At 56.9% G+C, this 115,343-nt stretch carries 84 protein-coding genes and 1 tRNA gene (1 of these 85 only partly in view); 32 read left to right on the forward strand and 53 right to left on the reverse strand.

Annotated features, from left to right (window positions below):
• Window positions 1-122 precede the first annotated feature (122 nt).
• The 4 genes from nadA to A3850_RS02405 all read right to left on the reverse strand — a co-directional run bounded on the left by nadA (window position 123) and on the right by A3850_RS02405 (window position 4,724).
• Window positions 123-1,130, reverse strand: coding sequence for a quinolinate synthase NadA (nadA, locus tag A3850_RS02390; RefSeq protein ID WP_068213846.1), 1,008 nt, complete (start codon window positions 1,128-1,130; stop codon window positions 123-125).
• Between the two features lie 69 nt (window positions 1,131-1,199).
• Complete coding sequence (locus A3850_RS02395) at window positions 1,200-2,324, reverse strand: hypothetical protein (protein ID WP_068213847.1); 1,125 nt, start codon at window positions 2,322-2,324, stop codon at window positions 1,200-1,202.
• Window positions 2,325-2,375: 51 nt separating this feature from the next.
• Complete coding sequence (locus tag A3850_RS02400) at window positions 2,376-3,545, reverse strand: acyl-CoA dehydrogenase (RefSeq protein WP_068213849.1); 1,170 nt, start codon at window positions 3,543-3,545, stop codon at window positions 2,376-2,378.
• Window positions 3,546-3,665: 120 nt separating this feature from the next.
• Complete coding sequence (locus A3850_RS02405) at window positions 3,666-4,724, reverse strand: alkane 1-monooxygenase (RefSeq protein ID WP_068213851.1); 1,059 nt, start codon at window positions 4,722-4,724, stop codon at window positions 3,666-3,668.
• A gap of 105 nt (window positions 4,725-4,829) precedes the next feature.
• On the opposite strand from A3850_RS02405, the gene era reads away from it, so the two are divergent.
• The 6 genes from era (at window position 4,830) to A3850_RS02435 (ending at window position 11,454) form a co-directional block, all read left to right on the forward strand.
• Entirely contained in the window at window positions 4,830-5,726 is an 897-nt protein-coding gene (gene era / locus A3850_RS02410) for a GTPase Era (RefSeq protein ID WP_068213853.1), read from the forward strand.
• A 95-nt stretch (window positions 5,727-5,821) separates the two neighbouring features.
• Window positions 5,822-6,547: a hypothetical protein gene (locus A3850_RS02415; RefSeq protein ID WP_068213854.1), complete on the forward strand. Its 726-nt coding sequence runs from the start codon at window positions 5,822-5,824 to the stop codon at window positions 6,545-6,547.
• A gap of 268 nt (window positions 6,548-6,815) precedes the next feature.
• Window positions 6,816-8,066 carry a competence/damage-inducible protein A gene (locus A3850_RS02420; protein WP_068213856.1) on the forward strand — a complete coding sequence of 417 codons (1,251 nt, stop codon included), beginning with the start codon at window positions 6,816-6,818 and terminating at the stop codon, window positions 8,064-8,066.
• A 157-nt stretch (window positions 8,067-8,223) separates the two neighbouring features.
• Window positions 8,224-9,615 (forward strand): dihydrolipoamide acetyltransferase family protein, encoded by a 1,392-nt coding sequence (locus A3850_RS02425; protein ID WP_068213859.1) that lies wholly within the window; start codon window positions 8,224-8,226, stop codon window positions 9,613-9,615.
• Between the two features lie 52 nt (window positions 9,616-9,667).
• The gene (locus A3850_RS02430; protein WP_068213861.1) at window positions 9,668-10,942 is read left to right on the forward strand and encodes a tetratricopeptide repeat protein; all 1,275 of its coding nucleotides are present in this window, start codon (window positions 9,668-9,670) and stop codon (window positions 10,940-10,942) included.
• A complete protein-coding gene (locus A3850_RS02435) occupies window positions 10,939-11,454 on the forward strand; it encodes a DUF6155 family protein (RefSeq protein ID WP_068213862.1) in 516 nt (171 codons plus the stop codon). Before A3850_RS02430 ends, A3850_RS02435 begins: the two co-directional genes overlap by 4 nt.
• Window positions 11,455-11,530: 76 nt before the next feature.
• Here the strand turns inward: A3850_RS02435 and A3850_RS02440 are convergent, their stop codons facing one another.
• The 6 genes from A3850_RS02440 to ruvA form a co-directional block, all read right to left on the reverse strand.
• Entirely contained in the window at window positions 11,531-14,347 is a 2,817-nt protein-coding gene (locus tag A3850_RS02440) for a pitrilysin family protein (RefSeq protein WP_068213864.1), read from the reverse strand.
• A gap of 135 nt (window positions 14,348-14,482) precedes the next feature.
• Window positions 14,483-14,968: a flavodoxin family protein gene (locus A3850_RS02445; protein WP_068213866.1), complete on the reverse strand. Its 486-nt coding sequence runs from the start codon at window positions 14,966-14,968 to the stop codon at window positions 14,483-14,485.
• Window positions 14,969-17,194: a PD40 domain-containing protein gene (locus A3850_RS02450; protein WP_157500840.1), complete on the reverse strand. Its 2,226-nt coding sequence runs from the start codon at window positions 17,192-17,194 to the stop codon at window positions 14,969-14,971.
• Window positions 17,195-17,306: 112 nt separating this feature from the next.
• Window positions 17,307-18,419, reverse strand: a complete 1,113-nt coding sequence (locus tag A3850_RS02455) for a ferredoxin--NADP reductase (protein ID WP_068213871.1) — start codon at window positions 18,417-18,419, stop codon at window positions 17,307-17,309.
• Window positions 18,420-18,603: 184 nt separating this feature from the next.
• On the reverse strand, window positions 18,604-26,220 hold the full coding sequence (gene sprA, locus A3850_RS02460; protein WP_068213873.1) for a cell surface protein SprA: 7,617 nt from the start codon (window positions 26,218-26,220) through the stop codon (window positions 18,604-18,606).
• 143 nt (window positions 26,221-26,363) lie between these two features.
• A complete protein-coding gene (gene ruvA, locus A3850_RS02465; protein WP_068213875.1) occupies window positions 26,364-26,954 on the reverse strand; it encodes a Holliday junction branch migration protein RuvA in 591 nt (196 codons plus the stop codon).
• Window positions 26,955-27,249: 295 nt separating this feature from the next.
• Between ruvA and A3850_RS02470 the strand changes: the two genes are divergently transcribed.
• Entirely contained in the window at window positions 27,250-28,278 is a 1,029-nt protein-coding gene (locus A3850_RS02470; RefSeq protein ID WP_068213877.1) for a dipeptide epimerase, read from the forward strand.
• A gap of 175 nt (window positions 28,279-28,453) precedes the next feature.
• On the opposite strand, the gene A3850_RS02475 is transcribed toward A3850_RS02470, so the two are convergent.
• The 6 genes from A3850_RS02475 to A3850_RS02500 form a co-directional block, all read right to left on the reverse strand.
• On the reverse strand, window positions 28,454-29,734 hold the full coding sequence (locus A3850_RS02475) for an NAD(P)/FAD-dependent oxidoreductase (protein WP_068213880.1): 1,281 nt from the start codon (window positions 29,732-29,734) through the stop codon (window positions 28,454-28,456).
• A 111-nt stretch (window positions 29,735-29,845) separates the two neighbouring features.
• Window positions 29,846-30,604 (reverse strand): TIGR02757 family protein, encoded by a 759-nt coding sequence (locus A3850_RS02480; protein ID WP_068213882.1) that lies wholly within the window; start codon window positions 30,602-30,604, stop codon window positions 29,846-29,848.
• A 205-nt stretch (window positions 30,605-30,809) separates the two neighbouring features.
• Entirely contained in the window at window positions 30,810-32,093 is a 1,284-nt protein-coding gene (locus tag A3850_RS02485) for a sugar MFS transporter (protein WP_068213883.1), read from the reverse strand.
• A gap of 68 nt (window positions 32,094-32,161) precedes the next feature.
• Window positions 32,162-32,920, reverse strand: a complete 759-nt coding sequence (locus tag A3850_RS02490) for a DUF1080 domain-containing protein (RefSeq protein WP_068213885.1) — start codon at window positions 32,918-32,920, stop codon at window positions 32,162-32,164.
• Between the two features lie 116 nt (window positions 32,921-33,036).
• Window positions 33,037-34,149, reverse strand: coding sequence for a glycosyltransferase family 4 protein (locus tag A3850_RS02495; RefSeq protein WP_068213887.1), 1,113 nt, complete (start codon window positions 34,147-34,149; stop codon window positions 33,037-33,039).
• Window positions 34,150-34,201: 52 nt separating this feature from the next.
• The gene (locus A3850_RS02500; protein WP_068213889.1) at window positions 34,202-34,636 is read right to left on the reverse strand and encodes a hypothetical protein; all 435 of its coding nucleotides are present in this window, start codon (window positions 34,634-34,636) and stop codon (window positions 34,202-34,204) included.
• 131 nt (window positions 34,637-34,767) lie between these two features.
• On the opposite strand from A3850_RS02500, the gene A3850_RS02505 reads away from it, so the two are divergent.
• Window positions 34,768-36,114: a pitrilysin family protein gene (locus A3850_RS02505; protein WP_197493970.1), complete on the forward strand. Its 1,347-nt coding sequence runs from the start codon at window positions 34,768-34,770 to the stop codon at window positions 36,112-36,114.
• Window positions 36,115-36,249: 135 nt separating this feature from the next.
• Here the strand turns inward: A3850_RS02505 and nqrF are convergent, their stop codons facing one another.
• The 7 genes from nqrF to A3850_RS02540 form a co-directional block, all read right to left on the reverse strand.
• Window positions 36,250-37,554 (reverse strand): NADH:ubiquinone reductase (Na(+)-transporting) subunit F, encoded by a 1,305-nt coding sequence (nqrF, locus tag A3850_RS02510; protein WP_068213890.1) that lies wholly within the window; start codon window positions 37,552-37,554, stop codon window positions 36,250-36,252.
• 151 nt (window positions 37,555-37,705) lie between these two features.
• Window positions 37,706-38,314: an NADH:ubiquinone reductase (Na(+)-transporting) subunit E gene (gene nqrE / locus A3850_RS02515; protein WP_068213892.1), complete on the reverse strand. Its 609-nt coding sequence runs from the start codon at window positions 38,312-38,314 to the stop codon at window positions 37,706-37,708.
• 70 nt (window positions 38,315-38,384) lie between these two features.
• Window positions 38,385-39,122 carry an NADH:ubiquinone reductase (Na(+)-transporting) subunit D gene (locus A3850_RS02520; protein WP_068213894.1) on the reverse strand — a complete coding sequence of 246 codons (738 nt, stop codon included), beginning with the start codon at window positions 39,120-39,122 and terminating at the stop codon, window positions 38,385-38,387.
• Between the two features lie 36 nt (window positions 39,123-39,158).
• Window positions 39,159-39,902: an NADH:ubiquinone reductase (Na(+)-transporting) subunit C gene (nqrC, locus tag A3850_RS02525; RefSeq protein ID WP_068213895.1), complete on the reverse strand. Its 744-nt coding sequence runs from the start codon at window positions 39,900-39,902 to the stop codon at window positions 39,159-39,161.
• 54 nt (window positions 39,903-39,956) lie between these two features.
• The gene (gene nqrB / locus A3850_RS02530; protein ID WP_068213897.1) at window positions 39,957-41,363 is read right to left on the reverse strand and encodes an NADH:ubiquinone reductase (Na(+)-transporting) subunit B; all 1,407 of its coding nucleotides are present in this window, start codon (window positions 41,361-41,363) and stop codon (window positions 39,957-39,959) included.
• Between the two features lie 63 nt (window positions 41,364-41,426).
• Entirely contained in the window at window positions 41,427-43,043 is a 1,617-nt protein-coding gene (locus tag A3850_RS02535; protein WP_082921575.1) for a Na(+)-translocating NADH-quinone reductase subunit A, read from the reverse strand.
• Window positions 43,044-43,227: 184 nt separating this feature from the next.
• Window positions 43,228-43,899 (reverse strand): hypothetical protein, encoded by a 672-nt coding sequence (locus tag A3850_RS02540; RefSeq protein ID WP_068213899.1) that lies wholly within the window; start codon window positions 43,897-43,899, stop codon window positions 43,228-43,230.
• Window positions 43,900-44,224: 325 nt separating this feature from the next.
• On the opposite strand from A3850_RS02540, the gene xerD reads away from it, so the two are divergent.
• On the forward strand, window positions 44,225-45,139 hold the full coding sequence (xerD, locus tag A3850_RS02545; RefSeq protein WP_068213901.1) for a site-specific tyrosine recombinase XerD: 915 nt from the start codon (window positions 44,225-44,227) through the stop codon (window positions 45,137-45,139).
• A gap of 351 nt (window positions 45,140-45,490) precedes the next feature.
• Window positions 45,491-46,534 (forward strand): hypothetical protein, encoded by a 1,044-nt coding sequence (locus A3850_RS02550; protein ID WP_068213902.1) that lies wholly within the window; start codon window positions 45,491-45,493, stop codon window positions 46,532-46,534.
• Between the two features lie 90 nt (window positions 46,535-46,624).
• On the opposite strand, the gene A3850_RS02555 is transcribed toward A3850_RS02550, so the two are convergent.
• Window positions 46,625-46,697 (reverse strand) — tRNA-Ile (locus A3850_RS02555).
• A gap of 225 nt (window positions 46,698-46,922) precedes the next feature.
• On the opposite strand from A3850_RS02555, the gene pyk reads away from it, so the two are divergent.
• The 3 genes from pyk to A3850_RS02570 all read left to right on the forward strand — a co-directional run bounded on the left by pyk (window position 46,923) and on the right by A3850_RS02570 (window position 50,928).
• Complete coding sequence (gene pyk, locus A3850_RS02560) at window positions 46,923-48,356, forward strand: pyruvate kinase (protein WP_068213904.1); 1,434 nt, start codon at window positions 46,923-46,925, stop codon at window positions 48,354-48,356.
• A gap of 122 nt (window positions 48,357-48,478) precedes the next feature.
• On the forward strand, window positions 48,479-50,056 hold the full coding sequence (locus A3850_RS02565) for a tetratricopeptide repeat protein (protein WP_068213907.1): 1,578 nt from the start codon (window positions 48,479-48,481) through the stop codon (window positions 50,054-50,056).
• Window positions 50,057-50,175: 119 nt separating this feature from the next.
• The gene (locus A3850_RS02570) at window positions 50,176-50,928 is read left to right on the forward strand and encodes a DUF4292 domain-containing protein (protein ID WP_068213909.1); all 753 of its coding nucleotides are present in this window, start codon (window positions 50,176-50,178) and stop codon (window positions 50,926-50,928) included.
• A gap of 63 nt (window positions 50,929-50,991) precedes the next feature.
• On the opposite strand, the gene A3850_RS02575 is transcribed toward A3850_RS02570, so the two are convergent.
• The 3 genes from A3850_RS02575 to corA form a co-directional block, all read right to left on the reverse strand.
• Window positions 50,992-52,338, reverse strand: a complete 1,347-nt coding sequence (locus A3850_RS02575; RefSeq protein ID WP_068213912.1) for an HlyD family secretion protein — start codon at window positions 52,336-52,338, stop codon at window positions 50,992-50,994.
• A 71-nt stretch (window positions 52,339-52,409) separates the two neighbouring features.
• On the reverse strand, window positions 52,410-53,858 hold the full coding sequence (locus A3850_RS02580) for a TolC family protein (protein WP_068213914.1): 1,449 nt from the start codon (window positions 53,856-53,858) through the stop codon (window positions 52,410-52,412).
• Window positions 53,859-53,978: 120 nt separating this feature from the next.
• On the reverse strand, window positions 53,979-55,085 hold the full coding sequence (gene corA / locus A3850_RS02585) for a magnesium/cobalt transporter CorA (protein ID WP_082921576.1): 1,107 nt from the start codon (window positions 55,083-55,085) through the stop codon (window positions 53,979-53,981).
• A gap of 254 nt (window positions 55,086-55,339) precedes the next feature.
• Between corA and A3850_RS02590 the strand changes: the two genes are divergently transcribed.
• Together A3850_RS02590 and A3850_RS02595 are read left to right on the forward strand one after the other, a co-directional pair.
• Entirely contained in the window at window positions 55,340-58,492 is a 3,153-nt protein-coding gene (locus A3850_RS02590) for a PQQ-dependent sugar dehydrogenase (protein ID WP_068213916.1), read from the forward strand.
• 138 nt (window positions 58,493-58,630) lie between these two features.
• Window positions 58,631-59,626 carry a sugar phosphate isomerase/epimerase gene (locus tag A3850_RS02595; RefSeq protein WP_068213918.1) on the forward strand — a complete coding sequence of 332 codons (996 nt, stop codon included), beginning with the start codon at window positions 58,631-58,633 and terminating at the stop codon, window positions 59,624-59,626.
• Window positions 59,627-59,744: 118 nt separating this feature from the next.
• Here A3850_RS02595 and accC read toward each other — a convergent pair whose 3' ends face one another.
• The 6 genes from accC to A3850_RS02625 form a co-directional block, all read right to left on the reverse strand.
• On the reverse strand, window positions 59,745-61,094 hold the full coding sequence (gene accC / locus A3850_RS02600; RefSeq protein ID WP_068213919.1) for an acetyl-CoA carboxylase biotin carboxylase subunit: 1,350 nt from the start codon (window positions 61,092-61,094) through the stop codon (window positions 59,745-59,747).
• Between the two features lie 83 nt (window positions 61,095-61,177).
• Window positions 61,178-61,705, reverse strand: coding sequence for an acetyl-CoA carboxylase biotin carboxyl carrier protein (accB, locus tag A3850_RS02605; protein WP_068213921.1), 528 nt, complete (start codon window positions 61,703-61,705; stop codon window positions 61,178-61,180).
• A 13-nt stretch (window positions 61,706-61,718) separates the two neighbouring features.
• Window positions 61,719-62,285, reverse strand: coding sequence for an elongation factor P (efp, locus tag A3850_RS02610; RefSeq protein WP_068219344.1), 567 nt, complete (start codon window positions 62,283-62,285; stop codon window positions 61,719-61,721).
• Window positions 62,286-62,441: 156 nt separating this feature from the next.
• Window positions 62,442-63,188, reverse strand: a complete 747-nt coding sequence (gene radC, locus A3850_RS02615) for a DNA repair protein RadC (RefSeq protein WP_231915274.1) — start codon at window positions 63,186-63,188, stop codon at window positions 62,442-62,444.
• Between the two features lie 322 nt (window positions 63,189-63,510).
• Window positions 63,511-65,481: an OmpA family protein gene (locus A3850_RS02620; RefSeq protein WP_068213923.1), complete on the reverse strand. Its 1,971-nt coding sequence runs from the start codon at window positions 65,479-65,481 to the stop codon at window positions 63,511-63,513.
• Window positions 65,482-65,566: 85 nt separating this feature from the next.
• Window positions 65,567-66,034 carry an SRPBCC family protein gene (locus A3850_RS02625; protein ID WP_068219346.1) on the reverse strand — a complete coding sequence of 156 codons (468 nt, stop codon included), beginning with the start codon at window positions 66,032-66,034 and terminating at the stop codon, window positions 65,567-65,569.
• Between the two features lie 342 nt (window positions 66,035-66,376).
• Between A3850_RS02625 and A3850_RS02630 the strand changes: the two genes are divergently transcribed.
• Both A3850_RS02630 and A3850_RS02635 read left to right on the forward strand, forming a co-directional pair.
• Window positions 66,377-66,745, forward strand: coding sequence for a TraR/DksA C4-type zinc finger protein (locus A3850_RS02630; protein ID WP_068213925.1), 369 nt, complete (start codon window positions 66,377-66,379; stop codon window positions 66,743-66,745).
• 92 nt (window positions 66,746-66,837) lie between these two features.
• Entirely contained in the window at window positions 66,838-67,560 is a 723-nt protein-coding gene (locus A3850_RS02635) for a lipoprotein signal peptidase (RefSeq protein ID WP_082921577.1), read from the forward strand.
• A 23-nt stretch (window positions 67,561-67,583) separates the two neighbouring features.
• Here the strand turns inward: A3850_RS02635 and A3850_RS02640 are convergent, their stop codons facing one another.
• Complete coding sequence (locus tag A3850_RS02640; RefSeq protein ID WP_068213928.1) at window positions 67,584-67,895, reverse strand: helix-turn-helix transcriptional regulator; 312 nt, start codon at window positions 67,893-67,895, stop codon at window positions 67,584-67,586.
• A gap of 198 nt (window positions 67,896-68,093) precedes the next feature.
• A complete protein-coding gene (locus A3850_RS02645; RefSeq protein ID WP_068213931.1) occupies window positions 68,094-68,432 on the reverse strand; it encodes a helix-turn-helix transcriptional regulator in 339 nt (112 codons plus the stop codon).
• A gap of 290 nt (window positions 68,433-68,722) precedes the next feature.
• On the opposite strand from A3850_RS02645, the gene A3850_RS02650 reads away from it, so the two are divergent.
• Window positions 68,723-69,706: a tetratricopeptide repeat-containing protein gene (locus A3850_RS02650; protein WP_068213933.1), complete on the forward strand. Its 984-nt coding sequence runs from the start codon at window positions 68,723-68,725 to the stop codon at window positions 69,704-69,706.
• A gap of 70 nt (window positions 69,707-69,776) precedes the next feature.
• Window positions 69,777-70,034 carry a preprotein translocase subunit SecG gene (gene secG / locus A3850_RS02655; protein WP_068213935.1) on the forward strand — a complete coding sequence of 86 codons (258 nt, stop codon included), beginning with the start codon at window positions 69,777-69,779 and terminating at the stop codon, window positions 70,032-70,034.
• Window positions 70,035-70,204: 170 nt separating this feature from the next.
• Here secG and A3850_RS02660 read toward each other — a convergent pair whose 3' ends face one another.
• Both A3850_RS02660 and A3850_RS02665 read right to left on the reverse strand, forming a co-directional pair.
• The gene (locus A3850_RS02660) at window positions 70,205-71,470 is read right to left on the reverse strand and encodes a hypothetical protein (protein ID WP_068213936.1); all 1,266 of its coding nucleotides are present in this window, start codon (window positions 71,468-71,470) and stop codon (window positions 70,205-70,207) included.
• A gap of 169 nt (window positions 71,471-71,639) precedes the next feature.
• The gene (locus A3850_RS02665; protein WP_068213938.1) at window positions 71,640-72,992 is read right to left on the reverse strand and encodes a deoxyribodipyrimidine photo-lyase; all 1,353 of its coding nucleotides are present in this window, start codon (window positions 72,990-72,992) and stop codon (window positions 71,640-71,642) included.
• Between the two features lie 156 nt (window positions 72,993-73,148).
• Here A3850_RS02665 and A3850_RS02670 point away from each other — a divergent pair, with 156 nt between their 5' ends.
• From A3850_RS02670 to A3850_RS02685, 4 genes are all read left to right on the forward strand, one after another.
• Complete coding sequence (locus A3850_RS02670; protein WP_082921892.1) at window positions 73,149-74,210, forward strand: TrkA family potassium uptake protein; 1,062 nt, start codon at window positions 73,149-73,151, stop codon at window positions 74,208-74,210.
• A 1-nt stretch (window position 74,211) separates the two neighbouring features.
• Window positions 74,212-74,436, forward strand: coding sequence for a hypothetical protein (locus A3850_RS02675; RefSeq protein WP_068213940.1), 225 nt, complete (start codon window positions 74,212-74,214; stop codon window positions 74,434-74,436).
• Between the two features lie 56 nt (window positions 74,437-74,492).
• On the forward strand, window positions 74,493-75,200 hold the full coding sequence (purQ, locus tag A3850_RS02680) for a phosphoribosylformylglycinamidine synthase subunit PurQ (RefSeq protein WP_068213942.1): 708 nt from the start codon (window positions 74,493-74,495) through the stop codon (window positions 75,198-75,200).
• Between the two features lie 222 nt (window positions 75,201-75,422).
• A complete protein-coding gene (locus A3850_RS02685) occupies window positions 75,423-77,126 on the forward strand; it encodes a GMC oxidoreductase (RefSeq protein WP_068213943.1) in 1,704 nt (567 codons plus the stop codon).
• Window positions 77,127-77,473: 347 nt separating this feature from the next.
• Here A3850_RS02685 and A3850_RS02690 read toward each other — a convergent pair whose 3' ends face one another.
• A complete protein-coding gene (locus A3850_RS02690; RefSeq protein WP_068213946.1) occupies window positions 77,474-78,634 on the reverse strand; it encodes a carboxypeptidase-like regulatory domain-containing protein in 1,161 nt (386 codons plus the stop codon).
• 207 nt (window positions 78,635-78,841) lie between these two features.
• Here A3850_RS02690 and A3850_RS02695 point away from each other — a divergent pair, with 207 nt between their 5' ends.
• The 3 genes from A3850_RS02695 to A3850_RS02705 all read left to right on the forward strand — a co-directional run bounded on the left by A3850_RS02695 (window position 78,842) and on the right by A3850_RS02705 (window position 84,285).
• A complete protein-coding gene (locus A3850_RS02695; protein ID WP_068213949.1) occupies window positions 78,842-79,708 on the forward strand; it encodes a hydroxypyruvate isomerase family protein in 867 nt (288 codons plus the stop codon).
• A gap of 299 nt (window positions 79,709-80,007) precedes the next feature.
• Window positions 80,008-82,566 (forward strand): glycoside hydrolase family 9 protein, encoded by a 2,559-nt coding sequence (locus A3850_RS02700; protein ID WP_068213951.1) that lies wholly within the window; start codon window positions 80,008-80,010, stop codon window positions 82,564-82,566.
• 750 nt (window positions 82,567-83,316) lie between these two features.
• Complete coding sequence (locus A3850_RS02705; RefSeq protein WP_068213953.1) at window positions 83,317-84,285, forward strand: T9SS type A sorting domain-containing protein; 969 nt, start codon at window positions 83,317-83,319, stop codon at window positions 84,283-84,285.
• A 585-nt stretch (window positions 84,286-84,870) separates the two neighbouring features.
• Here A3850_RS02705 and A3850_RS02710 read toward each other — a convergent pair.
• Window positions 84,871-86,799: a serine hydrolase gene (locus tag A3850_RS02710; protein WP_068213954.1), complete on the reverse strand. Its 1,929-nt coding sequence runs from the start codon at window positions 86,797-86,799 to the stop codon at window positions 84,871-84,873.
• Between the two features lie 248 nt (window positions 86,800-87,047).
• On the opposite strand from A3850_RS02710, the gene A3850_RS02715 reads away from it, so the two are divergent.
• The 5 genes from A3850_RS02715 (at window position 87,048) to A3850_RS02730 (ending at window position 98,814) form a co-directional block, all read left to right on the forward strand.
• On the forward strand, window positions 87,048-90,161 hold the full coding sequence (locus A3850_RS02715) for a DUF2723 domain-containing protein (protein WP_068219351.1): 3,114 nt from the start codon (window positions 87,048-87,050) through the stop codon (window positions 90,159-90,161).
• Window positions 90,162-90,248: 87 nt separating this feature from the next.
• Entirely contained in the window at window positions 90,249-91,796 is a 1,548-nt protein-coding gene (locus A3850_RS02720) for an acyl-CoA synthetase (RefSeq protein ID WP_068213956.1), read from the forward strand.
• A 1-nt stretch (window position 91,797) separates the two neighbouring features.
• Window positions 91,798-91,920, forward strand: coding sequence for a hypothetical protein (locus A3850_RS20505; RefSeq protein ID WP_255360045.1), 123 nt, complete (start codon window positions 91,798-91,800; stop codon window positions 91,918-91,920).
• Entirely contained in the window at window positions 91,920-93,461 is a 1,542-nt protein-coding gene (locus tag A3850_RS02725; protein WP_068213958.1) for a hypothetical protein, read from the forward strand. The genes A3850_RS20505 and A3850_RS02725 overlap by 1 nt, the downstream gene beginning before the upstream one ends.
• Window positions 93,462-93,726: 265 nt before the next feature.
• A complete protein-coding gene (locus A3850_RS02730) occupies window positions 93,727-98,814 on the forward strand; it encodes a gliding motility-associated C-terminal domain-containing protein (protein WP_082921578.1) in 5,088 nt (1,695 codons plus the stop codon).
• 32 nt (window positions 98,815-98,846) lie between these two features.
• Here the strand turns inward: A3850_RS02730 and A3850_RS02735 are convergent, their stop codons facing one another.
• The 5 genes from A3850_RS02735 to A3850_RS02755 form a co-directional block, all read right to left on the reverse strand.
• Window positions 98,847-99,446, reverse strand: a complete 600-nt coding sequence (locus A3850_RS02735) for a TetR/AcrR family transcriptional regulator (protein ID WP_068213962.1) — start codon at window positions 99,444-99,446, stop codon at window positions 98,847-98,849.
• Between the two features lie 83 nt (window positions 99,447-99,529).
• Entirely contained in the window at window positions 99,530-100,282 is a 753-nt protein-coding gene (locus A3850_RS02740; RefSeq protein ID WP_068213964.1) for an SDR family oxidoreductase, read from the reverse strand.
• Window positions 100,283-100,456: 174 nt separating this feature from the next.
• Entirely contained in the window at window positions 100,457-101,968 is a 1,512-nt protein-coding gene (locus A3850_RS02745) for a DEAD/DEAH box helicase (RefSeq protein WP_068213965.1), read from the reverse strand.
• Window positions 101,969-102,198: 230 nt separating this feature from the next.
• Window positions 102,199-103,089 carry a glucosaminidase domain-containing protein gene (locus A3850_RS02750; protein ID WP_068213967.1) on the reverse strand — a complete coding sequence of 297 codons (891 nt, stop codon included), beginning with the start codon at window positions 103,087-103,089 and terminating at the stop codon, window positions 102,199-102,201.
• 481 nt (window positions 103,090-103,570) lie between these two features.
• Window positions 103,571-104,374: a hypothetical protein gene (locus tag A3850_RS02755; protein WP_068213969.1), complete on the reverse strand. Its 804-nt coding sequence runs from the start codon at window positions 104,372-104,374 to the stop codon at window positions 103,571-103,573.
• Window positions 104,375-104,532: 158 nt separating this feature from the next.
• On the opposite strand from A3850_RS02755, the gene A3850_RS02760 reads away from it, so the two are divergent.
• Window positions 104,533-105,186 (forward strand): porin family protein, encoded by a 654-nt coding sequence (locus A3850_RS02760; RefSeq protein ID WP_068213971.1) that lies wholly within the window; start codon window positions 104,533-104,535, stop codon window positions 105,184-105,186.
• Between the two features lie 272 nt (window positions 105,187-105,458).
• On the opposite strand, the gene A3850_RS02765 is transcribed toward A3850_RS02760, so the two are convergent.
• The 9 genes in view from A3850_RS02765 to A3850_RS02805 are tightly spaced (at most 56 nt apart) and all read right to left on the reverse strand, a layout consistent with a single transcriptional unit that may run on beyond the window.
• Window positions 105,459-106,763, reverse strand: a complete 1,305-nt coding sequence (locus tag A3850_RS02765; RefSeq protein WP_197493971.1) for a TRAP transporter large permease — start codon at window positions 106,761-106,763, stop codon at window positions 105,459-105,461.
• Window positions 106,753-107,220 carry a TRAP transporter small permease gene (locus A3850_RS02770; RefSeq protein WP_068213973.1) on the reverse strand — a complete coding sequence of 156 codons (468 nt, stop codon included), beginning with the start codon at window positions 107,218-107,220 and terminating at the stop codon, window positions 106,753-106,755. Before A3850_RS02770 ends, A3850_RS02765 begins: the two co-directional genes overlap by 11 nt.
• A 56-nt stretch (window positions 107,221-107,276) precedes the next feature.
• Window positions 107,277-108,269 (reverse strand): TRAP transporter substrate-binding protein, encoded by a 993-nt coding sequence (locus A3850_RS02775; protein ID WP_068213975.1) that lies wholly within the window; start codon window positions 108,267-108,269, stop codon window positions 107,277-107,279.
• Entirely contained in the window at window positions 108,266-109,693 is a 1,428-nt protein-coding gene (gene uxaC, locus A3850_RS02780) for a glucuronate isomerase (RefSeq protein ID WP_068213977.1), read from the reverse strand. Before uxaC ends, A3850_RS02775 begins: the two co-directional genes overlap by 4 nt.
• Before the next feature lie 42 nt (window positions 109,694-109,735).
• A complete protein-coding gene (uxuA, locus tag A3850_RS02785; RefSeq protein WP_068213979.1) occupies window positions 109,736-110,914 on the reverse strand; it encodes a mannonate dehydratase in 1,179 nt (392 codons plus the stop codon).
• Window positions 110,915-110,963: 49 nt separating this feature from the next.
• On the reverse strand, window positions 110,964-111,761 hold the full coding sequence (locus A3850_RS02790; RefSeq protein ID WP_068213981.1) for an SDR family oxidoreductase: 798 nt from the start codon (window positions 111,759-111,761) through the stop codon (window positions 110,964-110,966).
• A gap of 54 nt (window positions 111,762-111,815) precedes the next feature.
• The gene (locus A3850_RS02795) at window positions 111,816-114,068 is read right to left on the reverse strand and encodes a T9SS type A sorting domain-containing protein (RefSeq protein ID WP_068213983.1); all 2,253 of its coding nucleotides are present in this window, start codon (window positions 114,066-114,068) and stop codon (window positions 111,816-111,818) included.
• A gap of 40 nt (window positions 114,069-114,108) precedes the next feature.
• A complete protein-coding gene (locus A3850_RS02800; RefSeq protein WP_068213985.1) occupies window positions 114,109-115,308 on the reverse strand; it encodes an alginate lyase family protein in 1,200 nt (399 codons plus the stop codon).
• Window positions 115,301-115,343: the 3' portion of an alginate lyase family protein gene (locus A3850_RS02805; RefSeq protein ID WP_068213987.1), read on the reverse strand. Its footprint extends 1,184 nt past the window's final position; only the last 43 of its 1,227 coding nucleotides appear in the window; the start codon falls outside the window, past its right edge; it ends in the stop codon at window positions 115,301-115,303. Before A3850_RS02805 ends, A3850_RS02800 begins: the two co-directional genes overlap by 8 nt.

The raw sequence follows: 115,343 nt of genomic DNA on the forward strand, positions 1-115,343 counted from the left end.
GCCGGCGGGAATGAACGAAAACGTAGGATTCCATGGCCGGCGGGAATGAACGAAAACGTAGGATTCCATGGCCTCGCGGCCTATTCCATCCTACGCTAAGTTGAGCCATCCCTTCGGGATTATTAGAGGCCGGCTTTTGCAGATATTTCCAGCATGCGGTCGATGCTGGCAACGCCTTTTTCAATTACCCAGTCTTCGAGGTGAATTTCGGGCAATTCGTACTTCATGCAGGTATATAATTTCTCCATGGTATTGCGCTTCATGTGGGGACAATCGTTACACGCGCAGGCATTATTGGGGGGAGCGGGAATAAAGGTTTTATTCGGGCTTTCCTTAATCATTTGGTGGAGGATACCGGACTCCGTAGCCACGATAAATTCCTGGTATTCACTCTCGCGGGTGAAGCGAAGGAGGCTGGAGGTAGAACCGACGTGATCGGCCACGTCCAGAATGTGGGATTCACACTCGGGGTGGGCGATGAAGGCCGCGTTCGGGTGCTTAATTTTCAGTTTGGTGATCTTCTCCGCACTAAAGATTTCGTGGACCATACAGGAACCATTCCACAGTACCATGTCGCGGCCGGTTTCCTTGACGAGCCAGCGGCCAAGATTGACGTCGGGCGCAAAGATCAAGGGTTGATCCTTCGGGAAGGAATCGATGATGTGTTTGGCGTTGGTACTGGTGCAGCAGACGTCCGTAAGCGTTTTCAGCTCGGCCGTACAGTTGATGTAGCTGACGACTTTGTGGTCAGGATACTTTTCCTTGAACTTACGGAAGACCGGCGCCGGGCAGGAATCCGCCAGGGAGCAACCCGCCTTCAAATCGGGGAGGAGTACTTTCTTCTGGGGGCTCAGCATTTTGGCCGTCTCCGCCATGAAGTGGACGCCGGCAAAAACGATGATATCCGCATCCGTAGAGGCTGCCTGTTGGCTTAATCCGAGGCTGTCACCTACGTAATCGGCGATGTCTTGGATCTCCGATTCCTGGTAGTAGTGGGCCAGGATCACGGCGTTCTTCTCCTTTTTCAACTGGTTGATGGCCTCGACGAGGTCGAGCGTGGGGTCGACGTCAACGTCGAGGTAGCCCAATTTGGCCAATTCTTCGTTTGCAAGGTGGATATCGACGGACATATACAGGTCTTTTGTGGTTGGCTAAGATAACGCGGAGGTGGGAATATGGTTCTTAGCTTACTTGTTAAACTAAGTTAAGTAAACGGGGCTGTAGGCGGGTATCCACAGCAGCAAAAAGATCACGGCGGCAACGGAAACGTACCACTTTGAGAAATAGAAGTCCGCAAACCCTACCACCAGCGCTACGCAAATGGGTAAGAAAGTCATGATGCCATAAGCTTCCGCCGCGTAGCCAACCAGGGCCTCCTCGCGGTATCCATTCAGGCTGAAACTGTAGACTCCGAGACCAATGAAGACGGCCAGCAGAAAAAAGGCGATCCTGGTCAAGCCTGCTTTTTGGATTAAACCCAGTGCAACTCCTCCAAGCACCAACACGTAGATCGCCAAGGGAAAAGCGAGGATCATTTTGATCATACGATTGGCTCCGGTATAATTTCCAGTATACGTCACCCACGGCGTCTGGGGGTCGAAAAGTGGGGGAAGGAGACCGGTCCAATTCAAGCCTATCGGATTTAAAGTGCCTACGCTAATGGCGCTTGCAATCAGCAGACTCACCCCAATGATCGCCCACGGCTTCCATCGAAGTACAGGACCGATATTAAGGGTAGAGCGGACCAATTTCGGTCGGTTTGCGCGGCCAATTGCCTCTCCGAGGAACCAACAAATCAGAATTGGAATGGTCAACAGTAATAAAGGGGGGCAAACCAATCCACTCAGCACCTGCGACAGCGCCAAGATCCAGGGATTTTTAGGCTTTACCAGTGCGTAGCAGAACAGGGCGAACAAAGGCCCGACCCACGAAAATGGCAACAAAGCGAAGGGGCCCGCCCAGGTATAATGCGTCAGTAAAATACCTCCAGCTACGGAAACTTCGGGGCGCAACGAGCGCGAAAAAAAGAGCGTAGCGAACACCAAAGTGACGGCACTTTGCAGAAATGCAATCGCACTGAACACTACATCGGAGGAGGCTTGAATTGGAACCGAACCCAAAAGCGCACGCACACCAATCGGTTGATTATCAATCATTTGCAGGCTCCGAGGAGCAGACAATTCTTTTACTAAATACGCCGACTGCAACGATTCACCAAAAAAGAACTCAAACTGCACCACCCCACAGTACAACAACAGCGCCCCGGCCACCATCACCCACTGGACGATCGTTAACCCCGCGTATGTCTCCTGCTCTTGTAACACGGAACGCAAGGTAGCAAGATTTTAACAAGACCCGCGGCCGGTTTTTGCTCGCTATTGCTCCTCGACCGGCACGTAGAGCTGCCCTTTCAGCAGGCCACGGGAAATGACAATTTGCTGTACCTCGCTCGTGCCTTCGTAGATCTGGGTGATCTTCGCGTCGCGCATGAGGCGCTCGACGTGGTACTCCTTCACGAAGCCGTAACCGCCGTGGATCTGGACGGCTTCCACGCTGTGTTTCATGGCCACGGAGCTGGCAAAGAGTTTGGCCATCGCGCCCGCCTGATTGTAATCCATCCCCGCATCCTTGAGGGAGCCGGCGCGGTAGACGAGCATTTTGGCCGCCTCAATGTCGGTGGCCATCTGGGCCAGCTTGAAGGCGATGGCCTGGTGGTTGGCGATGGGTTTGCCGAAGGCTTCCCGCTCCTTGGCGTAATCAACGGACAGCTCGTAGGCACCTCCCGCAATGCCGAGAGCCTGGGCGGCGATACCGATCCGGCCACCCGCCAGCGTTTTCATGGCGAATTTGAAGCCGGACCCCTCTTCGCCGAGGCGGTTTTCCTTGGGCACCTTCACGTCGCTGTACATAATCGTGTGGGTATCCGAGCTGCGGATGCCCAGCTTGTCCTCTTTGGCACCGATCTCCACGCCCGGGGAATCGGCTTCTACGATGAGACAGTTAATACCGCGGTGGCCAGCCTCCGGGTTACTCTGAGCGATGACCAGGTGGAGGCTACTTGTTCCGCCGTTGGTGATCCAGTTTTTGGTACCGTTCAGGAGGTAATGGTCGCCCATATCTACGGCGGTGGTGCGCTGGTGGGTAGCGTCGGAGCCGGCCTCCGGTTCGCTGAGGCAGAAGGAGCCGATCCACTCGCCGCTGGCCAGTTTTGGCAGGTACTTTTGCTTCTGTTCTTCGGTGCCGTAGGTCTCAATCCCGTAGCACACGAGGCTGTTGTTGACCGACATGATGACGGAGCAGCTATTGTCCACTTTCGAAATTTCCTCGAGCGCCAGGATGTAGCTTAGGTAATCCATGCCGCTCCCTCCGTATTCCGGGCTCACGGTCATACCCATGAAGCCGAGTTCGCCCATTTGCCGCACTTCGTCGGTGGGGTAGATCATCTTCGAATCGCGCTCGATCACGCCCGGTTTCAGGACGTTCTGGGCAAATTCGCGGGCGGCATCGCGCACGGCGATCTGTTCTTCGTTCAGGGTAAATTGCATGGCTAGGGGACTTTTTGCGAAGTTAGCGAAAATTCGCTAAGGTGTAATTCAGACGCACAGTTCAAGGGGCGCTGCCGCAGGTGCAGGGGAAGTAGGTGCCGCGGGCGCAAACCTTTTCAGTTATGCCGCCGCCTCAATCTTCTGGCGGAACGCCTCTACCCGGGGATTCATCAACGCAAACCAGGCGGGCGGGAAGAGGGAAAGGATCATACAGGCCGGGTACCCCGCAGGTAATTGGGGGCTCTCTTCAAAGACCCGTAGGATCTGGTACTTCCGGCTGGCCCGGTAGTGGTGGTCGCTGTGGCGGGTGAGTTCGTAGAGGAAGATCCGCCCCAGTTCGTGGTTGGAGTTCCAGCTGTGGATGGGGAGCACCTGTTCGTAACGTCCATTCTCTTTCTGCCGGCGTAAGAGGCCGTAGTGCTCAATGTAGTTGACGGTCTCCAGCATCAGGAAGCCAAACACGGCGGCGGCAATGGCCACCCAGAGCCCGGTCGCCCCAAAGAAAATACTGACGACCGCCAGGTAACCGAGCTGAATCAGCTGAAAGACCAACATCTGGTTGTGGTAGCTGACGACGGGCTTGCCCTCCTTCTCCAACCGTTCCGCTTCTAACTCCCAGGCGTGCCACCAGCTGAGGGCGACACTGCGGATCCAAAAGGTGTAAATGGATTGGTTCTTGCGGCTCGTGGCCGGATCGAGCGGCGTAGCCACGTGGCGGTGGTGGCCGCGATTGTGCTCGATGAAGAAGTGCATGTAGAGGCCAAACAGCAGCAGGGTTTGGGCGATCCGCTGCTCAAATTTGTCGGAGCGGTGGCCCAGTTCGTGGCCCACGTTGATGCCCATCGTACCAATCATGAGGCCAACGTTGCAGATCATCCCCACCAACTCGTAGGTTTCCAGGCTGCGGCCGTCGACTGTCACCAGGAGGTAGATGACGGCACCCGCCAGGAGGGGAAGGTTCAGATACAGCAGGTAATCAAAAATGCGCATCCGGGACCGTTCGTGCTCCGCTTCGGGCGGGTGGGTATCCGTCCGAGTGGGGAGGACGAATTCCAGCAGCGGCAGCAGCAAAAACGCCACGTAGATGCTGCCGAAGGACCAGATTCCCCCAAAGTAAATACCGAGGTAACCGGCTAGTGGGAGCAAATAAGCAATGAGGTACTTTAGATCGCGGTACATGAATAATGTTTGATCGACGGATAGTAATGCTGGTACAAATTTAGGCTTATTCCGGGAGAGCAATAACGTCCGCCCACCAAGCTACCGCCCCTTACCTTTGCCCCCATGCACAGAAGCGGATTCGTAAATATCATTGGGCGGCCCAACGCGGGTAAGTCCACCCTCATGAACGGCCTCGTCGGGGAGCGCATGAGCATCATCACGGCGAAGCCCCAAACGACGCGCCACCGCATCTTCGGCATCGTCTCCGGAGAGGACTTTCAGATCGTCTTTTCCGATACGCCCGGGGCCATCGAGGACCCGAACTACAAGATGCAGGAGATGATGAATCGGTACGTCAACTCCAGTTTTGAGGACGCCGACCTGATGCTTTACCTCGTCGATCCTCTCGAAGAATACGCTGAGGACGATATGCTCGTCAGCAAACTCCGCCGGGCGGACTTCCCCCTCTACCTCGTATTCAATAAGGTCGATTTGGTGGACAACAAAACCCTGAACCGACAGCGGAAGCTCTTCAAGCAGTGGATCAAACCCACCAAGATCTTCGAGATCTCCGCTCTCAACGGTGAAGGGGTGCAGGACTTGCTCGACGCCATCGTCGAAACCCTCCCCGAAGGCCCGAAGTACTTCCCCGACGACCAACTGACGGACCGGAGCGAACGCTTCTTCGTTTCCGAGATCATCCGGGAACAAATCCTAACTCAGTACCACCAGGAGATCCCTTATTCCGTCGAGATCGACATCGAATCCTTCGAAGAAACCGAGACCAAGGACGGAAAGGAACTGGCCCGGATCTCCGCCCTCATCTACGTCTCGCGCAAGACCCAGAAACCCATCCTGATCGGAAAGGGCGGCAAGGCCATCAAACAACTGGGTATGAACGCCCGTAAACGGATGGAAGACTTTCTGCAGCGGCGCGTCTACCTTGAGCTTCACGTCAAGATCAAAGAGGACTGGCGGGACGACGAGGGCATGCTCAAGCGCTTTGGCTACGAACGTTAGGTGGCCAACAACCCTTCTTTCAATTAGTGACCTGATTGATAAGCAAGTCCGTTTTCTCCACATTACCGTGGAACGCTACCCCGACGCCATCCCCCATGAAACAGCTACTCTATCTCCTCCCCTTCCTCATCCTGGCCACCGCCTGTGACGGTCGCCGTGACATTCGGGATTATTACTTCCCCGCCCGCGAACTCGTAAATACCGACGGCAAGGTTTACGTCTACGAAAACACCGGTACGATGGCCGGGCCAGACAGTATTTGCTGGTACTACCTCGGCGTGGATTTGGACACCGCCCTCTACCTCTCCGTGACCCGCTACGGTCCGGATCTTTCCCCCCAGCAACTGGCCCGGGAGGAAGTAACTAATGACGGTATCCGCCTCCGCAAACTGGACGTCTTCGGTCAGGATACGGCCGGGGTGGCCATCCCCACTAAAATGGATATCCTTTTCGACCGTTCCTTCCCCTTTTACCTGGAGGAGGAGCCGGACGTATACGGTTACCGGATGCGTGGGCAGCTGGACCCAGCCTCGGAGGCCATCACCTACATTTCTCTGGAACGGCGTTTTCGTGGGGATACCACCGTAGAAGTCTTCGGGGGAACCCACGATGCGCTCGTATTCGATCTCCTCGGCGAGGTCAGTCTGCGCGACCCGGAGGAGGGTGACATCAGCCCGCAGTTCTCCGGCTACGAGATTTACGCTCAGGGAATTGGCCTCACGGAATACTTCCGCGACCTGGGCCCGGCGGGCACCCTGGGAGGAAAGCTCCGCCGCACCAGCCTAATGAGAGATTTCGCGGAGGCCAGGCTCCCCCGCTAAAGATTAATTCTTTACGAGCGCCTGCCGTGATGGTGGCGGGTAGAAAGTGTCCCGGTAATCAAAAGACCGAACTACTTCTGTTAGAGCGATAGAGTTACCCATAACTGACCCTTCACCAAATGGAGGGGACGGCGGACACGCAAGTTGAGCCAGCGAAGAACCGTTACCTTTGCACCCCTTTACAATTGAGCGGCCCTGACCCCATACTTTTTTAGCTGCTTTTCATCTTTACTTGTTGCCAACCCACAGGCTAAATCCAGCACACAAATTGAAAGCATACATTCTAACCATTGGGGACGAAATCCTCATCGGCCAGGTTACCGATACGAACGCTACCTACATGGCCACCGCCCTGAGTGAGGAGGGTTACGAAGTTGTCGAGCACCTCTCCGTGTCGGACACTCGCGCCGGGATCATGCGCGGTATCGACCACGCGATGCAATCCGCCGATATCGTCCTCATCACCGGCGGCCTCGGGCCCACGAAGGACGACATTACGAAAAAGGTCCTGGCGGACTATTTCGATACCGAACTCATCTTTCACCAGACGACATTTGACCGCCTGCTCCGCCTTTACCACCGTTTCGGCAAGGAACCCACCGAGGCCCACCGGATGCAGTGTGCCCTCCCCCGCGATGCGGAGATCCTGACCAACGAAAGGGGCACCGCCCCCGGCATCTGGATGGAGAAAGATGGCCGCGTCCTCGTTTCCATGCCGGGCGTCCCCTACGAGATGCGTTACCTCATAAACAATGAGGTCATGCCCCGCTTACGGGAGGAATACCCGGTTGATGATAAGGTCCGCTCCCTCACCATCCTCACGGCGGGAGCCGGCGAAAGCACGATTGCGGAACTTATCGAGCCCGTTGAGGATAGTTTACCGGAGCACATGTCCCTGGCCTACCTGCCCAATCTTGGTACCGTGCGCCTCCGCATCACCACGCGTGGGGATGACGAAGAGCGCATGCAGGCCGAGTTGGAAGACAACAAACAGCAGATTGAAGAGCTCATCGGGCAGTACGTTTATGGCTACGGCCGGGAGAATCTTGCCGGCGCCATTGGGAGACGATTGATCGAAAAAGGGGCTACGGTCGCTACCGCTGAATCCTGTACGGGAGGGACCATCGCCAGTCTGTTCACTGGCAATGCGGGCAGTAGCGCCTACTTCCTCGGCGGGGCGGTCACCTACTCAAATGCCCTCAAGAAGGCCATGCTCGGCGTTCGTTTGGGCACAATCAAAAAGCATGGTGCCGTCAGTGAAGCAACCGTAAGGGAGATGGCCGAAGGGGGACGGAAAAAGCTCGGTGCGGACTACGTCATCGCCGCCTCCGGCATCGCCGGCCCCGGTGGTGGGACGGATGATAAACCCGTCGGTACCATTTGGCTGGCCGTCGCCGGGCCGGAAGGCACGTACACTAAGCTTCTCCGCGCTGGCAAGGACCGGAAGCGAAACATAACCTTCACGGCACATCAGGGTTTGGATTTGTTGCGGCGGGTATTGGACGGGTTGGTGAAATAGTGCTTTGGTATTTTGGTGCTTTGGGCTGCCGCATGAGACAGCGGCAGCTCAAAGCACCAAAATACCAACGAACCAACCCCCTTTCCTGTCGTATTTTCGCCCAAGCCCTTTGCCCTAACCAGGCGCTTTTTAGTTTAACCGTTATATCCACCACAACATGGCACAAGTAGAGCTCATCATGCCCAAAATGGGTGAATCCATCATCGAGGCCACCATCCTCAATTGGGTGAAAGAGGTAGGCGACGAGGTGGAGGTCGATGAAACCATCCTCGAAATTGCCACAGACAAGGTGGACAGCGAGGTCCCCTCTCCAGTCGACGGGAAGATTGCCAAAATCCTCTTCAAAGTGGACGACGTAGTGGCCGTTGGTGACGTTATCGCCCTCATTGAAACGGACGCCGCAGCGACGGTCGCTTCCAGCCCGGCCACCGGGCAGACGGTTTCCGATACCGGTGACCACGCGCCCCCATCCGCGCCCTCCCCCACCTCCCCGGCACCCGCGGCAGCGCCCAGTGCTTCCTTATCTCAGCCCGCCCAAAAACAGGAGGCGCTGCCGCAGGTGCCCAGCAATGAGCAAGTAGGCAAGACCGGATCCGGGCGTTTTTACAGCCCCTTAGTCCGGACGATGGCCGCCAAGGAAAATATCGGCCAGGCGGAACTGGACAGCATCCCCGGAACGGGCGCCAAGGGACGGGTGAACAAGGCCGACATGATTGCCTACCTGAAACGCCGCGACAATTCCTTCGTCAACGGAACCGGCGCCCAACAATTCGCGGGCACCCTCGGGAAGACGGCTACCAAAGCGCCGGTAGCTACCCCCGCCACGAGCGTAAGTGGCGCGGACGAAGTGATCGCCATGGGCCGGATGCGCAAACTCATCGCCGACCACATGGTGATGAGCAAGGCGACCAGCCCCCACGTAACCAGTTTCATCGAGGTGGACGTGACGGACATCGTGAACTGGCGCAACCGCGTGAAAAACGGATTCCAGCAAAAACACGGGCAGAAGATCACCTTTACGCCGATTTTCATTGAGGCCGTAGCGAAAGCCATTAAGGACTTCCCCCTTATCAACGTAAGCGTGGATGGGGACAACATCATCAAGAAGGCCAACATCAACATCGGGATGGCCGCCGCGCTTCCGACGGGCAACCTCATCGTACCAGTCATCAAAAATGCCGACCAACTCAACCTGCTCGGCGTGGCGAAGGCCGTTAACGATCTGGCCGGCCGCGCACGGGAGAACAAGCTCAAACCCGACGAAATCCAGGGCGGCACCTTTACGCTGACGAACGTAGGCACCTTCGGCAACGTAATGGGCACCCCGATCATCAACCAGCCACAAGTCGCTATTCTTGCAGTAGGTGCCATCCGTAAGAAGCCCGCCGTAATCGAAACGGAATACGGCGATGTGATTGCCGTGCGCCAAATGATGTTCATGTCCCTCAGCTACGACCACCGCGTGGTGGATGGGTTCCTGGGTGGCAGCTTCCTCCGCCGCGTTGGGGACTACCTCGAAGCTTTCGACGTGAACCGTTCGGACGTTTAGGGCCATTCCTTGATTAGTAAACTGATAGCCTACGGCGTTTATCTTTGCTCCCATGGCCATCAGACTCCTATTGCTCGTACTCTTCCTTCCCGCCCTCGCTCTGGGCCAGGAAAAGGGAACGATGAGTCGCGCCAGAGCTGAGTACACTTCGGGTGACTACCCAGCTACGATCCGTACGCTCCGCAACAGTAAAAGGCTGACGCGAAATGACCCCGAAGCCCGGCTCCTACTCGCCGTAAGTCTTTTCCATACTAATGACCTCCCCGCCGCCAAGGCAGAACTGGACGAACTGGTCAGCAACCGAGGGGATGCCTTTCCGGTAGCCCGCTTTTATCTGGGCCGGGTCTACCACGCCCAGAATCTCTTCCCCGAAGCCGCGGAAGCCTACAAAGAATACGCTCGCACTCTCGATCAGGAAGGGGAAGCCTGGCTGGCCGTAACGGCCCTCCTGCGGAATGTCGCGAACGGGATTCGAATGGCGAGTGGCGGAGAATCCGTTTTAGTCGACAACCTGGGACCCAAGGTCAACACACCTAATGATGAGTTCGGGGCAATTCCCAGCCAGTCCGGTTCCGGCCGGGTATACTTTACCGCCTTGCAACCCGGGATTCGGGGGACGGCGGGCCATACGGATATCCTCGTTACGGAAGCTTTCGGTACGGCCTGGGCACCCCGCGAAGCCTTCAACCCGCTGCTCAACACCCTATCAAACGAAACGGTGGTGGACATCAGCCCTTCCGGCAATCGAATCTATTACTTCCGGGGAGCCAGTGAACGGGAAGGGGAATACCTAGTTGACACTTTCCGGGCTGATGCGCCGACGGAACTCATCACCATTGCACCCGAAGTAAACCTTTCTATTCGAACCCTTGACGTGACGCCCTTCTACGCTGCGGATGATGCCGTTTACTTCGCCAGCGACCGGCCAGACGGTTACGGTGGGCTCGATCTCTACCGCAAAGCGAGACTACCCGAGGGTGGCTACGGCCCCGCCGAAAACCTGGGCCCCACCGTAAATAGCCCGTACGATGAGATTAGCCCCTTCGTGGCCAACGATGGCCGGACGATCTACTTCAGTACTAACGACCCGGACTTTAGTATTGGGGGTTTTGACATCGTCCGCACCTTTCGCGTAAAGGGTGCGGAGGGGCAGTACACTTTACCGGTCAACGTCGGCCTCCCCATCAACTCGGCTGGCGACGATACGCACTTTCGATTGGCCCCGGATTCGTTTACTGCTTTCCTCACGAGTAACCGCAAGGACGGCTACGGAAAGCGCGATCTCTACGTCGCCTACTACCCCACCGCCAGACTGGAAATGCAATGAAGAAGGATTTCAACCGCCTCGTCAAAGAACTCGACGAGGATGAATTACGCGATGAGCTACGAATGCTCTACGACCGCTTTCCCATCCTGAAAGAGTACTACAAAATGGAGCTCGGCGCTTCTACCCAGCCCGTACTCGATAAGTACAAAAAGGATTTACGCCGGACCTTTTTTGCCGCGCGCCGCCGCGTCAGCCGCCGGGCCCGCAGCGAATCTAAAAAGGTCATAAAGGCCTTTGCGGCCATCTCCATTCACGATCGGGATTTGTTAGAACTCATCTTCTACCGCGCTGAGTTGATGGCCGAAGCGATCGCCCACTACGGCATCACTAACGAATCGTTTATCGTAGCCGCCGTCAAAGCCTATGAAGAAGGGCTACAGTTCGCCGAACGGGAAGTCTTTCTGGACACCCACCGGGAACAGATCGAAGCCCTGGCCCGGTACTTTGAAGAAAACGTGCACTACGGTTCCTACTCATTGTGGCCCAGTTTCCGTAAGTACTACGAAGACTGACGCGTCAACGAATTTGAGGCTCAACTATGCGGTATCAATTGCCTACCAGGAAGAGCACCATTGCTTCATCTTTCAATCAATTCAGCAACACCGGCTCTCCGTATCCCAGCTTCCGCATCCGTGGCAACTGCGTAGCGGCGTCGCCCACTACCAGCCAGATCATTTCCCGTGGTTTGAGGTACTGATTGGCCGTCCGTTTGATGTCGTCCACTTCGGTAGCGCGGACGATGTCCTCCCGCTCCTTCACGTAATCGGATGACCAACCGTATTCGCTCATGTTGTTGAGGAGGTTGAGTTTTGCGCCGGCCGTTTCGAAGGCGCGGGCGTTACTCTTAGTCAGGAAGCTGCGGGTGGTTTCCAGGTCAGCTTCGGTGAAAGTCTCGGGGTATTCTTCGAGGATGCGCTTGATTTCCTGCAGGGATTCCAGCGTCACGTTGCTCCGTACGCCCGTTGAGATGCGGAAGGTGCCTTCCTCCGCGTCGCCGCTGAAGCCGGAGCGAATGCCGTAGGTGTAACCCTTTCCTTCGCGTAGCTCCTGCGTCAAGCGGGAAGCGAATCCCCCGCCGCCGAGGATGTAGTTCATTACGGTGGCTGGGTAGTAATCGCGGTCCGTCACCGCTACGGATGGGTTCCCGATGGTGAGGACGGATTGCTTTGCTCCGGGGACGTCGTAGAAGTACACTTTAGCCTTGTCCACCTCCCGGGCGAGGGGCCAGTTCGGATCATCCAATTGTTTAGCGGCCCATTTCTCCTTCAGGTTGCTTAGAGAGTTGAGGACGGTTTCTTTATCCAGATCTCCCACTACGTGGAGTTTCGCTACGGATGGAGAGATGAATTCCCGGTAGTAAGCCTTCAGGTCGTCCATCTCAATGGCGGCGACGCTTTCGGCCGTTCCGACGATTGGCAGGGCGCGGATGTTTTCCTTTCCGTAGAGTAGTTCGTCAAAGGCCTTCCGGGCGATGGCGTTGGGGGAAGCCTGGCTTTGCTCAATGCGGCTTAGTGCGGCGCGCCGGGCGATCTCTAGTTCTTCCTCATCCCAGCGGGGTTGGAGGAGGATTTCGGAAACCAGGTCCATCGTCGCGTCGTAGTTCCGGGCCAGGGTATTCCCCGATACGCGAATGTCGTTACCCGAGCAATAGACATTGATGCGGGCGCCCAGTTGCTGGATGGCGCTCTCCAGTTCTTCGGTGGTTTTATTGGCGGTGCCCTTCGTCATCAGGGTAGCCAGGAGGTTGGCGGTGCCAGCCTTCTTCAGGGTTTCCCGAAGTTGACCGCCGGCGATGGCCATTTCAAAATTGACGAGGGGGACTTCACTATTTTCGATCCCGTATACCTTGAGACCATTCTCCAGGGTGGTTTCCCAGACTGTCGGCGGCACGGTGGTGATCTCAGCGCCGTACTCCGGTTCGGTAGCGCGGTCGAAGGAGGAAGGCGTCCGTTCGTATTCGGCGGCAATACTTGCATCAAACTCTTCCTCGGCGCCCTGCGTGATGGGTTCCTCAACGACGTCCGCTTTGGTGCTGCCGGTCAGGACCAGGTCCGTGGCTCCCTTCGGTACAAAACTGGTGGCCACGTGGGCTTTGCCGGCGATGTACTTCTGGTAGACGCGCATTACGTCCGCCGTCGTCACGCCCAGGATGTTCTCGATGTCTTTCTCTACGAAGCCGGGGTCACCCGCAAACATATTGTACTGAGCCAGATTAAATCCCTTCCCGAGTACGCTGGAAAGCCCGTTGTAGAAACTCGTTTCCTGCCCCGCCTTGATCCGCGCCAGGTCCGCTTCGGAGATGCCCTCTTCCGCAAAGCGGGCAAAACCGGCCTCGATGGCGGCCATCACCGTATCCAGTGGGGTACCGGAGAAGGCACGGACGGATACGTAGGTCGCACCGGCTAGTTCGGAGCCGTACTGGTACATGTCCACGTCTGCCGCCAGTTCACGCTCTTCTACGATCACCTGGTTCAGGGGAGCTTTCTTTCCGTAGGCCAGGTACTCGGTAAGTACGTCGAGGGCGTAAGCGTCGGGGTGGTAATTTTCTACGCTGGGGAAAGCTAAGGTCAGTTCGGGGAGGCGGGCGAAGTTATCCTCGTGGTAAAGTTTTTTCGTTGCGGTCAGCGTAGCGGGAGCCTTGGGCATGTTTTCTACGTCTTGGCCGCGGGGGATCTCGCCGAAGTATTTTTCTACCCATTCTTTAGCCTGGGCTGGCTTGAAGTTGCCGGAGATGGTCAGGGTAACGTTGTTCGGTACGTACCAGCGGCGAAAGAATTCCTGCACGTCGGCCACCGTGGCGGCGTCCAGGTCCTCCAGTGAGCCGATCACTTGCCAATTATAGGGGTGGCCTGCGGGGAACATGGCCTTATCGATCACGTACTGGGTGTGGCCGTAGGGGCGGTTGTCCACGCTCTGTCGCTTTTCGTTTTTGACGACTTGCTTTTCCTTGGCCAGTACCGGATCGGTCACGGTGTTGATGAAGTAGCCGAGCTTATCCGCTTCGGCCCAGATCATTTTTTCCAGCGCATCATTGGGTACGGTTTGGAAATAATTCGTCCGGTCCCGGTTCGTAGAGCCGTTTGCGCCGGAGCCGCCGATTCTGGCGCTCATGGCATCCAGGCCACCTTTCCCGAGGTTTTCTGATTCCAGGAAGAGCAAGTGCTCAAAGAGGTGGGCGAAACCGGTACGGCCTTCCTTCTCCCGCGCGCTCCCAACGTGTGCCGTCAGAGCTACGGCGACGACCGGGTCGGAGGTATCTACGTGCATCACCACGTCCAGTCCGTTTTCCAGCTCAAATTTTTCGAAGGGTACGGAGAAGTCGCTTTTCACCTCGCTGCCGCTATTTCCGGCATTACAGGCAAAGAGACCACAGAGCGCGGTCAAAAGAATCAGTCTGGCAATCATGGTAGGGTGAGTTAAGCGTCAATAGGTTTAGGGGCGCTGCCGCGGGTGCAGGGGAAGTGGGATAAAATTACGTGAACTTTGAAGAATGACCTCGGTGCAAGGACGGCGCCTGAAATTGAAGGGTTGCGTAATCCGTTAGAACGGTAATTGCTTTTCGATGACTACCATTTCGTCTTCAAGGTAGGCGTGGTAGTTGTGGAAGAAATCCATTCCCAGGTACTCAGCCGTCCTGAAAAAAGGGTCGTAAAAGCTGGGTGGCACCTTTTTGTCCTGACCCACCGAGACCACTACGAGTTCCTTGCCCCGTAGCTGCCTTCCCAATTCTTTGTGGGTAATCAACAGGTCACTGAACCGGTCCAGGAAATTCTTGAGGAGCCCCGACATGGTGTACCAGTAGATCGGGGTGGCCAGCGTGATCTCATCCGCTCCTAAAATATAGTACCGGAAAACACCCAGGAACTGGTCATCCTCGGGGTAGTCCTGATCGTATCGAAAGGGGTAGATCTTGAAATCGAGCAGGTCAATGGTCGTGGCCCTGCTCTTAGCGGCTAGATGTTCCACTACGCGGAAGGTATCTCCGTCCGCTCGTGCCGAAGCCTGAATGATGAGGTCTTTACCCATTTAGTACCGTACTTCTACCCGCTCACCTCCCTTTCCGGTTTCGTTATTTCCGAAACCGAAGATCTTGAAGTGGCGCTCCGCAATGCCGAGGTCCACCAATTCCAGTTGAAGGGTACGAGCGCGCTCTTCACTCAGTAATTGAGCGGCCCGTCGGTCCATATCAAGCGGGGTGTGGACGCGTACTTCAACGACGCCACGCGCTTCCTGAATGATGCGGTACAATTGTTCCACCCCGCCGTAACCTTCTCCACTAATGTAGGCGGTGTTGGGTACGAAGCTGATGTCAATCAACTGCCCGGGCTCCGTAGAGCGGGGTGCGTAAGTGCGAGTCCGAACGTCGTCGGTACGAGATGAGCGCCGTGTCTGCGTAGTACTTCTATACTCAACTGGTGGTGCGTAGCCCCCTCCTCTGGCTTCCCAGGTATTACCAGCCGGTGTCTCATAGCTGCTGGGTCGGGCGGGTTCGTAGCGAGGAGTTGTGTACTGAGCGGGAGGCGGAGTATAGGCCGGTACGGACTGGTTTACGTACTGCTGGCCACGTAAACGTGCCAGTTCCTCCCTTAAGGCTTCCAGTTCCGTCTGCTCCCTTTGGTACTGTTCATCGATCCGGGTGGCCTCGGCGATGGCGGTTGGGTTTTTGGGGAGCGTCCGTTGTAGGTCGTATTCCCACCGCTGGGTGATCGTTTGGTTGTCGCCGTAAAAGGAGGGGGTAGGTGTTCCCTTTGCGGTTGAGCGGTTGAGGCTATCCCGGCGCTGCCGTTCCCGGATCTCGGCCAGTTCACTGGAGGCAGCCTGGCTGGTATTATTAACTCGAGTAGTTGGAAGCGCTTCCTGCTGCCTTGTTGTTGTGAGTGGATCCGAAGAACGGTTCCTTCCCGTTGGGTCTCCCGCCCGACTTTCCGTCGGCCGGCGGTAGCGTGACCCGCCGTCACTGATGCGCTGGCGTTCGCTTTGCTGGCGGTTGAACTTGGCCTTCATGGCTTCGATCTCCCGGAGTTGCTCATCCAGGCGTGCCTGCTCCAATGAGGAACGGGGTTGCGTATCCCGTAGGATTTGGGCCTCTAGTTGAAGGACCCGGTCGTAGTCAGCCTGGTCCAGCACTGCTTGCCGTTGGTAGCTTAATTCGTTCAGACTGGCCTCGTAAGCTTTTATTTGCTCGGTCAGTTTACGCACTTTGGTCGTTTGGGTACGGCCAGTGATTTGGCTATCGGTGTACAATCCACCAACCGGGATGCCTACTTCGTCGATATCACTTAACTCATTTCCGTCGACGATGCGTTCATCGGTGCGCAAGAAGACAGACGTGCGATCTCCCAATTCAACGATTTGGCGGAGAGTAGCGCCACTCGTCAGATTGAGGACACCCGTCTGCGTGGAGGCGTCCACTACCCGGCCGGGAGCGGGGTAATCTTTTGGGTTGACCATCATGCCCCGCAACTCCCCGGCATTGAGGGAGGGGTTAATGGCGACTACCGCCATGCTGTTTCTGGCATCATCCGTGAGCCCCAGGGAAAATCCCTTCACGGAGATTGGGATGGCGGTCAGCAGGGGCTCCTGCCCCCGTTCGGGTTGGCGGAACCAACCCTGCCCGGAGCGGAAGAAGTAGAGAGTGCGGCCGTCCGCAGCGAAGAAGGGTTTGGATTCATCCGTTGCGCCATTCAGCTCCGTTGCCGGTTCTGGGTTGGACCAGCTTCCATCCCTACTCAAAACACTTCGGTAGAAATCCTTTCCTGCCGTGCCTTCGCTGCGGGCGTAAATCAATTCGCCGGTCGCGAGGTTGTAGGCTACGTCTTCTTTGCTTGCCACGTCACTTGGCACCTGCGCCAGCGCCCTGCTCTTCCAACCACGGCCATCTCGCTGGAGAATAGCCAAATGAAAGGGGCCATCGCCCCGAAGCACGGCGAGGCGGTTTCCGTCGGCGCTGAAACCTAAGGGGCGGTCGGCGCGCGCCGTATTGATGGGTGCCCCAACGTTCACGGCCCGGTTCCAACTACCATTGGCGTTGCGGGTGCGCATCCAAATATCGGCGGCTTTATCGCGGCCCTGGTTATTTTTAAAGTCCGGCCGGACGAAGTAGAGTTCGGTTGCGGCGGGGTTTAGTACAGGTTGAATTTCGACGGTCTTGCCGCTTCCAATCACCGCTGCGTCGCGTTGGGCGAACAGTGCACTAGGGCTGCAAGTGAGCAACATCAGGAGGGAAAGAGAGACCCAGAATAGATTTTTCACAGTGATCGCTTTGGCCTTGAGACGCGGGCGGGCGGGTTTGGTCAACGCCGGCGCTGCCTTAAGATAACGATTCACCGCTATATGTGGTTGCCTTTCCGTTTCCGGAGGCTACTTACCCGGCGTCAAAATCCACTTCAATTTCCGGGGTGGTGGCGTGCGCCTGGCAGGTAAGGATAAAACCATTGGCTACTTCCTCATCGTCGAGGGCAAAGCAGACTTCCATCTTTGCGCCGCCCTTGACGACTTTGGCCATGCAGGTAGAACAAGCCCCCGCCAGACAACTGTAGGGAGGCTGAGCGCCGGCCGCCAGCAAGCCGTCGAGTACCGTCTGGCCGGGTTCCAACTGAACGCTGTGGGACTTCCCGCTGATGGTAGCCGTGACCTTCGCCTGGTCCACTTCACCGGAGACGGGCTTATCGCTACGGACACTATTAGCCGAGACAAAGCGCTCGGTGTGGATGTGCTTTTTGAGGACGCCGAGGCCGAGGAGTGCCTGCTCCACGTCATCGATCATCTTGCCGGGGCCGCAAATGAAATACTGGCGGTCCTCCACCATTGCTGGGTGGCGCTGCATGAATTCCTGAACCGCCTTGATGCCGATGCGACCAGTGGCTCCCCGCCACTGGGGCTTGCTCCGGCTGAAGAAGCCCTTCAGGCCACTCGCCTTGAATTTCTTGGGCCGGGAGAGCGTGTGCTCTACCTCCAACTGGCCCTCATAGCGCTTTTGCAACTGCTTAAGCTGCTCCTCAAAGATGATGGAGTTCTCGTCGCGGTTACCGTAAAACAGGTGGACCTTAGATTGGGGCTCGGCCTCCAATACCGACTGCAGGATGGACATCAGCGGCGTGATGCCACTTCCCGCGCCGAAGAGAAAGTACTCACGGCGGCGAGCGTGGTCCGGCTTTAGCTTAAAGCGCCCTTCGGGAGGCATGACGGCTACCGTATCGCCGGCGGCTAGCCGATCCGGAATGTGGTTGCTGATGACGCCGCCCTTCACCCGCTTGACGGTAACGGCGATCTTTTCCTCGTGGGGCGCGGAACACATACTGTAGGCCCGGCGCTCCTCCTTACCGTTGATGACGAACTTTAGGGTGAGGTACTGACCGGCCTCGTACGCAAATTCGTCCGCCAAGTCAGTGGGTACGTCGAAGGCTACCGTAACGGCCTGGTCCGTTTCCGTAGTGATGCTGGCAATGGTGAGGTCGTAAAACGTGGGCTGGCTCATGCAGGAAGGCGGTTAGGCAGGCGAATGTCGGAACTATCGGGGGCATTTCCTTCCCCTACCCTCTCCGGAGTGGATTGGTTACTGTTTTTTGACAAGAAGGGTGTTTAGTCGGGTAGTCGGGTAGTGCACGTGTGTCATGCACGCACTACTCGACTACCCGACTACCCGACTAAAAACTACCCTACTAATTAAGTTGGAACCTCACCACGATACCCCCACTCGCCGCCGTCTGCGGGAAGCCGAGCGGATTGAACGGGGTCGTTTTACGGTAATCGAAGAAGGCTCGGAGACCCAGGAGATTATTGACCTGATATTCCACCGATGGCGCGAAACTCAGTACGCGGCTACCTTCGGTGATCTCCCTGATCTGTGGGTTGAGGCGCGTAGCGTAGGTCTTCCCGTCCCGTAAGCTGAAGTTGAACTGGATGTCCATATCGCTTACGTTCAGGCGGCCACCGGAGCGGCTATTGTTGCGGTTGGCGCCGGTTTGGCCGACGTTGTCGCCGGCATCTCCGTCGCGTCGTCTACGCTTGTTCTTGCCCCCCTGGAGGAAACCGATCTCCACTCCCTGGAGGACGATACCGAAACCACCGACAACTTCCGTACCCACCTGCTCGCTGAGGAGCTTGCTGACGATGTTGATGCTCCGGTTATTCGTGCTCTGGTAAGCGAAGTTGAAGCTTAAGCCGTTCTGCATCTCCGCCTCGATTGAAATCAGCGGTGCGAAACTCTTAGATTCCGTAATGTTGGGGATTTCGATTCGCGGGAAGAAGTTCAGGCTTACCGTATCGTACCCGTTTAGCGCCGGGTTAGTGCTTTCTTCCAACGAAGCCAGGTAATCCAAACTCGTGCCGTAGCTGCTGATGGTGAATGCCGATTGGTAGCCGTGGGTGATATTAATTCTGCGGAAGACATTACTTAGATTGCCCACCTTATCGAGCCCGTTGTAGGTGAGTCGCCAGTTCGGGCTGGCCTGCAGGTTAAACGGATTGAGGTCGGAGGTAGCCGCGTCTTCACCACGGTAGGCAGCAAGGAAGGCGGGCAGGAGGACGTCCTGTTGGTTTGGTCCGTAGCCAAAAGCATACCCTTGCTCGGCCAGTTCCGGATCCTGGTGGGGCGTATTACCCCCGAGGCGTTGGGAAACGACCAATCGGTTCTCGTCAAAAGTCTCAAACAGGGCGTCCAGCGCCATGGTATCCTGATTGAAGAGGGCGCTCGCGCCACCGTTCGAAAAGGAAAGAGCTCCATCCCGCACGGGAATGAGGTGCTCAAACTGGGCGTTAGGGTCGGTCTTAGAAGTCACCTTGAACGTCTCCGTATAGTTTTCGGAAAAGGACCGATCCATCGTCAGTTCCAGGCGGAAGTCGCGGAAGGGTTCGATGGTGGCAGCTACGTCCCAATCACGGGTATAATTCTGAACGACGTCCTGGCTCAAGAGCGGATTGGACGAGAGAACGCCGGCGGAGGCCATGTCAAAGAGGAAATCATTGTCGCCGCGGCGATCGGCCACGTCCAGTTCACGGATAGTAGGTTGGAGACCACCGACGAATCCCCAACCGGGGGAATCAAAACCGTCCGCCAATCCGAAGAAGCTCGGCTCCGGCAGGTAACCGGGGATGACCGTACGGAAGTCCTCAGAGAAATTACCACGGACGCTACGCAGGGCCAGGAACGGACGGACAATCGCTCGCGTCGCCCCACTCGGGCCATCATTTTTCTTCTTCTTGCGCTTTTTATCGTCGTCTTCCCCATCTTTATTATCGTCGTCACGGGACGTTGTCTGCGGGCGGGTCCGGCCCTGTCGCTGGGGGCGATTGATCTTGCGGAGAAAGTCGAACTGATCGTAGAATTTCTCGAAGTTGAGGTTAGCCGTAAGCTGGCGCGTCTGGCTGTTTTGAATGAGGTTACCCAAACCTTCGTCCTGCAAACTCAACGGTGCGGCGTTCCAGGAGAAATTGCCGAGGTAGTTGGCGCGGACGTCCAGGAAATCCAGGAAGGGGATATACCGGAGCGGCAATTGGTAGCTGGCGTTAATGCCCTGGGTGTAGAGTTTGGGTCGGCCACCATTCTGTAGTCCATCCCAGATGGCATCGCGGCGGATTTGGTCCGCATCGGGGTTCCCTAACAGTTCTGTTTCCCGGGGTTCGTCAATGGTCGTCGCCATGTTGGCGTTGTATCCCAACTTGAGGGAGCGCGTCAGGTCCCAATTCAAGTTATAGGCCCGGACCCAGGTAAATCGTTTGTTATAAAAGGTGTTGAATTGCTCATCTACCCCGGCGAAGCGGTACTTAGTAGTGGCGAAACTCCGGTCAAGCACGTTCGTAAACGAGAAAGAGTTAGGTAACGGATTGACATTGATCTCACTCAGTAATTTGAGGTACTTACTCTTCACCCCCTTGAAGGGTTCGAGGGAGCCACCCCTGCCACGCGAGTAGGTATAATCCAGGGCACCGGTGTAGTCATTGATCTCTTCCGCTTCGATGAAGGGATCCGATCGCTGCGTTTTGGTGTACCCGTAGCTCAGGCTCAGGTTAGCCGGACTGAAGGGGCTGTTACCCGTAGCCCCGGCCGGTGCAATACGGACGTTATTTACGTTGATGGCGGTGATCTTATTGATCTCTTGCGCCTGTTCCCGAATGGAATCTCTTGCCTCCCGGGTGTCCGCCAGATCGGTCTTTTCCTTCACGCGGATATCCAGATCGTAGGGGTCGTATTCCGGCGTACTTACGTTGCGGCTGTGTTGGAGGTAAACCGGTAACTGTAGCCCCCACTTCTGCGGGAAAAAACGGTCCACGGAAATATTCGCCGCCAAATCGTACCCGGAAGTGGCCTCCCGGTTTCTCTCGGTTACGGAATTATCGAGACCACCGAAGCCGATACTGCTATAATTGGCCGCGGCCGTAATGGAACCAAGGTCCGCAAGCTGGATGTCCGCCCGGGCAAGGCCGGCTACCCCGCCGCGTTCGTCGAGGCCTTCCAGGCGAAGTTCGTTCACCCAGACTTCCGCGCTCAGGCTATTGTTGTTCAGGTCCTCTTCGTTCTTGAGACCGATCATGAACACCTTGACGAAGCCGAGGTTCGGGTTACCCTTCACGCGAATGGTGTGGGTGATGTTTCGCAGCTTCTCCACGTCAGAGCTGGCCTTTGGCTGGAAGGTGGTGGAGTATTCCTGGGTGATCGGGATTCCCGTTTCGTTACGTTCCAGTTTAAGCTCGCGCAGGAGGTCCAGGGGCAGATCCACCTCGTTTTCCGCCAGCCAGACCGAATCAGCGTAGGATCGGGTGTTGGTAAAGTTGGAGTTTTCCCCCAGAGCTGCGGCGAATCCGGTGGTGTCGGACATTCGCAGCGGCACCTCGTATTCGTAATAGTTCTGTTCGAAGTCGGAACCCATCCGTAGGAAGAGTTTGAGTTCCCCATCCTCTGGCCGGTTGAAGCGGCTTTCACCGAGGGCTTCGGCGTGGACGAACATCTTCATTTCGTCGTACAGCCGCAGGTCCGTATCGGTGTACTTGAAGACGGCCTTGCGTTCACTGGGCTTGAGGTTCTGGACCTTCAGGACCAGCGATTGCTCGTTCTGCAGTGTGTTCACCACCCCAATGTTCTGCTCCCGGCGGATACCCGTAGGTAGCACGTAGTTAAAGGGTTGCCGTGAACTGTTCTCCTCAATGTTGACGGCGTCAATGTTAAACTCTGCGGCGGCCTCACCACCAATCACCGGTGGAGCGTCGCGGAATTCCCGGTTGTAACGGCGCCAGGAGTTACGTACCAGTTCAAATTCAGCGAAACGGAGTACCGTGGGTGCCTCGAAGCCCGTCATGTACATCCGCATGAAACGAATGGAACGGAAATCCTGGATGCCACCTACGGCAACGCGCTGCTCGTCGTTCAGGGGGACGCGGAAACGGAACCAGACCCGGCCATTCGCCGCCTCAATCCGGTCGGTGATGTAGGGCGTTTGCTCCTGGTCAAATTCCCGTGGGCGGGTTGCACTCTGCACGAAGGGGATCTCGTACTGGAAGTAGCTTTCGGCTTCGTTCAGGGTGTTGTCCTGGTTGATGTCCTCCGCATCGGGAATGTTAGTCGTACTCTCACGGGTGTTGCCCCGGGTGTTACTGTTGGCCCGGCTGTTACCCTGGACGCCGTTCCAACCGATGAAGCGGGTAAGGAAATCCGTCCCGTCGGGATAGCGGTCATTATTGTAGAAGAAGAAGTTGTCATTTGCGGGGTCCTCTTCAATAAGCTGGCGGGCGGCGGTGTTGGCGCTCCCCACGTCTTCAATGTATTCCGCAAACTTGGCGCGTTCCATTTCGTCGTTGGAGCCATCGAGGCCAACGTCCTGCAGTTCCCGCGTTTCGGGGTCGTTGTCGAAGCCACGGGTGATCTGTTGGGCTACGGGTACGCGAGACCAGTTGGTTTCATCAACGGGGCGGTTCGGGTTGGCGGGGCCAGGCAATCCATTTTCGAAAAACTTACGGCTGTCCTTCAGAATGTCTTCCGAGATGTTACCCAGGTTCAGGTAGAGCGTACCCTGCTTTTGGTCGGCGTCAATGGCCGGCGACTGGGGGTTCATGCCGTCCAGGAAGGGAGAAAGCATCCAGAATTCAACGAATTCGATATTGGCGGACTGGAAATCCGGCGTCGTCATTTCCCGCATGATACCCGCCCAGCGGGTTTCCGGAGCATTCAGTTTTACCGGAGCGATGGGGTCATTCTCCACCTGTACACCACGGGTCAGGCCCGGCGTACCAGCGCGGGTATCAAAGTTATAGGGCCCCCGAATGTTGGGGTAGAACACCATATCGAAAGTGGTGAACGGGTTCCGCTGTCGCTGGCTGGGCGGAATATCGACGTTGGGGAACACCTCCTGCTGGGGCACGAAACTGGCGTAAACGTTGTCCTCATCGTTCGTCAGATTACGGGCATTCGGTTCGGCCCGGAACCAGTTCAGCATGGCTCGGTTGGCACCGGAGACAAGATCATTCGTCCGGGTAGCTTCGGGGAAGAGCGGGTTATTGTTCGCCGCATCATTCTGCGGAATGGAGGACATGAACCACCGCTGCACGGGCACCATCAGGTCGATCGGGCTGGCCGTCCCCTCGAAGTCATCGAGGTAAACCAATCCGTCCTTATCGTCCCGGCTGATGTTGATCGCATTACTGTGGCCCGGGCGTAACCAGGCCGTCTCCGCCGTCAGGCTGACGTTGGACGGCGCCGCGGTGCTGTAAAACGGTAGCTTATCGACCATCCGGGTGATGAAGCCGGACTCCCGCTGGTAGGTAGCGTCCAACCCGTAGATCGTGTTATTGATGGGGTCTTCGCCCAGGTTAACCTTCTGGGTAAAGGGCCGCTCAAAGAGTTTCATGTAGGTACCCCCGACGCTGAAATTGTCGTTGATCTCGTAGTCCGCCCGTAGCCCCAGCATCGTTTTGGTCTGGAGGCTAAAAATGGTATTGTCCTCAAAGGAGACATTGATCGGCACCCCGGAACTCAGGATGGCATCATTAAGGATCCTTACGCGGCCGGTGGAGTAGTCCACCGAATAATCCCGGCCTTCCTGCAGCAGGGCGCCACCCGCCGTCACGCGTACGGACCCCGGGGGAATGTTGAAGGCACCGAGACTGATCTCAGATTGCACGCTCGACTTATAGGAGCCCCGGATCGCAAAGCGGTTCTTTTCGGGGAACTCCCGCGCTTGGAAGATCGTCGAGTCGTAAAGTTCCTGGTAGACGAAACGGTCGCGGTCCTCCGGCGCAAGGCGGGCGGAAAGGTCGCTACCGAAGGGCTCCAGCGTAGGGAAGTAGATCCGGCCGGTCGTCGGGTTGATGGTGATGCCCGGTACGAAGTCAAAGACACCATCGGGGGCGGGGTCCAGCTGGGTATTGAGACGGTCCAGGTTGAAGGCACGAATCAACGGTAAGCCCTGTACCTGCGGTCCGTTTGGCTCAGCTGATAAGGGTACGGGAAGGAAGCGCTTGAAACCCTCTCCTGGGTCTTCGTACTGGATGTCGAGACGGAAGTCTTCCTCATTCACCTGGTAGGCACCGAGGGAGTAGACGTTCTTCATCATCAGATCCCAGGTAGGCTCCCCTACCCGTTGGGTGGAGGACTTCAGCATTTTGGTGAAGAGTACCTGGGTAGCGAAGGTGCTCGTATCCCGCATCGGCCGGTTGGGGTTGGTCGTATTGGCCAATTGACCGGTACTGTTATCGGTATTCACGGAAAGCTCACCTACCCGGAAGATATTTCCGTTGTACTTGTAGCGGTAAGAAACGGCCACGACCTGGTCGGGCTGCACGTTGATGTTCAGGGAGATGAAGCCCAGTTCCGGGTGCACCGTGTATTCCCGGGGCTGGAGTTTACGGGCAGACACCTTCTCGAAGTCACGGATCTGCTGGAGGCCGAAGCGAGCCGATTGGAGTGTAGAAACCGCCTGGTCGATATTCCGGACGGATTCTCCAGCGTTGACGATCCTTCCGTAGAGGTCGTTAGCACCGTTATCCGGCAGGCGGACGTCGCTGGGGCATATCTGGCTGTAGCGATCGTCGGTGGCATTAACGTCGACGGCGCCGGGGTTGGTCAGGTTCCTTTCGTTGGGCTCGGAAAGGTCGGCAAGGGCAATAATGTCCCGGACTTCAAAGACCTCGTTCCGGTCATTCGTAATCCAAACCTCAATGTTTTCGGCGTGAAAGAGGCTATTGATCTGGGGGAGATTCTCCAGGGCATCCTCGTAGACGTCGCGGTTGTAGTGGCTGAGGAAGAAGTGGCGGTTTTCGTCGTAGCTATCGGCGTAGACCTCGAACTCAGCGAGCTGGCTGCCACCTTCGATGGTCAGCTTCTCGCGTTGGCTCCGCTGCTGGGAAGCGATGGCCGTCAGTTTCAGGTGGCCAAACTGTAGTTCGGTTTTAAGGCCGAAGAGGGACTGCGCTCCTTCGATCAGGGTACCGCGGAGGGGAAGGCTGACGTCACCCGCTTCGATCTTGCGGAGGATGTCATCTTCCGAGAAGGCCTCGGAGTTGTAGTCCAGCTTGATCTGGTTATCAAAGTTGAAGGTCGTTCCGGTGTTGTAATTGGTATTCAGTTTGAGCTTATCCCCGATCTGGCCCACCACGTTCATGTTGATGTCCATGTCGAAATCGAAGATCGTATTGCGGCGAAATTGCTCAACGATGAAGGGGTTATCCTGAAACTGGTAATTCACCCCGAAGCTGAGGTCCACCCCACCCTGCGGCTGGATGCTGATCTCCGTCCCCCCGAAGAGGTTGCTGATCACGTCCGGGTCCAGCTCAATATCGGCCAACGGGTCGCCAATATTGACGGCATCATCGGGGTTACCGACGCCGGCCAGGTTCTGGAAGTACTTGTTCTTTTGCTGCTCCTGCTGGTACTGGAGGTACTCGTCAAAAGTCAGGTAGGTTGGTGGCCGGAAGTCAAACTGGCCCATCTTTTCCCGGACGATGTAGGTGCCCGTTTCGGGGTCGTATTCTACTTCCCGCGTTACGCTGGCGGGGTCCTTCAGGTCAATTACGTTGCGGTTCGGGTCGTCGATGAAGTTACCCTGGCGGTCGCGGAGGGGCGGGAGGGTATCGATTGTGGAGGTGGGTAGATCGAGTTGCGGGTTGCGCGTTGCGTGGTCGCCACTCGCTGTACCATACTCGACGTTCGAATACTGAAAGGTGACGGCCTCGAAGAGCTCCCGCACCACATCGGGTGCCTGGCCTTCCGGGGCGTCGGTTGTGTAAGGGGCGTAAGTGAAACTAAGTGAGAGTAAAGCAGAACCTACGGCGAGTAAAATCTTATTCATAGAAAGTCCGAATAAAGGCCCGGGATTATGTGGGCGCCCACCAGAAACGGCAGATAGTTGCGAAAACTGTACCGCTGGTTGATTTTAATAGAAAGCACGGGCTCAGGAAGGCAGCCCGATTGGGGGGATAAATCAGGTTCCGACTAAGACGAAAGCTCCCGCAGTGCGAGTTTGATCATCTTCTCCGTTCCGGCGCCGGTTTCTTTCGCCAACACTTTGTTAAGCGCGCGTTGCACGGCGGGCCGGGCGAAGCCCAGGTTTACCAAGGCAGATAACGCCTCCGCCCGCTCGGTATTGCTTTGTGGGGAGAGCATTGTCGGGGCCGCGAAGGAATCTTTCATCAATTTGTCCTTCAGGTCCAAAATGATGCGCTGCGCCGTTTTCGGGCCGATGCCCTTCACCTTGCGGATACTGGCTACGTCTTCTCCCAAAATCGCCTGCCGTACCTCGTCCGGATTCATGCTCGAAAGCACGATCAGGGCCGTAGATGGGCCTACCCCGCTCACGCTGATCAGCAGGCGAAACAGGTTACGTTCCGTCTCGTCGTAAAAACCAAACAGGGTCTGCTGGTCTTCCTTCACGTGGAAGTGGGTCAGCAACTTAGCCTTGGTGGCGCTCTCGATCTTGGTGTAGGTAAACAAACTGATATTGATGTGGTACCCTAGCCCCCCGGCTTCGATGACAACGAAGCTCGGATTCTTGTGCGCAATCGGCCCGGTAACGTAGGTGATCATTTTAGTCAGTTTTACTGGCTAGCCCCCAAAATCCTTTTAAGAATGCGGGGGCCGGCTCATTTACGGGCCGCAAAGATAACCTTAATGGCTGACTGTCAGGCCGGTTGAATGCTGACGGTTTTTGTCAGTTATGCGCCCCGAGGGAGCACGCTATTTACTATGTGGCGCTGCCGCGGGTGCGGTGCAAATGGGTAATGCGCCGGGCCGACAGACCTCCGCCCCAAACCAAAAGAAGTAGCGGACTACGGAGGGGCCAAACCTCAAACGACGCTAAGTTTTGTGGTAAATTTCCCCCATGCAGATCATCGTCCACCCTAAAGTTCTTCCCCTGGCCAATCCCTTCCGCATTGCCCACGAGTCCCGGACGGAGCAACCCACCCTCATCGTGGAATTGGTGGACGCCACCGGCCGGTCCGGATTCGGGGAAGCCGCCATGACGCGGTATTATAGTCTTGACTCGGCGGAATGCGCTAGCGCCCTACAAAACCTCGCACCTGCGTTAGCGCTCAGAAAATCGTTGAGCCCCGCAGCACTGCATGACTTCCTGGACCGCGAAGCCCCTACCCTCCACCCCTTCCTCCGCTGCGCATTAGACGTCGCCGCACACGACCTGGAAGGCAAGCACCAAAACAAGAGAATCGGAGAACTCTGGGACCAACCCGCCCGCCGGACCCCTACCTGCTACACGATCGGGATGGGCAGCATCCCCGAAATGGTGGCTAAAGTCAAAGCCTTCCCCTGGCCGCTCTACAAAATTAAACTCGGTGGTGATGGGGATGACCTGGACATTATTCGCGCCCTCCGCAACGTGACGGACGCCCCCTTCTACGTGGATGCCAATACCGGCTGGACCGCGCAGCAAACCATCGACTACGCACCCGAACTGCAAGCAATGGGCGTCCTCCTCATCGAACAGCCCCTCCTGGTAGCGGACGAAGCGGGGCAGGCACGCGTAAAGGCCGCCAGCCCCCTCCCCATCATCGCCGACGAAAGCTGCCAAACGGAGGCCGATGTGGCGAAGTGCGCCGAACTTTTCGACGGCATCAACATCAAGATCGTAAAGTGCGGTGGCCTCCTGCCCGCTCGCCGGATGATCCAAATGGCCCGAGAACGGAAACTGCAAGTAATGGCGGGGTGTATGACCGAATCCAGCTTCGGTATCAGCGCCATCGCCCAACTCCTGCCGGAACTGGACTATGCGGATATGGACGGGGCCATGTTGCTGGCCAAGGACCCAGGCGAAGGCGTGACCTTCGACCCCCGGACCGGGCTGGCTATTTACCCCGATCGCCCAGGAACGGGGGCCCGGTGGCGGAATGAATAAAGTTGATGGATGGGGACCGAAAAAAAGAACCCCCGTACCCGTCATAGAGGGTCGGAGGCTCGTTTTACACTCACTAGTATATGAAACTTAATCAACTGCATCTTTAACCCGAAGAAATCGGGTTTTGTTATTTGTGGCGACAAATTAATTTCATAATGTTTTGTCAACCACGAAGTTACTTGCCGGAGGGGGTAGCTCCGGTGGGCGCCGCGACGGTCGTTTTGCCGCGAAAAAGCTTCCACCAGAACATCGGTTTGACGAGATTTCCCCGCAGTTCCAGGTCCGTGTACATTCTAGAGAGTAGCTCCATGACGCGAGGGTTGGCTACCACGATGGAAGTAATTGCGTTTGCCAGCCATTTCTTGCCGACGATCTGCTGAAAGCGGTAACTGAGGCGCAACTCGGAACGCAAAACGCGCGCAATGCGGACGTCGTAATCCGCCAGAAAAGCCGCGTCGAAACGCTGCTCCTCGAGACAACGGGCGGCCAGTTCCGCGGCAATGAAGCCGGAATAGATGCCGTTGCCGATCCCCTCCCCGGTAAGGGGGTCGATCAGGTGGCCAGCGTCACCGATGAGTAGGTAATTATCTCCGGAGAGCGTCCGTTCCTTCGAGCCCAGCGGCAAACCGTAGCCAGCCGTAGGCGTGATCTGCTCGGCCCCAGCGAAACGCTCGGCGAATTGGGGAGAAGCGATGATCTTGTCGAAAGTCTTGCGCAGGTTCATTTTCCGCTTCTTCACGATGTCCGACCGCAGGCCGAGCCCGACGTTAGCCTCGCCGTTGGGCAGGGGGAAGATCCAGAAATAACCCGGCGTCAACTCCTCCAGAAAGTGAAGCTCAATGAAGTTATCCTCGTGAAAGCCGGTGACGCCCTTAAAGTAAGCGCGGACCGCGGCGGCGTGGTGTTTATGCTCCACCTCCTGCCCCGCTTCCTTACGGCTAAAGCGGGAGTGAGACCCGGTACCATCGATGAGCAGATTGCAGGACCAGGTCTGGCTACCATCCTTTGTAGTGACTTCGTAGCCAGCGGCGGTTTTCGCCCATTTCGTCACCTCCGTGTTGAGGTGGAGGTCGATGTTGTCGCGCCGTTTCACCTCGTCGATGAGGAAGCCGTCAAAATCCATCCGTTTGCTGACGTAGCCCGGCGCCTGGTCGGGTACTCGTTCGTAGCCAATGTTGAAGGGCAGCTCGATCAGTTTGTTGGAGGGACTGTAGAAGCGGATACCCCAAACGTCCACCGGGTCGAAGCGCTTGCGCAGTCGGTTCATGATGGCCGGGTCCAGGCGGTTGAGCAGCGTGGGCACCTTCCCGCTGAGCGCATCCCCACACACCTTGTCGCGTGGGAAATCCGATTTGTCAATCAGTACGCTGGGCACCCCGAGGTAGGATAGCTTGAGGGCAGTAGCAGCTCCGGCGGGTCCCGCTCCGAGGATGACGATGGGGGTTTGGGTGGTCATGGGGCGAAGGTAGTAAGTAGGGAGTTGCGAGTTGCAAGTGTCGAGTTGCGAGTAACAAGTATCGAGTTGCGACTTGCTACTTGATACTCTTTACTCGCAACTTGCTACTCGCTACTCATTAACCCCCGCCCCAAACAACGCAAAATCAAACCTGCACGGGTCTTCCGCATCGTACCGCTTCAGGTTACCCGTGAGTTCGAGGACGGCGGCCCAATCGGTTTGCTTCCGTTTCAGGAGGCCCCACTCGCGGGCGACGCGCTCTACGTGGACATCTACCGGAAGGCAGAGTTGGCTGGGTTTGATGTTGGTCCAGTATCCGAAATCTACGCCCCGGTCATCGTCGCGGACCATCCAGCGGAGGAACATGCACAGGCGTTTGCAGCGAGACTTGCGGGCCGGGGTGGCCACGTGTTTCCGGGTACGCTGCGGCGCGTCGAGGAGGCTAAAGAACAAGTCGTGGAACCCAATTAAGGCCGGCTCGATGGTGTCATCTTCGGGTTTGAGGTAGCGGGCGAAGGCGTCTTCCAGGCTGTCGTGTTGCCGGTAGTACCACTGTAGCCAGCGCAGGAAGTAGCGGGTGTCCTCGAAGTTAAAGGTGCGGTGCTTCCAATCCGCAAATCGGGCGTAGTCCTCTTCGGTGTGGTTGAGGATGAATTGGTAGGGGCGGCCGTCCATCAATTCTACGAGTTGCGTCCCCTTATCAATGATGGTTTGGCGGCGGCCCCACGCCAAAATGGAGATCCAGAAGCCAATGATCTCCCGGTCCTGTTTGGTCTCGAAGGCGTGGACGAGGCCGATGGGGTCGTCCGGCACGAAGTCCGGCTGGTTGTACTGGTCGTGGTAGTGGTTTAGTTTTTCCTTTAGCGTCATGGGCGGGATGAAAACGGGGATGGCCGACCTTTGGTTGCTCCTCGCCCAAATCCACCGCACCCGCGGCAGCGCCACGCAGTAAGTCCCGTACTCAGTCGGGGCGCAAGGCAGTAAGTCCCATCCTCAATCGCGGCGATCTACCTAAATTGAAAAAGCCAGACCACGGCGATCGCGATCTGGCTTTTCCAATTGGGTTGCCGCAGGCTTACATCGCCGAACCCGGCACGCTGAGGACCTCTGCTTCCGTCGCTTTCCGCCGCCGCTTCATGAAGAAGTAGAGGATGGCAAAAGCGCCGATCAGGACGAGGGGGAAGAGGGCAATGTTACCCAGCGCCGCCTGGCCCGTAGCCAATTCCGCCGCCTCACCGCTGAGACCCGCTGCGAGGGCCTCCTGGCGGCCGCTATCGATCCAGCCACCGATGATGGGGTTCCAGATGCCCGCGCCAAGCATGCCCGCGCCGCCGATGAGGGACATCCCGAGAGCACCCGTTGAACTCAGGTTCTCCGCCGTAAAGGCCAGCATATTGGGCCAGAAGTAACAAATACCCAGGGCGAATACGGCCGTACCGACGTAGACCATGCCACCCGTCACGCTCGAGAGAATGAACAGACCAGCACAAGCCAGAATGGCACTGCCAAGGAGTACTCCCGTCGTATCGAGGCTATTGATGAGCGGACCGGCGAAGTAGCGCCCCGCCGCCATAATACCAGCCGTCATGGCCAGGAGTATCATCGGATTGGCACCCGCGCTACCGAGGATACGCTCGACCCACTGCGTGGCGCCAAACTCCGTCGTAGCCGTCATGGTCATCAACAGGGCAATGACGAGGAAAAGTGGGGTGAAGACTCCCTTCACGTTCTCGCCCGTGTCGGCACTGATGTTGACCGAGCGGGGGAAGGCCTGGCCCAGCATCAAGAAACCGTAGATAGCCGTAGGAATCAGGATGATACCGATCAGTACCTGCCAGGAGACGGCGTCGCCCAGCGCGAAGGCCAGCACGGAACCAATAACGATACCGCCGGGGAACCATACGTGAAATTTGTTGAGCATCTCCCCCTGCTTATCGGGGTACATATCCGCGATGAGTGGATTACAGGCCGCTTCCACGGAACCATTGGCGAAACCAACGAGGAAGGTTGAGATCAGCAGACCGTAAAAACCTCCAGCCGTGATCGTAAGGATCAAACCCAAGAGGTGGGAAGCGAAGGCTAACCAGAGTAGGTTCTTGGGGCCGACCTTATTGTAGATCGCGCCACCCACCATCATCGCGACGGGGAAGCCAAAGAAGTTCATCGAATTCACCCAACCGAGTTGAGCGTCGCTCAGGCCAAAGTCCGCGGCGAGGTCGCCAAGAATGCCCGCCCGGAGCGCAAAGGTCATCGAGGTAACGATGAGGGCCACACAGCTGGCCAGGAAAAGGCGGTCCCGATTTTCGGGGACACCGCCGGGGACTGCCCCAAGATTAGTACTGTCAATGATTGTTGCCATGATCTAAATTAAATTTCAAAAATCCGGGGGCGCGTAAGTCGCGGCGGCCGGTAAGATGGTGTAGTGTATTATTTACTGATTTCGCGGATCCGGATGTTGCGGAACCAAACCGGGTCCCCGTGGTCCTGCAGGCTGATCTTGCCCTCGGTGAACATCCCCCAGTTGGGCATGTCCTTAAACTTGGAGGCCGCGATCATTTCTTTCCAATCCTCACCGGTGTTGCTGTAGACGACTTGCTGCTCGCCGTTGAGCCAGTGCTCTACCTTACCGTCGGAGACGATGAGTTTAGCCACGTTCCATTCCCCGGCGGGCTTCACGTTTTCGTTGCGGACGGACACCATGTCGTAAAGATCACCGGCCCGGTGGGTCTCGATCTCAGCGTCGGGGTGGCAGGTGTTGTCCAAGACCTGCATTTCGGGGCCGGTCTTCCAGGGGTACTCGTATTCGTCGGTCTCCTGGACGTTGTAGATGATGCCGCTGTTGCCGCATTCACCGATCTTCCATTCCAATTCCAGTTCGTAGTTGCCGTAGGCTTCGTCGGTGATGATGTCGCCGCCGTCGCTTGCCTGCCAGCCTTCTTTATCCCCAACTTTGAGGTGAATGGCACCTTCGTCGATCACCCAGGCCGCACCGGGTTCGCCGCCGCCGTACTTGTGCCAGCCGGAGAGGTCCTGGCCGTTGAAGAGGGGCTTCCAGTCGTCATTGGTGGTCATCTCCTCGGCCTTCGCGTTAGCACTCGTGGTGTCCGCATCCGCTGGCGGTGCAGTCTCCCCGCAGGCTACGAGGATGGCAAATGGAAGGACAAACAACAAGCACTTTTTGAACATACTGATCGACTTTGGGAGGCGTAATATAATAGATTAGTCCCCGATCACGGCACGTCCGCCCCAATATCCCCACCATTTTTGGCGAAGCCGGCGGTTGTTTCAATCAAGCTGAAATCCTACCGATAAAGCGTGTGGCCGGGCCCCTTCACGAGTACGGTATAAGCATCCAAAAGGCGGCCCGTAGTTTTCTCGGCGTTCAGGTAATCGCGGGCGAACTGCCCGGCGGCATCTCCCAATCGGTTGCGGAGGGCGGGGCTTTCGGCCAGGGACTGAAGGGCATCCCGCAGGGCATCCTCATCCTTTGGCGGGACGATCAGGATCAGGTCTTCATTTAACTGCTGCATTGGGCCTCCGACGTGGAGGACCGGTAAGCCCGCGAATAGCGCTGCATAAAGGGGTTGAAGCGATGCCCGGGCGTTCAGATGGGGAAAGACGACGGCATCCACTGCTGACAGCAATGCCACCTCATTGTCCACTTCTTCCACAAACGTGTACTGGTGGGCGTAGTAACTATCCGTCAGAAACGATTCGAATTCGGGAGTCTGCAAGCCTTTCCCCAAAATGAGGAAGTGCAAGCCCAGATCAGCCGGGAGGCGGCGGATGGCTTCGCCGAGGTAATCCAGGCCCTCGCTTCCACTCGCGCGAATGAGTACGGTGATTCGATCGTCCGGAATCCCGTAGGTGCCTTCCAGGTTACTCGCCGTAACGTTTTCGTACCAACTCGGGTCGTGGCCGAATGCTACCACCGAAGTCTGGCTTCGGGAGCTAAAGGGCGCGGCGGATATCAGCCGTATCTGTTCGTGGCGGTGGGAGAATATTGCATCCACCCGGGGGTGGAGGTGTTCAAAGTAGGCGCGGCCAGTCCACCAGCGGGTGGCTGGCTCCCCATTGAAGTGGGTAATGACCTTTCCCGGCCACCCCTTGGCCGCCTTAATTCCAGCAGCAAAGACACCGCGGCCAATCAGGTGGAGGAGATCGTAGTCTCCACCCTTCAGTTCCGCACTGATGGCGCCTACTAGTTGCTTTTGGTCATGCTTTTTGGTGGAATTTCCCACTCGCCGCAGGCCTTCAATTTCGGGCCAATCCTCGTCATTCCCCAGTTCCGTCAATACCGTTACCTGCTGCCCGTAGTTCTGCACCAGGCTCAGGCACATCCGGCCGAGCGGGCTGGTGGTCCGCAGGGAATTTGCTTGGTCACTGACCAGGAGGATGGAGAATTGTTGGTGCACGCGGCGAAGATAGTTGCCCGGTCCGGCATGCCTAATCCATCCGTAGTTTTCGCTACTTCCCCAGCCACCTCCGGCGGAGCATCCTACAGCTTTTTTCGCTGCCACCGGCCTCCACGGCTTCGTCCATGCGGTCGATGGCCAGTACCATTAGCTCGTTCGTCCACCCGGCACCCGCGCAAGCGCAGGAAAAGGAAGAATCGCGCAGCGCGGAGTAATAGGTAGCACGGTTACACGCAGTGGATTCGGGAGCGCTGGCACAAGTTTTTGGGCGCTGCCGCAGGTGCGGTGCGGGGAAGGTCTGGCAAGGATAGTGCAGATGATAAGTGGGCAATTGCTCGTGGCTGATGCTGCCACCCCCGTCGCCGTAGACGCGCAGGCGCCAACCCGTGGGGCTTTCGATCTCGGTGTAATCGAGGGCATCAACCGGGAGGGATTGGCCCGGGCCATTACAGGAAAAGAGGACGAGAAGAAACAGGGCGCGGATCATGAGCGGGGAGTAGCGGCAGGACCTTGTATCAACTACGATGCAGATCCCGCAATTTTTGGTGGGCGGGCGACACGGGCGCTCACCTGATTGGCGCTACGAACGGGAGGATTTCTGCCTACAACCTCTCACCGTTGGCGACATCCTATTACCTCAAACTATCCCCAGGCGAACGGGTTATTGAGACGGAGCCGGACGGTACTTCCCGCCGCTCACGAAAAACCACCCCGCGCTTGATCGACTACGAGCATTACGTATTACCCAATGGCCTCACCGTTGTCCTGCACCACGACCCGAAACGGACGGTGGCCGTCGTCAACGTTCTCTATAAAGTAGGCAGCCGCAACGACCCGCCGGGGCGGACGGGTTTCGCCCACCTCTTCGAGCACCTGATGTTCGAGGGCAGCACCAACGTGGACAATTTCGACGACGTACTCCAGATGGCCGGTGGCGAAAACAACGCCATGACCGGCGCGGATACGACGGTGTACTACGACATCCTCCCCGCCGCCAACATCGAAACCGCCCTCTATTTGGAGAGCGACCGGATGCGGGGGCTGAGCTTCAGCGAAAAATCCCTCGCCACCCAGAAAAAGGTGGTCGTGGAAGAGTTCAAGGAAACCTGCCTCGAAGAACCCTACGGTGATCTTTTCCACCATCTCAGCGATTTGGTGTACGAAACCCACCCCTACCGCTGGCCGGTGATCGGCCTCAACTTTGAGGACATCGAGCAGGCGACGCTGGAGGACGTCAAATCCTTCTTCTACCGCCACTACCGGCCGGACAACGCCATCCTGGTGGTCGCCGGTGGCTTTGACGCGGCAACTATCCGCGAACGGATCGAGCACTACTTCGGAGACATCCCCCCTGCGGCCGACGGCACCGCACGCTCAACTCCTGAAGTGGAAGCTGAACAAACCGCCCCCCGCAGCAGGGTGGTGACTGCGGACGTCCCCAGCCCCGTCATCTACCAGTATTACCGGACGCCCGGCAGGCTGTACGACATTTACGTGGCGCTGGATGTGGCTGCATTCCTACTGGGTGGTGGCCGCTCCTCCTACCTCTACCGCAAATTGATCCGAGATACGGACCTCTTCGCCGAGGTATCCGCCGGCATGAGTGATACCTACGACTACGCTGGCTTGTTGGTAGAAGCCCGCCCTGCGGAAGACGTGGATTACGCAACTGCCCGCGCCGCGCTTGATGCCGCCATCGAGGAGTTCGTCAAGGAGGGCGTCAGCCAAAGCCAACTGGAGAAGACCGTTAACCGGATGGAAACGACCAATCACTTCAAGTCGCTTTCCGTAGCCAGCCGCGCTAACGACCTTGCCTTTTACGCTTCCATCGACCGGATGGATCTCGTCAATACCGAAGCCGCCATGTACCGCGCCCTGACGGTGGAGGACGTCAATGAGGTGATTCGGGAGTACCTGCAGCCGCGTTGGCGGAGTGAAGTGGAGTATTTGGTGGAGGAGGAGTGAGGGCCAGACTAGTCCAATCTCTGATAAAGTGATTTACAGTCTGAAATTGTGGAGTACTTCATTCCGAATAAAACCAAAAAATCCCCGGTCACTGGTAGTGACTGGGGATTTTTCTGATTGATAATCAAGCAGGAATTACCCACCAAAATCATCAAAAGCAATGTTCTCTTGAGGAACGCCGAGGGAATCAAGCCCGTCGATAACGGTTTTGTTCATCATCGGGGGGCCACAGAAGTAGTACTCGATCTCTTCGGGCTCGGGGTGCTTGTTGAGGTACTGCTCCATCACGACGGGCATGATGTACCCTTTGAAGCCGTCGCCGGGAGCGTCGATGTCTTCCTTGACCTTCCAGTTGTCCTCTTCCAGTGGGTTATCGAGGGCCACGTAGAATTTGAAGTTGGGGAACTCCTTCTCGATCTCACGGAACTGCTCGATGTAGAACAGCTCCCGCTTCGTACGCCCACCGTACCAGTAGGATACTTTGCGGTCCTTGGTCTTCAGGGTGTGGAAGAGGTGGAACAAGTGGCTACGGAGAGGGGCCATACCGGCGCCACCACCAATGTAAACCATTTCCTTCTGAGTCGGCTTGATGAAGAACTCACCGTAAGGGCCGCTGATGACGACTTTGTCACCGGGCTTCTGGTCGAAGACGTAGCTGGAACAGACACCGGGGTTGACGTCCATCCATCCGCCCTTCTTGCGGTCGAACGGTGGCGTAGCGATCCGGATGTTGAGCATGATGATGTCACCTTCCGCCGGGTGGTTAGCCATGGAGTAGGCGCGGAACTGCTCTTCGCTGTTGACCATCTTGAGGTCCCACAGCTTGAAATTGTCCCATTCGCTCTGGAACTTGTTCGGGTCGTCACCGTGGTGCTCGGGGTGAGCGGTGATGTCGATGTTCTTGTAGTCAACGGTTACCTTGGGTACGTCGATCTGGATGTAGCCGCCGGATTCAAAATCCATCGTTTCACCTTGCGGCAGTTGCACTACGAACTCCTTGATAAAGGAGGCTACATTGTAGTTAGACTTGACGGTACAGTCAAATTTCTTGATACCAAAGATCTCTTCCGGGATCTGTACCTCCATGTCACCACGGACCTTCACCTGACAAGCCAGACGCTTGTGCTCGGCGACTTCCCGGCGGGTAAGGTGGTTAAGCTCGGTAGGAAGTACGTCACCACCACCGGCAGTAATGTGACATTCACACATGGCGCAAGTACCACCTCCACCACAGGCGGATGGGAGGAAGACGTTCTTGTCGGACAGCACGGTAAGCAGGGAGCTACCGGGCTGCACCATGAGTGGGTTTTCGCTGTCGCCGTTGACGACAATCTTAACCTCACCCTGGGGTACGAGTTGTTTGCGTGCGTAGAGCAGGATGGCGGTCAGCGCCAGTACTACTGCTGAGAAAATGATAACCGCCCAAAGAATCGTAAGCATCTTATTCGGTTTTAAAGTTTCGAAGCCACCAAAAGGGAAGCTCCGTTATTGTTGTCACCCCATTACAAGCAGGATTTCATACCTACTGTTTAGGGATCAATGTCATTTGTTGGTAGTAGCGGATACTTAGTCCGCTGTGTACCGGATTGGTTTACTCTCCGGGTGTCCAACCACCAAACACGGCGGGGTCCAGACCGGAAAGGCTGAGGAAAGCCAGACCCATCAAACCCGTCAGGAGGAAGGCCATACCCAAACCGCGCAGGGCCGGTGGCACTTTGCTGTAACGGATCCGTTCCCGGATGGCCGCAATGGCAATGATGGCCAGGAACCAACCAAAACCACCACCAAGGCCGAAGGCAACGGACTCGGACAGGTTGTAGTCCCGGCTAACCATAAAGAGGCTACCACCGAGGATGGCACAGTTTACCGTGATGAGGGGGAGGAAGATACCGAGCGCCGCGTAGAGCCCCGGGCTGAATTTTTCCACCACCATTTCCACCAACTGAACCATCGAGGCGATGACCGCGATGAAGATGATGAAGCGAAGAAACTCCAGTTCAAAGTTGAGCAGCAGGTACTCATTGATCAACCAGTTGATTGGCATCGTGATGCCCAGTACGAAGATCACCGCAAGACCAAGGCCGAAAGCCGTGGAGAGTGATTTGGAAACGGCCAGGAAAGAACACATACCCAGGAAATACGCCAGGATCATGTTCTCAATGAAAGCCGATTTGATAAAGATGTTAACTAAGTCGCCCATGGTGAGTCTATAGTCTTTAGTTGTTAGTCAGTGGTGGTAGCTTGCTGTAACGCTAGGATAAGTTATTGCCTTAGCTTACATCAACAAGTTTCGGGTTCTGGGCGCGTTGGATCCAGATCAGTACCGCGATGATGAACATGGCCGCAACGGACATCACCATGAGGCCGTTGTTGGCGTACCAACCGAAGAAGGTATTTCCCCACTGGCCGGGAGTAGTGGTGTCGATGGCGTAAGTGGAACCGGCGCCAATGATCTTCATCTCCAGTCCGCTACCAGCGAAGAGCGATCCCTTACCAAAGAGCTCACGAATGAAACCAACGACGATCAGGATCAAACCATAACCGAGGCCGTTACCGATTCCATCGACGAAGGAACGCCAGGGGCGGTTCGCCATGGCGAAGGCTTCGAGGCGGCCCATCACGATACAGTTGGTGATGATCAGCCCAATGTATACGGAGAGTTGCTTGTAGACCGGGTAGTTCAGCGCCTTGAGCGATTCGTTTACCAGGGTCACCAGCGTAGCGATGATGACCAGCTGGACGATCAGACGCACCGCTTTGGGGATTGAGTTCCGGAGGAGTGAGGTGGTCAGGTTAGCCATCCCACAAACAAAGACCACCGCAACGGCCATCACGATCGATGGATAAACGAGGGAAGTAACGGCAAGTGCGGAACATACACCCAGCACCTGAATGGTGATGGGGTTATTGTCCAGCAAGGGGTCCACCATCAGTTCCCGTTCCTTGGAACCAAACCAGGGTTCTTTCTCGGCAACTTCGGTTTTCTGCGTATCGGTAGCAGTAGCCATGTAATTGATGTTTAGTCCGCGATTGCGGGGTAGTTTTTACTTGAGGTTCATGCTGGTGGAAGCATTTGCCTCCTCCATGTAGGGTTCGTAAGCCTTCAGCCCGCTGTAGAGCATGTCTGTTACACCATCAGCCGTGATGGTTGCGCCACTGAGGCCGTCCACTTCGTGCTCCTGGTCGAGGGCACCACCCTTACGGACGTAAATGGATACGTACTTGTCGCCATCGTAGATCTTCTTACCCACGAATTGAGCGCGCCAAGTGGCGTTATCCTTGATCTCGGCACCTAGACCGGGCGTCTCACCGGCGTGGTCAAAACTTACCCCGGCGATGGTATTGAGGTCCGACTCGAGGGCGACGTTGCCCCAGATAGCATCCCACAGCCCACTGCCGCGTACGCTGAAGATGTAGTAGGCGTCGCTGTCCAAGTTAACTTTATAAACGGGGTACATCCGTTCTTCGGGTTCTTTCTTAAGCTCCTTGGCCATGTCGATATTAACGGCCTTCATACCAGGCATATCCATGGGGTCGCCGTCGGCATCCACGATGGTTTGATCGACCTGCTCTTCGAAGATGGCCAATACTTCCTCATCGGAGAGGCTAGCCAGTGGCTTACCCGCAGCTTCGAGTGGGTTCGCAATAGCCAACAGGATCTGACGCTTGTTGAAGATGTCCTCATTCTTGGCGGCAATGTCTTGCGTAGCCGTTTTGAAACCTGCGAGCAGGAGAGCGACCAGGACGGTCATACCGAGGACGAAGAAGATTACTTTATTAGTACTCATGCTTATTGAGATTCGGGGGTCTGGCCGGGCAATTCACCCAACCGGATGGTTGAATTACTGGCCACTCGTGTTACCGACGGCGGTGTACTCGGATTCTTCGTCGAAGATTTCCATTTCGCCGCGGCGGGTAATCAATTCATTACGCTGCTCGGCCATCTTGTGCGTCCGCTTAGCGCGGCGCTTCATGTTGGCTTCGTAGACGTAGTGGTCGATGAGTGGCGCAAAGGTGTTCATCAATAGGATGGAAAGCATCCAGCCTTCGGGGTAAGCCGGGTTCATAACGCGGATGATCAAACCAATAAAGGCGATGAGGAAGCCGTAAATCCACTTACCGGCGGGGGTATCGGCACTGGATACGGGGTCCGTCGCCATAAAGGTGATGGCAAAGAGGAAGCTACCCATCGCCATCTGGCGTAGTGGGTGGATGGCCATGAACTTAAAAATACCGTCCACATCAGCCGTCAGCTGATCTGGGCTGGGAGCAATGGCGTTCATCATCAATGCGGCTACCATGAAGCCAATCAGGCCACCGAAGATGACGCGGTAGCTGGCGATGCGGGTTACGATCAGGAAGATCATACCGATGACGATGAGTGGAACGCTGGATTCACCAATGGATCCGGGGATCGTACCCCAAAAGATCTGACTTTCCGTGTAGACGGCTTCGACGCCGGCCCAACCTTCCTTAGCGGCAATACCGAGAGGAGTAGCACCCGTCCAACCATCGACGACGGCCATACCGCCCTCACCGAATTGGGAGTATCCAACTAGATTAAAGAGCCAGTCAAAAGCGCCGTGGGCCCAGTTGTACTCAGCCGCTACGTAGGTAGGAACGCCATCAATGGCCACCTTCTCAATGCCGGACACCCATACCTCATCACCGGAGATGGTCGTCGGGTAAGCAAAGAAGATAAAGACCCTAGCCAGCAGCGCGACGTTCCAGATGTTCATCCCCGTTCCGCCAAAGGCTTCCTTACCAAGTACAACGGCAAAAGCAATCGCAACGGCGAGCCACAGCAGGGGGATATCCGGTGGCATAATGAGGGGGATCAACGCGCCCGAAACCAGAAACCCTTCCTCAACGGAGTGGCCATTCTTGGCGGCGTAGAAGAACTCGATACCGAGGCCCACCACGTGGGTTACGATGAAGATCGGCAGGATCTGGATCAAACCGTAGACCACCTTCAGCAAAAAGCCTTCGAGCAGACCGGTGTGCTGGCCAAGCGCTACGAAGTGCTGGTGGCCAATGTTCCACGTACCGAATACGTACAGCAGTTGCAGCACGAGCACGACCTGCACCATGAGGCGCTTAAGGTCCATGCCGTCCTTGATGTGTGCACCGTCAACGGTCACGGCATCCGGCTGGAAGAGGAAAGTATAGAAAGCGTCGTAGGTCGTGTGCGCGAACTTATTCTCCTTCGCGGGCTCGAACTTCTTGACGAAACTGTGTAATGCTTTCATATGGCTATTGTAGCTGAGAGCAGACCCGCCAAAGAATGAGGGGAACGCTCGAATTTTCTTGAATTATCCCTGGGCCTGCATCAAGTTGAGACCGTCACGGAGAATATACTGAAGCGGTTGCTTGGAAACACAGGCAAACTCAGCGAGCGCCACGTCCTCCTCTACCAATTCGTAGATACCGAGGCCTTCCATCTGCTCGAAGTCCGAAATCATGATGGACTTCATCAGTTGCTGCAGGTACAGATCCATGGGGAGCACCCGTTCGTAGTCGTTGTTCACCACGAAGGCCCGGCGCTCACCGTGGCTATTCGTTGTAGCCTCAAAGGTTCCGAAAGTGGGGATCGTTGGAGAAATGGAAGCCCGCGGTTTGATGGGTAGCAACCAACCGAAGATCTCCGGCTCATCCCCTTCCTCAATTACGGTAACCTGGTCGTCGAAGAAGCCTAGGAAACCTTCAGTACCGACGTTATCCCCCGTCAGCACGTCGCCGCTAATGGTGCGGACGTTGACGAAGTTCTCTCCGGACAGCAACTCACCGAGGCTGGCACCAGCGTGAGTGCGAACGTGAGTTGGGGCCTGCAGTGGGGCGCCGGTAAGGGCGACCACCCGGCTCGTATCGTACGTGCCGTTCAGGAAGAGATTACCGAGCAGGAGTACGCCGTTGACGTCCAGCGTCCAACAAGTGTCATCACCGTTCCCGATGGGGTGGATGTGGTGGGCCTGGATACCAACGTTGCCCGCCGGGTGCGCTCCGTCAAAGTAATGCAGCTTAGCGTTCTGGACGCGGTCGTAGGCGGTGGGTGCAGCCTCGCGGCCGTCCAAACCGAGGTAGACGAATCCGTCCGTAAGGCGGTTCAGTACGTCGATACCCTTTTGAAATTGGTCCTCCCGGCCAGCAATGGCAAGTTTACTATCCGCAGCGAGTGGCGCCGTGGAGAAAGTGGACACGAAAATGTCGCGGGGCGTGCGGTCCGGATCGGCCACCACGTTGTAGGGTCGTTCCTGAATGACGGGCCAAACACCGCTTTCCAGTAGGAAGTCCACCAGTACGGAACGGTCCGCGTGCTCGGAGGGCAAATCGTAGCTGCGGCTCACCTGGTCCTTATCGGCCAGGATGATGATGCTGGCAATGGCGCGCTTGAGGCCGCGCTTCACTTCCAGGATCTCACCACTTACGGGGGCGGCGAACTTGATACGCTCCTTTTTCTTGTCGTAAAAGACAACGTCACCAGCCTTTACGCTGTCACCAACCTCAACGGTTACTTTGGGGATGGGCATCAGGCCGTTGAAATCCGGCGGCATGATCGCAAAGCGGCTAGCCTTGATGGATTCGTCGATGGTTCCCGCGGGTTTTCCTTCCAGGGGAATGTCGTAACCCTTCGTCAGTTTGTGGTAGTTCTTACCCTCCAGGTGCTCGGGGCGGCGCTTTCCGAAGAGCTCGCTCACCCGTGGGTAGAGACCCATATTGACCTTGTCGTTATCGATGTTTTTATCCTGCAGATCCAGCACCATGAAGTTGTCAGCAACACTGATGATGATGAAGAAAAGAAGGAGGAGAGCACCCGCGGCGAGGCCGTAGATCAGTAGATTATTGCCACTGGCAGAAGCTTGAGACTGAAGACTGGTAAAAGCCAACAGCAACAGCGGGAGTAACTGTAGTGATTTCCTGGTTAATTTCATGCGCCTGGGTGCGTTTGAAAAGCGGTTTGAAGCGGCGAGCGAAATGCAGCTCACCCAAATTGCCCGCCGAAGCTTCGGAAGGCCTGGAAAAGTTGCGCAAAGTTACAACATAGTCAAGTACTAATCCAGGAAGGGATTAGCATGTTCCGGACGCCATATTATTTAGACCTGGTCTAAGCAATAGCTAGTTTGCGGGCAAACTTCGCTTCACCAATTCACGCGTAGCCAGGCTCAGGAGCAACTGTTCTTCCTTTTCGTTCAAGTCCTGCGGGATGAATTCAAAGGCGCGCTGCCCGAGGGGGTCGGCAGCGTCGTTTTTACCGGCGGTGATGGCGCCAACCTCGCGGTTTCCAACGCTGATGGGCAGGTAGTTTTCTTTCTGCTCTCCCGCAATCCGCGCGATCGGTTGTCCGCTGCGGGCGCCGAGCAGGGTATTACCATCCAGGCTACCTACGGTCTGCCCGTCGATCTGTAGAGAGGTCTTGCCATCCTCCGTCCAGTACACGTAATCGTGTTCCGCCGTGCGGGCGTAGAGGAGTTCATTCACTTTTTTACCGAGGTAGCGGCGGTAGGAGTAGCTCACCACGGGCTCGTGGAAGATCGTCGTAAAGGTGCCTTTCGCCGTCATGCCGGCGCCGGTCTTCACCACCTGTTTGTCCTGCGCCAGGCTGAAAAGATCCAGTTCTTCCTTATTTAAGGGTACCAGGTCGGCCGTCCAGCCATCCATTTCAGATTTTAGCTCGGCGACGGCTTGGTCGCGCTTACTCTTACCGGGCATCCGGTTGCCGGACCACATCCGAAAAAGGAGCAGCAAACCAACAATTAAAAGGACGCTAACAATAGTAAGTGGGATCATGGCGGGAACGGTCTTCAATAAAGGTAGCTTATTTACACTTTTCTCCCATTACCGGTTCGGTTTTCGCTGCTTTCCGGCCTCCAACGATGGGCCGCTCCAACTGAGTACGAGTTTTACTGCGTGGCGCTGCCGCGGGTGCGATGAAATAGGGATGGGCCAAGCCGAAAAAAGAGTGGTTCCCGGAAGGCGTAAATGGAGTCCTATAGTAAAGGACTATCCGGGATCAAGTTATTCGGACGGTTTTCCTCCAGCTTCCAAGGTCAAATATAAACTTCCGGACCTACCAAAGAAGTTGGATGGGCTACCCCCGCCGTAACTTGCGGAAGTGAATACTACCGACTGGGACCAGGCACTCCGAAGCTTCTCCGGCTACCTCAAATTAAACCGGGGCTACAGCGACCATACGCTGACGGCTTATCAATCGGACGTGAGTAAGTTCCCCGCCTACCTGGAGCTGCGGGGCTGGGCGCTCTCTCCTACCCACATTGAGGCCTTTCACCTGGATGGATTCATCGTTTACCTGGCCGAGCTCGGTTTAGGTGCCCGTTCGCAAGCCCGGTTGATCTCCGCCCTCAAGACCTTCTTCGCCTATTTGCTGGACGAGAACCTGATTCTGGCGGACCCCACCGAACTTCTCAAGGCACCGAAATTGGGGCGGAAAATTCCCGAAGTACTGACCTACCACGAGATCCGGGAGCTACTCGGTGCCATTGACCTGAGTACGGACCACGGCATCCGGGACCGCGCCATCCTGGAAACCCTATACGCCTGTGGTCTTCGGGTGAGCGAAGCGACCAGTCTTAAACTGACCAATCTCTACCTTAATCAGGGCTACCTCCGCATCACGGGCAAAGGAAATAAAGAAAGGATTGTGCCCATCGGCGGCGAAGCCATCAAACAATTGGAGTTCTACCTCCACTACGTACGGGTGCACCTACCTACCATCAAACCGGAGGTGGAGAATGTGGTATTCCTGAACCGAAGGGGCGGACAACTAAGTCGGGTATCCGTGTTTACGGCGGTGAAGAAGTACGCGGCGGCGGCTGGCATTCAAAAGCGGGTCAGCCCCCACACATTTCGCCATTCCTTTGCCACCCATTTGATTGAAGGGGGCGCCGATCTACGAGCCGTACAGGAAATGTTAGGTCACGAGTCCATCCTCACTACCGAAATCTATACCCATTTGGATACGGACTTTTTGCGGGAAACGATCCTGTCGTTTCACCCGGCTAATCAGTAGAGGTAAGGCTTAAACTCAAGTTTAGATAGAAAGGTGCTGGGATTAGACCAGCGCCGCGATCGTCGGTAGGTTGAAGAGAACGACGATGATCAGTAACAGGGTTAACAGGAAGGCAGTACGGCCAATGTTTTGACGGAACTCCATGGTACGTGAATTGATAGGTTAACTGGTTTGGGGTAAATGGCAATTGCTTAGTTGCCGGTCCAACTATAACCCCATATTTTTTACTCGTGTTCGGTCTTCCGATAGTTAAGGTGTAACGGATTGCCACGAGGGTGCATAGAGGGTCAAACCTACTCGCTGTCCCATTCAGCTTAGTAGAACTTCCTACTCACACTTCAACAGCACATCATGCTTCTTCGCATCTCTTCTCTGTTACTTGCCCTCTTCCTCTGCACCTGCGTCAGCGCCCAAAATCTGCCGGACAAGGCCAAAAACCGCGCCGCCGACCGGGCCGAACGCAAAGCCAATAACAAGGTCGACCAAAAGGTAGACCAGGCCGTGGACGAGACCTTTAAGGCCATCGAAGGGCTATTCAAAAAGAAGAAAAAGAAAAATAAAAACGGCGAGCCAGCCGCCAATCAAACGGCAACCCAACGGACGGGCACGGCACCCCAAAAAGGAGATGCTGACTACGAACAAACCGTCGACGATGGCGGTCTCGTACCCAACGACGGCAACGAATACGCGGACGACGAAGAAGTGGGCAATGCCCTCTCCAATTTATTTGGGGGCGGCGGCGATTTTGAACCCTACACGAACGACGTAGCCTTCAGTATGGACATGCACGTCAAAAGCATCAAACGCAACGGAAAGACCGAGGAATCCACCATCTCGATGGCCGTAGGCCGCACTCAGGTTGCGCAGAAAGTCAACTTTGAAGACAAGGGCGAAAAGGGCAATAGTTGGTCCATCTTCGATACCCAAACCGGCAAGGTCACGCTAATCACAACTAGCAAGGGCGAAACTACCGGCATGCGGATGAAGAGCCCCAACCTGAGGAACCTCATCAAACCCGACGCCGCCCAGGACTACCTCGACGGCATCACCTACGAAAACACCGGCGAAACCCGCATCATTGAGGGCTACAACACCACCAAGTACGTCATGACGGACACCCGCGAAGGCACCGTAACCGAATCCTGGATCACCACCGACATTGAAATTGACCCCACCGCAATGGCCTCCGCCATGAGCGCCTTCATCGGCGGCCAAACCCTAACGCCCGGTGAAAATGCGCCCGTGGAAGGCTTCCCCATCTTCACCACCTCCACCGATAAAAAAGGCAACCGCTACGAGATGACCTACAAAAACGTGAAGGTGGGCGAAGGGAATATCAATACCCAACTGTTCGATACGGGGAATATTCAGATTCAGGATATTCCAGGGTTCTAAAAAGTCTGTAGTCTATAGTCTGGAGTCTATAGTAGTCCCTGCCTAGCAGGGTGGCTACAGACTAAAGACTATAGACTACAGACTAAAAGGTGGGCCCACCAGGATTTGAACCTGGGACCGACGGATTATGAGTCCGGCGCTCTAACCGCTGAGCTATAGGCCCTGTTTTAAGTTGCGAGTAGCAAGTTGCAAGCCTACTAGTACTTGCAACTTGCTACTCGTAACTCTCAGTTCCACAAAGGTAGCCAACCCGCCAAAAGTTACCGTACCGGGGTGGAATTTTACGGGGGAAAACTTTTCTAGATTGTAATGCGGCGAGCAAATAAGTGCGCCAACCGCTACCTTTGGGGTATTATTGTAGTTTTTACACTAACTCCCCCCAATGAGTATGCAGATTACGGATCACCAAAACACAAAAATCGTGGCCACCGTCGGCCCAGCCTGTAGTTCGGAGGACGGTTTGAAGAGCCTCATCCTGGCCGGGGTAGATGTTTTTCGCCTAAATTTTAGCCACGGCTCCCACGACGTGCACGGCGGGACGATCCAGAAAATCCTCAAGCTCAATAAGGAACTCAATACCCACGTCAGTATCCTGGCGGACCTCCAAGGCCCGAAACTCCGGGTCGGCAAAATGGAAGGTGAAGGGCTACCCGTTGAGGAAGGCCAGATCGTCACCTTCACCAATACGGAATGCGTCGGCAACGCCGAACGCGTCTACATGAGTTACCCGCAGTTCGCCCAGGACGTAACCGTCGGCGAGCGCGTCCTCGTGGATGACGGCACCCTAGTTTTTGAAGTGGTGGAGACTAACGGGACGGATACCGTAAAACTGAAGACCCTCTTCGGTGGCGTGTTGAAGTCCAACAAGGGGGTCAACCTCCCCAACACGAAGATCAGCCTCCCTTCCCTGACGGAAAAGGACCTGACCGACCTCGAATACATCCTCACCCAGCCGGTGAACTGGATTGCGCTGAGCTTCGTCCGCTACGCCAAGGATTTGAAGGATTTGCGCAAGCGCATTGAAGCTAAAGGCCACCCCGCCAAGATCATTTCCAAGATCGAGAAGCCCGAGGCCATCGAAAACCTGGACAAGATCATCAAGCACTCCAACGCCATCATGGTGGCGCGGGGAGATCTCGGTATCGAAGTCCCCATGGAGCGGCTGCCGATCATCCAGAAGGAGATCATCCGCAAGTGTATCCAACGGGCCCGCCCCGTCATCGTGGCCACCCAGATGATGGATTCCATGATCAACAACCCCGGCCCCACCCGGGCGGAGGTGACGGACGTAGCCAATGCCGTCCTCGACGGTACGGACGCCGTGATGCTTTCCGGTGAGACTTCCGTGGGCCGCCACCCGGCGCTCGTCGTCAAAGCCATGAACGCCATCATTCACGAGGCGGAAAAGATCTACGAGATCGGTATGAAGCGCCCCAAAGCCAACGACAAATCCGGTACGTTCATCAGCGACGTGGTTTGTTCCGCCGCCGCCTGGGCCGCCCAGAATGTTGGCGCCCGCGGTATCGTCGGGATGACGCGGTCCGGTTACACGGCCTTCAAGTTGTCGAGCTTCCGTCCGAACGCCAAGATCTACGTCTTTAGTGATTTGCACCACATGCTCAACACCCTCAACCTGTGTTGGGGCGTGCGTTGCTTCCACTACGACAATAATACGAGTACGGACCAGACGGTAACGGATGTCACCAAAATCCTTAAGGATGGTGGTTACGTGGCTTCCGGCGACCTGCTTGTCAATACCGGCTCCATGCCCCTCGAGAAGCAGCTGCGGACGAACATGATGAAGATCACGCTGGTGGATTAGGGCTTCCCGCCCTCCCCCGCCTCCACAAAACCCGGCCCCGTACGCAACGTGGCCGGGTTTCGTACGTTTACATACTTCCGGCCCGCTTTTACAGCTCGCTGGCGACCAGAACTATCCCCGACATGCGTTTCCTGTTACCCGTTTTATTCCTCTTGTCTTCCGCCTTCGTTTACGCGCAGGGGGAGCTCACCGTCGCCGAGATCGGCCGGCAGAGTAAGTTCATTGAAGCTAAACGGGACGCTTTGCTTGGCAAGACGGACGCGGCCATCGCCCAGTTTGAGGCCCTCGCCGCGGAAGATCCGGCAAACGATGCGACCTACTTTGAACTCGCCCGCCTCTTCAAGGCCAAGGAGCTGTTCGACCCCGCCATCGACCAAATGCAAAAGGCTTACGCCGCCCGCCCCAACCCAATCTACGCCGCATATCTGGCGGATCTTTTTCGGGAAACCGGCCGCCACAAGGAGGGTGCGGCGCTGTACACCTCCCTGCGCAAACAAGACCCAAGCGACGAAGATTACTACCTGGAAGAAGCTGCCGCCCTGGTGCGAGCCCAGGATATCAAGGGAGCGATCGGTGTGTACAACCAGTTGGAGAGCCGAATCGGCGTCAACGCCGAGCTGGCACGCCTCAAACACGCGCTCTACCTCGGCACGGGTGATGCCAAACGCGCCGAAAAGGAACTCACGGCCCTTGTCGACGCCCAACCCCGCAATCTGGAAAACCGCCACTTACTGGCTGGATTTTACGTGGCGCAGGGGAATGCCAAAGCGGCCAATCAGGTTTACAAGGCCATCCTCAAGTTAGAGCCGGCGGACGTACGCGCACAGTTGGCCCTCCAAAATGCCGGCGCCCCCGCCAAACCGGGTGATACGGGCAGCGATGATCAACTACTAGCACTACTTGGCCGATCCGACGTGGACCTGGACCTCAAGATCGGCAAGTTGCTGCCGCTCGTACAGGGTCTGGCGCGGTCGCAGGATGCCAGGTCGGGGACCGGAATGGACCGGGCCGAGATCACCCGGGCCGTGCACTTAGCCAAGGAATTGCGCCGCGTACATCCGGACGAAGCCAAGGCCGCTGCGTTGCTGGGCGACATCTACTTCCAGTCCGGCCAACTGAATGAAGCAGCGGACGCCTACATCGCTACCCTCGAACTGGACGATAACGTTTATCCTGTCTGGGAGCAATTGCTCGGCACCCTTTACCTGTCGAACCGGACCGTCGAGTTGCGGAAGTACGCCGAGGAAGCGCTGGACCTCTACCCCAACCGACCTTCCGTCTACGTGCATTACGCCATTGGAGAAGCCCTGCGTTCCAACTTCGGCGAAGCGGAAAGTCTGCTCTCCGAAGCCCGGCTCATGGTAAGCACCCAGGCCGAAGCTACTCGCGCGCTCGACGAGTTGGCGACGGCTTTCTCAGTCCTGAACTCGGCATCCAGCGGCAGCGCCGTCAAAGCGGAAATGCTACCCGGCGGTCCGAATGGTCCCCTGGCCTTTTTACTGACTAACGCTACGGAGTTGGACGCCCTCAAAGGTTACGACGTACCGGGCAATACCAATGCCCTCTACCTGGAATTACTCGGAGACGCAGCGGCGGAAGCGGGTGATAAAGCTACCGCTACGGCAGCCTACGCACGGGCTAAAGCAGCGGGCAGTAAGTCTAAAGAACTACCTCGCAAAATGAGTAAGCTGGGTAGTTAAACCCTCCCGGCAACTCACCTAGGTCGTTCGCCGAACAATCCGGCAATTGCCTAGCTTCCTAGAACCGAACCTCCTTCCTGGGCAACTCTACCAACATTTTCGGCACTCAATCTCTACCTATGCGCGCGCTTCTATTTCTCCTTTGTACGGTCACGATTCTTGCGACTGGATGCGGCAGCAAAGTGGGCGGGAAGCCTGGCAAAGACGGGCTTACGCGGACGACCAAAGCCTCCAAAGTAGTGAAGGGAATGGAAGCCAATGCGTTCGAAACCGATTACCTGGAAGGTAGCGCCCGCATCGATCTCGAAAGTGAAAAACTAAATATCGGTGGGACGGGCACGATCCGGCTCGAGCGCGATAAGGCCATCTGGATGAGCGTCAAGAAATTCGGCTTCGAGGGCGCCCGCGTACTGATTCGCCCCGATTCTTTCTTCGTCCTTAACCGGCTAAACGGTGACTATACCGCCGAGCCACTGAGCTACGTGGAGCGGAAATACCAGATCCCCGCGGATTTCAACCTGCTGCAGAAAATCATCCTCGGTAACGCCGTCTTCTTTACCCGCGATCTGGAACTCACACAGAACGGCGATGTCTACGAGCTTTCCGGTGAGGACAGTCGCTACGCTACGTCTTACCTGGTGGACGGCGCCAGTTTCAAACTACAGCAAATGGACCTGCGAGAGTCGGGCTCCGACCGGAAGATCACTATCCTGAACAAGGACTTCCGCACCGTCGAAGCAGCGAAACAAGAATTTGCTTACGGCCGCACTGTCCGCGTCAATTCGACGGAATCCGGCCGAGCAATGATCGAGATGAACTTCAGGAAGGTGGAGTTGGACGGGCCACTACAAATGCCGTTTCCCTTTCGCTAAGGTGCTCGTCAGGTTACAATGAGGCGTAGCGCCTGATGCTCGCTTTCTGACCTGGGGATAGCGTTACTTAGCGTCCTCCTTGTAGAAATCTTCCTTGTCTACAACGTTGACTTTCTTGCCTTCCTTCAGGTTCCGCAACTCGCTGTAGGGGCCGGAGACAACCTGGTCACCGTTGTTCAATCCACCCGTTACTTCAATGACGGAACTGTTCTGTAGGCCAGTAGTAACGATGGCTTTGCGTAGGGTATCGCCGGTCACTACAAACACGACTTCGTCCAGATCATCTAGGGCAACTACGTCTTCGTCCTCCGTTTCCTTTTGGCGGGTAGTGACGGCTTCGACGGGGATGGACACTACGCCCTTTGCGGCCTTAGTCAGGATATCCACGCCAGCGGACATGCCCGGGCGGAAGGGGTAAGTGTTGCCTTCGCGAACGAGGTCCGCGTAGCTTTCCGGTTCGATGCTGATACGAACTTCGAAGTTGGTCACCTGATCTGAATTCAGGACGTTGTCGGCGATGCCTGCCGTCGTGCTGGAGTTGGCGATCTGGGTGACGACGCCGCTGAACTTCCGGTTGATGTAGGCGTCCACTTCCACTTCGGCCTTGTTGCCGATCTTGACGGAGGGGACGTCGTTTTCGGACACCTCCACCCGTACTTCCATGGCGTTCAGGTTGGCGATGCGCATGAGTTCGGTACCCGTCATTTGGATGGTACCGACCACCCGTTCGCCCTGTTCTACGTTGAGGAGAGAGACGACGCCGCCCATGGGAGCGTAGATCGTCGTCCGGCGCAGGGAAGTACGCAGTTCACTGAGGGTGGCCTGAGCGGATTCGACGCCGTACTGAGCGGCGCGGGCGGATTCTTTAGCGGCGTTGATATTACTGTCCGCTGCCCGTAGGTTAGCTTCGAGGCCCCGCAGGTTGGCGGCGCTCGCTTCCAATTCGGCCTGGCTGACTACACCATCCGCCGCTAGGCTCTTGTTCCGGTTATAAATTTCCTGAGCGTTGGTCAGTTGCGCTTCGATCTGCGCTTTCTGGGCCTGTAAGCTGCTGATTTGCGCTTTCGCATTGGAGGCCTGCGCCTTGCTACTGTTAACGCCGGCGACTCCACGGGCCACCTGGCTTTGGTAAGCATCGGCGTCGATCTTGGCTAGTAGTTGACCTGCCTTAACGCTGTCTCCTTCTTCCACGTAAAGTTCGACGACCTCACCCGATACGTCGGAAGAGATCTTCACCTCCGTCTGGGGAAAGATCTTGCCACTGGCGCTGACGATCTCCTGGATATCCCTTGCCTTAGCTTCCGAAGTATAAACGCGGATGCCCTTCGGCCCCTGGTCCCCAAAGATGAGGGCACCGACGATGCCGAGTACGATGAGTAGGAATACGCCGATTACAATTTTGCGTGCCATTATTTAGTCTTTAGTCTGTAGTCTATAGTCTGCAGTCCGTAGTCTATTTACTATAGACTACAGACTATAGACTACTCTAGAGTTAGTCCTTGCCCTAGGTAGAATTCAATTACCTGGCGGTTAAAAATGAGTTGAAATTTAGATCTGGTGAGTTCCGTCCGGGCCTGATCGAGACGATTGGTGGCCGTCACTACGTCAAGGCTGTTGGCAACGCCGGCCCGGAAGAGACGGTCCGTATTATTGAAGGCGTCCTCCGAAGCCTCGAAGCTGACCTGAGCGGCGCGGTAGGATTGCCGGGCGGCCCGTAGATCGGCCAGCGCCAACTGTACGTCGTTGCGCAATTGGTTCCGGGCCTGTTCAATGTCCAGGCCGGCATTGAGCCGCTGGACCTCCGCCACCTGTACGTTGAGTTTGTTCCGCCCCTGGCTGTAGATCGGTACCTGCAGCGCGGCACCTACCGACTGGCCGAAGTTGCGGTCCAGTTGGTCGAAGTAGCCCAGGTTCGGGAAGACCAATCCAGTTGTGTTGAAGTTAGAGATCGTTCCCGGCATTCCGTTGATAATGACGGGTACGTCCGGTCCCTGCACCACTTCGACGTTGGACACGTCCGGATTGTTGAAGTCCTTGGAAACACTGGAGTAGTTCGTACTCAGGCTACCGAAGAGGCTGACGGTAGGGCGTAAACCACTCTTTGCCAAGTCCGTTCCGACCGCCGCCGCTTCCTGGCGGAGTTGCGCTGCCCGGATGGTAGGTTGAGTAGATTGCGCAGCTTGTAACACGGTGGCCAAGTCGTAATCCTGGAAGAGTTGCTCTTCGGTAGGGTTCAACTCCGGGGTAGCGATGTCGAAAGCTTCGTCGGGGTCGAGTTCCAACAGCAGTTGGAGGGTCAATTTGCTGATGGCCACCTGATTTTCCAACTCCACGATGGACCGCTCGGCGTTGGCCACCTGGGCTACAAGGTCGAAGCGCTGGGCGCGGGGTACGGAGCCCGCCTGGATCAAACGATCCGTATTGGACAGCTGGTTCTCGACGAGGGCCAGTTGCGCTTGTGCGTTGTTCAGCTGTTCGTTGAGCAGCACAATCGTCAGGTAAGAGTTAGCTACCTGGAGTCCTATGGTGTTACGGGTCACGATGGCATCCGTTTCCGCGGCCGCAAGGTTGAGGTCGGCTTGCCGCAGGCCATTTTTGATCTGCCCGCCAGCGTAAAGCAGCACGTTACCCTGGATCTGGTAGCCTTGAAAACCAATCGTCTGCTGGTCGAACGTATTGGTAGTGGGGTCGATCGTCCGGCCGAGCTGTAGGCCAATATTGGTAGAGCCGTTCACCGTCGGAAGCCGCGCGTTCTTGGCCTGCTGCTGTTGGATACGGCTGATCTCCGAAATATTCCCGAGCCGCCGGACCTGCAAGTTGTTCTCAAAGGCGTATTCCACGGCCTTTTCGAGCGTCCACGCTCCACCGTTCTGAGCGGAAAGTCCCTGGGTAAAACAGAGGGCAAGTACGAAGAGAGTAAATGTGCGCATGGGTAAGATATGTGGTGGGCAAAGCTAGCCACTCCGGGCCGCGGTAGGTTAACTTATCTATGAACGTGCGATATTAATGGAAGAACGGGTTGAAATCTTCGTCCCGATTCTTACCTCTGCCTAAGCATCCCCCCCATTTAGCCAACCCCGGCGCCAGAACCAACCGAACATCAGCACGACGATGGTAAACATCACACCGAGCAGAATAAAGTAGCCGTTCGGATTTTTTAATTCGGGGATATACTCAAAATTCATTCCGTAGATCCCAGCCAGAAAGCTCAGCGGCATGAATATGGTGGACACGATCGTGAGCGTCTGCACCACCGAATTGGTCCGAAAAGTGATTTCACTCACGTAGAGGTCATAGAGCCCGTTCGTTACGTCCCGGTAAGTCTCTACGAGGTCGGTGACCTGGATGACGTGGTCCTTCAAATCCCGCACGAACAACTGGGTATCCTCGGAGATGAGGTGATGTTCCGAATCCCCAAAGGTGCTCACCATCTCTCGTAGGGGGCTGATACTTTTGCGCATCGTCAGTAAGCTCAGTTTAAGGTCGTGGATCTCGCTTTTGGTCTTCACTTCCGGCCGCTTCAGAATCTGGTTTTCCAGTTCATCCAGCGCGGCTTCTACCTTATCCAGGACGGTAAAATAGCGGTCCACAATATTGTCCACCAGTGCGTAGGCGAGGTAATCCGCCGGGCGGGTACGGATGCGGCCGGACTTCGTCTCCAGCCGTTTGCGCACGGAGGCCAGCAAATCGCCAGCGTCCTCCTGGAAGCTCAGTACGGTACGATCGTGCAGGTAGATGGAAACCTGTTCCACGCTCAGTTGGCGGGTGGTTTCGTCGAAGGCAAAAGCCTTTAGCTGCAGTAAGATCCCTTCGGGATACGCCTCCATTTTGGGGCGCGTCATCACGTCCACGATGTCTTCCAGCGCGAGGGGGTGGACGGCGTAGCGCTGGCCCAATTCTTCAATGAGGTTCACGTTATGGAGGCCGCGCACGTCGTACCAAGTCACGCCATCGGTGGGGCGGACGACGGGGAGTTGATCCACCGTCATTTCGTGGGAGTAATCCTCTTGCTGGGCCCCAAATTGGGTAAGGTGGACGTGCACTTCCTCCATCTCCTTGCGGCCGGTGTAGACCATCGTCCCCGGAGGCGCGCCGGTAGTTCGTTTCAGGAACGGGATTTTTTCCGTTTGGTCCCGCAGCAATTTAGTTACGCGCATGGTGAGTGGTTGATAAGTAGCGAAAGTAGGGCGCTGCCGCAGGTGCCGGGTAATGGGTGAGGCACCCTCCGTCAGGAACTTGTATAAATATAGGAATATACCGGACCAACAATCGATTGGTTCAGGATGGCCTGCACCAACATCCTGTGGACGGTGTTATCTTGGTTATCAATAGTGCTTCCTGAAATGGAGGTGGGATATATTGGTTAGCACAGGCAAGCCGTTCCGCCCCCATTCATTTGATACCTACGATCATGTTACTATCCCCGAAAACAATCAACTCACGGCTCTTACTCTTTTTGCTGCTGCCCCTACTGTGGGCCTGTGGCGACGACAAGGCCACTACTTACGTTAACCTCCCCGCGGACGGCCCGGTGCTCATCGTCGGGGAAACGGATGGCGGCATACTCGATAAGCTCAAGCAAGGGCTCGGGAAACCTTCCGCCGTAGCCGGTTACCGAATGCTGGAGGAAGATTCACTGTTTAATTACCGCTACCTCGTACTGCTCTCCCCCCTCCACGATAGCCTGACGGCGCACCGGAGGACTTCCGTCGAGCGCTTCGTGGCTGCCGGTGGCCGTTTGGCCATCGACGATCCACGGCCGGCCGAACCTTACCGCTGGGCCTGGTACGAACAGCAACGTACGGGCAAATCCTCCAGCCCCCGGTCCGTCGGCAAAGGGATGACGGCTTTAGCTGACGGTGGCGCCATCAGCGCAGGGTTTTTTACCTCCGCCCCCAACTCCGCACCCGCGGCAGCGCATGAGCTCCCACTGACTGCACCAAAAGAAGACCGTTTTCAGGTACAGGTACTGGATGATGCCATTTACGAACCCATGGAAATGGAGGTGCTGCCCGACGGTAGCGTGCTCTTCCTGGAGCGGCGCGGTAAAATGAAGATCAACCGCGGTGGCGTGACTAGCCTGGTGCACGATTTCGACGTCTGTATTGAAGGCAACTACGAAGATGGCCTCCACGGTGTTGCCCTGGCCCCTGGTTACGGTAAGACGAACCACCACATTTACGTCTACTACAGCCCCGCGCCCTGCGACTCTACGGACCAGTTCCTCAGCCGCTTCGAATTCAAAAACGGGGTATTGGATACGACCAGCGAGATTGTCGTCCTACGGGTGCCCGTGCAGCGCAAGAGTTGCTGCCACAGCGGCGGCTCGGTGGAATTCGACCGGCTGGGCAACCTCTACCTCTCTACGGGGGATAACACGAGCTCTAAGGAAAGTAATGGCTACAGCCCGCTGGATGAACGCCCTGGCCGCGGACCCTACGACAGTCAGAAATCCAGTGGCAACACTAACGACCTACGGGGCAAGATCCTGCGGATTACGCCTACGGCGGAAGGTGGGTACACGATCCCCGAAGGCAATCTCTTCCCGAACGGAGAGGGCGGCAAGCCGGAGATCTACGTGATGGGCGCCCGCAACCCCTTTCGGATTGCGCTCGACCCGTGGACGCACTACCTCTACTGGGGCGACGTCGGCCCGGACGTGGGCGAAGCCGGCAAGTTTGGCCCCGAAAGCTTTGATGAGTGGAACCAGGCCGCAACGGCCGGCAACTATGGCTGGCCCTACTTTGTAGGAAATAACTTTGCCTACCCGGACCGGGACTTTACGGATGATTCCGTTGGAGAGCTATTCAATCCCGAACGCCCCATCAACGATAGCCCCAACAACACCGGTGCCCGGGAATTGCCGCCCGCCCGCCCCGCCCTGATCTGGTACCCCTACGGGCCGAGCGAGGAATTTCCCATCCTCGGAACGGGTAGCCGGTCGGCGATGGCCGGCCCCTTCTACGACGCGGAATCCCTGGTACCCATTACTAACTCCGCCCTGCCGGAGTACTACCACGGCAAGTGGTTCATCTACGAATGGGGCCGCAGCTGGATCAAGGCCGTGACCTTGGATAGCGCCCGCCAGCAGATCGTTCAGATTGAGGACTTCCTACCGAATCTGCCCATCTCCAAGCCGATCGACTTCAAGATTGGCCGCGACGGCTCGATGTACCTGCTGGAATACGGCAACGACTATTTCGCGAATAACCCCGACGCCCGCCTGATCCGCGTGAGCTACTCCGCCCGCAACCGGCCTCCGGTAGCGGATCTTTACGCCAGTGAGGTAGCGGGAGGTTTACCCTTCCGCCCTACCCTTTCCGCCGCTGACTCACGCGACCCCGACCCGGAGGATTCCCTCACCTACCGCTGGTACATCGACGGGATATTGGAGAGCACGGAAATGGACTTTAAACCGTCCATCACGGCGGCGGGGGAACACATCATTCGCCTGGAGGTGGAGGATGCCGCCGGCGCTACCGCCGAGCAATCCCTGACCGTGGCGGCGGGTAACGCCCGACCCGTCCTTGCATTGGAGATGGAAAACAACCGCAGTTTCCTCCTTCCCGGGCAATCCGAGCTGGCCTACCGCGCCACGGTTGATGATGCCGAAGACAGGGTCAACGGCCGGTTAGATCCGAAAAAGGTACTCGTCAACGCTACCTGGGTAGCGGACGAGAAATTGGCCAACGGGCTCCGCCGCGGAACGGACCAGCTTCCCAGTGGAGATCTCGCCTTCGCCGCCGGGGCCGGGCTGATCGAGGGCTCCGATTGCTACACCTGCCACGCCGAGCGCCGCGAAAACGTGGGACCATCCTACCTCGCCGTAGCCGAGCGTTACGAGGACACACCGGCTAATATCAAGATGCTCGCCACCAAAGTGATCAAAGGCGGTAACGGGAATTGGGGGGAACGGCTGATGTCCGGCCACCCCGCCCTCAAAACGGAAGACGCGGAAACAATGGTGGGGTACATCCTCAGCCTCAATAACGGTGGCCTCCCACTGGAAGGCAAAGCCAAACCAGGAACGGGCAGCGGGAGCTACGTGATCGCCGCCAGCTACCGGGACAATGGGGGTAAACAGACACCACCACTCGTTGGCCAGCAAGCGATCGTACTACGGTCACCCCGCGTGGAAGTGGAGACGGGCAACGACGGGCTATACCGCGCGGCCGTCCCCGGTAGCGGACAGAACTTCGCCTTCCGCGTAGTGGCCTTCCGCCCCGGAGGATGGCTGAAGATGGATAACATCGACCTGAAGGGCCTGGCCGGCTTCCGCCTGGGCCTCCACGGTGACGCGAACGGGGAACTAGAACTTCGCTACGGCGGCCCAGACGGGCAATTACTGGCTCAAACGACCGTCAGCCCCACTCAACCCTGGGACGGGGTGGACGAGCTTACCCTGGAGCTACCTGCATCAGCGGCCGACCTGGAGATGGGCGATCTCTACTTTGTGTGGAAGGGCGAAGGTGGCGTCGTAGCCGACGATATGGGCCACCACCGCCCCGGCGACGTAGGTTGGATCGACTGGATTGAAGCCGTAGGGAATGGGTTAGCGCGATAGGCTGATCCTACTAGTAATGCTTACGAAGGGCTTTCGGTCACGTACTTCTATTAGGAGTGCCAGACCGGAAGCCCTTTCTAATTTCGGTTGGAGGTCCCAGCCTTTTGCCTATATTTCGATCCACAAACCACCCACCTCATGCAAAGAAGAAAATTCCTCCATACTACCGGTAAATCCGCTCTTGGACTATCCCTCCTCGGCTTGGCGGCAGCCTGTGCCAATGAACCCGGCACCGGCGACAGCGCCACAGAAGTTGCTAGTACCGAAGATATGCTGTCGGGAGAAGTAGCCAAATGGTTTGACATCAGCTTGGCGCAGTGGTCTCTACATAAGATGCTCCGAGGTGGCGAAATGGACAATCTGGACTTCGCCGGGATGGCCCGCAACACCTTTGGCGTGGGGGGGATTGAGTACGTCAATCAATTCTTCAAGGACAAGGCGACCGATTCGGACTACCTGAAGGAGATGCAAAAGCGGGCGATGGACGCTGACGTGAAATCCCTGCTCATTATGATCGATCGGGAAGGCGACCTTGGGGATACAGACAAGAAGGCACGAATGCAGGCCGTAGAAAACCACTACAAGTGGATCGACGCCGCAAAATACCTGGGCTGCCACAGTATCCGCGTCAACGCGGCGGGAGAGGGCAGCCGGGAAGAGGTCGCTAAGGCCGCAACCGAAGGCCTGGCGACCCTGAGTGAATACGGTAAGGAACGGGACATCAACGTTATCGTAGAAAACCACGGCGGGTACAGTTCTGATGGGCAATGGCTAGCGGGCGTCATCAAAGGAACGGGGATGGACAACTGCGGCACGTTGCCCGATTTTGGCAACTTCTGTGTAGAACGGAACAACCCCGAAAAGTGGGAGGATGGCTGCAAAACGGAGTACGATCGCTACAGGGGGGTTGAGGAACTCATGCCCTTCGCCAAAGCCGTATCCGCCAAGGCTTACGACTTTGACGCAGCGGGCCTCGTCACGGAAACCAATTATGCGAAGATGATGAAGATCGTCCAGGACGCCGGGTACAAAGGCTGGATCGGGATTGAGTACGAAGGCAACGGACTGACCGAGAAGGAAGGCATCAAAAAAACCATTGAGGTCCTCCAGCAATTTGGCGGTCGTTTGGGATAAGGGTTAACGAGGCGCGTAGTAACCAACTCGCCCTTATTCATCTGGCACCTACTGAAAAGCCACCGAAGACTTCCATCTTCGGTGGCTTTTCACGTGTAGGATACTGGTAGCGTGCTGGCTACTCCGGCAGTTCCTGCTTACCTAACCAGCCGGTATCGAAATTACCCTGGCGGAAGTCTTCCTGCTTCATGAGCCACTGGTGGAAAGGCACGGTGGTCTTGACGCCTTCGATGATGAATTCGTCGAGGGCGCGTTCCATTTTGGTGATGGCTTCCTTACGCGTCGGGGCACGCACGATCAGTTTGGCGATCATGGAGTCGTAGTAAGGGGGGATCGTGTAGCCGGCGTAAACGTGGGTATCTACCCGCACGCCCTGGCCTTTAGAACTGTGGAAGCTGGAGATCTTACCGGGGCTGGGGCGGAAGTTATTCCAGGGGTCCTCGGCGTTGATGCGGCATTCGATGGCGTGGGCTTTGGGATAGTAGTTTTCCCCGGAAAGCTTCTCACCGTAAGCGACGCGGATCTGTTCCTTGATGAGGTCGTGGTCGATCACTTCTTCCGTTACCGGGTGCTCGACCTGGATGCGGGTGTTCATTTCCATGAAGTAGAAGTTACGGTCCGAATCCACCAGGAATTCTACGGTACCGACGCCTTCGTAGTTGATAGCCTTGGCCGCTTCGATGGCTGCCTGACCCATGTCTTCGCGGAGCTTATCCGTCATGAAGGGGCTGGGGCATTCCTCAACCAATTTCTGGTGGCGGCGCTGAATGGAGCAGTCCCGCTCGGAAAGGTGGATCACGTTACCGTACTGGTCACCAATCACCTGGATCTCGATGTGCCGCGGCTTGGTGATGTACTTCTCCATGTACATGCCGTCATTGCCGAAGGCAGCCTTGGCTTCCGTGCGGGCGCTTTCCCAGGCTTTCTGGAACTCCTCCTCGGCGTTGACGATACGCATCCCCTTGCCACCACCACCGGCGGTCGCTTTGAGCATGACGGGGTAGCCCATTTTCTTGGCTTGGGCGCGGCCATCGTCGGCGGATTTAAGCAGCTCGCCATCACCGGGAACGACGGGCACCTTGGCCTTGATCATCGTATCCTTTGCGGTAATCTTATCCCCCATGCGGCGGATCTGCTTGGGGTCGGGGCCGATGAATTTGATACCGTAGTCGGCGCATACCTCGGCGAAATCCGCATTCTCGGAAAGGAAACCGTAGCCCGGGTGGATGGCATCCGCGTTGGTGATTTCCACTGCGGCCATGATCTTGGGGATGCTGAGGTAGCTTTCCGAGGATGCGGCGGGGCCAATACAAACGGCCTCATCGGCGAACCGTACGTGGAGACTGTCGCGGTCGGCGGTAGAATAAATAGCTACCGTTTTGATGCCCATTTCGCGGCAAGTACGGATCACGCGCAGCGCAATCTCACCGCGGTTGGCGATGAGGATCTTCTTGAATTTTTCAGCCATAATTGTGGTCTGGTAATCGTTCAGTTTCCGTCCCGGTCGGGATGCACCTGGCTAACCCGAAAGGACGAAAGCAGGACGTACTTTTAGGAAGGGTCGACGAGGAAGAGGGGCATATCGTATTCGATCGGCGAGGCGTCCTCAACGAGCACCTTGACGATCGTACCGCTCACTTCACTCTCAATTTCGTTGAAAAGCTTCATCGCTTCTACGATGCAGACGGTATCGCCTTTGGCGACGGTGTCTCCCACCTTAACGTAGGCGTCCTTATCCGGAGAAGAGGACCGGTAGAAGGTACCGATCATGGGTGACTTGATCTGCACGTAGTGGCTTTCATCCACCTTACTTCCACCAGCTTCTTCCTTTTGGGGAGCGGCGGCGGCTGGCGCAGCGGCGGGAGCCGGAGCCGGAGCAGCTGTGGGTGCAGCAGCGTAGGCGGGGGCGGCCGGTACGTTGATGATGGAAGGGCCACCGGCAGCGGGCGTATTCACGTTACCGCTGAGGTAGGATTTTCCGCGGATGTGCAGTTTTACATCACCGTTGGAGTATTTGAACTCGGAGATTTCCCGCTTAGAAATGATGCGGATGAGTTCCTGGATTTCTTCAATGCTCATAGTTAGGTAGTGCTTAGCTTTTGGCGCGTTCGACGTAAGAGTTGCTACGGGTATCAATCTTGATCCGGTCACCGATATTGATGAAAAGTGGTACGCGTACTTCGGCCCCCGTCTCTACCGTAGCTGGCTTAAGGGTATTTGTTGCCGTATCTCCCTTTACGCCGGGCTCGGTGTAGGTGATCTCCATTTCGATGTACTGGGGGAGATCTACGGTAAGGGGCGTATCGTCTTCGGTGTTGTACAGGACTTCGACGGTATCGCCTTCCCGCAGCATGCCGGGGTTTTCGATCATGGCGTCGGCGATCATGGCTTGTTCGTAGGTCTCGTTGTTCATGAAGTGGTACCCCATGTCGTCCTTGTAGAGGAACTGCATTTTGTGGCGCTCGACGCGTACCTCCTGAACCTTGTGGCCGGAGGGGAAGGTCTCACTCAGTACACGACCGGTGGAGAGGCTCTTGAACTTCGTCCGTACGAAAGCGGGGCCTTTGCCGGGCTTGACGTGCTGGAATTCCGTGATGGAAACGATGTCATTATTGTGCTTGAACGTAAAGCCGTTCTTGATATCCGAGGTGGTAGCCATTTGGTTAGTTTTGGTTAGAAAGTCCCGTTTGCTATCGGCCACTGCTGTAAGCCGTAAAGAAAGGCTGATGTTTAACGGGGGGCCAAGATAACACCAATCCGGGCCAATTCACCAACTCCCACAACAACAGTAAGCACACGCAGGAAGGGTCTATGTTTATTTTACCGCTGGCGTTGCTGGCGCTTGCTCTGGGTTGATCTCTTTGTTGGCCGCAAAGCTGTAATGGCGGCGGCCGGCGATGATGACGTGGTCCAGCACCACCAGGTCCAAATGCCGGGCGGCGGCGGCCAGTTTATGCGTCAGGGCCCGGTCGGCCTGGCTGGGGAAGGCCTGGCCACTGGGGTGGTTATGGGCCAGAATGAGCGACGTGACGCTGGGGTGTTGCAGCGTCAACCGGAAGATGCGTTTAGCATCAGCTACCGTGCCGGTTACGCCGCCTTCACTTACGCGGTGGTGGCCCAGCAACCGGTTGGCACGGTTAAGGCAGAGGATGTGGAATTCTTCGTGGTCCAGGTCGCCGAGGTGGGTCCGGAGGTAGCGGGCGCAGTCCGCCCCGTTATCAAAATTGGGTTTGACCAAAGCGAGGGCGGCTTCCCGGCGGCGCCCCAACTCGAGGCTGGCCATGAGGCGGAGGGCCTTCACCTCCCCTACCCCGGCGTAGGCGCAGAAGGTGGCGACGTCGCCCCGCGCCAGCTCGTGCAGGTTATGGTTAGCACCACGGAGGATTTGTCGGCTGAGGGCGAGGGCGGAGACGCCCCGCTTACCGTTGCCAAGGATTACGGCGAGCAATTCGGCGTCGGAGAGGGAACGGGCACCGTGGCGGCGCATCCGTTCGCGGGGGCGTTCGTCGAGGCCCATATCCTGCATCCGCATCTCCAGATCGGGCGTGATGTACTTATTCAATGGTGTCGGTTTAGTAGCCGACTCTACCCTTTTGCCACCGGACAATTCTTCCGGGGCTAGGCCAGCGTTTCCGCTAGGCCATTTGACTACAATTTTTCCTTGCCTCAAAGTTAGAGCAAACAGATTGTTGAACCTAAGAATTGGACAGAGTTATTTTGTTTGCTTTTTCCCTTTTAGGGTAGTATTCAGTCTATAGTCTGTAGTCTGCAGTCTGCAGGGATAAGGCTCTCTAGGTGGCCACCTATCCGAGCGCAGCGACAATAGGTGGTTCCTGGAGCGGCCGGGTTTTTGAGTCTACAGTCTGTAGTCTATAGTCTTTAGCCTACCAATCAATCACCTTAGCTTCGATACGGGTATTGGTGCGGAACTCTTCCTCGGTGCATTCTCCACAAAAGACCAGGGGTTGGGTATTGCCGTAGGCGACGGTACGGACGCGGGCCGGATCGATGCCCTCCCGCTCCAGGTACGCGCGGAGGCGAATGGCCCGCTCTTCGGTAAGGCGCTGTAGTTGGGCCTGGAGTTCAGGGCCATCCGCATGGACGATCAGGATGACTTTGAGGGTCGGGTACTCGCGCAGGAAGTTGCGGAGAACGAGGAGATCGGGTGACCGATTCGGTAAAGGGTTAGCGGAGAGATAAGGGTACTCAATCTCGGGCAGCGGTAGAATAGCGTCGGCGAACTTTTCCGTAAAGCCAGTCTTGGGGAGCTTTTGCGCGAGGGTCAGCTCGTGGCGCGGAAGTGGCGCAGTTCCCGTAGGTAGGGTGCTAAGCGTACGGTCGGTATCAGTAAGCGCGCCGGCCGCCACCCTGGCCACGAACTCCTCACCGGGAGGAAGGCAAACTTCGTAGTAACCGCCTGGACCGGTCTTGGCCTCGGCGATTCGAGACCCCGCTCCAGGCCCCGCATAATAGGTTATGGAAGTGCCGGACACCCCCTGGCCCAACTGATCGACCAAGCGGCCCGCAACGTTGATGCAGTTTTGGGGTTTTAGCCCCTGATCCCGCGTGGTGAGCGGTGTTGCCGCGCCATTGCTGTACGCGAAGCGGCTGGCCCCGTAGCCAGGTTTAGCCAGGGTCACAAAGTATTTTCTATCCGGGTGGAAGGCGTAGTTGAAATTTCCATTGCGGTCCGTTTCGCCCGCGGGGGCTTCCGCGAAGAGACCGATCGGCCGACCGCGCTGGACGATCGTTTTGCTATCGCGCGTCTCCTCCAAGGCGAAGGATCCATTTCCGGCGGGAAGGCGCCCGGCGGGGGTCAGTTCTTCCACCCAGACGCTGGCGCCCGCGATGCGCTTGCTGGATTGTTCGTCGTAGACGCTGAAGGTCGTCGAAACCGCACCGGCCCCTTCTAAACTGATGAGACCTTGCCGCAGGGTAAGCCGGTAAATATCATCCTCGCCCGATCCGCCGGGGCGATTACTGCTGAGGTAGCCGGTGGTACCAGACACGCCGAGGCTTAAACTGATGTCGTCATCGGGAGAATTAATGGGTTCCGGCAAGTTCACGAGCCGCCCCCAAACCCGATTGCTGAGGTCAATCATGAACAGATCCTGCCCCCCCATTCCGGGGTGCCCGTTAGAAGAAAAGAACAGCCGACCACTTGGGTGGATAAAGGGAAAGGCTTCGTTGCCCCCCGTATTGATTTCCGGCCCCAGGTTGATGGCTTTACCCCAGGCGCCGTCGCGGTAATCCGCAAAGTACAGATCGTAGCCACCGAAGCCGCCGGGGCGATTGCTGGCGAAGAAGATCCGCCGCCCGTCAGCGGTCACACTGGGGTGCTGGTTCGTGAAGTTGGGGTCATTGTGCGGCAGGGGGCGAATGGCCGTCCAATCGTACCCATCGTGGTAGGCGGAGAAGAGGCCAAGGTTGGCTTCCCCTTCTTCACTCTCTACGGTGCCACCGGCCCGTTGCAGGGTGCGGGTGAAGTAGATCACCTGCTCATCCTGGGTGAAACTGACGGGCCCCTCATTAAAGTTGTCAGACAAAGCCGTAGAGAAACGGCGGCCGCGGCCGGGAAGGTTCCGACTGTCCAGGCGCGCTACGTGCAGTCGGAAATAGGTCTCTTTGGTGCGTGCATCCAGGCTTCCGCGGCGCGGCCGGGTTAAGTAGACCAGAGATTGCTGGTAGCGTACGGGGCCAAAATCCACGTCGGGGGAGTTGATCGCCCGGCAGTTTTCGAGGGAAATTTCACTGGTGCCGACTACGCCAAGTGGCGTTCCCTGCGCGGCCATGAAACCGTTTAGGGTAGCGATGAGGACAAAGGCAGGGAGTACAGATTGAAGCAAGTGGCGCACTCTGGCAAAGATAGTCTGTAGTCTATAGTCTGTAGTCCGAGAGTCGCGGGCTACAGACTGCAGACTATAGACTACAGACTATAAACTACTTCGGAAATAACCGCTTAATCGCCTCCTCCCGAGCTTCAAAAATCCCCTGCACCTGGCGGTGGACGAACAGTTTGTCCGCGATCGTCCCCAGAATACCGAGGGGGGCTTGATAGTGGAGGATGTCCGTCATTTCAGTGCCTTCGCCTTTGGGCAACTCCCGAAAGTGGTGTTGGTGGTGCCAGAGAGCAAATGGGCCAACCCGCTGGTCATCAATGAAGTGTTCGTGGTGCTTGATCTGGGTAATTTCCGTTACCCAATCCGTACTGAAACCAGGGAAGGGGCTGACACGGTATTGGATCACCATGCCTTCGTACATTTCCACACCTTTGACCGGGCTTTTGATGTCAAAACTCACGTCATCGGGCGTCAGCTTTTCCAGGTTTTCGGGCCGGCTGAAGAAGTTCCAGGTTTCTTCCAGGGAGCGGGGGACGGTTGATTTGAATTCCAGGCGGCGGGGCGTCATCAGTTCGGTTTTGCAGTAGAAGCGCAAATGCCACTAAAGGTTTGTAGTTGATGATAAACGGTGATTTTCTCCTTACGAATGGATGCTTGCCAAGAAAATTCGCCTCTTTCGAATTAATTACGGGCTAAGCAGTTCGCCAAAATTTCTTCGGCGAAGGCGGACTAGTAGCCAAGCAACTTCTCATTAATTCTGGCACTGGCCAATTTTTGCACCGGATATTCCTCTTATCATACTCTCCGCTTCTTTTTCATACGCCGACCAATCTTTTGGCAGGACGAAAATTGTTTGGTTGATTGTACGCCTATATTATCTTCGCCTTCCGAAATATTAACCCTCCTGCCTATGAATGCCGCTGAACAGTCTCGCTACAGCGACGCCGACTTAGCTGAGTTCAAGCTCATCATCGATGAGAAACTCACTGAGGCCCGCAAGCAACTGGCCTTTTACCTCAATCAACTGTCGGAACAAACCAACAGCGAGGATGGCAAGAAGCGTGGCATTGACAACGGCAACCACGCTTCAATGGCGGACGACCTACAAAACCAGGCCAACCGCCAGCGCAAGCTCGTCCAACACCTGGAGTACGCCGGCATGCGCATTGAAAACAAGGTCTACGGCATTTGCCGCGTCACCGGAAAATTGATTAGCAAGGAGCGGCTGCGGCTCGTCCCCCACACTACTTTAAGCATTGCCGCCAAACAGGCGCGTTAACAAGATCTACGTCGATTATGTAATTTGCGGCCCTTCCACTTCTGTGGTGGGGCCGTTGTCTTTTTACGCCTCCTACTCGCCAGCACCAACCTATGCGCCGCCGCCGCCTCGTCTACCTAACCCTCTTCCTGGTGCTGCTGGCCGATCAGGCGCTGAAGATCTGGGTCAAAACCCACATGGCCTACGGTGAAGAGATCCAGTTACTGGGTATGGACCGCGCCCTCATCCACTTCGTGGAAAATAATGGGATGGCCTTCGGCCTCTCGCTGGGGGGTAGTTACGGTAAGTTGCTCCTTACCCTATTCCGCGTTACGGCCGTTACCTTTCTGTTCTTTTACCTCGGCCGGCTGTTGAAAACGCTGGCACCGCGGCGCCTACTGGTTGGTTTTGCCCTCATCCAGGCGGGCGCACTGGGGAACATCATCGACAGCGTCTTTTACGGGGTCATTTTTTCGGAAAGTTCCTTTCACGGCGGTGTGGCTACGCTGTTTCCCGAAGGCGGCGGATACGCCCCGCTGCTGTACGGCCGGGTGGTAGACATGCTGTATTTCCCCCTGCTTTACGGTAACTACCCGGCTTGGTTCCCATTCGTGGGTGGGCAGGCCTTTCTCTTTTTCCGCCCCGTCTTCAACATCGCTGACGTAGCCATTGCCGTTGGGGTTTTTCTGCTACTCAGCTACTACTTTTCCAGTTCGCGGATCGAGGCGGCCAATAAAGTGGCCAACCAGGAAGCGCAATCCGTTTCCGCCAGTTCCGCTGGCCACTCCTCAACAGGGCATACGGGCGCTGCCGCAGGTGCCAGGGAAGAGGAATAGGACCAAGCTATCATCCGGATGATCTACCGAAAGCCCTTAAGGGCCTTCGCAATGGTGGACAACCGGTCCGGGTGGTTGTAGTAATAGATGAAGCCATCCTTCCGCTCGCGAGTGACGACTTTAGCCTCCCGGAGATAACGGAGATGGAGGGATACCGTGCTCTGATCCAGCCGTAGCGCACCGGCCAGGTAGCTAACACTCGCGCCATGCTCCCGATCCAGGATATCCAGGATGGCTAGCCGGACGGGGTGGGTGATGGCGCGCAGCAGGTCCGTTACGAGGTCCAGCTGTTCCTGATTGATGTGGGTGACTTTGTTTTCTGACAGGTAGATCATGGCTAAAGCGTTACTCCCGCAAAGTTCCACTTAGCTCCCGACGGAAAATCAGCGTATTTCGCAACGGCGGTCCGTTACGGCACGAAATTGGCCTTACATAGCAGCAAAGTGCTATATATCACTTGCAACTCGATACTTGCAACTCGATACTCCCAACTCGCTACTTGCAACTCGCCACTTGCAACTCGCTACTCCCAACTAATTACTCAGCGTCTCAATCACCCCGGCTAGGTAAGCCATGCGTTCCGTTTGGATGGAGTAATAGATGAACTTCCCATCCCGTCGAGTCTTGACGACGCCCGCCTTACGCAGGATGCCCAAGTGCTGGGAGGCGATGGATTGCTCAACGCGCAGGGCAACGTAGATATCGGTCACCGTCATCTCGGGTGTGTTTTCGAGCAGTCCGATGATCTGTTTGCGCAGGTCGTGATTGATGGCCCGAAATACAAGGACGGCCGCACGCAACTCGTCGAAGTTGATGCGAACTTCTTCACCCTCATTGCGGAGGATGATCTCGTCTTTTTTGTTTTCGGACATAGGTTTGGTGTGGCGGGTCATGTGTCGTTCTAAATATGGGCTTAGCTCAAAAAACGTTACGGTTAACAAAAGAAAATTGGGTAACCGTAGCTTAAGGGGGACAGTGTAACTCTATAAAGTTAGTACATTTTATCGGATTACCTGCGTCCGTTGTTTAAACAATAGTCAGCTTACAAGTATAAAAGCAAGCATTCCACTCACGTGATCCCTTCACAATTTGTGATCTTGCCGCTGCCGTTGGGAATCCAGCGCAGCAGCACCGACCTTTGTCGGCCCCTCTAGTTTCCGGTATGACTAACGCAACTTTTCTCAGCTACTTGCGCGACCCCTCCTCTTTGATCGGAGTAGATATTGACTCAATCGGCCAACTTACCGCTCGCTATCCCTACTCCGCTAACGCACAACTTTTGCTTGCCCTGGCCGCGGAACTGAACGGGCACCCGGAAAGCCAGACTTACCTACAGCGTGCCGCTACCCAGACCTTTGATCGGGAGCAATTATTCGATACGCTGTACGCGCTGCTGAACGGAGAAGCCAGTGCGGCGGAGGAGTTTACGGAAGAAGAACCCACCTTTTCCCTCGAAGACCTAATGGCCCCCGAAGCGTTGCTGCTGGACGAAGAGGAGGACTACGGAGCTCCCACAGTTCTCAACGCTGGCACCCAACTCAGTGCGGAAGCCCCTCTCCCGATAGAGCCAAGTCCTACCAACGTACCTGGCTTTGACGACGATATGGAGACTGGTACTTCGAACTCTTCCTACCCCACCAGTGGTGCATCCATCGAGGAAGAAATGCCCCCTCCTCCACCGGAGCGATCTCCCCTGCCCGCCGCCGATCATGCGGTCCGCACGGTGGAAACCATGGCAGTTACTCCACCCGCCACCATTACTTCCAGTGACCTGAGCGAACGGGAAGCGGAGCCCACCCCCAGTGATTTTTCACCTACAGCCATTCCGCAAGACCCGGCTGACTTCAGCGTGCGCGCGCCCATCAGCACGAAGGAAGAGTTACGCAAACGGCTGCAAAGCATCCGTGACCGCCAGGTTGCTCGGGCTAAGGAACAGAAAAAATCCATCAAAAAAATTGCCCGTCGTAGCCTGATTGCCTCCGAGGGCATTATTAGCCCTACTCTAGCGGAGGTATTTATTCAGCAGGGGCAATATCACCACGCCATTCGGATCTACGAGCAGCTCGCTTTGGCGAACCCGGAAAAAAGCCCGATATTTGCGGCCCTCATTCAGGACCTGAAGCAGCGCAACGGCCCGGATGAATAGTCTTACCCTTACCACTGCCGGCGCCGGCGCCATTCGCTCCGCGCCCCGTTACGATAAATTATAATCCCCCATGGTCAATCTTCTTACTATCCTGACCGGTGTTATCTGCCTTCTCCTCATGCTCGTAGTGCTGATCCAAAACCCCAAGGGTGGTGGTATCGACTCCACTTTCGGTGGCACGCAGGCCAACCAGGTAATTGGTGCCAGCCGCTCTACGGACGTGATTGAAAAGATCACCTGGGGCCTCGCCGCCGCCCTCTTCATCCTCTGCATCGTAACGGCATTGGCCGTTGGCGCTCAGGGAGCTGGTGCTGCCGGTGGCCTCTAGGGAGTCAACCCTAAGACTTAGGTGAGCGTGAGTTTCGGATTCGTCTAATTCGGAAAGTCTCTACCTCTGCCCTCCACCTTAAAACATAATAGACCCAACCACAAGGTTGGCAACCCACTGGCGCTTCCTCCTATGGAAGAACCATTAAGACTGTAATTGGCGAAAGCCGGTTACAGTCTTGTATTTATGACGTTGTTGTAAAGGCTGCCAAAGGTGTAACTCAGCCCAAAGCTCAGTTCCGCCTCGAAGTTGGTGGCCAGTTGGGATTGGCCCAGCAGGACGTCCTCCACCGAGGCTTCCCCCCGCCGCAGGCTGATCTGGTCGTTGATGATCTGGTAGCTCCCCCCGGCCGTAAACGATAGGCCTTTAATGAGACGGACGTTGGCCCGGCCATTCAGGCTGAGGCGGTTTTTGGAGAGGTCGTTCAGAAAATTACCACCGGAGATACCGGCAAACACCTGGCCCCACCGCTGGCGAATCCGCAGATCAATATCCAGTACCTGACGGATCATACTCTCTTCCAGCTTGAAGAAGATGGTCTCTTCCGTATAGTAGTTCCGGTTCCAACCCAGGCGGTAGGCAATGGTAAACTCCTTGAAAGGGACCTCGTCGTAATCGAAGATGTTGTACTCGATCGCCGGAGCTACCCACAATCCGTAGTCGATATTTCTAAAGGTAGAGGAGGTCTGAGAGTTAAAGAGCCCTACCGACCAGTGGTCGCTAATACTCCTTACGACGGAGGCGTTGAACCACAGATCCTGGCGGATTGAGTTCAGTACCGTGCCGTCGGACTGGGTAACGGATTGGGTCCGGTAAAAGATATTGGGGCTAATGCGGACCCGCAGTTCCGGCGTCGTCCGGTCAATATCGATTCCGGCGCGCAGGGTGCTCGTTCCTCGCTGGCTTTCCTTGCTGGTGGAGAAACGGGCCTGGATTTCGAAGAGCCAGTTGTTCCAGTTGTCCTGGGTAGCCGCTCCGTCGTCGCTAGCCGCGAGGGAGTCTACGGTAGCTTCCGGGATGGCATCGACGTTCAGCTCGGCGAGGTCGCCGTAGGCCGTTCCGGCCAGGAAGCCGGCCAGCCCCAGTTTAATGCGCTGCCCCAGTAGTTCATCCCGCTCTACGCTAGTCATCACCGCCGTGGTGGAGACTTTAAAACTGAGTTGGTTCCCCGCCAATTCCTCCTGCCCTTTAAAGTCCAGATTGTATACCCGCCCACCATTGCTGAGGTAGTTGGTCACGATGAAGAGGTTGACTTCAGCACTAACTGGATCCACGGTGTGGTTAACGTAGCTCAACTCCTGTTTGAGGAAGTTACGGTTACACTCGCAGTCGATGAAGAGGTTGAGCCGGCGTTGGCCGCTGAGGTGGCTGCAACAAATGAGTAGCAGCATCAGGCTGGCGAGCCGGTAGAAGTTGGGGGGTGTAAAGCTGGGCATACAATATTCGGCTGGGGAGAGGCCGCAAAGCTAGGTCCAGCCCGAAGCCATTCGCCACCCCATCATTTGGGGGACTGCGGCCACAACCGGAGCCCAATCGCGTTAACGGAATCCTAACAATAAGAAGACGGGCGCTTATCGGAACACTCATCTGCCCACTGATGTGCGATCAACTTCTCGCTTTTGCCAGGGCGCTTTTGTACACTTCCAGGGCTCGCTCCCGCCCGAACTTGTGTTCCACCATGGGTTCGGCGGGGTACTCCGGCGTGCCGTATTCGGGCACCCACTGCTTTACGTACTCATATTTCGGGTCGAATTTCTTCTGCTGGCTGTCGTAGTTGAAGATGCGGAAGTAGGGCTGGGCGTCCGTCCCGCAGCCGGCGGCCCACTGCCAACCACCGTTGTTACTCGCCAGTTCGTAATCCAGTAATTTATCGGCAAAGTAGCCTTCGCCCCAGCGCCAGTCGATGAGCAGGTGCTTGGTCAGGTAGCTGGCCACGATCATCCGAACGCGGTTGTGCATCCAGCCGGATTCGTTTAGTTGGCGCATTCCTGCATCCACAATTGGTACGCCGGTCGTGCCATCGCACCAGCGTTTGAATTCCGATTCGTCATTACGCCAGGGGATGTCCGCGTATTCGGCGCGGAAGGGGGCGTCCACCACGCGGGGGAATTCCTGCAGGATATTGGAGTAGAAATCGCGCCAGACCAGTTCCTTTAAAAACGTTTCGTTCAGGCTCATGGCCCGCAGCGCTTTCTGGCGGATCGAGACCGTCCCGTGGCGGAAGTGTACGCTAAGCCGGGAGGTGCCTTCGATGCCGGGGATGTTTCGCGTCTGGTCGTAGGTCTTAATAATTTGGGCGCTGACGCGGGTGCCGGGTATGGGGACATCCGCGGGAGCGAAACCCATTTCGGAAAGGGTCGGGACGGCTTGGTGGGTATCCGTCTGCCAGAGGTTGGCGGCGTACTTCTCGTTGGGGTAGGGTTTGAGGTAGTAAGAGATCTCCTTACCCTCGTAATTACTCAACCGGTCATTGAGGTTGTTACGCCACATCCGGTAGTAGGGCGTGAAAACGGTGTAGGGGCCGCCGGCCTTCTTCTGTACCTCGTCGCTTTCAAAGATGACGTGGTCCTTGAAGTGGTGAAATGGGATTCCGCGTTCGTTGAGCAGGTCCTCCACGGCCTTATCCCGGGCGATGGCGTAGGGCTCGTAGTCCCGGTTGGTGTACACGGCCTGGACGTCGTAATTGGCTTGCAGTTGCTTCCAGATATCCAGTGGTTTCCCATAGAACGCACGCAGGTCACCCCCCATACTGCGGTAGGTGTCTGCGAGGGCAGCAACGTTATCACGGATGAACATCACCCGGGCATCGTGCTGCTCGGGTAGCTTATCGAGGATGTTGCGGTCGAAGATGAAAATGGGGAGGACGGGGCCTCCCGCCTTGAGGGCACGGTACAGCCCGGCGTTGTCTTCAAATCTGAGGTCGCGGCGGTGCCAGAAGATGGTCACTTTAGGTTTCATGCTTGGTGTAAAACAAGCGGCGGGATAATGTTTATCGCCGGACGAAAGTGGTACCGGACCACTACCTCAGCAAGTATCTTGTTATCCGCGCCAACCCGATATCTATGGCCATCCCGCAATGGTTTGATCCGGGATGGCCAAGTTACCTTTACGGCCATGCGGCACGGACTTATTTCCCGCTTACTGGCTTACCTAAACATCCGCTCCACTTCGTTGGATCTGGGCTTGGCCGTGCAGTTGGTGATCGGCAGCGCCATCGTAACGACGGTGGGCCTGATGCTGATCGAAGGCTACGGGTTCGTGGATGCCTTTTACATGACGGCGATCACGCTTTCCACCGTGGGTTTCGGGGAGGTGGGCACGCTGAGCCAGGCCGGGCGTTTATTTCTATCCGTTATTATTGTGTTCAACGTCGGGATCGTCGCCTACGCCCTGGCTGCCTTCTCCTATTACGTCATTGAAGGAAAATTATTTGAGCAAATGGATTACAACCGCCGCCAGGCCCGTATCAACGCCCTCAAGGGTCACACGATCGTCTGTGGTTTCGGCCGGTACGGCAAGGAGATCACCCGCCACCTGATCGAGCACGGGCAGGACTTCGTGGTCATCGACGAAAAAGAGAAGAAGGTCCTCGACCCGGAATTCGAGCAGTACGACCTGATCTACATCATTGGGGATGCCACCCACGACGAGGTATTGCTGGAAGCTGGTATCGACCGCGCATCGAGCCTCATTACGGCGCTGGATGATGATTCGGACAACCTCTTCATCGTCCTTTCGGCGCGGGATCTTAATCCTGATGCCCGCTTAGTAAGCCGGGCCCAACAAGCCCGGAGCCGTGAGAAGCTCATCAAGGCGGGAGCCAGCCACGTCATTATGCCCGAACAGATCGGTGGGTTTTACATGGCCACCCTCATCTCCAAGCCGGGTGCGGTCGAGTTCTTCAGTTACGTCACCAATGAATTGGATAGCGACATTGGTTTCGAGGAGATCCTGTTCGACCAACTTCCCCGGCACCTGCGGCAGCGCCCAATTAAAGATTTGAATTTGCGGCGGGAAAGCGGCGTCAACATCATTGGCCACCGGAAGGGCAACGGGCGCTACGCCGTCAACCCCGGGCCTGAAGCGACGCTAAAGGAAGGGGAAAGTTTCATCGTGGTGGGGAGCCAGCCGCAGATCCTGGCGCTGCGGGAATACCTGAACATCAAGACGAAATAACATGAGTGAAAAATTGAAGGGGACGCTGAAGTACTGTGGCATCCTGTTCCTCGTGCTGGTACCCATCTACTTCTTGGTGTACCGCCTATTCTGGCCGGAAGTACCGCGGAATGAGGCCATCAACACAAGCCTCATGTACGGTATCATCAATGTGATCTTCCTGGGAGCGCTGCGGCATTTCTTGAAGCGTGACGGAACGGAAGAACCCCAGGAAGGTGGCCAATAACTAGCCCGCTAGTGCACGAACTTGCGTACTTTTGCGCCTTACAAAACCCCACCCTTATGAAGTTTGGCGTCATTCAATTCCCCGGCAGTAACTGTGATGATGATATGGTCCACGTCCTGCGCGACGTGATGGGCTGCGAAACCGTCAAACTCTGGCATAAGGATAAGGACCTCTCGGGCTTTACGACGGATGATTGCATCGTCGTGCCCGGCGGCTTCAGCTACGGTGATTACGTGCGGGCCGGGGCGGTGGCGCGCTTCAGCCCCATCATGGAGGCTGTGCAAGAATTTGCGGCTAAGGGTGGGTACGTATTCGGCATCTGTAATGGCTTCCAGATCCTCTGCGAAGCGGGCCTCCTACCCGGTGCGCTGCTGCGGAACCAGGAACAAAAATTCATCGCCCGGAACGTTTTCCTGCGGGTGGAGACCAATAAGTCCGCCATCACCAGCAAACTGGAGGCCGGGCAGGTGCTGAAGATTCCTGTAGCCCACGCTGAGGGCCGTTACTACGCGGACCAGGAAACGATCGTGGACCTGATCGCCAACGAACAGGTACTCTTCCACTACGCCGAACCGACCGGAGAACTGACCGACACGGCCAACATCAACGGCAGCACCCAGGCGATTGCCGGCATCTGCAACAAGGGCCGCAACGTCTTCGGCATGATGCCCCACCCCGAGCGGGCGGCGGAGGAGATCCTCGGAAACACGGACGGCCACGCGGTATTTGCGGGGCTGATTGCTTCGGTTGGGGCGGCGGTTTAAAAGCTCTGCATCTCTGGCTCCCGAAGTCCACGTCGGGTTGGTTGGTTTGGAACTCGACGATGGTGTGAGACCTAGGCTTGAAGTAGTTCAAAGACTATTTACCAAGATTTGAGACACTCTGCAAAGTAAGAACCCGGCCTGGAGGCCGGGAGCCGGGAGCTCAAAAGGTCACGTACCGAAGCGGCTAGAAGGTTCCCTGCGCCGTAATTTTTATCTTACGGCATGCAAGCGCCAAATCTCAACAATTCGGACCCGAACCGTTACGACGCCATCGTGATCGGTACCGGTATTAGTGGTGGCATCGCCGCCATGGAACTCTGCCGCAAGGGGCTGAAGACGCTCGTCCTGGAACGGGGCCGCCCGGTTAAGCACGGTGATTACCCGACGGCCAATATGGACACGTGGGATTTTGAGCACCAGGGCAAGATCCCCGCCGACGTGATTGCGAAGGACTACCCAAAGTTGATCCGTAAAAGCTACATCGTCGAAGAAGGCGGCATCCACTTTTTTAATAAGGATAGTGAGTACCCCTACTCCGAAAAACGCCGCTTTGACTGGATCCGTGGCTACCAGACCGGAGGCCGTTCCCTCATTTGGGGCCGGCAGTGTTACGAATTGAGTGACCTCGATTTCGAAGCCAACGCCCGCGAGGGCATCGGGGTGGATTGGCCCATCCGGGCAAGAGATCTGAAACCCTGGTACACCTACGTGACCAAATTCATTGGCATCTCGGGGCGAAAGGAGAACATCCCCCACTTGCCGGACGGTCCCTTTCAGCCGCCCATGGAGTTGAACTGCATTGAGGCCCAGTTTCGGGACCGCGTGCAGGCAAAACTTCCCGGCCGCCGCGTCACGGAAGGGCGGGTGGCCCACCTGACGCAGTACGACCCTGCGGTAAATTTGGGTACGCGGGGGAACTGCCAGTACCGCGACCGGTGCCGGCGCGGCTGCCCCTACGGCGGTTATTACAGCAGCAATTCGGGGCCGCTCGTCGTCGCCGAAGCTACCGGGAACATGACGTTGGTGAACCACGCCGCCGTGCGGGAGATTATCTACGATGCGGACGGGCAACGCGCGAAGGGCGTCCGGGTGAAGCTGACGGAAAAGGGAGAGGAGACGGAATTCTTTACGAATGGTGCCATCTTCCTCTGCGCTTCGGCGCTGAACTCCGCCGCCATTCTGCTGGCCAGCAAGTCTGACGCCCAACCCAATGGCTTGGGCAACGACAGCGACCAGGTAGGCCGCAACATTATGGACCATCACCACCGCGTCGGCGCCTCCGCCAGCTTTGACGACCACCGTGACGGTTACTTTAAGGGAAGAAAGGCGAACGGGGTATACGTGCCCCGCTTCGTTAACCTGGACCGGGCGTCCAAGCGGGACTACCTCCGGGGCTTTGGCTACCAGGGCGGAGCCAGCCGGGGCAACTGGAAAGGTCTCGTGAAGGAACTCAGCATAGGGCCTGGATTTAAAGAGCAACTCGCCACCCCCGGTGGCTGGCGGATGGGCATCACCGGCTTCGGGGAGACCCTCCCCCACCCCGATAATCGGATGACCCTGAACGAAGACGTCCTCGATAAAGACGGGCTACCCACGATCACCCTCGACGCCGGCTTCGGCGAAAACGAACGCCTGATGCGGGAGGATATGCGCGACTACGCCGCCGAGATGATGGAGGCTGCCGGTGGTAAAAAGATCAGACAGTACAAGGAGGAAGTCCACCCGGGTTTCGGCATCCACGAAATGGGTACCGCACGGATGGGCCGGGACCCGAAGACCTCCGTCCTGAATAAACACAACCAGGTATGGAATTGCCGCAATCTCTACGTCACCGACGGGGCGGCGATGACGAGTGCGGGGTGTACGAACCCCAGCCTTACCTACATGGCGTTGACGGCGCGGGCGGTGGATCACTTTGTGGGTTAGGGGGAAGTTTATTTCGCAAAGGAGATTAATGCGGTAGAGAGGATTAAGAGGAGATATCCGTAGTGGCATTCTTCTCTTTCGCCTTAATCATCTTCCACTTCTTTGCGACCCCGTAGGAGCAGCGTAGCTAAACTAGAGCCGCACGGAACCATTCTTCTAAGTTGTTTCGGTAGTTCCGACAGTTAGAGGCTCCGCTTTTTTTCGCAAAGGGGATTAAGGCGGTAGAGAGGTTTAAGAAGAGTGGCCAGCGGAGGCATTCTTCTCTTTCGTCTCGCTCTTCTTACTCCTCTTTGCGACCCCGTAGGAGCAGCGCAGCTAAACCAGAATGGTAAAAAGCATTGACACGCTCACTTTTGCGGGGGTTGGTAATCCGCGGGCAGTAGCCAGGCGGCGGCGCGGGAGCCCATCCGCCCACCGAAATAGAGTTGGGCGGGGCCGGTCGTACCATCGCGGCGGATGACGATTTCCGAATCACGGACAAAAAGGCTCGAGGAAACAGGCGTGCGGTTACGGCGCTGGTCGGGCGCGGCGGGGGAGCCGTCGGTACGCGGGTAGTAGAGAATGGTGATGTCGCACTCCTCGAGATTGGTAAGGGTTGTTTCCTTGTCGGTTGTTCCCTCCAGGTAGTAGGGAAGGTCCAGGGTATCGATTCGGTCATCTTCTTCCCGGATGAGGGTGACGAAACCCTGAGCGTCCAGGTCGTCGGCGAAGAGGGAGCGGAGGAAGTGTTGGCGGGAGTTGTAGTAGGCCAATTTCCGGTTGCGCCAGTGGCGGCGTTTGGGGGCTTGGCCTTCGGCTTCGGCGGGTACGAAGTAAAAGGTCCCGTAGTAGTTCCGCAATCCCTGCGCGTAGTGGAGGTAGAACTGTTGGAGGTCGACAAAGACGGTGTAGCCGGTGTGGGGGAGGTCCAATTTTAGAGGGCTGGTGGACCTGGCGGTAAAATCCACGGGGGAATCGAAGGATACGGCATCGCCGGCGGCGTTCCACTTAGCGTCGCGCAGTTCCTTGTTCATGAGCATATCCGCAGTTTGGCGGGTGATTTTGGCGATTTCCTGGCGTTCGAAGTTGCGTTCGAAGTAGAGGGGGTCCGTGTCGGTGATGGAGGCGGCTTTGCCCCAGGCATCCACCCCGAGGAAGCGCTTGGTGAACTCTTCGATGTTTTTCTCCCGCTGTCTGTCGTCCCCTACTTCGATAACGGCGGCGATGGCGGCCTGGGGGGCAAGGAGGAGGGCGTAGGGCCGGTCGGTCGTTTTCACTTCGGTGACGAAGCGCTGGTAATTCAAATGAGTCACCACGAGGTTGGCGGGGAGGGAAACTTTGGAGACGTCCAGCGAAAAAGCACCGTCGTTATCGGTGTTGGTGCCGATTGTCGTCCCGTCGATATAAACGGTGGCGAAGGGGACGGGCTCCTGGGTTGCGCCGTCCTTCACCGTCCCCCGCAGGATGGTTTGGGCGGAGAGAGAGCTTAGGGAGAACAGGATGAGGAGGGTGGGTAGGAGGTGTTGCATTTGCCAGGGTCAATCACAAACTTAGGGGCTTATTCCTTGCGGTGATGTTCGCCAGATTACGTTCGCACTTGGAAGTCTTTTGTTAGCGTTACCCTTTCGTTGTTAGGTGGCCGATCGTTACTTGCCCACCTCCCCCGGCACCTGCGGCAGCGCCCAGCATATATTGCCACTAAATTATTTACCTTGCCTGACTAAACTGACTACCCGATGAACCGCCGCAAAGCCATGAAATCCGCCGCCCTGACCCTGGGGGCCCTCTCCGTTGGAAACGCCATCAAAGCTACGGAAGCCGCCGACCGGCTGGCCGGGGCGAATTATAAAACGAACCACAGCACCTGCAAGTGGTGCTACGGCGATATCCCACTGGAAGAACTGTGCGAAAGGGGACAGGATATCGGATTGCAAAGTATCGAACTAACGACGGTGGACGACTGGCCCACCCTCAAAAAATATGGGATGACCTGCGCGATGGGTACGCACAAGGACTTCAGCATCGAGGTGGGTTGGAATGACCCGGCGAACCACGCAATGTTACAGGATCAGTACCGGAAGGTCATCCGCGACGCCGCCGACCACGAGATCGAGAACGTGATCGTGATGAGCGGTAACCGCCGCCGGCTGACGGATTACCAGGGGATGGTGAACTGCGCCATCGGGCTGCGGCCCATGGTCAAACTGGCCGAAGAGATGGGTGTGACGCTGCAAATGGAACTCCTCAACAGCAAGGTGAACCACCCGGACTACATGTGTGACCACACCGAGTGGGGCGTCGGGCTGGCGGAGATGATCAACTCTGACCGCTTCAAACTGCTCTACGATATCTACCATATGCAGATCATGGAGGGGGACATCATCGATACGATCAAGCGCCACCACCCCTACATCGGCCACTACCACACGGGGGGCGTGCCGGGCCGGAACGAGATCAACGATAGCCAGGAACTGAACTACCCGGCCATCATCAAGGCGATCCACGAAACGGGCTTTGAGGGGTTTGTGGCGCAGGAGTTTTTGCCGACGTATGAGGATAAGATCAGCTCGTTGGCGGAGGGGATTCGGATTTGTACGGTTTAAAATATGGCCGTGATCTGTCTTGACCTTCGGTCAAGTCTGATCACGGGCTATCATGGTGAACCCTGCCGGGTTCCGCTAGCATGCGTCCCTTACGTGGAGTATTCCTTACAAAATACTGCCAAACACGGTGAGACACGCCCAAAAAACGCCTGGACAAGTGCACGGGCGAATAGTATTCTTAGATTGCGGCTACGATTTTATACCAACCCGACGGTGAAGGTCAGGCTGGGGGTCATTTGGCCCTGAGTTTGTTTGCAACTTCAGCGACGGAATTTTTTCACACGCTTTACTATTCGATCATGTACAACTTTTTACCCAAGCTCCCCACCGGGGGGCCGGGGCGGATTTTGCCCCTACTTCTCCTTTTACTGGGTTGCGTTACGACCGCGCAAGCCCAGCAGTTAGCGAACCGGGATTACGCGGATCTGCTGACGAAATCCATCAAATTCTTCGAAGCGCAGGCCTGTGGGCCGGACGCCGGGAGCCACAGTAGCAACTTCTCCTGGCGGGGGGATTGCCACGAGAATGACGGCTCCGTAGTCGGGAAGGACTACAGTGGTGGGTGGCACGACGCGGGCGACCACGTCAAGTTCAACTACCCGATGGCTTCCGTCGTGTACACCCTGGCTTCCCTCTACGTGGACCACCGCGCCGAGGTCAACAACACTGGAAACCGCGCACTGCTGCTAAAGCAATTGCGGTACGTGGGTGACTACCTCATTAAGTGCCACGATAGCCCGAACTCTTTCGTCATTCAGGTAGCGCAGGGGGTCGAGGACCACCGCTACTGGGAACGGCCGGAAGTGAACAGTTACCGGCGCGACGTTTACCGAATCAATACCAATAAGCCGGGGACGGACCTCGCCTGCTCCATCGCCGCGAGTATGGCCGTGCTGGCAAGTGCCTTCGACGGGGTGGACAATAACTACCGCGACGAGTTGATCCAGCACGCTCGCGACCTTTACGCTTTCGGCGATAACTACCGAGGTTGGTACAGTGATCACATCCCCGCCGCAGAACGCGCCTTTTATCAATCCAATAAGGGCAAGGGCTACGCGCCGTCGCTAGCCATCGGTGCCATCTCTCTCTACCGCGCTACGGGTGAGCAGCAGTACCTCACCAAAGCGGAAAACGCCGCCTCCAGCATCACCTGGATCGGTGGCTGGGCACCCGGTTGGGGTAACGACGACTTCGAGGCCATCTACCAACTCGCCAAAGTGACGGGCAAGGCCCAGTACAAGAACGTCCTGAAGCGCTACTGCGTCGCCCTGGCGGACGGTAGTGAAGGACAGCGCTCCCCCGGCGGAATGTACTACCCCGACGGCCGCGGTTACGCTGGTTTTTCCCTGCCCCTCTCGCTGGGTACGGCCTTCATGTGCTACCGTTACGCGGAGCTCGTGGGCCCGAACGACCCCGACTACAACCGGACGCGGAACTACGCCTTCGGCCAGGTCAACTACGCTCTGGGAAGTAACCCGAACGGGAAATCTTACGTCCTTGGGTTTGGAAACAACCACGCGCGGCGAGCGCACCACCGATCTGCTCACGGCCCCAACGGCGGTCAGATCGACGGTGACCCGACGAACGACACCCACCTCCTGCTCGGTGCCCTACTGATGGGCCCGCGTGGTGCCGACGACTACTTCAATAATACCCGGAGCGAGCACGAATTCACCGAGCCCGCACTGGGCAACAACGCTACGTTGGCTCTCGTCGCCGCACAGATGGTACAGGAGACCGGCTCCACACCTCCCCCACCCGTTTACGAGAACAAGCTGAGCAACCTTTCCGCCCCCAACAGTTTCAACCCCGGTGGCAACTACCGGGCGACGATCAACTACGAATCCGACGGTAACCACGACGTCGTCGCCGTACTCCAGTATGATGGTGACCCTAACTGGGCCTGGATCGCGCCGGAAGTCCGCAAGCAGGTCTCGGCGGGTACAGGTTCCCTCACTTTTGACCTAAAGCCGCGGGCCAATACACCCATCCGTAACGATGCTTACCAGGTCAACATCTTCATCGCCGCTCGCGGGGGTAACTACAGTACCCGCAAGGCAACCCAGCGGAAGAACAACCTCGACTGCGTTTCGGCGGCGCCCCCGGCAACGACCAACACCTGGGTGTACCGCGACAACTTCACGAGTGGTTGGGCCAACTGGTCCTGGGGCGGCAACGTCACTGTCCGGGATAGCGGCATCAAGAAGCGAGGCACCCACGCCTTTAAGTACTACACCAACGGAGGTGGGGCGGCTTCCATGCGCCACAACAATGGCAAGGATGCGACCAACCTAAACTCCGTGAAGTTCTGGGCGCGGAGTTGGGATACCAACTTCACGGGCAAGTTCCAGGCCCGGTGGAACGATTCCAGTGGCGGTGGCCGGACGAACTTCAACGTGACGCCGGCTTGGAAGGCCTACTCCATCCCCAAATCAAGCCTGGGCACCGACTGGATCAAGCGCATGGTCTGGCAAGTACCGGCGGGCAATACTCTGTGGTTGGATGACGTCCGGCTGGTATACAATACCTCCAGCAACCGGGGCACGGTGGAGCAGTCCGTCAGCGCGGGTGCCGAAGGGTTTGCTACGGAGGATGTGGGGCTATCCCTTTACCCTAACCCAAATTCCGGCGTCTTCAACGTCACGGTCACCACCCCAGCGGACCGTGCGGGCGTTGACCTCCAGGTCATTGATCTAACGGGGCGCACGGTAGAAACAAGCCGGATCGACCTCTTCGCCGGCACCAACCAACTGCGGGTGGATTTGCGGGAACGCAACCTGCCGCAGGGCATCTATCTCTTTCGGGTAATCGCCGCGGATGGCACTCTGAACCTAGTTCGGAAAGTAAGTATCCGGTAACGCCGTTCGGGGTTATTACACGCTTTTTGGGGCCGCCTCTGCAGTTTGTGGGGGCGGCCTTTTTTGGCTGGCGTTGGAGGCGCGACCTCCGGTCGGGCTTTTTGGTATGATAAGTTTCGCAGGAGTTCAAGAGGTTGGAGAAACGGAGAGGCCTGCGGCGCTACCATCGTTGGCGGCGCGACGCTCAAAACTAACGGCCCCGAAGGGCCCGCTTGGGCAGCGGTGGCATACCGTCAGGTGGCCGACTCTATTATTGGAGGCGCGACCTCCGGTCGGGCTGTTTCGCAGGAGTTCAAGAGCATGGAGAAACGGAGAGGCCTGCGGCGCTACTGTCGTTGGAGGCGCGACCTCAGACTACCGGCCCCGAAGGGCCCGCTTGGGTAGCGGTGGCACGCCGTTAGGTGGCCCACTCTACAATCGTCAGGTGGCCCACTCTACTTGAAGGGTTTTACACTAGCGTGCAGATAAATTCTAATTCCTTTTCGGGCGCTGCCGCAGGTGCGGGGGAATTGGGGAACGAGCGAAGTAAATGGGCTTCCAAAATCACCCATCAATACTGCCAGGGCAAATCACTCCCCGAACACGGCGCGTAAGCAAGTTGTTACAAAACCATTTAAGCCAGTCAACAGCAAACGCGATTGGGTTGACGACTTGGGTTTAATTCTAATTGTTTCGCACTACCTAACACCCGGTAATTATTCGAATAGAGCCATTTAATAGATTTCATTTATCGCACTTATTACAATTAAAATGCCCACCTTCCTCAAACACCTCATCTTATCGCTCACCTTACTTTCCAGTACCGTATTGGTAGCGCAAGATACCCTTCCAGCATCCGCTTACCTATCCAATCATATCCTGCTCGAGGGGCTGGAAGGCAATGCGATTGATTCCATTTACGTCGATTCGGTACCGACGATGGTGGGCTCCGTTGCTTGGCACTCCGTGTACCTAAGCAGCTACTCCGTTTCCAGCCAGCGCACTAGTGGCCCTTTCCTGAAAGGCCGCTACCGGCAGGAAGGCCAAAAAGTGTATTACCAGATTCATTCGGGGGACGATCAATTTACCCCCAAGGCGTTGATCTATGATTACAGTTTGTCCGCTGGAGATACCTTCAGTGGCTTAAATATTGCTCACTTCCCGGGGGATGAGTTGGTGGTCTACGAAATAGATAGCACGGATAGAATATCCTGTTACGGTCTTGATTCCGTGAAACGAATGTTCATCCACATTACCGAAACATCCGCAAGTGGCGAACCGCGCATAGAATACGAAAGTGTTTGGGTCGAAGGCTTTGGTGATATCAATCACCCCTTCGTTCCTTTCGCGTGCAATACTGAAAATGGCCTTTGCGAATTCTACTACGCCAACAACATCCACCGGTCTGGCGGGGACTCCCTCAATCTTTACCCATTGAGGTGGTGCGACGCTTTGCCGATCCTTACGTCGACCTCCAGCCCAGGTCGGCAAATTCAGGCGTTAACCGTTTTTCCCAACCCAAACGCCCGAGGTATTTTCAATTTTAATGTCGAGGGCGCGCTACCAATCAACAGGTTGGAACTATATAACTCTTCCGGGCAATTGGTAAGTGCCACTGATGGTCAGCCGGGGATGCGTCGTTTTGATCTCTCTTCTCTCGGTTTAAGGGATGGAGTTTACTTTCTGCGGGCTTACTCGGCGGAGGGTGCGGTTTGGGGATCGCGGGTGGTACTGCGGTAATTACGCTTTGGCGGTGGTGCCTCCGGCGGTTGCCAGGGAGTAAGCGGAGGAGGTGGAGAAACTGAGGATATGCCCGGGGGGATCGATAAATTCCGGTCGTGTCTTGGCAGGCTATTGGAGGCGCGACCTCTGGTCGGGCTTTTTCGCAGGAGTTGAAGAGGTTGGAGAGAAGGAGAGGCCTGCGACGCTACCGTCGTTGGAGGCGCGACGCTCAAGACTACCGGCCCCGGAGGGCCCGCTTGGGTAGCGGTGGCACACCGTCTGGTGGCCCACTCTACTATTGGAGGCGCGACCTCTGGTCGGGCTTTTTCGCAGGAGTTCAAGAGGTTGGAGAGAAGGAGAGGCCTGCGGCGCTACCGTCGTTGGAAGCGCGACGCTCAAGACTACCGGCCCCGAAGGGCCCGCTTGGGTAGCGGTGGCACACCGGTAGGTGGCCCACTCTACAATGGGCAGGTGGCCTACTACACTCTACAATCTTCATATGATCCACCCATCAGTCGTCAGGCGACCCATTCCGTAAACACTGTTCGACTACCACATTGAAAGTCCCTTCAACCCACCCAACTCCGCACCCGCGGCAGCGCCCTAATTATTCAACTCCGTTACAATCTGATCAGTCAACGCCGGCAGATTAAGGCCGGCCGTTTTCGCCGTCGCCGCTACCGCAATGATCCACTGGGTCTGGTTGTCGGTGTAGACGCGGAGGTAGGTGCGCGTACCGGTGCCATCGCCGCCGTGCTCGACGAAATTGTTGGCTGCGTTGGTGTCCCACCCGATGCCATAGGTGGAGGAAGAAGTGGCGTCCAGCCGCGTCCAGAGGTAATCGCGGGTATCCTGGCTGACGATCGTGCCGGTTTGCACCAGGCGGGCAAATTTGGCCAGATCAACCATATTAGATTCCAGCCCACCGCCGAGGACCTTCCAGCTATTGTCGGAGTAATTGATCTCGTTGCCGCCGGGGCTGTAGGGGCGGACGCGCTCGTAATCCGGCCGCAGACTGCGGAAGCGGTACATAGCCCGGAGGCTGGGGAGGCGGTACCGATCGGCGATCTCTTCCTCGACCAGTTGGGCTACGGGGCGGTCGGTGACTTCTTCCAACACCGCCCCCAGGTGGGTGTAAGCGTGGGTGGAGTAGCCATAATTCGTGCCCACCGTACAACCCGCGCGGATGCCCTGGTTATTGATCTTCTCCGAAGCCTCCAACGCGGTAGCGTGGTAACCGGTGGGCGAATTGAAGCCCATATTGTAGTGGCGTACGCAGCCGAGGTGAGCGGTGAGTTGCTCGATAGTATGCGTGTGGCCGGTGCCGGGTAATTCGATGTAATCCCGGGTTTGTTTAGTGAGATCGAGATTTACGCGGGTGCCGTCCTTCAGCCTCCCCTCGTCGGCTAACTTGGCGGCGAGGGTGGACCCGACGACCTTCGATACACTGGCAATGTTATAAACGCTTTCGCCGTGAGCGGTCTGCTTTTCGTCCTCATCCGCCCAACCGAAGCCGCGCTGGTACTGGAGTTTGCTGCCTTCCATGATGACGAGCGAGATGCCTTTGAGTTGATTTTGGCTACGGTAATTCTCGACGATGGTATTGACGTCCGAGGCGTGCTCCCATCGCAACCGTTGTTCGTTTTCTACCCAGACGCCGGCGTAGCGCGTACCGTTGCTGGTGGGGTAACGCTCGAAATCGATGAGGCGGTACCCTTCGTCGCGGTACTGCCGCCAGTAGTTGGCGAACTGCACTTCGGTGCGCCCGGACCGTACGGCGGAAGCCTGTTTCTTATCGTCTTTAAGCCAGATGGCGGCGTACTTCTGCTGGCCGTTGAGCTGGTAGGATTCAAAATCTATTACCCGGAAGCCGGCGGCGGCTTTTTCGTCGATGGCCGTCTGGTACTCCGTTCGGCTCATGTTACGAAGTTGGGCCCAGGGCCAGTTCTCCCGGTTCTCTACCCAGATGCCGGAATAGCGGCCACCGTTGTCGGTGTCAACAACCTCCACGTCGATGAGGCGGTAGCCGGCGGCGCGGCGCTCCTGGAAGGTATTGCCGTACTCGGTGCTGGTCATGTTGCGGTTACTTTTCCAATCGAGGCCTTCCTTGTTCTCAATCCAGATGCCGGCGTACCGCCACTTACCGCCCTTCTTGTAGACTTCGACGTCGATGGGCCGGTAGCCTTTGTCCTTCTGCTTGTTCCATTCGGCGTGGTACTGGTCGCTCGTCATGTCGCGGTACTGGGCCCAGCCGCGGCCGTCGGTGTTTTTGACCCACACCATGGCGTAGCGGATGCGCCCGAACCCGACGGAATAAGCGTCCACATCAATGATACGGTAGCCCTGGTCGGAGTAGATCTTGAAGAGTTCCCCGTAGCGCTCACTGGTTAGGTCGCGGTTACTCTTCCAGTCCAAGCCCGGCGCTTGCTTCTGGCGTTCGGCGAGCGCGGCCAGCCCTTCGGCGAGGGGTTTACAGCCGGAGAAGGACAACAAGGAAACTAAAACGGTAAGGACGAATAACAAAGGGCGCATGGGGAAGGTCGTTTTGCCCTTGATGAATGGAGGAGGTGAAGTGTTACGGATTGTTGAGTTGCGAGTATCGAGTTGCAAGACTCACCACTCGCTACTTGCAACTCGCCACTCGCAACTGGCAACTGGCAACTCGCATGATTAACCAACATTAACCCCACCTAACCTCCCGGCCACCTAAAATTGGTAACTTTGCCGTGCTAAAAAATGCAGCCTCCGCAACCGGCGGGTCGGCTACCATCTATGCCTTTATGGGAAAACTGAACCGTTTACACAAGATCACGGGCTGGCTCGTCTTCGCCGTCGCCGCCATCGTCTACATCCTCAGTGCCGAAAGGACGGGGTCGCTCTGGGACGTGGGGGAGTTCATCCTCGGCGCCCACAAGCTCCAGGTCGTGCACCCACCGGGGGCACCGTTGTTCCTCATCATTGGCCGCATGTTCGCCGCCGTGGGGGACGTGCTCGGCGGGGAGAACCAGGCCATGGTGGCCTACGCCGTGAACCTCGTTTCCGGTATCTGTACGGCCTTCGCCGCGGCTTTCGTGGCCTGGATGACAATGCACCTCAGCCGCTACACCATCCTGGGGCGGGAGGAAGAAGTGAAGCTGGAACTCGGTAGCGGACAGAACATCGCCGTCGCCGCCAGTGGCCTCGTGGCCGGCCTGGCAACGGCCTTCAGCACTTCCATTTGGTTCTCCGCCGTGGAGGGCGAGGTGTACGCCATGTCGCTGTTCTTTACCTGTCTGACCGCCTGGGCCGTCGTGAAGTGGTACTGCCGCCCGGATTCACCGGAGACGGACCGCTGGCTACTGTTTGCCCTATTTTCTGCGGGACTTTCGATCGGGGTTCACCTCCTCTCGATCCTGACGATCCCGGCCATGGCCATCTTTTACTACTACAAGAAGACGAAGACTCCGAACTTCCTGGGCCTCGTGGGGCACCTCATCGCCGGGGTGGCCGTCATCATCTTTATCCAGGCTTTCGTGATTGTGGGCATCCCCACCATCTGGCAGTTCTTTGAGATCCCGATGGTCAACAGCATCGGGCTGCCGGTGCACTCGGGGATCATCCCCACCATGGCACTACTCGGTGCCGTGCTCTACTTCGGTCTGAAATTCGCCCACAAAAAGCAGCGGGCAGGCCTCCAGCAATTGCTGGTCGGATTCGCGCTGATGATCACGGCCTTCAGTACGGTCGGCGTCGTCGTCCTCCGCGCCGAGGCCAAGACGCCGGTTAACATGAACAACCCGGACAACGTCACCAGCCTCCTGCCCTACCTCAACCGGGAGCAGTACGGGGAACGGAGCCTGATCTTCGGCCAGACCTTTACCGCCCGCGTCAACAAGACTGACGTGACCCAGCGCTACGGGCTCGTGGACGGCGAATATGTCGAAGGCGTCAACCAGAAGATCACGCCCGACTACGACAAGAAGATGCTCTTCAGCCGGATGTGGGATTCCAGCCAGGGCCGCGTCCGCCTCTATAAACAGTGGATGGGCCTCAACCCCGACGAAGCCCTGCCCCGCGGCCGCCCCACCATGGGCGACAACATCAAATTCTTCGTCCGCTACCAGATCGGCTGGATGTACTGGCGCTACTTCATGTGGAACTTCTCCGGCCGCCAGAACGGCACCCAAGGCTACACGGACTGGGACGAGAGCGACGGCAACTGGATCACCGGCATCAAATTCCTCGACGAGATGCGCCTCGGCAACCTCGATGAACTCCCGGAATACGCCAAGGAAGACCCGGCGCGGAACACCTACTTCGCCCTCCCCTTCCTCTTCGGTTTGATCGGTCTTTTCTGGCACGCCCGGAAGAGTAAGAAGGAATTCATCGCCCTGCTCGGCCTTTTCGTCATTACCGGCATCGGCATTATTGTGTATACCAACCAGCCGCCGAATGAGCCGCGGGAGCGGGATTACGTACTCGTCGGTTCCTTCTTTACTTTCTGTATCTGGATGGGCATGGCCGTGCCGGCCCTCTACGAGATGGCACGGGAGAAATTCAATGCCAAGGGCTTCGGCGTGGCGGGTGGCATTGCCGCCATCGTCCTCGTCGCGCCCCTGCTGATGGGCTTCCAGAACTGGGATGACCACAGCCGCGCCAACCACACCGGAGCGCGCGACTACGCGGCCAATTTCCTCAATTCGGTCGACGAAAACGCCATCATCTTCACCTACGGCGATAATGATACCTACCCACTCTGGTACGCCCAGGAGGTGGAGGGCATCCGCACGGATGTCCGCGTCGTCAACCTCAGCCTCATCGCCGTTGACTGGTATATCGACCTGCTGCGGTACAAGATGAACGACTCGGACCCCATTAAACTGGGGCTGACCCGCGATATGATCCGGGGCAGCAAACGCAACCAGGTGCCCTACTACAATACCCGGAACCAGGAGCGGGACTGCTCACGCGATGCGCCCATTTCCCTGGACCGCTTCATGCAGCAGATCGCCACCAACAACCCGCTACCCCTGCAGAACGGTGGCTCCCTCGTGGCCCAATACAATAGCTGTAACGTCGGCATTCGCATCGACCCGAACAAGCTCACTCAGGCGCCCTGGTTGACGCCCAACGGCGAAGCCCCCCAGCAGCGCCTGCCGATTCGCATCAGCAACACGCGCCTGCTTAAGGACGAAATCGCCATCCTCGACATCATTAACTCCAACCTCTACGAGCGGCCCATATACTGGGCGGTGACTTGCCAGCAGAGCAAACTGATGGGTCTGGAGCGCTTCCTCGAGCTTGAAGGCTTAGGCCTCAAGCTCACCGCCACGGCGAACAAGAATGAGAACCGCAAGTACGGCATCATCGGCAGCGGCGGCATCAACGAAGAGAAGACGGCGGACCTCGTCCTCAACAAGTGGCTCTACGGCAACTTCGACACCGAGGATACCCACATCAATACTTCCTACGCCCCCGCCGTGCAGTCCATGCAGCTCGTCACCCTCCGCACGATGGACGCCCTCGTCGAGGCCGGCCAGCAGGAGAAAGCCTTTGAAGTGGGAGAGAAGTACTTCGCGTCCTTCCCGGACATGAACTTCCCCTTCTTTTACCAGACGCTGCAGATGATCCAGCCCTACATGCTCGCGCAGGAGGCCGGCCGCATCCAGCCCGTCATCGAGCAACTCGCCCGCAACGCCGCCGACCGGATGGATTACTACACAAGCCTCGACGAAGACATCGTCGCCTCCAGCTACTCCCGCGATTACCAGTTGACGGAGTCGATCATCTCTACGCTGCTACGCCAATCGCGCCAGCAGAACAACCCGGAGCTCCAGGCCAGCGTCGAGCAGATCCTCGGCAACTACCTGTTCATTGCGCCGGAAACGCAGCAGCAGGCGCAACCTACCGAGTAAAATCAGGCTAGGTCATTAAAGCCCCCGTCGGTCCTAACCGGCGGGGGCTTTTTGTTTCGGCACGTTCGTCGAGTATCTTGCTCACCCATGCAAGAACTCATTTTTCGCGCCCGGAACTTCGGCGACCGCGAGGCCATCAAACAGGGCGATCAAGTTTACACTTACGCTAAGCTACTCACCGATTCTGCACGGGTCGCCCGGCAATTACTAGATGGCCGAGATGACCTGAAGGAAGCCCGCATCGCCTTTCTCGTCTCACCCTCCTACGCCTACGTGGTTTGCCAGTGGGCCATCTGGCGGGCCGGTGGCATCGCCGTTCCCCTCTGCGTCGACCACCCCGTCCCCGCCCTCCGCTACGTCCTCGAAGACACCGCCGCGCAGACCCTCATCATCCATCCGGATTTCACCGAAAAAATGCGGGCCACCACTTCCGAATTAGGTCTGCAACTACTGGCACTGCCATCCACGCTAATCGGTACAACCTGGGCGCTGTCGCAGGTGCCAGGAGATGGGCAAGCAAACGGGGCCGACGGCCAAGGGGAGGATACTCCCCTACCCAAAGTGGCCCCCGAACGTCGCGCTCAGATCCTCTACACGAGTGGGACGACGAGCCTACCGAAGGGCGTCGTCACCACCCACGCCAACATCCGCCAGCAAATCACCACCCTCGTGGACGCCTGGGAATGGAGCGAGGACGATCGTATCCTCAACATCCTGCCGCTGCACCACGTCCACGGCATCATTAACGTACTGAGCTGCGCGCTCTGGAGTGGTGCCCGCTGCGAATTTCCCGAACAAGGTTTCCGGGCGAACGAAGTCTGGGAGAAGATGGCCGCCAACGAAATCACCCGCTTCATGGCCGTTCCCACCATCTACTATAAACTCATCTCCTACTGGGAGAAACTGGGCGAAAGCGACCAAACCCGCCTCAGCGCCGGCGCCGCTACCCTCAACCTGATGATCTCCGGCTCTGCGGCCCTACCCGTCCCGACATTAGAGCGATGGCGGGAAATCACCGGCCAAACCCTCCTGGAACGCTACGGCATGACGGAGATCGGCATGGGGCTGTCCAATAGCTACCGCGGCGAACGGCGGCCCGGCCACGTCGGCCTGCCCCTCCCCGGCGTGGAAATGCGACTGGCGGACGAAAACCAGGAAACCATCCACCGGGAGCACGTGCCGGGGCAGATCCAGATCAAAGGCCCCAGCGTCTTCCTCGAATACTGGAACAAACCGGAGGCCACCGCCAAAAGCTTTACCGCGGACGGCTGGTTCCTCACCGGCGACGTAGCGGAGTTGAACGACGGCCTCTACCGCATCCTTGGCCGCAATTCGGTGGACATCATCAAATCCGGCGGCTACAAGATCTCCGCCCTCGAGATCGAAGCCGTTCTGTTGGCCCACCCCGCCGTAGATCAGTGCGCCGTGGTTGGCCTCCCGGACCAAGAATGGGGGGAAGTAGTAGCCGCTGCCGTCGTTACGCGTGAGGAAAATCCGGACTGGAAGGCCATCACCGCCTGGCTGAAGGAACGCATCCCCGGCTACCGACTGCCCCGGCGGTGGCTGAAACTGGATGAACTCCCCCGCAACACCATTGGGAAGGTGACGAAGAACGAATTGAAAACCCTTTTCTAGCATGGACTTCTGGACTGCCTTCCCCTACCTGGCCATGCTGGTGCTCATCGCCTTCAACGCCTGGCTCGTCATCCGCCGCGACATTGAGGTGGAGGACCGCGCCGGCGAAGACCCCCACCACTGATGGACTACCTGCAAGAACATTTCTTTACGATCCTGCTCACGCTCATCTACGTTGGAGGGTGCCTCTACGTAGGTTGGTACTTCAAAAAGCAGGCCGCCGCTTCGGCTGCGGATTACTACGTCGCCAAACGGAAGATTCCTGGCTGGGTCATTTCCCTGGCTTTTTTCTCCACCTCGGCCAGCACTAATACCTACATCGGTCAGGCGGGGAAGTCGTTCCAGTACGGTTTAAGTTGGGCTTGGATGGGCTTGATTTGGACGGTCTTCTGTATCATCTCCTGGCAACTGCTGGGGCCACGGATGCGCGTACAGACCGCCCGTTTGCAGTCCTTCACGATCCCGGATTACTTCCACCTGCGCTACCAAAGTAATCTGGCGAAGTACATCCGGTTACTCTCCGCTTTCATCATCCTTTTTGCAACGGTGTGGTACATGGTAGGGATTGCCAAGGGTTGCGCCGTCGTCCTGGAAACCGTTCTCGAAGTCCCCTATCTCTACGGGGCGGCGGGGATTCTCTTCATCACCTGTGCCTACACGATATGGGGTGGGATGTACTCGGTATTGTGGACGGACGCCATCCAGGGCATCATCATGTTCGGGGTGGCCATTTTGATGCTCTGCCTACCCTTCTTCTTCGTAGGCGGCGTTGAACCCCTATTCGACGCCATTGGTCAGACGGATCACGTCACCAAGGCCGGTGAACCAATGGGCAACGGCCTGGTGACCTTTGGCAATCTGGTCTCCTTCATTTACATCCTGGGCATTGGCTTGAGTATCGGCATGAAGCAGATTTCGGAGCCCAAAAACCTGATCCGCTTTTATTCCGTAGACAACGCCAAATCCATGCGTTTCGCCATGATCTGGACGCCCGTCTTCCTTGGGATATCATTGGTTTGCGTTATGGGCCTGGGTGCCCTGGTGCACGGCATGGCTACCCCGGCGGAAGCGAGCTACCTCATCCAGGACACCGACAAAGTGGTCGGTTTCATGCTCGATAAGTTTGATAACAAGATCGTGAGTGGCGTCTGCGTAGCGGGGCTGTTTGCGGCGGGGATGTCCTCCCTGGCCTCCGTGATCATCATTATTGGGACGGCCATCGTCAAGGACATCTGGCACTTGCTCAAGCCCATGCCCGAAGAGAAGTTAGTGCCCCGGACAAAGTGGGCCATGTTTGCCTACTGCCTGTTCACCTTCGGCCTGGTGTGGGTCCTGTCCATCTACCCCATTGGTGGCATTGTGGAGTTGACGGCCTTCGCGGGGGCGGTATTCGCGGCGAGTTTCTTCCCTGGCATTTTCGGCGGCCTCTACCTGCGCTGGGGAACGGACGCCGGCGCCCTGGCCAGCATGGTCGCGGGGATGGTCATCAACGTAGTGTGGCGGGTATTCTTTCGCTTTGATTACGCCGGCCTGCAGGACATCCACGAGATCATTCCTGCGTTTCTGCTGTCAAGTTTGACGTACGTCGTCGTCAGCAAACTCACGGCTGATCGGGTGCCGAAGCGGGAGCATTTGAATTTAGTGTTTGGAGGGAGTGAGGCGTGATCCAAGGTAATTTGATTAAAATCCTGAAGCAGTACCTTTCAGTCGGTCAGCTGGCCACATTTATTAAAGGACTTGGCATATAATTTGATTGATCCCGTCACTCACAAACAGCGCCTCGATATCAACAATATTTACCCGTAAAGTAAATTCGATCTGCAGGCCTTAGTCCAAAAGGTAAGCGTTCCGACGAAAGCGATATGACCCCGTGAATGATAAACATAAATTTTAAAATCACGTTGCGCAAGCAGGCCCACACACCCGTCAGATGCAATACCCGGCCCGCCGCACGTCACGACTCTTAAGTAGAAAACTCCTCACTATAGCGGTCTTTCTCGCCTTTCCGGTGGGGTTGATTGCACAGGTTTTCGTGGGCCCTTCCGGGCAGGTAATTCCCCCCGGCGCGCCCGATGAAACACGGGGTGTAACGATCTCAGAAGTTACCGTTACCGGCATTGGAACGCTGAGCAAGTGTAGCGTACTGGAGCGGGTATTCATCAATATCGATCATACCTACGTGGGCGACGTGGCCATCTTCGTCATTAGCCCGGCGGGTACGGTCCTGGAGCTTACTTCCGGCAACGGTGGATTCAGGGATAACTGGCGCAACACCACTTTTAGGGACGATGCTACCATTAATATCGTCAATGGTAACCCACCCTACACGGGTACCTTCCAGCCGGAAGGGCGACAACAAGCACTTGAACCTTTTTTCGATAATGGACCAGACCTGGCCACCTTCACCCTGGCCAATACCTTCGAAGGAGAGGATGCCGACGGCGTGTGGCAACTCTACGTTAATGATTACGTCGCAGTGGACGTTGGTGAGATCATCGACTGGGAAATAGAGTTTTTCGTTTCGGACGTCGTATTGACCGGTGAGCTACAGGCGAGCAAACCCAACATCTGCGCGGGGGAGGAAGTAGACCTGTCCGTTGTCGGTGAAGTTCCGGCTGATGCCACCTATGTTTGGTCAACCGGAGAGGCAACGCCTACCATTACCGTCTCCCCCACTGAACCTACCACCTACGCCGTGACCGTAACGGCGGAGCAGTGCGAGTTGGAGGTGGACCTCACCATCACCCCAACGGAAACACCAGGTATCGATGGGGAAGCCTTCCTCTGTAGTAGTGATGGAGAGAGTGTGGAACTTACCGCCGTGGGGGAAGGACCCTTCAACTGGAGCAATGGCGCATCGGGCCCTTCCATCACGGTATATCCCACGGAAACGACCAGTTACACAGTCAGCAACGGTACTGGGGCGTGCAATACTAGTGAGCCCTTCGAGGTCACCGTTCAACCCATTTCACTCGATTTGTCCGCAAGCACTAATGGGCAGTGCGTGGGCGAGCCCGTTACGCTCACTGCAGCGGGAGGGTCTTCAACGGCTACCTATCAGTGGAGTACCGGAGAAGCCACTCCTTCCATCACCTTTAACCCGACCACCAGCGCCACCTATTCCGTCACCTTAACCGAAGGAACCTGCACGCTGACGGACGAAATTTTGGTGGAGGCCTTTCCTACCGCCGTCGCACTAGGAGAGGACCGTACAATTTGTGGTGGAGAGCTTCTTTCCCTTACCCCTACGGGCCCCGGTCCTTTTACCTGGAGCACGGGTGAGATCGCGGATTTTATCCTGGTCACCCCCTCGGTCACAACTACCTATACCGCCACGGCGACGCAGGGAAACTGCTCCGTATCGGACGAGATTACCATCAACGTGCTACCCGATGCTGCCGTGACCGCCCCCGCTGACAGAACCATCTGCAGTGGTGAATTCATCATCCTGGAGGCCACCGGTACTGGCCCCTTCACCTGGTCCGACGGACAAACCGGGGCAACCATCACCGTATCACCGTCCGAGACAACTACGTACACGGTAAACGTCGGTAGTGGTGCCTGTGCGGCATCCGATGAGGTGACCGTTACCGTTTTCGAGCAACCTACCGTGGACCTCGGGCCGGACGCCAGCTATTGCGCCGATGGCCCAACCACCCTTACTGCCTTAGGTGAATTCGACGCCATTCAGTGGAGTACCGGAGCAAACACCGCCACCATTGATCTCCAGGATGCCGGCACGGTCACCTATACCGCAACCGCCACGATTGGAACTTGCTCGGCATCCGACCAAGTAACCATTGCCATAATTCCGGAAGTTGAACTATTGGCCAGCGCGGATACCGCCATCTGTGCTGGTGGCCAGGCAGTATTAAGCGCAGCCGGCACCGGCCCCTTCCGGTGGAGCACGGGTGAGGTTGGCCCCACGATTCAGGTAAGCCCGGACGGGCTACAAGCCTATACCGTCACCGCCGGCGCGGGAGATTGCGCTATTACCGAAGAAGTGCGGGTGGACGTAGATCCCCTCCCGGTAGCCGATCTCGGGAACGACAGAACGGTCTGTATTACGGATGAAATCACGCTGGAGAATATCGCTACCGAAGATGACTACTCCTGGAGTACCGGCTCTACTGAACCAACGGTTTCAATCACCGCCGCAGTAGACACGTCAATTTTCCTTACCGTTACCCGGGGGGACTGCACGGCCAGCGACACCATCAGCGTATTCGTCAGCGCGCCCCGGATTGATTTGGGCTCCGACCGCACGGTGTGCCCAGGAGATTCCGTATCACTGGAGATACCGTCCGCGGATAGCTACCTCTGGAATAACGGCAGTACGGAACAATCCGTATTGATTATACCAACGGCCAGCCAGGAAGTGAGTGTGGAAGCGACGATTGCCGGCTGCCCCGCCCGCGATACCTTACGTATTGACCTCGCCGAATCGCTAATTATTGACGCCGGCGAAGACATCAGCATCTGCCCCGGAGAATCGACCCAACTCAGGGCGCAGTCCACCGCTCTGGTGACTTGGAGTACCGGCGTGACCGGAGCGGAACTGGACGTTGCGCCCACCGAGAATACCTTCTTCTTCGCCACCATCGGCAGTGGTAATTGTGCCGTGACCGATTCCGTTTTGGTATCCATTAATCCTACAGCTAGCCTGGATTTGGGGAATGATTTTTCCATTTGCCTTGGGTCTGATACTACCTTAATTCCGGTTGGAAATAGTAGCACATTCAACTGGAGTACCGGAGAGTCGTCGCCATCAATCGCCGTGGCGCCAGATGAGGATACGACTTACGAAGTCACTGGCACCACGGCGGAGGGGTGTACCGCCACGGATAGCTTACGGATCACCGTCATTGCCCCCCAACTAGAGTTGGCACCGGTACCGGCTATCTGCCCCGGTGACTCCCTGACGCTAATGGCCTCGGCAGCGGAGACCTACCGCTGGTCAAGCGGGGAAGAAAGCTCCAGCATCCGGAGGGCGCCGTCCGAAACCACCAGCTACGGCGTTACGGGTTTCACCGCAGGCTGCTCCGTTAGTGAGGAGATAGAGGTCGTCGTACGGCCCCGGGCAACCGTAACCGTGACCGAAGACCAGACCATCTGCCCCGGCGACTCCATCCTACTCGAAGCTTCCGGAGACGAACCCTTTAGTTGGGATACTGGTTTTGCTGGCCCTTCACTAAACGTACGTCCGATTGAACCCACGACCTATCTCGTGCGCGCCGGCTCGGGCAATTGCGCGGACAGCGCTACCGTCACCGTAGGCTTATTTCCAGCCGTGGAAGCATCTCTGGGGGAGGACCAGGCCATCTGCCGGGGAGATTCTGTTTCGCTACTGGCCAGTACCGGCTCCGCGGCACTTAATTGGGAGGATGGTTCCTTCCCCACCAACCGCCGCGTAAGCCCTACCGCGACGACTACTTACTCCATCACCGCGAGTGAAAATGGGTGCACGGATTCCGCGTCGGTTACCGTTGTCGTCAACGATTTGCCCGTTGTGAATCTCATCTCCACCGATTGCGCACCAGACAACGTGGATTACGCCATCAGCGTAGAAATTTCCGGCGGCAGCCCCGGCTACCTCCTAAATGGCAACCCCGTAGCAACCAGGGTAGATTCTGCGGGCATCCCGTCCGGAACGCCTTTCACTATCTCCGTTAGCGATGAAAATGCTTGTGAGACCACCTTCAGTGAACTCATCAACTGTGGTTGCCAGGTAATAGAATTTGCTCCCCCGGCCCTTACTTGCAACGGCAACGAAAACCTGACGGACCTGGCGGAATTTCTCCCCAACGGAGGTCCGCAGGGATCCTGGTCGGTCAGTAACCCAGACGTAAACGGCCTGCCGGCAGTAGAAGGGACGGCACTGCGCACGGAAGGCTGCGCGGCGGGTACCTACACCCTCCAATTCACGCCCGAAGGGGCGGATCTGGCCTGCCTCGTTGATTATCGAGCAATAATTGAAATCACCGACCCACCGGTGGCCGGGATACAGCAATTTGTGGAGGATCGCTGCTCCGAGACGGCGGAGGTGATCGACTTAGCTGCGGAACTATCCGACGCTACGGCCGGCGGAAGCTGGACGGCCATCTCGACGAATGCCATTGGGAACGCAGGCTTCAACGCCGCCGCCGGCACCTTTACGCCAACCAATCAACCGAGTGGCGAATATACCTTCAGGTACCAAGCCCCGGACGGTATCGACTGCCCGGGAGAAGCCGTTGACGTAGTAATAAGGCTATCTTCAACGAGCGTAGCGGGAACCGTAGCCGCGCCTGATTGCGAGGAGGCCTGCTCCGGTTCCATCACCGTCCTGAATCCAGGAGCCACCAATTTATACGGCCTGGACGGTGCCGCCTTAAGTAACGAGGTATCCTTTGCGAGTCTCTGCTCGGGCACCTATCAACTGTCGACGGAAGATGACCGCGGCTGTACTGCCGTTACTGAATTGACCGTGCCGGAAACTATTATCCCTACCCTGTCCATCGCGGGGGTAGATCGAATCGGACTGGGTGATAGTACTTTACTGCAAGCGACCACCAACGTCAGCGTTGATACCATTGAATGGTCCCAGCCAGTACGTTGCCTTGATCCTGAGTGCCGCTCCGTCTACGTGCGACCTCTGCGCACCGCGGACTACCGGGTGACCATCGCCAGCGAAGCAGGCTGCGTGGCCCAAAGCCAAATTACCATTTTCGTGGACGAGCGGGTCAGCGTATACGTTCCAACGGCCTTTAGCCCCAATGGAGACGGCGTAAATGATCGACTCACGGTTTTTGCGGGTGATGACGTCGCTACCGTACTGGATCTGCAGATTTTTGATCGTTGGGGAAACCGCGTGGCCAGTTATCCTGAATTTCCACCCGGTAACGAGGATTTTGGTTGGGATGGCTCCGCACCCGACGGAGAACTTTACCAAACGGGCGTCTACATCTACAATCTCCGCTTCGTCAAGATTGACGGGACGGAAGGCAAGGCTTCGGGGGAAGTCGTCTTAATGCGCTAACCCATTCAACTAGCTATTCACGCTATTAATTTTTACCCCACCCAGGGCAACGCATCCACCGCACGCACCACTGCTTCCCGCAGCGTTTCCCGTTCAATTTTAGTCTGGACGACCACTTGCAAACCGTTGTACATCACGAACAGGTAGTTCGCCCACGAACCGGCGTCCACCGTTTTATCCAATTCACCCCGCACCTGCGACAGCGCCAGTGCTTCTTGAAGAATTGTGATGAACTGCTCGCGGTTGCTACTGACAAAATTGAGCGCATCGGCGCAGGAATTGGCCATCTCCGTGGTAGCGTTGACGACGTAGCAGCCGCGGGCCGTGGAGCCGCACTTAGCGTCGTAGGCCGAGGCGGCGTAGGTAAAAAGGTTAGTCAGCGCCTCCCGTAAGGGTAGGTTAGGCTGCTGAAGTTGCTGGCGCAGGCGGGTCAGGTTTTCGTGCTGATAAGCTGCCAACGTAGCATCGTACAGCGCGCGTTTGCCGCCGAAAGTTTGGTACAGACTGCTACGGCTGATGCCCAGCGCCTTCTCCAGATCACCGATGGACGTGGCCGTGAAGCCCCGTTCCCAGAACAGGTCGCGGGCCTTTGCGAGGACCGTTTGCTCATCGAATGCGCGGGTACGTGCCATGGGATTGAAGTTGGTGATAAAATGGCGAACAGCCGGCCGAATTCCTCCGACCGGCTGCCGCCGAAGATGGGTAAAGGTATGGCTTAGAGAGTGGCCATGCCACCGTCGATCTCGACTTCCGTACCGGTCATGAACGTACTGCCATCAGAAGCCAAAAAGACTACGTAACTGGCAATTTCCTCGGCCTTACCGAAGCGGCCCATGGGTACCTGCGTTTGGATATATTCACCGGTCTGCTGAATCTGCTCATCGCTCATGCCAGTCGCCTGGAAGAAGCCCGTTTCGATGGGGCCGGGGCTGACGGTATTGACCCGGATGCCTTTGCCAACGAGTTCCGCCGCCATGATCTTACCGATGGTTTTGATGGCACCCTTCGTAGCCGCGTAGTTGGTAAAGTTGGCGAAGCCCAACTGGTTAGCGATACTGGAGATGAGGATGATACTCGCACCTTCGCCCAGGTACGGCAGAGCGGCCTGCACGAGGAAAACGACGCCCTTCACGTTCACGTTGAACTGCTTATCAAAGTTCTCCTCGGTAATGTGGCCGAGGGGCGCGGGCTCACCGAAACCGGCGTTGGCGAAGATGATGTCGATTTTGCCGTACTCCTCCCCTACTGCCTTGACGAAAGCTTCGGTTTGGGCTACGTTGCCGGCATCGGCGGTGTACACCTTATCAAAGGTATCTCCGTTAGCGTCACGAATTTCCTGAGCGCGTTTGTCGTGGCGGCCGGCGGTTACTACGGTAGCGCCAGCGGCTTTAAGTGCCTTCGCGGAAGCGAGGCCGATGCCGTTGCTGCCACCAGTTACGAGTGCGATTTTTCCTGTTAAGTCTGCCATGGTTGATGGTATTTTGGTTTTGTAACGATCGTTACGGTTATGGATTTGGACACAGTAACGGTCGTTACAGAATAAGGTTGAGCCGTAGGCAAAAAAATATCGCGAGCCGGGGAGACTCGCGATATTTCGGGTGATTACCCTTCTTACTATATAAACCGAAGCTACTTCCAGCGGCTATTTGTCGTCCGGCTTCGCACCGCCATCGTTGTTGCGCTGGCTGGCGGGGCGGCGGCCACCACCACCTTTTTTGCCCTTGCCCCGGCGGCGGTTACTGCCGCCACGGTTTTCGCCACCACCGCGATTTTCACCGTCTTTAGAATCGCCGGACTCATTGTGCTTGCCTTCACCGCGGGGTTCGGAGGACCGGTTGCCACCACCATCCCGACGGCGCTTATTGCCACCGTTGCGGCCGCGACCACGGCCTCCGCCACCACCACCGGAGCGACGGTCACCGCCTCTTCCACGACCACGGCCGCCGCGATCGTCGCGGGATTCTTTGTAGCGTTCGGGCGTTTCCAGCCGCTCGACCTTCATTTCCATAAGTTGCTCGATGGCCTTGAATTTCCGGCGGTCGTCACCGTTGATGAGGGTAATTGCTTCCCCTTCGGCGGCGGCGCGGGCCGTCCGGCCGATCCGGTGTACGTAGTCTTCGGCGTCACCGGGGACGTCGAAATTGATGACCAGGTCAATCCCGTCGATGTGGATACCCCGGCTGAGTACGTCGGTCGCGACGACCACCTGGATGGCGCCGGAACGGAATTCCCGCAGGCGTTCCTCGCGTTCGTTTTGCTCGAGATCGGAGGAAACGTCTTTCACCTTCGGGTTCTTGCGGGCGAGGCGGCGGGTGAGTTCGCGGACCGTTTTTTTCCGGCCACAGAAGATGAGGATGCGGTCCATCGTCTTACACTTCTCCTGCAGGATCTCTTCGATGAGGGCGTTCTTCGCCCAATCGGGAACGTCGTAGGCCTTCTGCTTGATCTTTTCCGCGGGCTTGGAGATGGCGATACTGATCTCGACCGGGTCTTTCAGGATATCCCGCGAGAATTTGCGGATCTTGGGAGGCATGGTGGCCGAGAAGAAGAGCGTTTGCAACGTCTCCTTGGGCAGCATGTCGATGATCTTGATCATGTCGTTCACGAAACCCATGTCAAGCATCCGGTCGGCTTCGTCGAGGACGATGTGACGGACGGTACTCAGGTCAGCGTACCCCATATCGAGGTGGGCCATCAGGCGGCCGGGGGTGGCCACGATGATGGGGGCGCCGGTCTTCAGCGCCTTTTGCTCCTGGGCCATGCTGTGGCCGTCGCGACCACCGTAGATGGGCATCGAGCTGGCCTCGGGCATGAAGTAAGTGTAGCCCTGTAGCTGGCGATCAACCTGCTGGGCGAGTTCCCGCGTCGGTTCGAGGATGATAGTATTGATGCCCTTCGGCTTTTCGCGGCTCAGTTTATCGAGGATCGGCAGGAGGAAGGCTGCCGTCTTTCCGGTACCGGTTTGGGCAACGGCGAGGACGTCCCGCCCTTCCAAAGCCGGCGGGATGGCCTGGGCTTGAATGGGGGTGGCTTTCTCGAAGTTCATCGCGTCGAGGGCATCGAGCAGCTCGTCGGAGATGTCGAGCTCGTCGAAATAAACAACTTCTTCTTCGGGTGTTTCCGGGGTTTCCGGATCGTGGTTGGGGGTAGACATGTAAGGCTTGTTTAGTCGCAAGCCTCATGCTCCCTGGCTCACGGGTTTCTTGGGTATGGCGTTGAAAGTGGGGAGAACCATCCGCCCCGAAGGCGAATAAAAGGTTGTCCTAATGACTCCAACGCTGCCGAAAACGGCTGGCCGAAGGTACGCATTTTCTTTACACGTACGTTCGGGCCGGCCGTTAGGGGAAAGATCCCGTAAGAACTCCCTATTCAGGTAGCCTACTCCTAATCGAAACGGTACAATTCGTACTGCTCAATGGTCGTCACCAGCTGCTTCCGCAGATCGGGGGTACCGTTGTAGCCCAGCTCTTCCAGCCCGGCGGCCCACTTTTGGTAGTCGCGCGGTCCGAATTGCTGGAGGGGCGCAAAACGACCAGTCGTTACGTACAGGCTGTGGTTGCGGAAGGAGAGCCACGCGGTTTCGTACTGCCGCAGGTTCTGGTTCTCCAGGTTTCGGCAGGGGCCATCCCAAACACCAGGGCAGGGGATGGCGAAATAGTTATTCAGCTGTTGGGCGCTGCCGCGGGTGCCGGCCAAAGTGTGGAGGAGTCCATTCGCTAAGGTGATGCTGGCGGGGATGCCAAACCGTTTCTGCTCGGACTGGGCTACGTGGGAGAAGCGGCGGATGTAGGCAGCCACGGTACCCTCGTCGGTGCTGATAAGATCATCCACCAACTTTGGCTGGAAGGGAGAGGTGGCGCCGGCCAGTCCAATTCTTTCCAGGAAACCGGGGGCCGCAGCAGGCTGCTCCGTACTTCCTGGCGCAGGGGTAGCTTCACCTTGAACGGCTACCTTTTCCTTTGGGCCGCTGAATAACCCAGAGATCATGGACAGCGCCGAAGCTTCGGGCACCACCGAGGTTTGCGCAGGGGTGGGTCCAGATTTTGTTGCCCCGTTCAAGGTCTGTTGCTCCGGTGGCGGGGCGGTAAAGACGGAGGGTGAAGATTCGCCACCGGATGACGAAGCCGGTGTCACTTCCTGCCCACCGGGGGCACCGAAGCTAACGTTGAAGTTTACCTGTTTACGGTTTATGACGACCAGCGTGACGCCAATGATAATTACCCGCAACCAGTTACGCCCGAGGAAGCCGGGCAGTCCAATTAATACACTTTTCATTTTGCAACCATTTGGGGTGAGCCAATACCGAAGTGGTATTCCGGTAGGCTGACTCCCCAAAGTGGAAGCAACGAACTAGAACGCACCGGGGAGCAACCCACCAAATACACTAGAAATCTTCAAAATTTTTCGCTTGAGTGAGGGGTAAGCGGCACCAGTGGAAGAACTACTCTTCCGGTGGCTAGACTCACCTTGATTGTGGTTTTTAAAAACGGTTTTCTTGGACTTTAGAAGATGGATCTTAGATTTTAGAATCGCGCCTTTCTAACTTCTAAGATCTAATTTCTAAAGTCTATCTATCCGCTTGTATCAGTGAAACAAAGATAGGGGGCAAACAGAACACAAACAAACTTTTTGTTTGTTAAAGTTAGTTTTTGTTTGAATTCATGTGCTGGCTATGGAATTCCAACAACGGAGTCTCCATCAACCACTACAAATGCTGGCCTATCAGGAATGAGCATCGGCACTTCTCCCCATTGATTTACTCGGTTTTTACTATTGTGGTAATCCCATCCGCCGATAAGCTTACGTACCCCGTTTGGCGGGGGCGCCTTTGTAATTCCCCATTTGCTGGCACCTGCGGCAGCGCCCAGGTCTTGGTTTGTTTAGCGCCGGCCGTCCAGCGCCAACTGGTTTTGGTGTCGTAACCGGTGAGGTAGGGAGTGTTCCAGGAGAGGCGTTCGGCGGGGGGTAAATCGACCCAATACTGGAAGCGACCGTAGTTGGTAAGGACGGCCAATCTGCCCTTTTGTTGGAAAAGGAGTGCGACGGTGCCGCGGTCCACGAAGATCTCGTCGGGCGCATCAGTGGCCTGGAGTTCGAGGCGGAGGTCGTTGGTGGCGCGTACGACAGCGCCCTGGTTATCGAGTAACTTGAGTTTATAATCCCAGGAGTCATAAACCCAGATCTGGTTGTCGTTCGCCCGCGCGAAGGCGCCCGGTTGCTGGAGGCCGGCGGTGGCGAAGAGATCGATGCGCGTGAGTTCGCTCAGCGTCCGGTCGAGGACCACCACGCGGCCGAAATCCTGGTAGTAAAGGAGGATGGAGAAGGGGTTCGTGACGTCCACCGTAGTCGGTAACCCCAGGCTGGAATCGTAGAACTCGTTGACGGTCTTCCCCAGATTATTGCGGGTGACGAAGCGGCTATCGGAAAGCAAAAAATACTCGTTACCGGAGGGGCTGAGCCAGAAGTCGATGGGCTGCACCGTCCGAACCTGGGCGGGGGCCACCCGGGGAGCCGAGCAGGTGGCGAGCGCCAGTAGCAGTACGAACGGGATGATACGCATGACGTGGTTGGGTTGAGCTAGCGGATAAGGGCAGTTGTAAGTTAGATTGACCACCCTCCTCGTCGGTAAAAATACTACCCGGGGCGGGCGACTAATGGAACGCTCCACCGTATCCCTACGGTGTACCCTTACCTTTGGTTTTTGATCAACTCCGTTTTATGCGCTATCTCCTTGCCCTGCTGATTTGTTGTTCCGCGGCCCTCAGTGCTCAATCGGACACAACGCGAGCGATCAATCGCCTGGAAGTAGGTGCTCACTTCGGTATTATGGAGCATACCGTGGACTTCACCCCGAACGCCAACGAAGAAAACTTCCGGGGCAACACCTACGGCCTGACGCTGCGGTATTTTGACCACCATTTGGTGGGTATCCAAGCGGAGCTTTCCTACGTCGAAGCCGGCTGGCGGGAGGATTTTGAGGAAGATTTTACCAGCCTCTACGAGCGGGCGACCAATTACGCAGAAGTGTTGATCCTTACCCAGTTCAGTGTCGGACGCGGTGCCTTCCAACCGATGTTGCAGGCAGGGCCTTATCTCGCCTTCCCACTGGGTGATACGGAGATGACGCCGGAGGGGTTCGTCCTCCCCGATACGGACATCATTTCGCGCTACGAATACGATATTCCCTTTCGCCTCAATTACGGGGCGCAGGCGGGCCTGGGTTTTAACCTCCAACTGGGCCGGTTAACCATCCAAGCGGAAGGGCGGTATTTGCTGGGGTTTAACGACATCATTCGAAATGGGGATACGACGACCGTCATTAGCCGGCGGGTGGGGTACGGTGGCCGGGGGGCGGTGTTGTTTGCGCTATAGGGAGGTGCCTCCGGCGGGTTTGGAGTGCCTCCGGCGGTTTCAGGGGAGTAAGAGGAGGAGGGAGAGAAACCGAGGTCTTTACTACTGATTAAAGATTCTCCCGGATGCGAAGGACCCTAAAGGGGTCCCCCCTAGCCCAGGGTCAAGGAGGCGGAGCCGACGCGACCCTGGGTTTTCGTGAATTTAATGGGTTTCGATTTCCATATTTTTTCATGCACGAGTGGAGCTTCATAAATCACCCCAACGGTCCCCCCCGTAGTGAGGTCCATACCCTACAACCCAAACAACCGCGGCAGCCACAACACAATATCCTCAAAAAACGTAATCGCCAGTAACACCGCGATCATCGCACCCAGGAAGGGCAACAAGGGTTTGATCACCTCCCCCACCGAGATCTTCGCGATGCCGGCACCAACAAATAGGATCGTCCCCACCGGCGGCGTACAGAGGCCGATACAGAGATTCAGGACCATCACGATGCCAAAGTGGACCGGGTCCATGCCCAGGCTAACGACTACGGGGAGGAAGATGGGGGTGAAGATGAGCACCGCCGGAGTCATATCCATAAAGGTACCGACCACCAGTAGGGTGATGTTGATCAACAGGAAGATCAGGATGGGGCTGCTGACGGTATTCAGCAAAAAGTCCGTCATCAGTTGTGGGATGGATTCGAAGGAGAAGAGCCACGACATCGCCATACTCGTGCAGATCAGGAACATGACGACCGCCGTCGTTTTCGCGCTGTTCAGGATCACGGAGGGTAGTTCTTTAAAGGTGATCGTACCGTAGGCAGCTCCCAGTGCCAGTGCGTAAGCTACCGCCACTGCGGCTGCCTCCGTAGCGGTGAAGAAACCGTAGATAATACCGCCTACTACTACGACCAGCATCAACAGACTGAAGAAAGCCTTGCGGAAGTCTTCCCAAATCTGGCTCAGGGCCACCCGTTCGCCGCGGCGGAACTTCCTACGAAAGGCAATCACCGCCGCCACGGCCATCAGCGCCAGACCCACCAGGATACCGGGGATGTAGCCGGCAATGAACAGCGCTTCCACGGAGGCCGCGCCACCACTCGCCAGTGCATAAATGATGAGTACGTTACTCGGGGGAATCAACAGGCCCGTCGTACTCGCCGTAATGTTGAGGGCGGCGCTGAAGGGGCGCGGGTAGCCTTCTTCCTCCATCCGGTCCGTCATGACGCTACCGATGGCCGAGGCCGCCGCCACCGCCGATCCGGAAATGGCTCCGAAGAGCATCGCCGCGAGCGTATTGACGTAGGCTAACCCACCCGGCAGGCTCCCCACCAGGGATTTGGCCAGGTTGATCAAGCGGTTCGCTACCCCACCCCGATTCATCAACTCGCCAGCTAGCACGAAAAAAGGGATGGCCAGCAAAGGGAAGCTATCGATGCCGGTCGTCATCCGCTGCGAAACGGTGGTGATGCCCGGCAGGAAAGCGATATTCAATAAAATGGTGAGCGTAGTCGAAATACCAATGCTATACGCAACCGGCACGCCGTACCACAGCAGACCAAAGAAGCTCGCGAAGAGCAACAGGATGCTGATCATCTCAATACTCATGGCGCGAATAATTGTAGTAGCTGTAAAAGATCACCAGCAGGCCGCTGAAGGGCACGATGGCGTAAATAAATCCGAGGGGAATACTCATCGCCGCCGATAACTGGCCTAGCCGCAGCGTCGTGTATACTAGGTTCCCCCCACCAATTACCATGACGACCAAAGCAAAGGCAGCCATCACCAACTCAATAATACGCAGCCGTTGCACCTTTTTCTCGGGCGGTAATTTATTTAGCCAAAAATCCATGGCCAAGTGGTCCCGTTGGCCATTGAGGTAGGCGGCACCCAGAATGGTAAGCCAGATCAAGGCGTACCGTGCCAGCTCTTCCGTAAAGGTGAAAGACTGCCCGAATACCTTCCTGCTGAGGACTTGCCCCAGCACGTCCACCACCAACAGCGCAAAGATCACAATGAGAAAAATCTCAATGATCCTGTTTATTGAAGTATATAGCTTTTTCATTTTCTCTTTTTACGTGTGCCCCCTTTCACTTAACCAGCGGTAGCAACTTTCATATACTACTGCCCCTGAATACTCTCCACCAAGCGCCGCATAGTTTCGTCCCGACTGAACTCCGCTACCACCGATTTGGAACTTTCGGCGAAGAGGGATTTTTCCGGCTTAAAGATCTCCACGCCGGCTTCCCTTAGTGTCTTCATGCTCAGCTCCACGTTATCCTTCCAAAATTGCTTTTGCGCATCGGCGGAGCGCTTGGCGGCCGCCATCACCCAATCCTGTTCCTGTTCAGTGAGCGACGCCCAGTAGCCCGTTCCCATTACCAGGACGTCCGGTACCGAGCTGTGCTCATCTAGGGTGTAATACTTGGCAATTTCGTAGTGGCGGCTGGTCACGAAGCTCGGAGGGTTGTTTTCCGCCCCGTCCACCACACCCTGCTCGAGGGCGGAATACAGCTCGCCGTAGGCCATCGGAGTAGCCGAGCCGCCCATGGCGTTAACCATATCCACTGACATCTGGTGGCTCATCACCCGGATCTTCATGCCCGCCAGGTCCTCCGGCGTTTTTACCGGTTTTTCGACCGTATAGAAACTACGGCTACCGGCATCGTAGAAGCAGAGCCCCTTCAAAAGGTAATCGCTACCGGCCTCCAGAATTTCCTTTCCCGTTGGTCCTTCCAGCACGTTGAACATGTGGTCCTTACCGCGGAAGAGGTAGGGCACGCCGAGCACTTTGTATTCCGGCGCGAAATTGGCCATCGTCGCCGCGCTCACTTTCGTCATGGCGATGCTGCCGATTTGCAGTAGTTCGAGCACTTCGCGTTCGGAACCCAGTTGCCCGTCGGGGAAGATCTTCACGTCGAGTTGGCCCCCGGAGCTTTCGCGGATCTCTTCGGCAAAGACCTCCATCCCCTGGTGCACGGGGTGGGACGTCGGCAGGGTGTGGGCCAGGTAGATCACCTTTCCACCACCCAGCTCCTGGCAGGAGTTCAATCCCAAGAGCAGCACGCTGGCAGTCAGCAAAACACCCAGCAAGTTGGTCAGCGTAGTCTTCATGCGGTCACCGTTTGTTCGTGGAATTTAAAGTAGTTCCGCGCGTTGCGGTAGCATACGTCACCGACGAGGCCACCGAGTAACTCGAGGTCGTTTGGCAGTAAGCCTTCGTGGACGTCCTGGCCGATTTTATTACATAAGATTCGTCGGAAATATTCGTGCCGCGGGAAGCTGAGGAAACTACGGCTATCCGTCAACATCCCCACGAATTGACTCAGCAGCCCCATATTGGAGAGCGCGTCGATCTGCTTCTCCATTCCGTCCTTTTGGTCGAGGAACCACCACGCGGAGCCCCACTGAATTTTTCCGGCCATACTCCCGTCGTTAAAGTTCCCGGCCATCGTGGCGAAGAGCTCATTATCCCGTGGGTTCAGGTTGTAGAGGATGGTCTTAGATAGCTTATCCAGGTTATCCAGGCCATCCAGCAGGTAGGCGAGGCCTTCGGCCTGGGGGCGGTCGCCGATGCTATCGCAGCCCACGTCGGCACCGATGGTCCGGAGCAGGCGGGAGTTATTATTTCGCAGCGGGCCGAGGTGCAGCTGCATCGTCCAGCCGCGCGCGTGGTATTCTTTGGCCAGTTCGCGCAGCAGCGTCATCTGCCATTGGGCTCGCTCCGCCGGTAGGATCAGGGTGCCATCGCGCCGGCGTTGCATCATATCGTCCAAATTCCCGACGGTATCTTCTACTGCGTAGAGTTGGGGCAGACCGTGGTCCGACAAGCGACAACCCAGGTCATGGAAAAACTCAATTCTTTGTTTCAAAGCATCCACCAGATCGGCGAAGGTGCGGATGTCGCTACCGATGATCTCTTCGAGCTTTTCGAGGAAGTCCAGGTGGTCGTCCCCGCCAATCGTCAGGAATTTATCGGGCCGGAAGGTCGGCAACATCAGCACGCTATCCTGGGCGCTGCCGCGGGTGCGGTGTTGGGTATGCGCGGCTAACGAATCCGTTGGGTGGTCCGTCGTACAAATGACCTCCACCCGTTGCTGGTGAAGTAAGCCTAAACAAGAGTGGGAGGGTTGGGAGAGCTGCGCCGAAGTAAGAGCAAACATGTCATCCGCGTTCTTTCCGGATAGTAAATCAGTCACACCGAAGTAGCGCTGCAACTCCAGGTGCGTCCAGTGGTAAAGCGGATTCCGCAGGGTCTTCGGGACGGTTTCCGCCCAACTCCGGAACTTCTCCTCCGCCGGAGCATCACCGGTAATGTTGCGCTCGTTGACGGCACTCGCCCGCATCGCCCGCCACTTGTAATGGTCTCCGGCCAGCCAGGCTTCCGTAATATTAGCAAACTGATGGTCCGCCGCCACCTGCTCCGGGTCGAGGTGGTTGTGGTAATCAATGATCGGCAGGTCCGCGGCGTAATCGTGGTACAGCCGCTGCGCCGTCGCAGTCTGCAGTAGAAAGTCTTGGTCAAGAAATGGCTTCATCAGGATAAGGTAAGCATCAATTAGGGGAGAATGAAGGCTGGATTACGCCGAATGAGAGCGAATAATCCCCTCTTCCAAGCCCCGCAGTTCCGCCAAACCACGCAGCCGGCCGATGGCGGAGTATCCCGGATTGGCCCATTTCCGCAGGTCGTCGAGCATCCGGTGTCCGTGGTCCGGCCGCAGGGGAATACTGACGTCCTGTTTCCCGGCGGCCAGCAATAATTCTTTCATCACGGCGTACATATCCACGTCACCGGCCAGGTGGTCGGCTTCGTAAAAATCTCCCGCCGCGTTGCGTTTGGTGGACCGCAAGTGAGCAAAATGGATCCGCTCACCAAAGTCGCGGGCCATTGCGGGTAAGTCATTGTCCGGGCGAGCTCCGTAGGACCCCGTACAGAAGCACAATCCGTTGGCCGGTAGATCCACCGCATCGAGGAGGTGCTGAGCGTCCGCGGCGGTACTCAGCACGCGGGGTAGCCCCAGCAACGGGAAGGGCGGGTCATCCGGGTGAATCGCCAGCTTCACGCCGACTTCCTGGGCGACGGGGGCGATCTCCTTCAGGAAGTTGATCAGGTTTGTCCTTAACTGTTCGGCGTCGATTCCCCGGTAAGTATCCAACGAAGCCTGGAAGGAGGCCAACGTCGGCTTAGCCTCGGTCGTCCCACCGGGTAAGCCGGCAATGACGAAGGTGGTTAACCGCTCAATGGCTAGGTCCGTCATGTTGGTGAAGTAGCTGGCGGCGGCCTCCCGTTCGGCGGGGGTGTAATCCGCTGCGGCGCCCGGCCGTTTCAGGATGTGCAGGTCGAAAGCCGTAAAGGCTCCCTTATCGAAGAGCAGCGCCTCGGATCCATCGGGCATCTTGTACTCCAGCTCCGTCCGCGTCCAGTCCATGACCGGCATAAAGTTGTAGGTCACTACCCGTACGCCGCGGGCGGCCAGGTTGCGGATGCAGGTCTTGTAGTTATCGATGTAGCGGCGGTAGTCCCCCGACGCCCGTTTGATGTCCTCGTGCACGGGGACGCTTTCCACGACGGACCAGGTGAGTCCGGCCGCTTCGACGAGGTCGATCCGTTCCTGAATAGCTGCTTCTGTCCACACTTCCCCGTTCGGGATTTGGTGGAGGGCCGTTACCACGCCGGTGGCCCCCGCCTGGCGGATATCGGCGAGGCTGACGGGGTCGTTGGGGCCGTACCAGCGCCAGGTTTGTTCCAATCTTTTCATACTCAATTTTCGTAGGTGGTGGCGGTTCCAGCGGGGAACTCAGAAAAAATTAAACGCCGCAAAAAGCACTGAACCCACCGTCCACGGGAACGACAATGCCGTTCACGAATTTGGACGCATCGTCGCAAAGCCACAGCAGGGTACTCATCAGTTCCTCCGGCTCCCCGAAACGCTTGACGGGGGTTTGGCTGATGATCGTCTCCCCCCGCTGGGTCAGGCTACCGTCTTCATTTAGGAGGAGACTGCGGTTCTGGTCAGCGATGAAAAAGCCCGGCGCAATGGCGTTGACGCGGATGCCTTCCCCGTACTTCTGGGCCAACTCCACGGCCAGCCAGCGGGTGAAATTATCGACGGCGGCTTTGGCGGCGGAATAGCCAACTACCCGCGTGATGGGTAACAGCGCGGCCATTGAGGAGATATTAACGATACAACCACTCCCCTGCTCCACCATCGGTTTAGCGAAAGCAATACTGGGGATGACCGTCCCCAATAAATTCAGGTCGTTCACTTTTTTAAAGTCATCGATCCCCAGGTCGAAGATGCTGCTCTGCGGGCCTACCGTAGCGCCCGGACGGTTACCACCGGCCCCATTTACGAGGATATCCACCCGGCCGGCGGCTGCCAGTACCTTTTCCACCGCACCCGCGACAGCGCCCTCGTCCAGAACGTCGCATTTAATGGCTTCAATCATCAGGCCTTCCTTAGCGAAATCGCGCACGACGGCCGTAGATTTTTCTTCATTGCGGCCGAGGATAAATACGCGGGCCCCTTCTTGGGCCAACGCCCTTACGAAAGCATTACCCAGCGTACCGTTACCACCGGTAATGACGGCTACTTTATTATTCATCTTAATCTATTTACCCAGGCAGCGACATTGAATTAAATTCATATACCGCACCTTTTACTGCTTAATTAATTTCATACGCGCCACGCTTCCTTCGGCGGACCGCACGAGGACGAAGTACAGACCTTTCGTGAGCTTACTGACGTCAACCTGGCCGCGCTCGCTTACGGTCAGTAAGGGAGAGGCTACCCGGCCATCCGCGCTGAAAATGCGTACCCGGTGGGCACCCGGTGGCGTCAGGAGCGTAAAGCTTTCGTTGGCCGGGTTCGGGAACAACTGCAGGGCGCTCTGGAGGGCGGGGCTGAACGTATTCACGAAGTCGCCGAGCAACAGATCAGCAGGCAGCGCCGCGCCCTCGCCCGGAGCTTGAGCGACACCCCGCTGCACGATGAACCAATCCACCATGCTACCATAATCCGCGCCACCGGATTTACCGAATTCTACGTACGCGCGGTCAGTTCCCTCCGCCGTTGAGGCCGTCAGGAAAGGCGCATCCTCTTCGTCGAGGTACACGGACATGAATTTGTTTTCGACGACGATCCGCACCAGGTGAAAATCATCATTCCAGTTGAAGGGCACGTCGCGGTCAACGGCGGGGGAAGACCGCTCCAGCTTTACGTTAGACTTGTTGATGCGCACTTTTTGCCGCACCCCGGCCATCCGTACTTCAATGTGCATCAGACTCGAAACATCGGCCCGTACGCCACGGATCCGCGCCACGATCGTGACGGTGGTATCCTGCGCGCTCAGGTCGTAACGCCACTTGAAATTATCGTTCTCCGTGCTCCGGAAGCCGTAAAAATTATTGCTGGGCATACTCGGGTCGGCCACCACTTCGTCAACGGGCGCTGCCGCGGGTGCCGTGTTGAGGGACCAGAAACTGGTCTCTACCTCCGGCCGAGCGTTACCCCGAAATACATCCCAGGGAAAATCCGCGTTACTGGACCCCGTCGTGAAGGACCACAGCGGGCTACTGGTAGTACCATTAGAGTTGGTGGCGTCTACTCTCCAGTAGTAAGTGGTGCTCTCCGTTAATTCGGGTTGAGCGCTACCTCCAGTTTGGGTACCAATACTCGGAGGGTCCGTGGTTGTACCGAGAAATACTTCGAATTCGTCAGTATTGTTGCCAGCCGTCCAGGCCAGGCCGAACCGGGGGTTGACTTCTGTAGCGCCATCCGCGGGTGTTGGGTTGGTGGCTACTCCGGGCAACGCATTTACATCGTCCGTCGCGGCAGTGACCGTGTTGCTGATGGCGGAGGCGTTCCCAGCAGCGTCGATGGCTCGGACGTAAAAATCAAAGGAAGTTCCGCTCGCTAAATTGGCCACGGTCGTATCCAAGCCGGTTACGGTAGCTACGAGCGCATCATCCTGGAACAGCTGGTAGGCAGTTACGCCAAAATCATCGGTGGAGGCTTCCCATTCTAGGTCAATCGTAGTGAAACTGGTGCCCGTAACCGTCAGGCCGGAGGGGGCGGAAGGCGCTTCGGTATCGGGCTGTACGATGGCTTCGCCGGGGCAAAAGGATTCGGCGGATTCGGAGACACAGAAATTGGCGAACAGGACCTGCTCGTCGCGCAGTACGGAATTCTTACTACGGTAAACCCCGAATTTGGGGCGGCTCAGCGTTGCGCCCGTGCGCCAGAGATCGATGTCGTCGTTCTGGTACTCCATGATGGTGCGGCCGGTTTGCATGTCCTTGATGTTCATTTCCAACTCACCGTTTTCACCGTGCACTTGGCGCATGTACACCTCTACCCAGCGGCCACGAAATTCTTCGATGGGTGCCCGGGCGACGGACCCTAAGTCTGCACCGGTGTCTCCACCGTCGTGCTTTAGCTCCACCCGGTCCGCCCGTGCGGTGATGGTGAGTACGGGGAATCCCGAATCGGCTCCTCCGACGACCTTGTTTTGAAACAGGTGAGTGAAGGAGGAGGCACCAATGAAGTTCTCGTCTAGCCGGAACTTCCAGCGATACCAGGAGGTAGTGCCTAGCCCGTGACGTAGTTCAGGAATCGTATTCGCGCTTCCTTTGATCTCCATTCGGACCCGATCAAAGACCTGGCAACGGTCGTTATCCTCTTCAATGTGGCTGTGAAAGACGAATACGTTGCGATCTAACTCTGCGTCATACTGCTGGGTAACGTGGGGGCCAAAATCCGTGTGTACACAGTCCGGGTCCTCAATCTGGAAACCACTGCTGATCAGTGCCGGGTAGCCGCTTCCGCTATCACCGGAAGCCGTGGAGGTTACCTGAGCAAATAAGGGACAGGCACCCAAAAGAAATAGGGATAGAAAGACTAGGTAACGCATTTGGGATCGATCTTAAAGCAAGTAAAAAGTGGTGGTGGTACTATTCGGAAGTTACCCAGAGGGAGGGTTCCCGCACGGGGAAGTTACGGTTGATCTCTTCCGCCTTTCGTTCCGGGCTAAGCTTACGCCAGACGCTCATCATGTCAGCATCGTCGTAAGCTCGGGCCGCCAGGAGCAGGCCGGTCGTTTGGATGGGGATTTGGTCGAAGTACTGAACGTCTGGTGGGTAGGTCCAGCTAGCCTTGTCCTGAATGAAGGGAAGCATGAACGCCCACGCTTTTTGCAGGCTACCGTTCTTTCCTTCGTAGGTCCAGAGGTTATCGCTTGGCGTGGAGGCCAGTTCGGCGAGCACGGAGTAGCCTTCCAGGTTGAAAAGGGTGTAGTTGTAAGGTTTGGTCCGTTCCAATTCGTCGGGGAAGCCACCGTCGGGTGCCAGCTGCGCGGAAAGCAGTTTTTTGAACTGGGACCGGGCGACTTCCATCAGCTCATCGTTACTCGTGAGGTGAGCGAAGGCAGCCAGTTGCGCGGCCCACCAGGTACTGTGGTTATTACCGTGGTCTTTTTCCTTGAGGCCGTATTCGTGGGTATTCATCCACGTTGCGTAGGTATCGAACCAATCCTTCAGGCCCAGTAACCTTTCACCTTGCAGTGCGCCTTTTTCGGCCAGGATCTCAATGGCCCGGGCAACCTCGATGAGGTGGATCGTATCGATGATGCCGATCCCCCGGCCACTGACCTTCCCCTTGATGGCCTGGGCGTAGAGCAGGCTTGGGTTCATCTTCGTCTCCTCATCCAGAAAAAAGGCTTGTAGATGGGTGATGGCGTGGTCCGCGTACTTCTGCTCCCCCGTCATTTGGTAGGCAGCCACAAGGGTGGAGACAACTTCGTTAAGCTGCCGCATGATTTGCCGGTGGGCAACGAAATTGTCGGGGTTGGTCTTTCCATCCCTGCGGACGTAAGGTCCATCTGGATCTTCCGGGTTCGGCCACCAGTAGTCGCCTTCGGAGTAGAAATCGTGGGGGCCACCCTCACTGCGTTCGCTCGTCGCGCTGGTGATGGGCACGGGGGCCTGCTCCAGGAAATCATCCGCGCGAGCAATTACGTTCGTGCCCGAAAGGTCGTCCTCCGTTAAAGCAAAGACCTCCGTGGTGTCCGCAGCAGGGGTGGATTCAGCCGGTCCGCAGGAGTAGGAACAGCAGAGCAGGAGCACGATGAGTAGTGATGGAAAATATTTACTCATGTGCTTTCAGTTTTTGCCAGATGACCAGGTTCGCG

This window comes from Lewinella sp. 4G2, assembly GCF_001625015.1.
In the GTDB taxonomy this organism is placed as follows: domain Bacteria; phylum Bacteroidota; class Bacteroidia; order Chitinophagales; family Saprospiraceae; genus Neolewinella.

Bases quoted from the DNA above. Each gene is read 5' to 3' on its own strand.
- nadA (WP_068213846.1), bottom strand. From the start codon at position 1,130: ATGTCCGTCGATATCCACCTTGCAAACGAAGAATTGGCCAAATTGGGC.
- A3850_RS02400 (WP_068213849.1), bottom strand. From the start codon at position 3,545: ATGCAATTTACCCTGAACGAAGAACAGATCGCCGTGCGCGATGCCGCC.
- A3850_RS02405 (WP_068213851.1), bottom strand. From the start codon at position 4,724: ATGTACCGCGATCTAAAGTACCTCATTGCTTATTTGCTCCCACTAGCC.
- era (WP_068213853.1), top strand. From the start codon at position 4,830: ATGCACAGAAGCGGATTCGTAAATATCATTGGGCGGCCCAACGCGGGT.
- A3850_RS02415 (WP_068213854.1), top strand. From the start codon at position 5,822: ATGAAACAGCTACTCTATCTCCTCCCCTTCCTCATCCTGGCCACCGCC.
- A3850_RS02425 (WP_068213859.1), top strand. From the start codon at position 8,224: ATGGCACAAGTAGAGCTCATCATGCCCAAAATGGGTGAATCCATCATC.
- A3850_RS02430 (WP_068213861.1), top strand. From the start codon at position 9,668: ATGGCCATCAGACTCCTATTGCTCGTACTCTTCCTTCCCGCCCTCGCT.
- A3850_RS02435 (WP_068213862.1), top strand. From the start codon at position 10,939: ATGAAGAAGGATTTCAACCGCCTCGTCAAAGAACTCGACGAGGATGAA.
- A3850_RS02440 (WP_068213864.1), bottom strand. From the start codon at position 14,347: ATGATTGCCAGACTGATTCTTTTGACCGCGCTCTGTGGTCTCTTTGCC.
- A3850_RS02445 (WP_068213866.1), bottom strand. From the start codon at position 14,968: ATGGGTAAAGACCTCATCATTCAGGCTTCGGCACGAGCGGACGGAGAT.
- A3850_RS02455 (WP_068213871.1), bottom strand. From the start codon at position 18,419: ATGAGCCAGCCCACGTTTTACGACCTCACCATTGCCAGCATCACTACG.
- sprA (WP_068213873.1), bottom strand. From the start codon at position 26,220: ATGAATAAGATTTTACTCGCCGTAGGTTCTGCTTTACTCTCACTTAGT.
- ruvA (WP_068213875.1), bottom strand. From the start codon at position 26,954: ATGATCACCTACGTTACCGGGCCGATTGCGCACAAGAATCCGAGCTTC.
- A3850_RS02470 (WP_068213877.1), top strand. From the start codon at position 27,250: ATGCAGATCATCGTCCACCCTAAAGTTCTTCCCCTGGCCAATCCCTTC.
- A3850_RS02475 (WP_068213880.1), bottom strand. From the start codon at position 29,734: ATGACCACCCAAACCCCCATCGTCATCCTCGGAGCGGGACCCGCCGGA.
- A3850_RS02480 (WP_068213882.1), bottom strand. From the start codon at position 30,604: ATGACGCTAAAGGAAAAACTAAACCACTACCACGACCAGTACAACCAG.
- A3850_RS02485 (WP_068213883.1), bottom strand. From the start codon at position 32,093: ATGGCAACAATCATTGACAGTACTAATCTTGGGGCAGTCCCCGGCGGT.
- A3850_RS02490 (WP_068213885.1), bottom strand. From the start codon at position 32,920: ATGTTCAAAAAGTGCTTGTTGTTTGTCCTTCCATTTGCCATCCTCGTA.
- A3850_RS02500 (WP_068213889.1), bottom strand. From the start codon at position 34,636: ATGATCCGCGCCCTGTTTCTTCTCGTCCTCTTTTCCTGTAATGGCCCG.
- nqrF (WP_068213890.1), bottom strand. From the start codon at position 37,554: ATGCTTACGATTCTTTGGGCGGTTATCATTTTCTCAGCAGTAGTACTG.
- nqrE (WP_068213892.1), bottom strand. From the start codon at position 38,314: ATGGGCGACTTAGTTAACATCTTTATCAAATCGGCTTTCATTGAGAAC.
- A3850_RS02520 (WP_068213894.1), bottom strand. From the start codon at position 39,122: ATGGCTACTGCTACCGATACGCAGAAAACCGAAGTTGCCGAGAAAGAA.
- nqrC (WP_068213895.1), bottom strand. From the start codon at position 39,902: ATGAGTACTAATAAAGTAATCTTCTTCGTCCTCGGTATGACCGTCCTG.
- nqrB (WP_068213897.1), bottom strand. From the start codon at position 41,363: ATGAAAGCATTACACAGTTTCGTCAAGAAGTTCGAGCCCGCGAAGGAG.
- A3850_RS02535 (WP_082921575.1), bottom strand. From the start codon at position 43,043: ATGAAATTAACCAGGAAATCACTACAGTTACTCCCGCTGTTGCTGTTG.
- A3850_RS02540 (WP_068213899.1), bottom strand. From the start codon at position 43,899: ATGATCCCACTTACTATTGTTAGCGTCCTTTTAATTGTTGGTTTGCTG.
- A3850_RS02550 (WP_068213902.1), top strand. From the start codon at position 45,491: ATGCTTCTTCGCATCTCTTCTCTGTTACTTGCCCTCTTCCTCTGCACC.
- pyk (WP_068213904.1), top strand. From the start codon at position 46,923: ATGCAGATTACGGATCACCAAAACACAAAAATCGTGGCCACCGTCGGC.
- A3850_RS02565 (WP_068213907.1), top strand. From the start codon at position 48,479: ATGCGTTTCCTGTTACCCGTTTTATTCCTCTTGTCTTCCGCCTTCGTT.
- A3850_RS02570 (WP_068213909.1), top strand. From the start codon at position 50,176: ATGCGCGCGCTTCTATTTCTCCTTTGTACGGTCACGATTCTTGCGACT.
- A3850_RS02575 (WP_068213912.1), bottom strand. From the start codon at position 52,338: ATGGCACGCAAAATTGTAATCGGCGTATTCCTACTCATCGTACTCGGC.
- A3850_RS02580 (WP_068213914.1), bottom strand. From the start codon at position 53,858: ATGCGCACATTTACTCTCTTCGTACTTGCCCTCTGTTTTACCCAGGGA.
- corA (WP_082921576.1), bottom strand. From the start codon at position 55,085: ATGCGCGTAACTAAATTGCTGCGGGACCAAACGGAAAAAATCCCGTTC.
- A3850_RS02590 (WP_068213916.1), top strand. From the start codon at position 55,340: ATGTTACTATCCCCGAAAACAATCAACTCACGGCTCTTACTCTTTTTG.
- A3850_RS02595 (WP_068213918.1), top strand. From the start codon at position 58,631: ATGCAAAGAAGAAAATTCCTCCATACTACCGGTAAATCCGCTCTTGGA.
- accC (WP_068213919.1), bottom strand. From the start codon at position 61,094: ATGGCTGAAAAATTCAAGAAGATCCTCATCGCCAACCGCGGTGAGATT.
- accB (WP_068213921.1), bottom strand. From the start codon at position 61,705: ATGAGCATTGAAGAAATCCAGGAACTCATCCGCATCATTTCTAAGCGG.
- efp (WP_068219344.1), bottom strand. From the start codon at position 62,285: ATGGCTACCACCTCGGATATCAAGAACGGCTTTACGTTCAAGCACAAT.
- A3850_RS02625 (WP_068219346.1), bottom strand. From the start codon at position 66,034: ATGACGCCCCGCCGCCTGGAATTCAAATCAACCGTCCCCCGCTCCCTG.
- A3850_RS02630 (WP_068213925.1), top strand. From the start codon at position 66,377: ATGAATGCCGCTGAACAGTCTCGCTACAGCGACGCCGACTTAGCTGAG.
- A3850_RS02635 (WP_082921577.1), top strand. From the start codon at position 66,838: ATGCGCCGCCGCCGCCTCGTCTACCTAACCCTCTTCCTGGTGCTGCTG.
- A3850_RS02640 (WP_068213928.1), bottom strand. From the start codon at position 67,895: ATGATCTACCTGTCAGAAAACAAAGTCACCCACATCAATCAGGAACAG.
- A3850_RS02645 (WP_068213931.1), bottom strand. From the start codon at position 68,432: ATGTCCGAAAACAAAAAAGACGAGATCATCCTCCGCAATGAGGGTGAA.
- A3850_RS02650 (WP_068213933.1), top strand. From the start codon at position 68,723: ATGACTAACGCAACTTTTCTCAGCTACTTGCGCGACCCCTCCTCTTTG.
- secG (WP_068213935.1), top strand. From the start codon at position 69,777: ATGGTCAATCTTCTTACTATCCTGACCGGTGTTATCTGCCTTCTCCTC.
- A3850_RS02660 (WP_068213936.1), bottom strand. From the start codon at position 71,470: ATGCCCAGCTTTACACCCCCCAACTTCTACCGGCTCGCCAGCCTGATG.
- A3850_RS02665 (WP_068213938.1), bottom strand. From the start codon at position 72,992: ATGAAACCTAAAGTGACCATCTTCTGGCACCGCCGCGACCTCAGATTT.
- A3850_RS02670 (WP_082921892.1), top strand. From the start codon at position 73,149: ATGCGGCACGGACTTATTTCCCGCTTACTGGCTTACCTAAACATCCGC.
- A3850_RS02675 (WP_068213940.1), top strand. From the start codon at position 74,212: ATGAGTGAAAAATTGAAGGGGACGCTGAAGTACTGTGGCATCCTGTTC.
- purQ (WP_068213942.1), top strand. From the start codon at position 74,493: ATGAAGTTTGGCGTCATTCAATTCCCCGGCAGTAACTGTGATGATGAT.
- A3850_RS02685 (WP_068213943.1), top strand. From the start codon at position 75,423: ATGCAAGCGCCAAATCTCAACAATTCGGACCCGAACCGTTACGACGCC.
- A3850_RS02690 (WP_068213946.1), bottom strand. From the start codon at position 78,634: ATGCAACACCTCCTACCCACCCTCCTCATCCTGTTCTCCCTAAGCTCT.
- A3850_RS02695 (WP_068213949.1), top strand. From the start codon at position 78,842: ATGAACCGCCGCAAAGCCATGAAATCCGCCGCCCTGACCCTGGGGGCC.
- A3850_RS02700 (WP_068213951.1), top strand. From the start codon at position 80,008: ATGTACAACTTTTTACCCAAGCTCCCCACCGGGGGGCCGGGGCGGATT.
- A3850_RS02705 (WP_068213953.1), top strand. From the start codon at position 83,317: ATGCCCACCTTCCTCAAACACCTCATCTTATCGCTCACCTTACTTTCC.
- A3850_RS02710 (WP_068213954.1), bottom strand. From the start codon at position 86,799: ATGCGCCCTTTGTTATTCGTCCTTACCGTTTTAGTTTCCTTGTTGTCC.
- A3850_RS02715 (WP_068219351.1), top strand. From the start codon at position 87,048: ATGGGAAAACTGAACCGTTTACACAAGATCACGGGCTGGCTCGTCTTC.
- A3850_RS02720 (WP_068213956.1), top strand. From the start codon at position 90,249: ATGCAAGAACTCATTTTTCGCGCCCGGAACTTCGGCGACCGCGAGGCC.
- A3850_RS20505 (WP_255360045.1), top strand. From the start codon at position 91,798: ATGGACTTCTGGACTGCCTTCCCCTACCTGGCCATGCTGGTGCTCATC.
- A3850_RS02725 (WP_068213958.1), top strand. From the start codon at position 91,920: ATGGACTACCTGCAAGAACATTTCTTTACGATCCTGCTCACGCTCATC.
- A3850_RS02730 (WP_082921578.1), top strand. From the start codon at position 93,727: ATGCAATACCCGGCCCGCCGCACGTCACGACTCTTAAGTAGAAAACTC.
- A3850_RS02735 (WP_068213962.1), bottom strand. From the start codon at position 99,446: ATGGCACGTACCCGCGCATTCGATGAGCAAACGGTCCTCGCAAAGGCC.
- A3850_RS02740 (WP_068213964.1), bottom strand. From the start codon at position 100,282: ATGGCAGACTTAACAGGAAAAATCGCACTCGTAACTGGTGGCAGCAAC.
- A3850_RS02745 (WP_068213965.1), bottom strand. From the start codon at position 101,968: ATGTCTACCCCCAACCACGATCCGGAAACCCCGGAAACACCCGAAGAA.
- A3850_RS02750 (WP_068213967.1), bottom strand. From the start codon at position 103,089: ATGAAAAGTGTATTAATTGGACTGCCCGGCTTCCTCGGGCGTAACTGG.
- A3850_RS02755 (WP_068213969.1), bottom strand. From the start codon at position 104,374: ATGCGTATCATCCCGTTCGTACTGCTACTGGCGCTCGCCACCTGCTCG.
- A3850_RS02760 (WP_068213971.1), top strand. From the start codon at position 104,533: ATGCGCTATCTCCTTGCCCTGCTGATTTGTTGTTCCGCGGCCCTCAGT.
- A3850_RS02765 (WP_197493971.1), bottom strand. From the start codon at position 106,763: ATGAGTATTGAGATGATCAGCATCCTGTTGCTCTTCGCGAGCTTCTTT.
- A3850_RS02770 (WP_068213973.1), bottom strand. From the start codon at position 107,220: ATGAAAAAGCTATATACTTCAATAAACAGGATCATTGAGATTTTTCTC.
- A3850_RS02775 (WP_068213975.1), bottom strand. From the start codon at position 108,269: ATGAAGACTACGCTGACCAACTTGCTGGGTGTTTTGCTGACTGCCAGC.
- uxaC (WP_068213977.1), bottom strand. From the start codon at position 109,693: ATGAAGCCATTTCTTGACCAAGACTTTCTACTGCAGACTGCGACGGCG.
- uxuA (WP_068213979.1), bottom strand. From the start codon at position 110,914: ATGAAAAGATTGGAACAAACCTGGCGCTGGTACGGCCCCAACGACCCC.
- A3850_RS02790 (WP_068213981.1), bottom strand. From the start codon at position 111,761: ATGAATAATAAAGTAGCCGTCATTACCGGTGGTAACGGTACGCTGGGT.
- A3850_RS02795 (WP_068213983.1), bottom strand. From the start codon at position 114,068: ATGCGTTACCTAGTCTTTCTATCCCTATTTCTTTTGGGTGCCTGTCCC.
- A3850_RS02800 (WP_068213985.1), bottom strand. From the start codon at position 115,308: ATGAGTAAATATTTTCCATCACTACTCATCGTGCTCCTGCTCTGCTGT.